Source organism: Streptomyces sp. NPDC034670 (genome assembly GCF_055574875.1).
This window is the reverse complement of record NZ_JBVITR010000028.1, coordinates 1-91,525: the sequence shown is the minus strand read 5'-3', so window position 1 is coordinate 91,525 and position 91,525 is coordinate 1. Positions and strand designations below refer to the sequence as shown.

At 74.8% G+C, this 91,525-nt stretch carries 72 protein-coding genes; 49 read left to right on the top strand and 23 right to left on the bottom strand.

The genetic code is table 11. The features are described 5' to 3' along the window. Positions 1-131: 131 nt before the first annotated feature. Positions 132-1,310, bottom strand: a complete 1,179-nt coding sequence (locus ACZ56B_RS19660; RefSeq protein ID WP_468791682.1) for a hypothetical protein — start codon at positions 1,308-1,310, stop codon at positions 132-134. A gap of 189 nt (positions 1,311-1,499) precedes the next feature. Between ACZ56B_RS19660 and ACZ56B_RS19655 the strand changes: the two genes are divergently transcribed. The 5 genes from ACZ56B_RS19655 to ACZ56B_RS19635 all read left to right on the top strand — a co-directional run bounded on the left by ACZ56B_RS19655 (position 1,500) and on the right by ACZ56B_RS19635 (position 6,969). After that, positions 1,500-2,939, top strand: coding sequence for an NAD(P)H-hydrate dehydratase (locus tag ACZ56B_RS19655; RefSeq protein ID WP_468791680.1), 1,440 nt, complete (start codon positions 1,500-1,502; stop codon positions 2,937-2,939). A gap of 470 nt (positions 2,940-3,409) precedes the next feature. After that, positions 3,410-4,582: an alanine racemase gene (gene alr / locus ACZ56B_RS19650; protein ID WP_468791678.1), complete on the top strand. Its 1,173-nt coding sequence runs from the start codon at positions 3,410-3,412 to the stop codon at positions 4,580-4,582. A gap of 189 nt (positions 4,583-4,771) precedes the next feature. Then, complete coding sequence (locus ACZ56B_RS19645) at positions 4,772-6,028, top strand: alpha/beta fold hydrolase (protein WP_468791676.1); 1,257 nt, start codon at positions 4,772-4,774, stop codon at positions 6,026-6,028. Beyond that, the gene (gene tsaE / locus ACZ56B_RS19640; protein ID WP_468791673.1) at positions 5,994-6,539 is read left to right on the top strand and encodes a tRNA (adenosine(37)-N6)-threonylcarbamoyltransferase complex ATPase subunit type 1 TsaE; all 546 of its coding nucleotides are present in this window, start codon (positions 5,994-5,996) and stop codon (positions 6,537-6,539) included. Before ACZ56B_RS19645 ends, tsaE begins: the two co-directional genes overlap by 35 nt. A gap of 211 nt (positions 6,540-6,750) precedes the next feature. Then, entirely contained in the window at positions 6,751-6,969 is a 219-nt protein-coding gene (locus ACZ56B_RS19635) for a hypothetical protein (RefSeq protein ID WP_468791670.1), read from the top strand. Between the two features lie 35 nt (positions 6,970-7,004). Here the strand turns inward: ACZ56B_RS19635 and ACZ56B_RS19630 are convergent, their stop codons facing one another. Continuing rightward, on the bottom strand, positions 7,005-7,550 hold the full coding sequence (locus ACZ56B_RS19630) for a hypothetical protein (protein WP_468791667.1): 546 nt from the start codon (positions 7,548-7,550) through the stop codon (positions 7,005-7,007). Between the two features lie 141 nt (positions 7,551-7,691). Here ACZ56B_RS19630 and tsaB point away from each other — a divergent pair, with 141 nt between their 5' ends. The 5 genes from tsaB to ACZ56B_RS19605 all read left to right on the top strand — a co-directional run bounded on the left by tsaB (position 7,692) and on the right by ACZ56B_RS19605 (position 11,675). Beyond that, positions 7,692-8,345 carry a tRNA (adenosine(37)-N6)-threonylcarbamoyltransferase complex dimerization subunit type 1 TsaB gene (gene tsaB, locus ACZ56B_RS19625; protein ID WP_468791664.1) on the top strand — a complete coding sequence of 218 codons (654 nt, stop codon included), beginning with the start codon at positions 7,692-7,694 and terminating at the stop codon, positions 8,343-8,345. Continuing rightward, positions 8,342-8,902, top strand: coding sequence for a GNAT family N-acetyltransferase (locus tag ACZ56B_RS19620; RefSeq protein WP_468791661.1), 561 nt, complete (start codon positions 8,342-8,344; stop codon positions 8,900-8,902). Before tsaB ends, ACZ56B_RS19620 begins: the two co-directional genes overlap by 4 nt. Before the next feature lie 86 nt (positions 8,903-8,988). Continuing rightward, positions 8,989-10,080 carry a tRNA (adenosine(37)-N6)-threonylcarbamoyltransferase complex transferase subunit TsaD gene (gene tsaD, locus ACZ56B_RS19615; RefSeq protein WP_468791658.1) on the top strand — a complete coding sequence of 364 codons (1,092 nt, stop codon included), beginning with the start codon at positions 8,989-8,991 and terminating at the stop codon, positions 10,078-10,080. Next, a complete protein-coding gene (locus ACZ56B_RS19610) occupies positions 10,077-10,334 on the top strand; it encodes a hypothetical protein (RefSeq protein ID WP_468791655.1) in 258 nt (85 codons plus the stop codon). The genes tsaD and ACZ56B_RS19610 overlap by 4 nt, the downstream gene beginning before the upstream one ends. A gap of 291 nt (positions 10,335-10,625) precedes the next feature. Continuing rightward, positions 10,626-11,675 (top strand): LacI family DNA-binding transcriptional regulator, encoded by a 1,050-nt coding sequence (locus tag ACZ56B_RS19605; protein WP_468791652.1) that lies wholly within the window; start codon positions 10,626-10,628, stop codon positions 11,673-11,675. 300 nt (positions 11,676-11,975) lie between these two features. Here the strand turns inward: ACZ56B_RS19605 and ACZ56B_RS19600 are convergent, their stop codons facing one another. Then, positions 11,976-13,163 (bottom strand): THUMP-like domain-containing protein, encoded by a 1,188-nt coding sequence (locus ACZ56B_RS19600; RefSeq protein WP_468791649.1) that lies wholly within the window; start codon positions 13,161-13,163, stop codon positions 11,976-11,978. Between the two features lie 90 nt (positions 13,164-13,253). Here ACZ56B_RS19600 and ACZ56B_RS19595 point away from each other — a divergent pair, with 90 nt between their 5' ends. The 3 genes from ACZ56B_RS19595 to groL all read left to right on the top strand — a co-directional run bounded on the left by ACZ56B_RS19595 (position 13,254) and on the right by groL (position 16,721). Next, positions 13,254-14,192 carry a polysaccharide deacetylase family protein gene (locus tag ACZ56B_RS19595; protein WP_468791646.1) on the top strand — a complete coding sequence of 313 codons (939 nt, stop codon included), beginning with the start codon at positions 13,254-13,256 and terminating at the stop codon, positions 14,190-14,192. A 480-nt stretch (positions 14,193-14,672) separates the two neighbouring features. Then, a complete protein-coding gene (gene groES, locus ACZ56B_RS19590; protein ID WP_037939482.1) occupies positions 14,673-14,981 on the top strand; it encodes a co-chaperone GroES in 309 nt (102 codons plus the stop codon). A gap of 114 nt (positions 14,982-15,095) precedes the next feature. After that, entirely contained in the window at positions 15,096-16,721 is a 1,626-nt protein-coding gene (gene groL, locus ACZ56B_RS19585) for a chaperonin GroEL (protein WP_468791643.1), read from the top strand. 116 nt (positions 16,722-16,837) lie between these two features. Here the strand turns inward: groL and ACZ56B_RS19580 are convergent, their stop codons facing one another. The 3 genes from ACZ56B_RS19580 to ACZ56B_RS19570 all read right to left on the bottom strand — a co-directional run bounded on the left by ACZ56B_RS19580 (position 16,838) and on the right by ACZ56B_RS19570 (position 20,751). Continuing rightward, positions 16,838-17,749, bottom strand: coding sequence for a hypothetical protein (locus ACZ56B_RS19580; protein WP_468791640.1), 912 nt, complete (start codon positions 17,747-17,749; stop codon positions 16,838-16,840). A gap of 387 nt (positions 17,750-18,136) precedes the next feature. Next, the gene (locus tag ACZ56B_RS19575) at positions 18,137-19,315 is read right to left on the bottom strand and encodes an ARPP-2 domain-containing protein (RefSeq protein WP_468791637.1); all 1,179 of its coding nucleotides are present in this window, start codon (positions 19,313-19,315) and stop codon (positions 18,137-18,139) included. After that, entirely contained in the window at positions 19,312-20,751 is a 1,440-nt protein-coding gene (locus ACZ56B_RS19570; RefSeq protein WP_468791634.1) for a hypothetical protein, read from the bottom strand. The genes ACZ56B_RS19575 and ACZ56B_RS19570 overlap by 4 nt, the downstream gene beginning before the upstream one ends. Positions 20,752-20,990: 239 nt before the next feature. Here ACZ56B_RS19570 and ACZ56B_RS19565 point away from each other — a divergent pair, with 239 nt between their 5' ends. Next, positions 20,991-22,052 (top strand): hypothetical protein, encoded by a 1,062-nt coding sequence (locus ACZ56B_RS19565; protein WP_468791631.1) that lies wholly within the window; start codon positions 20,991-20,993, stop codon positions 22,050-22,052. 83 nt (positions 22,053-22,135) lie between these two features. Here the strand turns inward: ACZ56B_RS19565 and ACZ56B_RS19560 are convergent, their stop codons facing one another. Next, complete coding sequence (locus ACZ56B_RS19560) at positions 22,136-23,023, bottom strand: septum formation family protein (protein ID WP_468791628.1); 888 nt, start codon at positions 23,021-23,023, stop codon at positions 22,136-22,138. A 695-nt stretch (positions 23,024-23,718) separates the two neighbouring features. Here ACZ56B_RS19560 and ACZ56B_RS19555 point away from each other — a divergent pair. The 6 genes from ACZ56B_RS19555 to ACZ56B_RS19530 all read left to right on the top strand — a co-directional run bounded on the left by ACZ56B_RS19555 (position 23,719) and on the right by ACZ56B_RS19530 (position 28,402). After that, positions 23,719-24,828 carry a hypothetical protein gene (locus ACZ56B_RS19555; RefSeq protein WP_468791625.1) on the top strand — a complete coding sequence of 370 codons (1,110 nt, stop codon included), beginning with the start codon at positions 23,719-23,721 and terminating at the stop codon, positions 24,826-24,828. Positions 24,829-24,871: 43 nt separating this feature from the next. Beyond that, positions 24,872-25,306 carry a helix-turn-helix domain-containing protein gene (locus ACZ56B_RS19550; RefSeq protein ID WP_468791622.1) on the top strand — a complete coding sequence of 145 codons (435 nt, stop codon included), beginning with the start codon at positions 24,872-24,874 and terminating at the stop codon, positions 25,304-25,306. Beyond that, on the top strand, positions 25,213-26,472 hold the full coding sequence (locus tag ACZ56B_RS19545) for a hypothetical protein (protein ID WP_468791619.1): 1,260 nt from the start codon (positions 25,213-25,215) through the stop codon (positions 26,470-26,472). The genes ACZ56B_RS19550 and ACZ56B_RS19545 overlap by 94 nt, the downstream gene beginning before the upstream one ends. Then, positions 26,393-26,986 (top strand): hypothetical protein, encoded by a 594-nt coding sequence (locus tag ACZ56B_RS19540; protein ID WP_468791616.1) that lies wholly within the window; start codon positions 26,393-26,395, stop codon positions 26,984-26,986. Before ACZ56B_RS19545 ends, ACZ56B_RS19540 begins: the two co-directional genes overlap by 80 nt. Before the next feature lie 288 nt (positions 26,987-27,274). Beyond that, positions 27,275-27,442: a hypothetical protein gene (locus tag ACZ56B_RS19535; RefSeq protein ID WP_468791613.1), complete on the top strand. Its 168-nt coding sequence runs from the start codon at positions 27,275-27,277 to the stop codon at positions 27,440-27,442. Between the two features lie 264 nt (positions 27,443-27,706). Further along, entirely contained in the window at positions 27,707-28,402 is a 696-nt protein-coding gene (locus ACZ56B_RS19530) for a hypothetical protein (RefSeq protein ID WP_468791610.1), read from the top strand. A 156-nt stretch (positions 28,403-28,558) separates the two neighbouring features. Here the strand turns inward: ACZ56B_RS19530 and ACZ56B_RS19525 are convergent, their stop codons facing one another. Together ACZ56B_RS19525 and ACZ56B_RS19520 are read right to left on the bottom strand one after the other, a co-directional pair. Next, complete coding sequence (locus ACZ56B_RS19525) at positions 28,559-29,332, bottom strand: SDR family NAD(P)-dependent oxidoreductase (RefSeq protein WP_468791607.1); 774 nt, start codon at positions 29,330-29,332, stop codon at positions 28,559-28,561. Positions 29,333-29,558: 226 nt separating this feature from the next. Beyond that, a complete protein-coding gene (locus tag ACZ56B_RS19520) occupies positions 29,559-30,239 on the bottom strand; it encodes an MOSC domain-containing protein (protein ID WP_468791604.1) in 681 nt (226 codons plus the stop codon). 79 nt (positions 30,240-30,318) lie between these two features. Here ACZ56B_RS19520 and ACZ56B_RS19515 point away from each other — a divergent pair, with 79 nt between their 5' ends. Then, positions 30,319-31,215: a LysR family transcriptional regulator gene (locus tag ACZ56B_RS19515; protein ID WP_468791601.1), complete on the top strand. Its 897-nt coding sequence runs from the start codon at positions 30,319-30,321 to the stop codon at positions 31,213-31,215. A gap of 134 nt (positions 31,216-31,349) precedes the next feature. On the opposite strand, the gene ACZ56B_RS19510 is transcribed toward ACZ56B_RS19515, so the two are convergent. Beyond that, complete coding sequence (locus ACZ56B_RS19510) at positions 31,350-31,679, bottom strand: WhiB family transcriptional regulator (RefSeq protein WP_004984385.1); 330 nt, start codon at positions 31,677-31,679, stop codon at positions 31,350-31,352. 380 nt (positions 31,680-32,059) lie between these two features. Between ACZ56B_RS19510 and ACZ56B_RS19505 the strand changes: the two genes are divergently transcribed. From ACZ56B_RS19505 to ACZ56B_RS19490, 4 genes are all read left to right on the top strand, one after another. Continuing rightward, positions 32,060-32,671, top strand: coding sequence for a response regulator transcription factor (locus ACZ56B_RS19505; RefSeq protein ID WP_003948568.1), 612 nt, complete (start codon positions 32,060-32,062; stop codon positions 32,669-32,671). Between the two features lie 741 nt (positions 32,672-33,412). Next, on the top strand, positions 33,413-34,000 hold the full coding sequence (locus ACZ56B_RS19500) for a sigma-70 family RNA polymerase sigma factor (protein ID WP_468791597.1): 588 nt from the start codon (positions 33,413-33,415) through the stop codon (positions 33,998-34,000). Positions 34,001-34,155: 155 nt separating this feature from the next. Further along, positions 34,156-35,658 carry an IMP dehydrogenase gene (guaB, locus tag ACZ56B_RS19495; RefSeq protein ID WP_468791594.1) on the top strand — a complete coding sequence of 501 codons (1,503 nt, stop codon included), beginning with the start codon at positions 34,156-34,158 and terminating at the stop codon, positions 35,656-35,658. Positions 35,659-35,848: 190 nt separating this feature from the next. Further along, a complete protein-coding gene (locus ACZ56B_RS19490) occupies positions 35,849-36,973 on the top strand; it encodes a GuaB3 family IMP dehydrogenase-related protein (protein WP_468791591.1) in 1,125 nt (374 codons plus the stop codon). 353 nt (positions 36,974-37,326) lie between these two features. On the opposite strand, the gene ACZ56B_RS19485 is transcribed toward ACZ56B_RS19490, so the two are convergent. Further along, positions 37,327-38,535 (bottom strand): nucleotide sugar dehydrogenase, encoded by a 1,209-nt coding sequence (locus tag ACZ56B_RS19485; RefSeq protein WP_468791588.1) that lies wholly within the window; start codon positions 38,533-38,535, stop codon positions 37,327-37,329. A gap of 271 nt (positions 38,536-38,806) precedes the next feature. Here ACZ56B_RS19485 and ACZ56B_RS19480 point away from each other — a divergent pair, with 271 nt between their 5' ends. The 8 genes from ACZ56B_RS19480 (at position 38,807) to ACZ56B_RS19445 (ending at position 54,402) form a co-directional block, all read left to right on the top strand. Beyond that, on the top strand, positions 38,807-40,513 hold the full coding sequence (locus ACZ56B_RS19480) for a glycerol-3-phosphate dehydrogenase/oxidase (protein WP_468791585.1): 1,707 nt from the start codon (positions 38,807-38,809) through the stop codon (positions 40,511-40,513). 430 nt (positions 40,514-40,943) lie between these two features. Beyond that, positions 40,944-42,944: a serine/threonine-protein kinase gene (locus ACZ56B_RS19475; RefSeq protein WP_468791582.1), complete on the top strand. Its 2,001-nt coding sequence runs from the start codon at positions 40,944-40,946 to the stop codon at positions 42,942-42,944. 153 nt (positions 42,945-43,097) lie between these two features. Next, a complete protein-coding gene (locus ACZ56B_RS19470) occupies positions 43,098-45,620 on the top strand; it encodes a protein kinase domain-containing protein (protein ID WP_468791579.1) in 2,523 nt (840 codons plus the stop codon). A 181-nt stretch (positions 45,621-45,801) separates the two neighbouring features. Next, positions 45,802-47,412 (top strand): serine/threonine-protein kinase, encoded by a 1,611-nt coding sequence (locus tag ACZ56B_RS19465; RefSeq protein ID WP_468791687.1) that lies wholly within the window; start codon positions 45,802-45,804, stop codon positions 47,410-47,412. Between the two features lie 147 nt (positions 47,413-47,559). Then, positions 47,560-48,777, top strand: coding sequence for a serine/threonine-protein kinase (locus ACZ56B_RS19460; RefSeq protein WP_468791576.1), 1,218 nt, complete (start codon positions 47,560-47,562; stop codon positions 48,775-48,777). A 115-nt stretch (positions 48,778-48,892) separates the two neighbouring features. Next, positions 48,893-50,623 carry a serine/threonine-protein kinase gene (locus tag ACZ56B_RS19455; protein ID WP_468791573.1) on the top strand — a complete coding sequence of 577 codons (1,731 nt, stop codon included), beginning with the start codon at positions 48,893-48,895 and terminating at the stop codon, positions 50,621-50,623. Between the two features lie 244 nt (positions 50,624-50,867). Beyond that, the gene (locus ACZ56B_RS19450; RefSeq protein ID WP_468791571.1) at positions 50,868-52,481 is read left to right on the top strand and encodes a succinic semialdehyde dehydrogenase; all 1,614 of its coding nucleotides are present in this window, start codon (positions 50,868-50,870) and stop codon (positions 52,479-52,481) included. Between the two features lie 91 nt (positions 52,482-52,572). Beyond that, entirely contained in the window at positions 52,573-54,402 is a 1,830-nt protein-coding gene (locus ACZ56B_RS19445) for a GMC family oxidoreductase N-terminal domain-containing protein (RefSeq protein ID WP_468791569.1), read from the top strand. A 111-nt stretch (positions 54,403-54,513) separates the two neighbouring features. On the opposite strand, the gene ACZ56B_RS19440 is transcribed toward ACZ56B_RS19445, so the two are convergent. Next, on the bottom strand, positions 54,514-55,533 hold the full coding sequence (locus ACZ56B_RS19440; protein ID WP_468791566.1) for an LAETG motif-containing sortase-dependent surface protein: 1,020 nt from the start codon (positions 55,531-55,533) through the stop codon (positions 54,514-54,516). Positions 55,534-56,263: 730 nt separating this feature from the next. Next, the gene (locus ACZ56B_RS19435) at positions 56,264-56,566 is read right to left on the bottom strand and encodes a chorismate mutase (RefSeq protein WP_468791563.1); all 303 of its coding nucleotides are present in this window, start codon (positions 56,564-56,566) and stop codon (positions 56,264-56,266) included. Positions 56,567-56,911: 345 nt separating this feature from the next. On the opposite strand from ACZ56B_RS19435, the gene guaA reads away from it, so the two are divergent. Continuing rightward, on the top strand, positions 56,912-58,492 hold the full coding sequence (gene guaA / locus ACZ56B_RS19430) for a glutamine-hydrolyzing GMP synthase (RefSeq protein WP_468791560.1): 1,581 nt from the start codon (positions 56,912-56,914) through the stop codon (positions 58,490-58,492). A gap of 21 nt (positions 58,493-58,513) precedes the next feature. Here the strand turns inward: guaA and ACZ56B_RS19425 are convergent, their stop codons facing one another. Continuing rightward, entirely contained in the window at positions 58,514-58,987 is a 474-nt protein-coding gene (locus ACZ56B_RS19425; RefSeq protein ID WP_468791557.1) for a pyridoxamine 5'-phosphate oxidase family protein, read from the bottom strand. Between the two features lie 227 nt (positions 58,988-59,214). Here ACZ56B_RS19425 and ACZ56B_RS19420 point away from each other — a divergent pair, with 227 nt between their 5' ends. Together ACZ56B_RS19420 and ACZ56B_RS19415 are read left to right on the top strand one after the other, a co-directional pair. After that, positions 59,215-60,495: a hypothetical protein gene (locus ACZ56B_RS19420; protein ID WP_468791554.1), complete on the top strand. Its 1,281-nt coding sequence runs from the start codon at positions 59,215-59,217 to the stop codon at positions 60,493-60,495. Positions 60,496-60,651: 156 nt separating this feature from the next. Beyond that, positions 60,652-61,182: a DoxX family membrane protein gene (locus ACZ56B_RS19415; protein ID WP_468791551.1), complete on the top strand. Its 531-nt coding sequence runs from the start codon at positions 60,652-60,654 to the stop codon at positions 61,180-61,182. A 4-nt stretch (positions 61,183-61,186) separates the two neighbouring features. On the opposite strand, the gene ACZ56B_RS19410 is transcribed toward ACZ56B_RS19415, so the two are convergent. Further along, the gene (locus ACZ56B_RS19410) at positions 61,187-61,414 is read right to left on the bottom strand and encodes a hypothetical protein (RefSeq protein ID WP_468791548.1); all 228 of its coding nucleotides are present in this window, start codon (positions 61,412-61,414) and stop codon (positions 61,187-61,189) included. Next, complete coding sequence (locus ACZ56B_RS19405) at positions 61,401-62,825, bottom strand: PspC domain-containing protein (protein ID WP_468791545.1); 1,425 nt, start codon at positions 62,823-62,825, stop codon at positions 61,401-61,403. The genes ACZ56B_RS19410 and ACZ56B_RS19405 overlap by 14 nt, the downstream gene beginning before the upstream one ends. Positions 62,826-63,004: 179 nt before the next feature. Between ACZ56B_RS19405 and ACZ56B_RS19400 the strand changes: the two genes are divergently transcribed. From ACZ56B_RS19400 to ACZ56B_RS19390, 3 genes are all read left to right on the top strand, one after another. Continuing rightward, positions 63,005-64,297: an ATP-binding protein gene (locus ACZ56B_RS19400; RefSeq protein ID WP_468791542.1), complete on the top strand. Its 1,293-nt coding sequence runs from the start codon at positions 63,005-63,007 to the stop codon at positions 64,295-64,297. Continuing rightward, complete coding sequence (locus ACZ56B_RS19395) at positions 64,294-65,037, top strand: LuxR C-terminal-related transcriptional regulator (protein ID WP_468791539.1); 744 nt, start codon at positions 64,294-64,296, stop codon at positions 65,035-65,037. Before ACZ56B_RS19400 ends, ACZ56B_RS19395 begins: the two co-directional genes overlap by 4 nt. 477 nt (positions 65,038-65,514) lie before the next feature. Next, complete coding sequence (locus ACZ56B_RS19390) at positions 65,515-65,868, top strand: hypothetical protein (protein WP_468791536.1); 354 nt, start codon at positions 65,515-65,517, stop codon at positions 65,866-65,868. Between the two features lie 174 nt (positions 65,869-66,042). Here the strand turns inward: ACZ56B_RS19390 and ACZ56B_RS19385 are convergent, their stop codons facing one another. Then, entirely contained in the window at positions 66,043-67,236 is a 1,194-nt protein-coding gene (locus ACZ56B_RS19385) for a C40 family peptidase (protein WP_468791532.1), read from the bottom strand. Between the two features lie 475 nt (positions 67,237-67,711). Between ACZ56B_RS19385 and pcrA the strand changes: the two genes are divergently transcribed. Further along, the gene (gene pcrA, locus ACZ56B_RS19380; RefSeq protein WP_468791529.1) at positions 67,712-70,189 is read left to right on the top strand and encodes a DNA helicase PcrA; all 2,478 of its coding nucleotides are present in this window, start codon (positions 67,712-67,714) and stop codon (positions 70,187-70,189) included. A gap of 79 nt (positions 70,190-70,268) precedes the next feature. On the opposite strand, the gene ACZ56B_RS19375 is transcribed toward pcrA, so the two are convergent. After that, on the bottom strand, positions 70,269-71,816 hold the full coding sequence (locus ACZ56B_RS19375) for a M23 family metallopeptidase (RefSeq protein WP_468791685.1): 1,548 nt from the start codon (positions 71,814-71,816) through the stop codon (positions 70,269-70,271). A gap of 319 nt (positions 71,817-72,135) precedes the next feature. Then, complete coding sequence (locus tag ACZ56B_RS19370) at positions 72,136-73,002, bottom strand: esterase/lipase family protein (protein ID WP_468791526.1); 867 nt, start codon at positions 73,000-73,002, stop codon at positions 72,136-72,138. Between the two features lie 425 nt (positions 73,003-73,427). On the opposite strand from ACZ56B_RS19370, the gene ACZ56B_RS19365 reads away from it, so the two are divergent. Continuing rightward, positions 73,428-73,844 (top strand): cobalamin B12-binding domain-containing protein, encoded by a 417-nt coding sequence (locus ACZ56B_RS19365; RefSeq protein WP_004984302.1) that lies wholly within the window; start codon positions 73,428-73,430, stop codon positions 73,842-73,844. 233 nt (positions 73,845-74,077) lie between these two features. On the opposite strand, the gene ACZ56B_RS19360 is transcribed toward ACZ56B_RS19365, so the two are convergent. Beyond that, positions 74,078-75,736: a DUF5691 domain-containing protein gene (locus tag ACZ56B_RS19360; protein ID WP_468791523.1), complete on the bottom strand. Its 1,659-nt coding sequence runs from the start codon at positions 75,734-75,736 to the stop codon at positions 74,078-74,080. Between the two features lie 112 nt (positions 75,737-75,848). Beyond that, positions 75,849-77,210 carry an SWIM zinc finger family protein gene (locus ACZ56B_RS19355; protein WP_468791520.1) on the bottom strand — a complete coding sequence of 454 codons (1,362 nt, stop codon included), beginning with the start codon at positions 77,208-77,210 and terminating at the stop codon, positions 75,849-75,851. A 132-nt stretch (positions 77,211-77,342) separates the two neighbouring features. Between ACZ56B_RS19355 and ACZ56B_RS19350 the strand changes: the two genes are divergently transcribed. The 5 genes from ACZ56B_RS19350 to sucD all read left to right on the top strand — a co-directional run bounded on the left by ACZ56B_RS19350 (position 77,343) and on the right by sucD (position 84,893). After that, positions 77,343-78,518 carry an ATP-binding protein gene (locus tag ACZ56B_RS19350; RefSeq protein WP_468791517.1) on the top strand — a complete coding sequence of 392 codons (1,176 nt, stop codon included), beginning with the start codon at positions 77,343-77,345 and terminating at the stop codon, positions 78,516-78,518. After that, entirely contained in the window at positions 78,515-80,947 is a 2,433-nt protein-coding gene (locus ACZ56B_RS19345) for a DUF5682 family protein (protein ID WP_468791514.1), read from the top strand. The genes ACZ56B_RS19350 and ACZ56B_RS19345 overlap by 4 nt, the downstream gene beginning before the upstream one ends. A 56-nt stretch (positions 80,948-81,003) precedes the next feature. After that, the gene (locus ACZ56B_RS19340) at positions 81,004-82,167 is read left to right on the top strand and encodes a VWA domain-containing protein (RefSeq protein WP_468791511.1); all 1,164 of its coding nucleotides are present in this window, start codon (positions 81,004-81,006) and stop codon (positions 82,165-82,167) included. 638 nt (positions 82,168-82,805) lie between these two features. Further along, entirely contained in the window at positions 82,806-83,987 is a 1,182-nt protein-coding gene (gene sucC, locus ACZ56B_RS19335) for an ADP-forming succinate--CoA ligase subunit beta (protein WP_004984282.1), read from the top strand. 21 nt (positions 83,988-84,008) lie between these two features. Continuing rightward, complete coding sequence (gene sucD, locus ACZ56B_RS19330) at positions 84,009-84,893, top strand: succinate--CoA ligase subunit alpha (RefSeq protein ID WP_468791508.1); 885 nt, start codon at positions 84,009-84,011, stop codon at positions 84,891-84,893. A 100-nt stretch (positions 84,894-84,993) separates the two neighbouring features. On the opposite strand, the gene ACZ56B_RS19325 is transcribed toward sucD, so the two are convergent. After that, positions 84,994-86,103 (bottom strand): helix-turn-helix domain-containing protein, encoded by a 1,110-nt coding sequence (locus tag ACZ56B_RS19325; RefSeq protein ID WP_468791505.1) that lies wholly within the window; start codon positions 86,101-86,103, stop codon positions 84,994-84,996. A gap of 96 nt (positions 86,104-86,199) precedes the next feature. Here ACZ56B_RS19325 and ACZ56B_RS19320 point away from each other — a divergent pair, with 96 nt between their 5' ends. Then, a complete protein-coding gene (locus ACZ56B_RS19320; protein WP_468791502.1) occupies positions 86,200-88,023 on the top strand; it encodes a cell division protein PerM in 1,824 nt (607 codons plus the stop codon). Positions 88,024-88,063: 40 nt separating this feature from the next. Here ACZ56B_RS19320 and ACZ56B_RS19315 read toward each other — a convergent pair whose 3' ends face one another. Beyond that, entirely contained in the window at positions 88,064-88,834 is a 771-nt protein-coding gene (locus ACZ56B_RS19315; RefSeq protein ID WP_468791499.1) for a hypothetical protein, read from the bottom strand. A gap of 370 nt (positions 88,835-89,204) precedes the next feature. Between ACZ56B_RS19315 and purN the strand changes: the two genes are divergently transcribed. Both purN and purH read left to right on the top strand, forming a co-directional pair. Next, positions 89,205-89,843, top strand: coding sequence for a phosphoribosylglycinamide formyltransferase (gene purN, locus ACZ56B_RS19310; RefSeq protein WP_468791496.1), 639 nt, complete (start codon positions 89,205-89,207; stop codon positions 89,841-89,843). Beyond that, positions 89,840-91,426 (top strand): bifunctional phosphoribosylaminoimidazolecarboxamide formyltransferase/IMP cyclohydrolase, encoded by a 1,587-nt coding sequence (purH, locus tag ACZ56B_RS19305; RefSeq protein WP_468791493.1) that lies wholly within the window; start codon positions 89,840-89,842, stop codon positions 91,424-91,426. The genes purN and purH overlap by 4 nt, the downstream gene beginning before the upstream one ends. Positions 91,427-91,525: the final 99 nt, after the last annotated feature.

The window sequence follows — 91,525 nt, the reverse complement described above, 5'->3', positions numbered from 1 at the left end:
CATCCTGAAGCGGCTGCGGGCGGGCATGCTCACCACCGACTGAGACGGGAGCGGACGAGGAGCGCACCCGCGCGGGGCGCGGCGCACGGCGGCGCACCCCGCGCGGTGCCGTGCCGACGGAACCGGCGGAACTAGCAGATCGACTGACTGCTGTTCACCAGGCGGTTGTTGCGGAACGTCGTGTTCTCGCCGCAGGGGCTCTCCCGGATCGACGAGTTCGTCACCGTCAGGTTCTGGAGGGTGATGTCCCGGTTGTTCGGGAACTCCGAGCGGGCCGCCAGGCGGATCTCGCCGCCGCCCGTGACCGTGCCGCTCTGGGCGGCGAGGTTCACGTTGTAGCAGTTCTCGATCAGGATCGCGTTGTTGCCGGTGTTCGAGAGCGTCACCCGGTCGATCGTCGCCCCGCCGCTCTCGGAGACGCAGAACACGCCGCGTCCGCCGCCGCGCGCGACGACCTCGCCGACGCGGATGTTGGTGGCGTAGGAACTGCCGATCCGTCCGTTGCGGTTGGCCATGCGGAAGGCGGCGTAACCGGTGCCGGTGCCCGCGTTCTCCGCGTCCACCCGGGAGACCGTGGCGTTGACGGTCTGGTTCAGCAGCAGGCCCGACTCGCCCACGTCGCGGGCGGTCACCGTGCCGACGGTGAGGCCGTCGACGCCGTACGTCTCCACGGCGTGGCTGGAGGCGCCGGAGACGTAGACGCTGTCGATGCGGACGTTGCGTGTCCACTGGCTGGTGTCGCCGCGGTTGTCGATGCGGACCCCGAGGCCGGAGGACAGGCGCATGTCGATCCGGCCGAGGACCACGTTCTGCACGTTGCGCAGGAAGATGCCGTACAGCGGGGTGCCGGTGACGTTCAGGTTCTGGACCTCGATGTCCCGGGTGCCGCGGGAGTAGACCGGGGCCTGGTCGCCGGAGCCGCCGCCGGTGACGTGGATGGTGCCGCAGACGTCGAGCGCGGTGTAGCTGGGCAGCGAGATGCGCGAACCGGCGGAGATCGAGCCCGAGCCGCGGACCACCACCCGCTCCTTGCTGGTGCGGCCGGGGGACAGGCTGTTGACCGCCGCCTGGACGGCCGCGCGCAGGTCGGTTCCGGTGTACACGGTGCTGCCGCCGCGCCGGGCGGTCCAGGTGCCGCCGCTCTGCACGGCCTCCGCCTGGTAGGAGCCGTCGCCGCAGGCGGCGGCCCGGGCGGGGGCCGGGGCGGCGGTGCGCGCGCCGGCGGCGGTGGCGGGGGCCGTCAGGGTGCCGGCCGTGGTGAGGAGCGCGGTGGCACCGGCTGTGGCGAGGAGTGCGGCTCTGCGTCCCATGGGTCCTCTGCTTCCGTCGTCGAACCGATTCGACTGAATCGATTCATCCTGTGGGGGGCGGAGAGTTTGGCAAGGGCATGCCAGTGACGTCAATGGCCGCGACCGGCCCGCGGCCGGCCCGCGACGCACGGGGGAGACCGGGTCCGGCGGTACGGGAGTCGAGCGGCCGCCTGCGGGAGACTCGGACGCATGCGGACTGCTTACGACGTGGAGACGGTCAGGACGGCGGAACGGGCACTGAGGGCACGGCTGCCGGAGGGGGCGCTGATGCAACGCGCCGCCGCCGGGCTCGCCGCGGCCTGCGCGGACCTGCTCGGGCGGGTGTACGGCAGCCGGGTCGTCCTGCTGGTCGGCAGCGGGGACAACGGCGGTGACGCCCTGTACGCCGGTGCCCGGCTGGCCCGGCGCGGCGCGGGGGTGAGCGCGGTGCTGCTCGCGCCGGAGCGCGCCCACGCCGCGGGGCTCGCGGCGCTGCGCCGGGCGGGCGGACGGGCGGTGGGCGCGGAGGCGGCCGAGGAGCTGATCGGGCGGGCCGACCTCGTCCTCGACGGCATCGTCGGGATCGGCGGGAAGGGCGGACTGCGGCCGGAGGCGGAACCGCTGGCCGAGGCCGCCGCACGGGCGCGGGCCGCGGTGGTCGCCGTGGACCTGCCGAGCGGGGTCGACGCCGACACCGGGGAGGTGCGGGGCACGGCGGTCCGGGCCGATCTCACGGTGACGTTCGGGACGCACAAGCCGGGCCTGCTGATCGATCCGGCGCGGGAGCACGCGGGGACGGTGCGGCTGGTCGACATCGGGATCGGGCCGGAGCTGCCGGCGGAGCCCGTGCTGGAGGCGCTGCAGCACGCGGACGTGGCCCGGCTGCTGCCGGTGCCGGCCGCCGAGAGCGACAAGTACCGGCGGGGCGTCGTCGGCATCGCGGCCGGGTCCGACCGCTACCCGGGGGCCGCGGTGCTCGCGGTGGCGGGGGCGCTGCGCGGCGGCGCGGGGGCCGTGCGGTACGTCGGCCCCGCCGGACGGGCCGTGCTCGCCCGCTTCCCCGAGACGCTGGTGTCGGACCGGGGACCGGAGCGCGCGGGACGGGTGCAGGCCTGGGTGGTCGGACCGGGGGCCGGGGACGACGCGGCGACCGTCGCCGAGGTGCTGGCGGCGGACGTACCGGTGCTGATCGACGCGGACGGGCTGCGGCTGGCCGAGCGGTCGGCGGTCCGGGCACGCCGGGCGCCGACCCTGATGACCCCGCACGCCGGGGAGGCCGCCGCGCTGCTCGGCGCCCGGCGGGACGAGGTCGAGAGCGCCCGGCTGTCCGCGGTGCGGGAACTGGCGGCGCGGTACGGGGCGACCGTGCTGCTCAAGGGCTCGACGACCCTGGTCGCCGACGCGGACGGCGGGCCCGTACGGGTGAACCCGACCGGGACGCCCTGGCTGGCCACGGCGGGCAGCGGGGACGTGCTGTCGGGCCTCGCGGGGTCGCTGCTGGCGGCGGGCCTGTCGGCCGTGGACGCGGGGAGCGCGGCGGCGTACCTGCACGGCCTGGCGGGCCGCTTCGCGGCGGACGGGGCACCGATGGGGGCGCATGACGCGGCGGAGGAGATCGCGGCGGCCTGGCGGGACGTCGTGCGGGGGTGAGGGGGACGCCGCGCGGCGCGGCGCGGGCGGAAAGGCGCCGGAGCGCGGTGGCGGGGCGGTGACCCGGCCGACCCGGCGGCTGCCGGACCCGGACCTGGACCCGGACCCGGAGGCGCGGCGCGGACCGTGCGGCCGGCGTGAACGGTGCGGCCCGCGCGGACCGTGCGGCCGGCGCGGGCGTGCGGCAGGGGCGGACCGTGCGGCCGGTGACGCCGACGGCCGGGGAGGCCGGGGGGACGGGGGAGGCCGGGGAGTGTGACGCGGTCCTCGGCCGGTGTCTCCCGCAGGCGGGGCGCGCCGGCCCCGTCGCGGCGCGTCGTCCCAGGTCACGGCGGTGGAGGAGGCCGGAACCCGGTCCCGGTCCGGCGCACGCCGCCCCGCGCTCCCGCCCCGCCGGGCGCGCGGGGCGGGGCCGTCGGGACGGCCCCGGTGGACCAGGGGCGCGGCCCCCCTCTGCGAGACTGTGCGGAATGAACGAGACAGTTGCCCAGCGGACCGCGCACCTGCGGGCCCGTGCCGAGATCGACCTGGCCGCCGTGCGGGCCAATGTGCGCGCCCTGCGGGAGCGCGCGCCCGGCGCCGCTCTCATGGCCGTGGTCAAGGCCGACGGATACGGGCACGGCGCGGCGGAGTGCGCCCGGGCGGCTGTCGAGGCCGGGGCGACCTGGCTGGGCACGGCCACGCCGCAGGAGGCGCTCGCGCTGCGCGCGCCCGGCGCCGGGGTGCCCGCCGACGTGCGGATCCTGTGCTGGCTGTGGACACCCGGCGGGCCGTGGCGGGAGGCGGTCGAGGCCGACCTCGACGTGTCCGTCGGCGGGACGTGGGCGCTGGAGGAGGTCCGCGAGGCCGCCCGCCTCGCCGGACGGACCGCGCGGGTGCAGCTCAAGGCCGACACCGGACTCGGGCGCGGCGGCTGCCAGCCCGGCGACTGGGCGGAGCTGGTCGCCGGGGCGCTGCGCGCCGAGGCCGAAGGGCTGCTGCGCGTCACCGGGCTGTGGTCCCACTTCGCCTGCGCCGACGAACCGGGGCACCCCTCCATCGCGGCCCAGCTCGCCCGCTTCCGGGAGATGGCGGCGTACGCCGAGGGGCAGGGGGTGCGTCCCGAGGTGCGGCACATCGCCAACTCGCCCGCCACCCTCACCCTCCCCGAGACCCACTTCGACCTCGTCCGCCCCGGCATCGCGCTGTACGGGGTCTCGCCCAGCCCCCAGATCGGCACCCCGGCCGACCTCGGACTGCGCCCGGCGATGACGCTGTCGGCCGCCCTGTCCCTGGTGAAGCACGTCCCGGGCGGCCACGGCGTCAGCTACGGCCACCACTACGTCACCCCGGGCGCGACCACCCTGGGCCTCGTCCCCCTCGGCTACGCGGACGGCATCCCGCGCCACGCCTCCTCCGCCGGCCCCGTCCTGGTCGAGGGCAAGTGGCGCACGGTCGCGGGGCGGGTCGCGATGGACCAGTTCGTCGTCGACCTGGGCGGGGACGAGCCGGAGCCGGGGGCCGAGGTGGTCCTCTTCGGGCCCGGTGACCGCGGCGAGCCCACCGCCGAGGACTGGGCGCAGGCCGCGGGCACCATCGCGTACGAGATCGTCACCCGGATCGGGAGCCGTGTGCCGCGCGTCCACGTGAACGCGGCGACGTGAGCCCGCCGGCGTGAACCGGCCGGCGCGACCCGCGGGCGCGCACGCGTCCGCGGCGGGCCCGGGGAAAGCCCGTGGGGGGAGTCCGTGGGGAGGCCCGGGGGGGAACCCGGGGGAAAGAGGGGCAGGAGGGGTGGGCCGCGCGGGGACGCGGGCGTCCGTCCCGGCCGACGGCCCGGTGAGGAGGGGTACGTGAGCGAGAGCAGTGCGCAGGCCGTCACGGCCGCGGCCACGGCGGCGGCCGCCGCCTCCACCGGGGCGTCCGGGGGCTGGCGCCGGGCGACCGGCATCGCCGGCGCGGCGCTGGGCGTGCTCGCCACCGGAGCGGCCGCCGGCGTCGCGATAGAACGGATGACGATCGGCCGGGGCATGCGCCGCAAGGCCCGGCTCGTCCTCGACTCCGCGGGACCGTACGGCGCGCTGCGCGGCACGCCCGGCAAGGCGTACGCCGACGACGGCACCGAGCTGTACTACGAGGTCGACGACCTCGACCCGGACCCCGGCGCCGCCGCGCCCGGGCGCCGCCGCCGGCTGTTCGGCCGCAGGCCCCCGGCGCCGGTCACCGTCGTCTTCAGCCACGGCTACTGCCTCAACCAGGACTCCTGGCACTTCCAGCGGGCCGCGCTGCGGGGCGTCGTGCGGACCGTGCACTGGGACCAGCGCAGTCACGGCCGCTCGGGGCGGGGCGCGGCCCAGGTGGAACGGGGCGAGCCGGTCACCATCGAGCAGCTGGGGCGGGACCTGAGGGCCGTCGTCGACGCGGCGGCGCCGGAGGGACCGATCGTGCTGGTCGGGCACTCCATGGGCGGGATGACCATGATGGCCTTCGCCGGCCTGTACCCCGAGCTGGTCCGCGAGCGGGTCGTCGCCGTGGCCCTGGTGGGCACGTCGTCGGGACGGCTCGGCGAGGTCAACTTCGGGCTGCCGGTGGCCGGGGTCAACGCGGTGCGGCGGGTGCTGCCGGGGGTGCTGAGGGCGCTCGGGCAGCGGGCCGAGCTGGTGGAGAGGGGACGCCGGGCCACCGCGGACCTGTTCGCCGGGATCATCAAGCGGTACTCGTTCGCGACCCGGGACGTGGACCCGGCCGTCGCCCGGTTCGCCGAGCGGATGATCGAGAGCACGCCGATCGACGTGGTCGCCGAGTACTACCCGGCGTTCAACGACCACGACAAGACCGAGGCCCTCGCCCACTTCGCCGGTCTGCCGGTGCTGGTGCTGGCCGGGGTGCGGGACCTGGTGACGCCCAGCGAGCACAGCGAGGCGATCGCCGATCTGCTGCCGGACGCAGAGCTGGTGCTGGTGCCGGACGCCGGGCACCTGGTGATCCTGGAGCACCCGGAGGTGGTCACCGACCGCCTCGCCGACCTGCTCGTCCGTGCGGGCGCGGTGCCGGCGGGTACTACCGTGAGCGGTTATGGAAGCACCAGCGACACCGCGGGACCCGGCTGAGCCGCAGTCGTCCCGGCCGGTCACGGACAACACCGCCGAGCTGACCGTCACCTCGCCCGAGCAGATGCGCGCGCTCGGCCGCCGGCTCGCCGGCCTGCTGCGCGCGGGGGACCTCGTGATGCTCTCGGGCGAGCTCGGCGCGGGCAAGACGACCCTGACCCGAGGGCTCGGCGAGGGACTCGGCGTCCGGGGGGCGGTCACCTCCCCGACGTTCGTGATCGCCCGGGTGCACCCGTCCCTGGGCGACGGCCCGCCGCTGGTCCACGTCGACGCGTACCGGCTGTCCGGCGGACTCGACGAGATGGAGGACCTCGACCTCGACGTCTCGCTGCCCGAGTCGGTGGTCGTCGTGGAGTGGGGCGAGGGCAAGGTCGAGGAGCTGACCGAGGACCGCCTCCTGCTCGTCATCCACCGCGCGGTCGGCGACACCGCGGACGAGGCGCGGCACGTCACGCTCACCGGGCTGGGCGAGCGCTGGAGGGACACCGACCTGGGCGCGCTGACGGCCTGAGGCGTGCGCCGGAGCGCGCGCCGGGCCGCACGCGCCGGCCCCGGACCGCTTCCGGACCGCCCCGACGCGTCGCGGGCGGGCGTTCCGGCCGGAACGTCCCGACAGGCCGTCGGCAAAATGTTGCGTTCGGCGTCCCGGGCGTGGTCACATGGTGTCCAGCCCGTGGTTAGGTCTACCTAACTGCGTCCGCCCCCGACCCCAGGAGGCGCCCATGTCGGCCGACCGGAGCACCCGCCGGCCCGCACAGCCGCAGCAGCAGCCGCTTTCCGGGGTGCCGATGCGCGACCTGCTCGCCGCCTGCGCCGCGGCCGCCGCGATCTCCACCCCGCCCCGCGCCCCCGAGCCCCGGCACACCGAGCCGGCGACGGGCCGCGACGACCACGACCACCGCGGTCACCGCGGTCACCGCGGTCACCGCGAGGCCGCGTAGCCGGCGTGGCCGCCGGGCCGGTCCCGGTCCGGCGGTCACGGGACGACGACGACCTCGCGGCCGATCGTCGCGAACCGCCACATCGCCGCGCCGTCGGCACGGCTCTCGCGGACGCCACCCGTCCGTTTCCCCGGGTCGAGGACCGGGGCCGAGCCGTCGACCGCCGCGCTGAAGCCGATCGGCGTGCCGTCGACGGACGCGAAGCGGACGACGTGTTCGACCGGGACGCCGTCCGACCCGATGACGCGCCGGGACCGGGACGTGACCCGGTAGGTGCCCGGCGCGGGATCCACCGTGCCGGGGGTGACCCGGAAGGTGCGCCCGACGCCGCCGTCGCCCTCGACCAGCCACACCCGGTCGCCGCCGAGGGAGTACACGACCCGGACGCCCTCGCCGGACCGGCCGGGCAGGGCCGTGGGGCGGGGCTCGTCCCGCGGCGTCCCGGGGGCGGCCCGCGCGTCGGCGCCCGGGCGGCGCAGCTCGGCCGGGACGTCGGCCGCCGCCCGGTGGCCGAGGAAGCCGACCGTGACGAGGGCCGCCGCGGTGAGTCCCGCCACGACCGCCGAGCTGCTGCCTGCCACCGCCGTCACCCCTGTTCCGTTCCGCAACGTTCCGTCACTTCCCGTGCGCATAGTGACACGCATGCCGGCGCGACCGTGGCAGCACGTGACCGGTCGGCCGTCGCGGCCGTGGCCGGGGCGCGGGAGCCGTAGGCTGTTTGCGTGCTCTTGCTCGCTCTGGATACCGCCACCCCCGCCGTCACCGTCGCGCTGCACGACGGCCGCAACGTCATCGCCTCGTCGAGCCAGGTGGACGCCCGCCGCCACGGTGAGCTGCTGCTCCCGGCGATCGACCGGGTGCTCGCCGAGGCCGGCCTGAAGCTGGACGCCGTCACCGGGATCGTCGTCGGCACCGGCCCGGGCCCGTACACCGGGCTGCGCGTCGGCCTGATGACCGCGGACACCTTCGGGCTCGCGCTCGGCGTCCCCGTGCACGGTGTGTGCACGCTGGACGGCCTCGCCTACGCGGCCGACCTGGAGACCCCCTTCGTCGTGGCGACCGACGCCCGCCGCAAGGAGGTCTACTGGGCGCGCTACGCCGACTCCCGCACCCGCCTCACCGACCCGGCCGTGGACCGGCCCGCCGACATCGCCGGACAGGTCGAGGGCCTGCCCGCGGTCGGCGCGGGCGCGCTGCTGTACCCCGAGACCTTCCCCCGGGCGCACGAGCCCGAGCACGTGTCGGCCGCCGCCCTGGCCCGGCTGGCCGCCGAGCGGCTCGCGGCGGGCGGGGAACTGCCCGCGCCCCGGCCGATGTACCTGCGCCGGCCCGATGCCCAGGTCCCCCGGAACTACAAGGTGGTCACCCCCAAGTGACCGGATCCGAGACCCTCGTGCTGCGCGAGATGCGCTGGTGGGACATCGAAGCCGTGCTGGAACTGGAGCGGGAGCTGTTCCCCGACGACGCCTGGTCGCGGGGGATGTTCTGGTCCGAGCTGGCCCACGCGCGCGGGCCCGGGGCGACCCGGCGCTACGTCGTCGCCCAGGAGGGCGACCGGATCGTCGGATACGCGGGGCTCGCCGCCTCCGGGACGGCGTCCGGCGACGGCTCCGGTGCGGCGCCCGGCGGCGCCTCCGAGGCCCCGGTGGCCGACGTCCAGACCATCGCCGTCGCCCGCGACCACTGGAGCACCGGCCTCGGCTCGCGGCTGCTGACCGACCTGCTGCGGGCGGCGACCGCCTTCGAGTGCGCCGAGGTGCTGCTGGAGTGCCGGATCGACAACGTCCGCGCCCGGAAGCTCTACGAGCGCTTCGGCTTCGAGACCATCGGGGTCAGGCGCGGCTACTACCAGCCGGGGAACGTGGACGCCCTGGTGATGCGGCTGACCGACCCGTCCACCCCTGTGAACCCGGTGGATCCCGCGAACCCGTGAAGCACGTGAACCCGTGAAGCCCGTGAAGCCCGTGACCCCCGTGAATCCCGTCCCCTCCGTGAACGGCGTACAAGGAACCGAGACCCATGGCTGACGAACCCCTGGTACTGGGGATCGAGACCTCCTGCGACGAGACCGGCGTCGGCATCGTCCGCGGCACCACCCTGCTGGCGGACGCCGTCGCCTCCAGCGTCGACGAGCACGCCCGCTTCGGCGGCGTCGTCCCGGAGGTCGCCTCCCGGGCGCACCTGGAGGCGATGGTGCCGACGATCGACCGCGCGCTGAAGGAGGCGGGGGTGAGCGCGCGCGACCTGGACGGCGTCGCCGTCACCGCCGGCCCCGGCCTCGCCGGCGCGCTGCTGGTCGGCGTCTCGGCGGCCAAGGCGTACGCCTACGCCCTCGGCAAGCCCCTGTACGGCGTCAACCACCTCGCCTCGCACATCTGCGTCGACCAGCTGGAGCACGGGGCGCTCCCGGAGCCGACGATGGCGCTGCTGGTGTCCGGCGGGCACTCCTCGCTGCTGCTCTCCTCGGACATCACCTCCGACGTCCGCCCGATGGGCGCCACCATCGACGACGCGGCCGGCGAGGCCTTCGACAAGATCGCCCGCGTGCTGGACCTCGGCTTCCCCGGCGGCCCGGTCATCGACCGGTACGCGCAGGAGGGCGACCCGGAGGCGATCGCGTTCCCGCGCGGTCTGACCGGGCCGCGCGACCCGGCGTACGACTTCTCCTTCTCCGGCCTGAAGACGGCCGTGGCCCGCTGGATCGAGGCGAAGCGGGCGGCCGGGGAGGAGGTGCCGGTGCGCGACGTGGCGGCCTCCTTCCAGGAGGCGGTCGTCGACGTGCTCACCCGCAAGGCCGTGCGCGCCTGCAAGGACGAGGGCGTCGACCACCTGATGATCGGCGGCGGGGTGGCCGCCAACTCCCGGCTGCGGGCCCTCGCCCGGGAGCGCTGCGAGGCGGCCGGCATCCGGCTGCGCGTGCCGCGGCCCAAGCTGTGCACGGACAACGGCGCGATGGTGGCGGCGCTGGGCGCGGAGATGGTCGCCCGCAACCGCCCGGCCTCCGGCTGGGACCTGTCGGCGGACTCCTCGCTGCCGGTGACGGACCCGCACGTCCCCGGTCACGCGCACGACCACGTGCACGAGGTGAGCAAGGAGAACCTGTACCCGTGACGGTCGCGCTGATGTGGGAGGCCCGGGCCGCGACGGGCCGGGGCGGGGAACTGCTGGCCTGGGCGCGGGCGCAGGAACTCGCCGGCGAGCCGCTGCGCCGGGAGACCTTCCGGGCCCCGCAGGACCGGGTCCTGGTCGTCACCTGGTGGGACGCCCCGTACGACGCGGACCTCCCCGAACTGCCGGAGCCGGACGGGGAGCTGGTCACCCGGGCGGTGCACCGGTGGCGGTTCGAGTCGGTGGCGGCGGAGTAAGGACCGCCCGGGGGCGGGTCCGGCCGCCCGCCCGGGCGCCCGCCCGCCCGGTCGCGCGGGCTCCGGACGGGAGGGCGCGGGCGCTCATCCCTCGGGTCCCGGGCCCCCGCGCCCGCTCCCCGGTCCGGCGGGTTCCCGACGGGTCACGGCCGAGCGGGCGGGCGGCCGTCGTTCCGCCCCCGACGGACGGGGCGACCGGCCGCATGTTTCGGCCGGTCTGCCGAATGTTTTGGGATTTCGTGGTGCCCGGAAGTCTTCGTCGAGGGGGCCCACGGGGATACGATCGCCGCCATGACTTCCCCGCAGCCCGCTGAAACCCGGACACGAGGGCGCGGCACGCAGACCGCGACCCTCGCCGAAATCGCCCGCGAGGCCGGCGTCTCCGCGCCGACTGTTTCGAAGGTGCTGAACGGGCGTGCCGACGTCGCCCCCGCCACCCGCAGCCGGGTGGAGGAGCTGCTGCGCTCCCACGGCTACCGGCGCCGCCGCGCCGAGGCGTCCCGCTCGCCCCTGATCGACCTGGTCTTCCACGAGCTGGAGAGCGCCTGGGCGATGGAGGTCATCCGGGGCGTGGAGAACGTGGCCCGGGACGCGGGGCTCAGCGTCGTGCTCTCCGAGAGCGCGGGGCGGCTCACGCCGGGGCGCACCTGGGCCGACCAGGTCGCCGCGCGCCGCCCGCACGGCGTCATCCTCGTCCTGTCCGGCCTCGACGAGTCCGGACGGGCGCTGCTGACCAGCCGCTCCATCCCGTTCGTGGTGATGGACCCGGCCGGGGACCCGGGCATCGACGTGCCCTCCATCGGCGCGACCAACTGGCAGGGCGGGCTCGCCGCCACCCGGCACCTGATCGACCTGGGCCACACCCGGATCGGGGCGATCAGCGGACCCTCGCGGATGATGTGCAGCCGCGCCCGCGTCGACGGCTACCGCGCCGCCCTGGAGACCGCCGGGCTGCCGGTGGACCCCGCCCTGATCGTGACGGGCGACTTCCACCACGAGGCCGGCTACCGGCAGGGCCTCGCCCTGCTGGGCCGGGAGGACCGGCCCACCGCCGTCTTCGCCGGCAACGACCTCCAGGCCCTCGGGCTGTACGAGGCGGCGCGCGAGCTGGGGCTGCGGATCCCCGAGGACCTGAGCGTGGTCGGGTTCGACGACCTGCCGGTGGCCCGCTGGGTGGGGCCGCCGCTGACGACCGTGCGGCAGCCGCTGACGGAGATGGCGGAGGCGGCGGCCAGGCTGGTCCTCGACCTCGGCAGGGGGGAGCAGCCGGCGGCGACCCGGGTGGAGCTGGCGACGAGCCTGGTGGTGCGCAGCAGCACGGGGACGCCGGCGGGGACGTGACCCCGCGGCGCCGACGGGGACGGGCATCCGCCCGGTGGAGCCGGCCGCAGCGGTTCGAAAATTTCGGGGGGCCCGGGAGGGCGGGCCCGGAATTCCCGGAGTCCGGAGTTCCCCGGAGTCCGGGGAACTCCGGGGGTCCCCGGACTCCGGGGAGAACCGTTCCGGGGGTGTTTCCCGTCACCGGCCGGGCACGTGCGCCTGCCTGCGACGGAGCGCCGGGGGTGGTGGAACCGGGGACGACGGGACCGGGGGCGGCGGGCCGGACCCGGCCCGGCGTGCGTCGCCCCGCCCCCGCCGGTCTCACCGCACCGGGTGCCCGAGCAGCATCGTCGGGGCGCCGCCGACGCGGGTCAGGAACACCGTGACGGACGCGGTGCCGTGCGGCTTGGGCAGGACCCTGCGCCGCAGCTCCTCCGGCTCCACCGCCGAGCCGCGCTTCTTGACGGTCAGGGTGCCGACCCGCCGCTCCCGCAGCAGTGCCTTCAGCCTCTTGGCGTTGAAGGGCAGGCGGTCGGTGATCTCGTAGGCGGTGGCGTACGGCGTGCTGTGCAGTTCGTCGGAGGTGACGTAGGCGATGGTCGGGTCGATCAGCCCGCCCTCCAGGTCCGCGGCCACCTCGGCGACCAGGTGGGCGCGGATGACGGCTCCGTCCGGCTCGTACAGGTACCGCCCGACCGGTCGGACCCCGGGGTCCGGGAGCGCGGTGTCCGGTGTCGCGTGGATGCCGGCATCGGCGGGCAGCAGCGTCGCCCGCCGCGCCCCCGGCGTCACACGCGGGCCGAACCACAGCACGGCCTCCTTCACGTCCCCGCCGTCCGAGACCCACTCGGCCGTCGCCTCCGCGGGGATCGCCTCGTGCGGAATGCCGGGTGCGATCTTCAGCAGGCCGAGCGGCGCCCGGAGCGCGGCGGACACGGCCCAGGACAGGGGAGGGGAGTAGGCCTCCGGGTCGAAGATCCGGCCGCGCCCGGAGGAGCGCCGGGCCGGGTCGACGAACACGGCGTCGCATCCGGCCGTGTCCACCTCCGTCACGTCGGCCTCACGCACCTCGATCAGGTCGGCGAGACCGAGCGCGTCGGCGTTGACGCGGGCCGCCTCGCAGGTCAGCGGGTCCCGGTCGACGGCCAGGACCCGGATCCCGGCGCGGGCGAACGCGATCGCGTCACCGCCGATCCCGCAGCACAGGTCGGCGACGGACCGCACCCCCATCGCCCGGAGGCACTCGGCGCGGTGCGTCGCCACGCTCCCGCGGGTGGACTGCTCCACCCCGTTCGGGGTGAAGAACATCCGCCGGGCGTCCTCGGCCCCGAACTTCGCCACCGCCCGCTGCCGCAGCCGCGCCTGGCCGAGCGCCGCCGAGACCAGCTCGGCGGGGTGGTCGCGGCGCAGCCGGGTCGCGACGGCGAGTTCGTGCGCCGGGTCGGTGTCGCGCACCTCGTCGAGGAGGGCGCGGCCTTCGGGGGTGAGGAGCGGGGCGAGGTCGTTCACCGGCTCATTGTGGGCCAGTCGGTGGACCGTGTGCCTCCGGCCGCGGTGTCGGGCCGGGGCGCGGGCGACGGACTGCGAGGATCCGGCTCCATGCGAGTAGTAGTACAAAATGACAAAAAACGGTCCGGTGGCCGGTCGCCGGGCGGTGTGCGGATCGGCCTCGCCGTGCTCGCGCTCGCCACCCTCTTCTCCGCCTGCGGCCGGGACGAGGGCGGTGCCGAGGCTCCGCCGGCGGGCGGCCAGCAGCCCCGGGAGGCGCCCCCGGCCCGCGCCCTCGACTCCTACGCCACGAAACTGCGCGCGGCACACGCCGCGCGGGTCGCCGCCGCGAAGCGCTGGGGGCTGAAGAAGGTGCCCCGGACCGCTCCCGCGGCCCCGCGGAAGAAGCCGCGGATCACCACCCGCGAGGGCTTCGAGGTCGACGGCCACCGCCGGCTGGGCCTGCCCCCGGTCTTCACCACCGTCCCCACCGAGGAGAAGGTCGTCTTCCTCACCATCGACGACGGCGCCGAGAAGGACCCGCGGTTCCTGCGGATGATGAGCGAGCTGAGGATCCCGTACAGCGCCTTCCTCAGCGACTACCTCGTCAAGGAGGACTACGGCTACTTCAAGGAGATGCAGGACCGGGGCGTCGCCCTGCACAACCACACCCTGCGCCACCCCGCCCTGCGCGGCCTGTCCTACGCCCGCCAGAAGCGCGAGATCTGCGGCATGCAGGACGTCATCGAGGAGCGCTACGGCGAGCGCCCGGTCCTCTTCCGCCCGCCCTTCGGCACCTACGACAAGAACACCCTGCGCGCCGCGAAGGCCTGCGGCATCACCCACGTCCCCCTCTGGAACGAGGAGGTCTTCGCCGACCGCTGGGAGTACCGCGAGGGGGACCGCGAGCTGCGCCCCGGCGACATCGTCCTCAGTCACTTCCGGGGCCGCGGGGAGTGGGAGGGCACGATGCCGGACATGATCCGCCGCTTCCTGGACGAGGTCACGGCCGAGGGGTACGCGGTGGGGCGGCTGGAGGACTACCTGTGAGGCGCCGGCCGCCGCCCCGCGCGGACCGGAGGGGCGGGGCCCGCGGACGGGCGGCCGGCGGGGCCGCCTTCCGGGTACCGGGGCCCCGCCCGGCGGTCACCGACGGGCACCGCCCGCTCCCCGGCCCGTCCGGGAGCGCGTCCCCTGCTCGTGGGGCACGGGGGGTCCGGGGGCGGGGCCGTGCGGGCCGGAGCGGGGCCCGGGGCGGCGGCCTCCGGGACGGTCGCCGCGGCACCGGACCCACCCGCGCCCACCCCCGCACACCCGTGCGAAGAACACCCCCGTACCGCCGACGCGCCGCGGGCAATTGGCACTCCGCTTGACCGAGTGCTAATCGCGGTCATAGTCTCGGACCTGGCACTCCCCCCTGGAGAGTGCCAACTACGCGACGGGCAGGTCCGGCACCCGCGACGACGGATCGACCTGGTCGCCACCTCAGACAGTTAACCCCGTGAGATCTCCGAAGGGGGAGGTCGGATCGTGACGACCGCCAGCTCCAAGGTTGCCATCAAGCCGCTCGAGGACCGCATCGTGGTCCAGCCGCTCGACGCCGAGCAGACCACGGCTTCGGGCCTGGTCATTCCGGACACCGCCAAGGAGAAGCCCCAGGAGGGCGTCGTCCTGGCCATCGGCCCGGGCCGCATCGAGGACGGCAAGCGCGTCGAGCTCGACGTGAAGGTCGGCGACGTCGTGCTGTACAGCAAGTACGGCGGCACCGAGGTGAAGTACAACGGCGAGGAGTACCTCGTCCTCTCGGCCCGCGACGTCCTCGCGATCATCGAGAAGTAAGTCACCTCGTAGCAGATGTGCTCGAACTGCGCCCCTGGTCCCCGCAACCGATAAGAAGCCGGGCGCCCGGGGCGCAGTGATTTCACCCAGATTTCCGAGAGGGCTCCCGCTGCCATGGCGAAGATCCTGAAGTTCGACGAGGACGCCCGTCGCGCCCTCGAGCGCGGCGTCAACAAGCTTGCCGACACGGTCAAGGTGACGATCGGCCCCAAGGGCCGCAACGTCGTCATCGACAAGAAGTTCGGCGCCCCCACCATCACCAACGACGGTGTCACGATCGCCCGCGAGGTCGAGATCGAGGACCCGTACGAGAACCTCGGCGCCCAGCTGGTGAAGGAGGTGGCGACCAAGACCAACGACATCGCGGGTGACGGCACCACCACCGCCACCGTCCTGGCCCAGGCCCTGGTCCGCGAGGGTCTGAAGAACGTCGCCGCCGGCGCTTCCCCGGCCGCCCTGAAGAAGGGCATCGACGCCGCCGTCGCCGCGGTCTCCGAGGACCTGCTCGCCTCGGCCCGCCCGATCGACGAGAAGGCCGACATCGCCGCCGTCGCCGCGCTGTCCGCCCAGGACAGCCAGGTCGGCGAGCTCATCGCCGAGGCGATGGACAAGGTCGGCAAGGACGGCGTCATCACCGTCGAGGAGTCCAACACCTTCGGCCTGGAGCTGGACTTCACCGAGGGCATGGCCTTCGACAAGGGCTACCTGTCGCCGTACTTCGTGACGGACCAGGAGCGCATGGAGGCCGTCCTCGACGACCCCTACATCCTCATCACGCAGGGCAAGATCTCCGCGATCGCGGACCTGCTGCCGCTGCTGGAGAAGGTCATCCAGGCCAACGCCTCCAAGCCGCTGCTGATCATCGCCGAGGACGTCGAGGGCGAGGCCCTGTCGACCCTGGTCGTCAACAAGATCCGCGGCACCTTCAACGCCGTCGCCGTCAAGGCCCCCGGCTTCGGCGACCGCCGCAAGGCGATGCTGCAGGACATGGCCGTCCTCACCGGCGCCACGGTCGTCTCCGAGGAGGTCGGCCTCAAGCTCGACCAGGTCGGCCTGGACGTGCTCGGCTCCGCCCGCCGCGTCACCGTCACCAAGGACGACACCACGATCGTCGACGGTGCCGGCAAGAAGGAGGACGTCGAGGGCCGCGTCGGCCAGATCAAGGCCGAGATCGAGACCACCGACTCCGACTGGGACCGCGAGAAGCTCCAGGAGCGCCTCGCGAAGCTGGCCGGCGGCGTGTGCGTGATCAAGGTCGGCGCCGCCACCGAGGTGGAGCTGAAGGAGAAGAAGCACCGCCTGGAGGACGCCATCTCCGCGACCCGCGCCGCGGTCGAGGAGGGCATCGTCTCCGGTGGTGGCTCCTCGCTGGTCCACGCCTCCAAGGTCCTCGAGGGCAACCTCGACAAGTCCGGCGACGAGGCCACCGGTGTCGCGGTCGTCCGCAACGCCGTCGTCGAGCCGCTGCGCTGGATCGCGGAGAACGCGGGCGTCGAGGGCTACGTCATCGTCTCCAAGGTCAAGGAGCTCGAGAAGGGCAGCGGCTACAACGCCGCCACCGGCGAGTACGGCGACCTGATCAAGGCCGGCGTCATCGACCCGGTCAAGGTGACCCGCTCCGCCCTGGAGAACGCCGCCTCCATCGCCTCCCTGCTGCTGACGACCGAGACCCTGGTCGTCGAGAAGAAGGAAGAAGAGGAGCCGGCCGCCGCGGGCCACGGCCACGGCCACGCCCACTGAGCGACCCGCTCGCAGCCGGAGACCCGGCACCCCTCGGGGGTGCCGGGTCTCCGCCGTTCCGGGTCCGGCGTCCGGGTCCGGCGTTCCGGGCCCGCCGTCCCGTTCCTGTCGGCCGGTCAGCCGCGGGTCAGGCGCACCGCCGTGGTCTCCGCGACCGTCACCGGCTTGCCGTAGTCCGGGTCCGTGGCCGTCGCCCGCGCCTCGACCTCCACGTCGCCGCGCTGGAACGGCACGAATCCGGTGGGCGTGGCCGTCGCGGTCCACTCGACCGGCGCGCCCGGGACGCAGGACACCGACGTGGAGTAGGAACCGCGGATCAGGTCCCGCCGCTTCACCTGGGTGACGTCACCGGCCACGTTCACCTGGACCGGCTTGTTGCAGCTCACCGTGCCGTGCACGGTGGCCTTGCCGTTGAGGGCGCTCGCGGTGCCCTTCAGCGCGACGGCGAGACCGAGGTCGAGCTCGGCCGGCGGGGCCGGGTTGTCGATGTGCACCTCACCGCGGGCGGCGGCGGAGCCTCCCTCGCAGTGCTGCACGAAGGTGGCGTCGAGCTTCCGCACGTACCCCTGCGGGCCGAACTCCACCGCGGAGATGGTGAACTCGCCGGTGAGGGTGTTGCAGCCGCGGCCGTTGCCGCTGAGGGAGAGACCGGGCTCGGTCGGCTCGTTGAAGGGGTGGCGGGTGGCCCCGGTGTACGTGCCCGGCTTGAGGGCCGTGCCGGAGGGGGCGGCGAGGTCGAGGTACCACCAGTCGCCGTTGACCCCGTCCACGGAGAGGGAGACGACGCTGTTCCCGGCGTCGGCGGAAACGTTCAGGCGGTCCTGGGACGAGGTCGAGTAGGCGTAGGACCGGCCGCCGCTGACCCAGTCGCCCTCGTCGCCGCTGAAGCCGAAGGATCCCTCGGCGACCGGCTGCGCGTGCGCCTCGGTCGCGGGCAGCAGGCCGGTGGAGCCGGTGGCGAGGCCCAGGGCCAGCGCGAGGACGGCGGCGGCGCGACCGAGGACGCGTCCGGGAGCGGTGAGTTTCATGCACGTACCCCTTGCAGAGACGGAGTTCCCTTGCGCCGACATGAACCCTTCAATCGGCGGGGCGAGTCTGCCAAGCGCGCGGGAGCGCTACAACTGGGTTTTTCCAGGCTTCAGTTGCTGTTCAGACGGCTCTCGGACGGGGGGGCCGGGCGCCGCGCGGCGAGGACGCGAAGCGGAACGGGAACACCGTCCGGGAGGCGGGGGCGCGGGAGCGGGACCCGTCGTGCCCGGCCGGGGAGGGCGGCACGCCCCGAAGGCCCCGCGGCGGCACCCCGCCGGCCGGGCGCGTCACCTCCACGACGGCGCTCCGCCGGGGCGGCGGCGGGCGGGTGCCCGGCGGCGGGCCGGCGGACGGTGGGGACCGCCGGCCCGGCAGCCCGCCGGGCGTCACCGGCTGCGGTACCCGTCCAGGACGTCCCGGCGGAGCAGGTGGCCGAAGCCGGCGGCGTCCAGCCGCAGGCCCAGCTGGGCCTCGGTGACGCCGAGGCCGGCCGCGGTGTCCGCCAGGTGCCAGTCGTGGGCGGCGAGCCGGTCGAGGAGGTGACCGCGGCGGACCTGGCCCTCCGACAACCGGAACGTCTTGAGGTAGACGACCCCGCCCCCCTCGTCGGTGATGGCCTCGCCGATGTGGTTCTCCTGCTTGGGGCGGAAGGCCGGCCGGAAGCGGGAGAGGGTGAAGCGTCCCGCCCGGTGGACCGTCCGCCAGGTGTACGCGTGGTCCAGCAGGCCGCCGGCCATGGCCGTGTCGTGGAAACGCGCCCAGGCGTCCTCCTGCTCGGCGGCCGCCGCGCGCAGCCCGGCCAGGGAGCGGATCCGCGCGTCGTCGACGCGGGCCCGGAAGTCCGGCACCGGCGGCATCAGCGTGGCGTAGTGGTGGATCAGCTCCCCGAACAGGTCCCGCAGGAGGGTCGGGTGGAGGACGCGGTAGTCGTCGGGGTGCGGGAGCGCGAACGCGGCGGCGAGCGCGTCGGCGACGTACAGCAGCACGCCGCACTGACCGGGGTGGATCTCGAAGACGCGCAGCGCGTCGGCGAGCCCGCGCACCTCGGTGCCCAGGTACGCCTCCTCCGTGCGCGGGGAGAGCCCCTGGCGGACCGCGCGCTGCGACCACTCCTCCCAGGCGATCGAGGGGCCGCCGAAGTGCAGGGCCAGGTAGCCCTCCAGCGCCAGGTGCAGGGGGAGGAACCGCAACCGGCGCTTGGCCTCGCGGCGGGCCGTCCTGCGGTGGAAGCGCAGGCCCGCCGTGGCGAGGGGGGCCGCGTCGCCGTCGGTGGGCATCTGGGTGCCGTAGGCGGCCGCCGGCGTGCCGTCGCCGGTCCAGGTGGCGACGAATCCGTGCGGGACGTAGGAGACGTGGGCGCGGCGCGGGCGGACCTCGACCGGAACCGTCGCGTCGCCGTACAGCCGCGCGTGCAGACGGAGGTCCTCGACGGGTTCGTCGCGCACGAGCGGCACCAGGCGGACGGCGCCCCAGACCTGGGAGGGGCGGGTCTCCAGCCCGGTCAGGTCCAGTCGGGCCGGGCTCGGCCGCGTCGGGTCCGGCCGGGCCGGGTCCGGTGGGGTCATCGCGCACGCTCCCGGTCGTGGTCGCTCAGCATCCGGGCCGCGCGGGCGTCCAGATAGGCGGTCAGTTCGGCCAGGCCGGTCCGGCCCTCCGCGAACTGGGCCAGTTCCACCAGCGCGGGAAGGTCCTCGGCGTCGCGGATGCCCACGGTGGGCACCGTCGGGGACAGCCGGCGCACGTCGAGGCCGGCCGCGTCGTGGACGGGGTTGACGTGCACGACGCCGGTGCGGCGCCCGGGGTCGAGCCGGGTCCGCCAGACGCGCAGCACCTCGGCGGCCAGGCCGGGGGGCGCGTTGTCCCAGCCGTCGGAGACGATCACCAGCCGGGACGGGGCGGTCTCCAGCGCGTCGAGGATCCGCCGGCCCAGCGGCGTCGGCCCGTACGGGCGGACGAGCAGCGCGTCGGTCCGCCCGGACGTCCACAGCCCGGTGTAGCGGCCGGCGAGGGCCGCGAGCAGGTAGTGGCAGGCCAGGGCCACCGCCAGCGGCCGGCGGCGCTTGTGCGCCGAGCCGGAGGCGGAGAAGCTGTCGTCCAGGACGGCGGTGACCTCGCCCCAGCTCCCCCGGTGGGGGCCGGCCACCCGGCCGGCGGCCGCCTCCAGGGCACGGGTCAGCTCGGCGCGCCGGCGCAGGCGGTCCCCGGCCGGCAGCGAGAGCACGTAGGCCGCCAGCCGGGTCAGCGGCATCCCGGCCAGGTCCGCCCGCACCCGCGCGGCCCCGTGCCGGTGCGCGCAGTCCTGCAGCCGCAGGGTCTCCAGGCGGGTCATCCGCGGGGCGACGCGCTCCAGGAACACCTCCCGGGGGATGCCGTGCCGGGCGGCGAAGCCCTCGGCGACCGTGTAGGGCAGCTCGTACAGGGCGGCCTGCTCGTGGTGCGCCCGGCGCCACGTCTCCAGGAGGGGGGTCGCGTAGCGCCTGCGGGCCGACGGCGCGAACAGGAACGCCCCCAGCTCCTCGGTGGCGGGGGCCAGGTGCGCGTGGCGCAGGGCCCGCTTGAGGCCGCCGCGGTACTTCACGGCGTCGAACGCCGGGTCCGGCCGGGCGGACAGCCAGTCGCGCATGATCGCGCGGCAGCGGCGGTTGTTCACCCCGGCCCGGCGCAGGGCGTCGAACAGCCCGTACACGCGGTGCGGCGGCAGCGCCGCCAGCCGGCACGCGATCAGACGGCCCTCGCGGCGGCGCTGTCCGGCGGTGGCCTCACCGGCGGTCTCCAGCAGCCGCCGGACGACGAGGACCGCGTTGTGGTCGTTGATGTCGAGCGCGAGCACCCCGGCGTACAGGTCGCGGTAGTTCCCCAGCACGTACGCGTGGAGGAAGTCCAGGGAGAGCCGCTGCTCGTCCGCGTCGCCGTGGAACTCGCGCTGGCCGGTCGAGGTGATCGCCGCGTTGACGAAGAGCAGGACGTCCTCGGCCGCGACGAGGTCCGCGTACGAGTCCATCCGGTTCCCTCCCCCTGGGTGCGGACGCCGGCCGGGGAATGGGGGCGCGAGCTGCGAATCGTTGCTTCAGAGGCAGGTTCCGGAAGTCGCGCCGGAGTCCCGCGGCCGGCCCCCGGACCGTAACAGGGCGGGCCGCGGCCCCTCCACCGCTTTCCGCCGCCCCGCCGTCCCGCCGCCCGGACACGGTGTGTGAAGGTGGGGCCCGCAGTACGGACGGCAGGAAGCAGGAGGGGGCGGCGATGAGCCGGGTGCTCTACGAGGAGAAGTCGTGGAACCCGCTGGCGCGGACCGTGGAGCTCACCGAGGAGCGGTTGCGCCGGGGCGGCCGGGCGACACCGCTGCGGGAGCTGAACCTCGCCGCCATGGCCGAGGCGTTCCTGCGGGGGCGCTGGCTCGGCGGCGGCGGCACGGAACGCCCCCTGGCAGAGCTGGCGGAGGGCCGGGGGGCCGTCCCGGTCACCCGGGTGACCGGCACCACCAGGCCCCTGAAGGTGCACCGGGCCGCCGAGTTCGCCCGCGCCCTCGGCGAGCTGGCGGTCCGCGGGTGCGGCGGCCCGGACGCGGTGGCCGCCCACGCCGAGCGGGCCCGCGCGGAGGGCGTGCCGCTGTGGATCGCCCGCCGGTACGCGCCGGGCCCCGCCGGACCGGTCGCCGTCGCCGTGGACCGGAACCTGGTCCGCGTGGACGTCTGGGGGCCGCACGCCCCCGCCGTACGGCTCAGGGCGCCGGACGGCTTCGACCCCGACGCGGACGACCCGGGCGGCGGCCTGCTGCTGACCGTCGGCGACGTTCCCGCGCGGCTCGTCCTGAAGAAGAAGCGCCGCAAGTCCAAGAGCCGCGTCGAGATCCACCTGCCCGACCGGCGGTGGACGCTGCGGCGCGAGGACGCGAGGAGTTCGCGGCTGCTGCGCGACGACCGGCGCGTCGCCCTGCTGACCCGCCCCTCGCGCCGGCCGGACCCCGCACCGGACACGGTGCTGCTGCCGCTGGCCGCCGTGCACCACGAGGGCACCGACCCCCTGGACGCCGTCGTGGCCCACGCCGTCGCCGTGTCCTTCGGCCTCGGGGACACCACGGGCCTGGCCCGGTTCCGCCCCGTGCACCGCTCCCGCGAGGAGGGCGAGGACGTGGACGACGAGGCCTGGGACCGCCCCTGGTTCAGCAACCTCGGCAAGGGCCGGGAGGACAACGAGCCCGGCGGCGGCGACGGCTGGGGCGGCGACGGGGGGGACGCCGGCGACGGTGGAGGCGGCGGTGGCGACGGCGGCGGTGACGGCGGCGGAGGAGGGGGAGGCGATTAGGGCCTTTCGTTTGGATCGGGCCGGGCTCGCGGGAAGCGGGGCCGGGCCCTCGACGGACCCGGCCCCGCCCGCCCGACGGGACGTCAGCCCGCCCAGACCTCGGCCTCGTCGGCCGGGACGGTGGTGGCCAGGCCCAGCTCCTTGCGGGCGGCGACCGACTTGTTCGGGTCGATGCCGTCGAACGCCGGGTCGTAGGCGACGTAGAACGCTTCGGCGTCGGCGGCGTTCGCGGCCTTCTTCCAGTCCCCGGCCGCCTTCACCAGCGTCGCGCGGAGCTTGCCGACCTCGGCGCCCTCGATGCCCTCCAGGCTCTTCACGTGTGCGTCGAGGGCGTCCGCGACGGCCTCGGCCTGCGCCTTGTAGCCGGCCAGGTCGTCCTCGACGGTGTCCTTCTCGGACTGGTTGGCCCACAGGGCGTCGTACACCGCGTTCGAACCCGTGAGGTACGCGACCTGCTCGGGCTCGAGGGACTCCGAGGTGTCCAGCGAGCCCTTGAACGTGCCCTTCTCCGAGGTGTAGGTGCAGCTCACCGCGCGGTCACCCGTCGCCCAGCTCTCCTTGGTCGGGGTGTAGTAGAAGAGGCTGACGCCCTGGGGGAGCGCCCAGGTGTCCGGGGCGTACTTCTGCGCCTCGACCGGGCAGCGTTCGTCCGCGATCGCCGAGACACCGTCGTCGCCGGGGTACTCCTTGCCCTCGTCGATCGCGAACTCGCCGACGACCTGGCCCTCGTGCGCCTCGTCGCAGGGCACGATCTCGACGGTGTACGCCTCCCCCTCGGCCTTGCCGTTCGGGTTGTAGCAGTCGCCGACGTCCAGCGAGAACACCGAACGCTGGCGGGCCACCTTCTTCGCGCCGTCCTTGGCGCTGTCGACGGCGTCGGAGACGTCCGAGCACCCCACCGCGCCGATCGCGAGCAGGGCGACGACGGCGGATATGCCGCGAAGGGAACGGTACGGAACACGGATGGTCATGACGTGTACATCCTCTTACGTGATCTTTATGAGAGTTGCGCGCATCGTATGCCACTCCTGTGACCAGGTCGTACGGGGGTCCTCACCCCTTCACCACATCGCAGCGTCTCTGACACGCGACGGGCCGCGAAGGTTGTAGGCGGTGGACCGCTCCGGGCACCGGACGCGTGCCGAAGGGCGCGAACGGCGGTGGAGTCCCCGCCGCGGAGCTGCCCCGGGTCGGTCTCGCCTGCCGCGTCGGCCGTGGCCCGGACCTGCTGGAGCAGGCGCTCCCGGGTGTGCGGGTGCCGGTGGGCCGAGGCGGCGGCGGCACCGGGTCCCGTCGCCGGTCGGACGGAACGGCGTCGCCCGGACGTGGTCGCCCTCGCGCTCCCGGAGGGCGGCCAGTCGGCCGGACGGGCGGACGGGGGCGGGGCGCCGGATCAGCTCGTGGGAGAACCGCGTGAAGGCGCACGGGGGCGCGACAAGGTGCCGGTGAATCACGGTGGAAGCCCCTGCTTCCACCGGTGGTCAGGCCCTCGCGGACGGTTGCAGCCGTCGCGGGGCCGCCTTCGTCGGTGCCCGGCGCGGCAGGCGGAAGGCGTGGTGACGAGGGCGACGGTACCGCACGGAGCGTGCGCGTGCGGACGCGTCGGGCGAGGAAGGGTTTCGTGAAGTGCGACCGCGCTGTCAGCGGGGTCCGTTAGCTTCGGGCCATGTCGATCACCGCACAACTGCGCGACTCGGTGAGGCTGCCGGGCGGACGCGCGCTGGTCAACGGCTTCGCGCTGGAAAGCCGTGAGGGCGGCCCGTGCCGCGCCCTCCTCCTGAACGGGCACGAGCTGGAGGTCTACGACCTCCGTGAGCTGTTCGCGGGGGAGCGCGCGCCGGCGCTCGTCTTCCCCCTTCCCTGGCCCGGGTGGGACCACGGCGTTCACTCGGTGAGCCCGGACGGCACCTTCGCGGTGTTCTCGGGGCAGCGCGCGGTACGGGCCGTGGGGGCGGGAGGGGAGATGCTGTGGGAGTACCGGCACGGCTGCTGGGGTCCCGAGCTCGATCACCCGCACACGGGCGACGAGCAGGAGGTGTGCCGGGGGCTGGAGCACGGCTCCTGCCGGGTCTCGGACGACGGCCGGCTCGTGTGGGCGCACGTCGTGGCGGAGCCGGAGCCGGGCGGTTGGCAGGAGCGCTGGGTGGTCCTGGACGCCCGCGACGGACGGGAGCTGGCGTGGCTGCCGCTGGAGAGCGCGGCGGCCGGCTCGAACCACCTCTCCCACCCGGACGGCGTCCACATGGGGCTGAGCATCGGCATGGGGCAGGACGGCATCCTGCTCCACTGGGCGCGCTGGGACGGCGAGAAGCTGACCGGTTGGGACGTGAACGAGGGTCTGGACCGCATCCTGACGGACGTCCACCCGGGGCACCCCGGCTTCCTGACGGTCGAGCACTACGGAGCGGACCTGCGGCTGCACGCCCTGGACGGCACGGTGCTCGCCGAGCGGGAGCCCGGCCCAGTCGACGACGGGGACGACGGGGACGGCGGGGACGGCGGGGACGGCGACGAGACCCACTGGGACTACGGCTGCGGCTTCGTCGACGCCGACACCGTCATCGCCTCGACGGTCGACTCCGACAGGTATCCGGAGCGGGCCCGCCACTGGCTGCTCGACGCCCGCACCCTGCGCATACGCGGGGTGGTCAGATACCCGGCGGGCCCCGTCGACGGCGACGTACGTCCGCTCGGCGACGGCACCTGGCTCACCTACGACGACAGGAGCGAGACGCTCAACCGCTGGGCGCGGGCGGTGGCATCCGGGACGAGGTGACCTGCTCGTTCGCTCTGCCGGCGCAACTCCTTTCGGTTCCGGCGTGGTTGGCACAAAGGCGTCCTACGGTGCGAGCACGGGTGACCGGTGGACGGATGTGCGGAGGGGTACGGGTGCGGTGGAGCCGGGAGCGGACTCGGGTGCGGGCGTGGACGGCGCGGGCGCCGATTCCAGCGGGGAGTCCCCGCCCTGCTTCGTCCGCCGGGTGAAGCCGCTGCGGGAGGCCGCGGGGCTGACCCAGGCGCAGTCGGGCGAACGGGTCGGCTACGGCGAGGCGCAGATCGCGTCGGTGGAACAGGGGTGGCGGACCCCCGGCCGGAACTGGTCGACGCGGTGGGCCGGGAGGTGGGGGCACGGGGGTGCTGGTGGCCGTGAGGGGGGGAGGTGGCGAGGGCGCGGTATCCGGGCTTCTTCCGGCGGTACGCGGAGCCGGAGGCCCGGGCGGTCGAGCTGCATGCCTACTCGGACCACGGGGTGAAAGGGCTCTTCGACCAGCGCGCCAAGGACCGCATGCAGGGGTACGCGGACACCCTCACCGGGATCGTCCGGCACGCCGCCGAGGCGGACGCGGCGGCCGTGCGCGCGCTGCGCAAGAGCCACGGCAACGACCCGCGCAACGCCGGGCACGCCGAGTGCACGTCACTCGACGAGGAACAACCGCCGCGAGCGGGGGAACTGGCCGGGCTCGGCGGGGACGCGGACCCGCAGCAGCGGGCCGAACTGCGGCGCCTGTGGGAGTCACCGAGCCCCGGGGCACGGGCACGGCTCTGGCAGGCGCGGAAGGACGACCTGATGACAGCGGGCATCCCGGGCCCCACCATGCCGCAGATCGCGGCGGGCGCCGGCTCGGGGAGGCACGGGTCCGAGTCACCGGGATCCGACGAGTGGGCCACCGAGCAGAAGAGGGAACTGCCGGCGGAGGGCGCCGACTGGAAGGGCGTGACGGACGCGTCCCGCCACATGGCGCACTACCTGGGGAACAGCGGCAGTCCCGTGAACCCGCCCGTGGACAAGATGCCGGCGGACGTCCCCTCCTTCGAGGCGTACGCCGACGACATGGTCCGGCTGAACCAGGACGACCGGCGCGAGCAGGCCCTCGGGGAGTTCGGGAAGAACGGCGGGAAGCCGGTCGCCTTCCCGGTCGAGGCGAAGCGGTCCAAGGGCTTCTCCTTCTCCCGGGAGGAGGACCCCAACTGGTTCTACGCGGTGGGGGGCGCCGACACCGGCGTCACCGGTGCGGTGACGGCCGTTCCGGACGCGCACGGCAATCCCGGGATCGGCGTCGACTACCAGGCGAACGTCTGGGACCGCTACGACTGGGACGAGGGCAAGGGCGTCGGCATCGGCCCGCCGGAGGTCCCCGACGGGCAGACGGCCAAGCCGCACCGGGTGGGCCTCGCCCAGGAGTTCGACGTGGCGGACAGCAGCAGGACCGTACGACCGGCAGGACGCCGGGGAGGGCGGACGGCCGGTGAACGACGTGAACCCCTGCCGGGCACCCGAGCAGGGCACGAGCGGTGCCGGGGGCGGCGGTGGTGGCCGCCGCCGGTGGCTCGTCGCCGGCGTGACCGCCGGCGTGCTGGCCCTCCCGGGCGCCGTGGCCGCGACGGGATGGCTCCTCGAGGGGCTGGACGGCGCCGGTGACCGCGTGACGGAACAGGCGGCGGGCGCGCGGTGGGCCGAGGGGATCACGCCGGAGTGGATGAGCGGGCGGATGGGTCTCGAGATCCCGGCCACGGCCCGGCCCCCGCAGGCCGCGTACGAGGTCACCTCCCGCCTCGACACGGGCCTCCTCACCTTCACCCCGACCAGGGCGGAGGCGGAGGCCTGCCTGGAGGAGCATCCGCCGGAGGGCAGGTGGCTCGCACCGGCCTCCGCATCGACCGGCGTCCCTCCCCACGACTTCGCGCACCCCGGGCTCCCGGAGCCCGAGACGTTCGGGGACGGCGTGCGCTACGGCGACGTCTGCCCCGGCTCCGCCGAGGCCACCGGGGCGCCCGACGTCTCCGGTGGGCACGGCTCGTCCGTCGAGCTCTGCGTCAGCCTGTACGCACACGAGTGCACGCCGCAGCGCACCCGCGTCTACCTCCGCGCCCACTTCGAATCCGGCATCAGTCCCCTTCCCGCACCCCCGTCCCCGGCGGCGCCGGAGGGCTGAGCACCCCGCCGACGACCACCGGGCCCGCGCCCGGGGCCGCCCGCACCGTTCTCCCCCTCAGCCGTGGCGAGCGGGGCGGACCACGGAAATTCGCATGGGTGTGCGCCATATGAAGAAAGGTGCGAATTCAATGCGAGGAGCCGTGGGCGAGGGCGTCACGCAAGCGCCCCTTGAACGGCGCTTCTGTAACGGGCGGGCCACAGCGTCGTGCGCCCGCCTCGTTCCCCGATGATCACCCCTGCCCGTGTGTCACCATCGACCTCCCTTCGGCGCGGAAAGGCGGGGCACATGGCGGGATGGACCACCGATCACAAGATCAAGATCATCGTCGGTATCGCCGGGGCGGTGGCGGTGATCGTCGCCGCGGTCATCACCGGCCTGCTGAAGTCGGACACGAACAGCGTGGACCAGAAGACCGGCCGGGACGGCACCGTCTGCATCGACGCGAAGTGCTGAGCGGTGACGGACCACCGCGCGGGCGGGGTCCGGCGCGGTGGTCCGCCGTCCCCGTCGCATTCCCCGGAAAGGGACGGGGCGGGAATTCCGACGGCGAATTCGATCGAAAAAGAGGAAGAGGGGGATGAGGGGAATGAGGGGACGGGGGAATTCCCGGACGCGGAGACGCTCGCGCACGCGACGGTCCGTTCCGCCGGGGGAGCGGACGTGAGGGACGTGTCGAGAAGGCGGAGCCGGAGAGGAGCGGCGATCCGGTCCGTTCTCGTGTGCCTGCTCGTGTGCGTGGCCGCCGCCTGCGGCGACACCAACAACATCGACGCACGGGCCGGCCGGGACGGAAAGGTCTGTGTGGACGGTGCCGTGTGCGACGAGGCGACGGAGAGGGCCGGGACACCGGCTCCCCCGGACGCTGCGCCCCCGGCCGGGTCGCTGTCCGGCGACGGCACCCCGGACGAGGACGGCGCCGTCGGCGGCGACGGCGACGAGAACTCCGCGCTCGGCCCCGGGCCCGGTGACGCCGACGGGGTGACGCCCGACGTCCGCGTGCGGCACCTCACCGACATCGGCCCCGTCGGGGGATACGGGAACAACGTGAGGGAGAGACCCTCCCGGCTCGGGGGCATCGCCCTCACCAGGAGCATCGTGTTCACGCCGGTGGTCTTCAACAAGGCGGTCAAACGCCTCACGTTCAACGTCCCCGCCGGCCTGACGGGTTTCCGGGCGACCGTCGGACTCGACGAGGAGACGCTGCCGGACTACGTCGCCCACGTCGGCGTCGAGCGCCGTGACGGGACGACCCTCACCAGCCTCACCCTGCGGGCCGGAGAGGTGCACGACGTCTCCGAGGACGTGACCGGAGCGGGTGCCGTCACGATCAGCGTCTCCGTCCTGGAGTGGGCGTCGGACGCGGTGAACAGCAGGCCGCACGTCGTGCTCGGCGACGGCAGGTTCGTCAAGTAGGCCGGGGGAGGGGGCGCTCGGCGGACTCCTCCCCCGGTGTCACGGGGGATGGGGATGTGCCCGGAAGGATCGATGCGGGCGCGCTGAGGAGGGCGGGGCGGACGGCCCGGACCCGGCGGCGTCCGCCCCGGCCCTCGCCGGGGGCCGTGCTTCCCCTCACTGAGGGCCGTACTTCCGCCCCGTCCGCGAGGAGAGCCCGCCCAGCGCGCCCCGCGGGAGCAGCTTCGCCGCTCCCATCAGCGCCTTGTACCGGGGGTCCGGGATCGACAGCGACTTGCCCCGGGCCAGGTCCGCGAGGGCCGCCTCGGCGACCCTGTCCGCGTCCAGCCACATCCAGTTCGGGATGCTGTCCGTCCTCATCCCGGCCCGCTCGTGGAACTCGGTGCGCACGAACCCCGGGCACAGCGCCATCAGGCGTACGCCGTTGCCCGCCAGGTCCTGCGCCGCGCCCTGGGTGAACTGCACGACCCACGCCTTGGACGCCCCGTAGGTCCCGCGCGGCAGGAACGCCGCGGTCGAGGCGACGTTCACGACACCCCCGCGCCCGCGCTCCCGCATCGCCTCCGCCGCCGCCGAGGTCAGCCGGAGCACCGCCTCGCAGTGCACCTTGAGCATCCTCAGCTCGTCGGCCATGGGGACGTCGAGGTACCGGCCCTTGTTGCCGAAGCCGGCGTTGTTGATCAGCAGGTCGACGGGGTTCTTGCGGTCGCCGAGCCGGGCGGCCACCGCCTCGATGCCCCGGTCCTGGGCCAGGTCGGCCGTCAGCACCTCCGCCTCGATGCCGTGGCGGTCGTGCAGTTCGGTCGCCTGTTCCCGCAGTCGGCCGGTGTCGCGGGCCACCAGCACCAGATCGTGTCCGTCGGCCGCCAGCCGCCGCGCGAACGCGGCACCGATCCCCGCCGTCGATCCCGTAATCAGAGCCGTTGTCATGCCGCAAGAGTAGTTACCCGGAGGGGAACCGTCCGCTCTGTGGCTCCGCCGTGCGGGGGGTGCGGGGAACCGGCCGGTCCCGTGAAACGCGCGCCGGCCCCCTCGTCGTGCGTGCGGCGGGAACACCGTGTCCGCCGGCCCCGCAGGGCCGGCGGCGGGGCCGCGCCGTTCACCTCCACCACGTGGCACCGCACCTCGTGCGGCGCCCGGCGCACCGGACTCCCCGTCAACTCTGCGCGCGGGCCCCGTGCTTCTCCACGTACGCCCGTGCCGCCGCCCGCGCCTCCGGGTGCAGCGCCCCGCCCGCCGCCAGCAGCCGGGGCAGCAGCGCGCGGTCGGTCGTGACCGCCCGGAACTGCAGCGCGACCGTCACCTCGTGGTCCGGCCGGTGCACGATCCGCACCGCGTCGCCCGCCCGTATCTCACCGGGCCGGATCACCCGCAGGTACGCGCCCGGGGCGCCCCGCTCCGTGAACCGCTTCACCCAGCCCCTCTCACCCAGATGGCCCTGGAAGGTGCGGCAGGGAATGCGCCCGGAGGTGACCTCCAGCACCGCCTCGGCCCCGACGGCCCAGCGCTCGCCGATCAGGGCGCCGGACACGTCGACGCCCTCGGTGGTGAGGTTCTCGCCGAACAGGCCGTTCCGCAGCGGACGCCCCAGCGTGCGCTCCCACGCGTCGAGGTCCTCGCGGGCCATGGCGTACACGGCCTGGTCGTCCCCGCCGTGGTGCCGCGTCTCGCACACGGCGTCCCCGGCCAGCCCGCTCGCCCCGACCCCCTTCGGTCCCGGCGCCGCCACCCGCACCGGCCCGTCCACGGGCCGCTTGTCGATGCCGGTCAGGCCCTCGGGGTGGCCGGTGTACGGCACGGCCCGGGGGCGACCCAGATTCACGGACAGAAGCTTCATGCGCGCACGGTAGGCGATGAGGATCAAAGCGTCGACGCGGTATTCGCCGCCGCGTCAAAGGGAGGCTTATCCTCGAAGGGTGATCGAAGCCCGTCACCTGCGCGTGCTGCGCGCCGTGGCCACCACCGGTTCCTTCTCCGCCGCGGCGCGCGAACTGGGCTGCACCCAGCCCGCCGTCAGCCAGCAGATGAAGGCCCTGGAGGCCTCCGCCGGCACCCCCCTGCTCGTCCGCAGCGGCCGTGAGATGCGGCTGACGCAGGCCGGTGAGGCGCTGGTGCGGCACGCGGCCGGGATCCTCGCCGGGCTCACCGCCGCCGAGGAGGAGGTCGCCGCGATCGCCGGGCTGCGCGCGGGCCGGGTCCGGCTGGTCTCCTTCCCCAGCGGCAGCTCCACGCTCGTCCCGACGGCCCTCGCCGCCCTGCGCGGCGCCCACCCCGGCACCCGGGTCTCCCTGGAGGAGGCCGAGCCGCCCCGCTCCGTCGAGATGCTGCGCGAGGGGGACTGCGACGTGGCGCTCGCCTTCCGCTACGCGGGGGCGGCGGGCGCCGGGGAGTGGGACGACCTCGTCGTACGGCCGCTGCTGACGGACCGGCTCGTGGGGCTCGTGCCCGAGCGGCACCGGCTCGCGCACGCGGAGTCCGTCGCCATCGGCGAACTCGCCGACGAGCCGTGGATCGCCGGCTGTCCGCGCTGCCGGGGCCAGTTGGTCGAGGTGTGCGAGACGGCCGGCTTCACCCCCCGCATCGACTTCGCGACCGACGACTACCCGGCGGTCGCCGGTCTGGTCGGGGCCGGGCTCGGGGTCGCCGTCCTGCCGCAGCTCGCCGTCGAGTCCGTACGTCCCAGGGGGGTGCGCACCGTCGCCCTGGAGCCCGCCGTGCGGCGGGAGATCGTCGCTCTCACCCTTCCCGACCTCGCGCAGGTGCCGGCGGTCTCCGCGACGCTGGACCAGCTGGCGCGGGCGGCGGGCCGGTAGCCCGGACCGGGAACGGCGGATCCGCCCCCGCGTGACGGCCGGTGACCGGGGCGGGAAAGGGCGGGGGCACGCGCACGTGCCCCGGGTCCTGCAAGGGCACGTGCACGTGCCCCGGGTTCTACAGAAACGTTCCTTCAGGTGCTCGAAGCGGCGTGCCCGCCGGCCGCCGACGCCGACACCAGCCTGTTGCGCGCCCGTCCCATCAGTTCCTCGCGCTCGTCCTCGGTCAGTCCGCCCCACACGCCGTACGGCTCGCGTACCGCCAGCGCGTGGGCGGCGCACTCGGCGCGCACCGGGCACCTCATGCAGACCTCTTTGGCCGAGTTCTCACGGGCGCTGCGAGCCGCGCCCCGCTCGCCCTCCGGGTGGAAGAAGAGCGAGCTGTCCACCCCGCGGCACGCAGCAAGGAGCTGCCAGTCCCACAGGTCCGCGTTCGGTCCGGGAAGGCGGGAGAAATCTGCCATTGCGTGACCCCTTGTAGCCGTTCTGGGCGGATCCGGTGTCCACGACCGTACAACTACGATCCAAGGAGATGAAAATATGACTCATTGCGAATCTAGCCGCAGACACCAACGAAGGGGAAGAAAAGGGGCTGAATGGGGCACGGGTTGCGGCGAAAGTTCGCGGGTCCGCCGCGCGTGCCCGCTTCGTGTCCGACTCCTCACGTAGAGTGCCGAAGATGGCAGACGGCCCCGTAACTCTTTCGAGTGACCGTCGTTGAGAGTGCGAGGCGGTTGAAGGAACAAGCGCTCGGGCAGGCGTCCGAGACGGTCGACCGCACAGGTGACGATTTCGTACCAGCCTGGAGGCTCAAGGTGACGCGCATCAGCTGCGGAGGGCGGCCATGACTTCCGTCCTCGTCTGCGACGACTCCCCGCTCGCCCGAGAGGCGCTCCGCCGCGCGGTCGCGACCGTGCCCGGCGTCGAGCGCGTGACGACGGCCGCCAACGGCGAGGAAGTCCTCCGCCGCTGGGGAGCCGATCGCTCGGATCTGATTCTGATGGATGTACGCATGCCCGGCCTGGGCGGCGTCGAGACCGTCCGGCGGCTGCTGTCCGCCGACCCCGGAGCGCGCATCATCATGCTCACCGTCGCCGAGGACCTCGACGGCGTGGCGCTCGCGGTGGCCGCCGGTGCCCGCGGCTACCTGCACAAGGACGCGTCCCGCGCGGAACTGCGCGCCACGGTCACGCAGGCCCTCGCCGACCCGACCTGGCGGCTCGCCCCGCGCCGGCTGCGCTCCGCCGAGATGGGCGCCGCGCCCACGCTCACCGCGCGGGAGATCCAGGTCCTCGAAGGCATGAGCCACGGCCGCTCCAACGCCGAGATCGGCCGGGAGCTGTTCCTCTCCGAGGACACCGTCAAGACGCACGCGCGGCGGCTGTTCAAGAAGCTCGGCGCCTCGGACCGGGCCCACGCGGTGGCGCTCGGTTTCCGATGGGGCCTCGTGCGCTAGGGCCCGGCCGGCGGATCAGGTCGCAGGAAGGCCACGGTGCCTTGTCAGCGCGGGTGAACGGGGACCGGTGCGTCCGGCCGCGAGGCGGAGGAGGGAGCCGGCGCGGCGGGGTTCCCCCCTCGCCGGAGCCGCTCGGGTCCGCCGAGGGCTCGGGGCGGTCGGCGACCGGCGACGACGCGGCGGAGGGGCGTGCCGCCCCCCGTGTCCGCGACGGGATCCACCGGGCGGGCCCCGGGCCCGTCCCCCGGACCGGACCGGCCCCGGCGCACGGCGCCGGACGGCGGCCGGCGGGCGGGGGCACGCGGACGCCGCCGCCCGGGCCGGACACCTGCGGGGCGACGCCTCCGCCCGGGGCGCGCACGCGCGGAGCGGACCCGGCCGCGGGCGGCCCCGCCGGCGCGGGCCGCCCGCCCGGACGCGAGCCGCGGCACGGCGGGGCGGACCCCCGGCCGCGCGGACCCGGACCGGTCCGGACGACGGCTCCCGGGGCCGGCCGCGCGCCCCGCGGAAGGAGCGCCGGCGACCCGGCCCACCCGGGCACCGGCGGTGGCCGGAGGGTGCCCCCTGCTTGTTTCGCCGCGGATGACGCATCCTTGAGGTGTGGAGTTCCTCGGGGACGAGTCGGTCGAGCGGGAGGGGAGGGCGCAGGGGATGAGTTCCGGCGCACCTGCTCATAACGCTTCGGTGCACAACACGGGACGCGGTGCCGCGGACCCGGGATCCGCAGGGCACCATGGACCGATGCGCGACGACGAGGCGGGCACTGCCCGGGGGGCGATCGGGGCGCTCGTCCACCGCGCCGTCGACGGGGACGAGCAGGCCACGCACGACCTGCTGGCCCACGTCCACCCCCTGGCGCTGCGCTACTGCCGCACCCGCCTGTCCCGGCTCCCGGGTGACGCCCGGCACTTCGTCGAGGACCTGGCCCAGGAGGTCTGCGTCGCGGTGCTCCTCGCACTGCCCCGGTACAAGGACACCGGGCGGCCCTTCGAGGCGTTCGTCTTCGCCATCGCCGCGCACAAGGTCGCCGACCTGCAGCGCGCGGCGATGCGGCACCCCGGCTCCACGGCGGTGCCCTCCGACGAGATGCCCGAGCGCCCCGACGACTCCCTCGGCCCGGAGGAGCGCGCCCTGCTCAGCAGCGATGCCGAGTGGGCCAAGAAGCTGCTGGCCAACCTGCCCGAGAACCAGCGGGAGCTGCTGCTGCTGCGCATCGCCGTGGGCCTCACCGCGGAGGAGACCGGACAGATGTTGGGTATGTCACCCGGCGCGGTCCGGGTGGCCCAGCACCGTGCGCTGAACCGGCTGCGCGCGCTGGCGGAACAGTGACCGCCGGCGCCCCGCCCCCCAGCTGTTGAACGGGCGGGAGGTACGCCCGTACGAACATACGAAGCCCGGAGCCGTGCATGATCGTGGAATGAGACGCCTCCGCTTCCCGTTAGCATGGACATCCGCACCGATCAAGGCCATTTGGGGAAGGTGTCATGACTGCCAACGTCGACGGAGTGCCCGGTAAATTCGCGACACTCGGGCTGACCTACGACGACGTGCTGCTGCTGCCGGGCGCGTCGGAAGTGCTCCCCAACGCGGTCGACACCTCGTCCCGCATCTCCCGCAACGTGCGGGTCAACATCCCGCTGCTGTCCGCCGCCATGGACAAGGTCACCGAGTCGCGCATGGCGATCGCGATGGCCCGCCAGGGCGGCGTCGGCGTGCTGCACCGCAACCTCTCGATCGAGGACCAGGTCAACCAGGTCGACCTGGTGAAGCGGTCCGAGTCCGGGATGGTCACGGACCCGATCACGGTGCACCCGGACGCGACGCTCGCCGAGGCCGACGCCCTGTGCGCCAAGTTCCGCATCAGCGGCGTCCCGGTGACCGACGGCAACGGCAAGCTGCTCGGCATCGTCACCAACCGCGACATGGCCTTCGAGACCGACCGCTCCCGCCAGGTGCGCGAGGTCATGACCCCCATGCCGCTGGTGACCGGCACGGTCGGCATCTCCGGCCCCGACGCCATGGGGCTGCTGCGCCGCCACAAGATCGAGAAGCTTCCGCTGGTCGACGACGAGGGCGTGCTCAAGGGCCTGATCACCGTCAAGGACTTCGTGAAGGCGGAGCAGTACCCGAACGCCGCCAAGGACGCCGAGGGCCGTCTGCTCGTCGGTGCCGCGGTGGGCGCCAGCCCGGAGGCCCTGGAGCGGGCCCAGGCGCTCGCCGAGGCCGGGGTGGACTTCCTGGTCGTCGACACCTCGCACGGCCACAACCGCAACGCCCTCAACTGGATGTCCAAGATCAAGTCGAGCGTGGGCGTCGACGTGATCGGCGGCAACGTCGCCACCCGCGACGGGGCGCAGGCGCTGATCGACGCCGGTGTGGACGGCATCAAGGTGGGCGTCGGCCCGGGCTCCATCTGCACCACGCGCGTGGTCGCCGGCATCGGCGTCCCGCAGGTCACGGCCATCTACGAGGCCTCCCTCGCGGCCCGTCCGGCCGGCATCCCGGTGATCGGCGACGGCGGTCTGCAGTACTCCGGCGACATCGGCAAGGCCCTCGCCGCCGGCGCCGACACGGTGATGCTGGGCAGCCTGCTGGCGGGCTGCGAGGAGTCGCCGGGCGAGCTGATGTTCATCAACGGCAAGCAGTTCAAGTCGTACCGCGGCATGGGCTCCCTGGGCGCCATGCAGTCGCGCGGCCAGGGCAGGTCGTACTCGAAGGACCGCTACTTCCAGGCGGACGTGGCCTCCGACGACAAGCTCGTCCCCGAGGGCGTCGAGGGCCAGGTGCCCTACCGCGGCCCGCTCTCCAACGTGCTGCACCAGCTCGTCGGCGGCCTGCGGCAGACCATGGGCTACGTGGGCGCCGCCACCATCGAGGAGATGGAGTCCAAGGGCCGCTTCGTGCGGATCACCTCGGCGGGCCTGAAGGAGAGCCACCCCCACGACATCCAGATGACGGTCGAGGCGCCGAACTACAGCAAGCAGTGAACCGCGGCGAGCGGTAGCGCGCAGGAGCGGCGGCGACGCGCGCGCGGGGACACGCCCGCGCGTGCCGTGCTCCCGCGAAGGGCGGTCCCGGTGACTCCGGGACCGCCCTCGCCGTCGTCCGGGGCGGTGTCCGCCGCGGCCGTCGGGGATACTGGAAGGCGCTGCAACGCATCAGGGAAAGGCCACAGACGTGACTGAGATCGAGATCGGGCGCGGCAAGCGCGGCCGCCGGGCGTACGCCTTCGACGACATCGCGGTCGTCCCCAGCCGCCGTACGCGGGACCCGAAGGAGGTCTCGATCGCCTGGCAGATCGACGCCTACCGGTTCGAGCTGCCGTTCCTGGCCGCTCCCATGGACTCGGTGGTCTCGCCGGCCACGGCGATCCGCATCGGTGAGCTCGGCGGCCTCGGCGTGCTGAACCTCGAGGGCCTGTGGACGCGCTACGAGGACCCGCAGCCGCTGCTGGACGAGATCGTCGGACTGCCCGCCGAGGCGGCCACCCGCCGCCTCCAGGAGATCTACACCGCTCCCGTCAAGGAGGAGCTGATCGGGCAGCGCATCAAGGAGGTGCGCGACGCGGGCGTGGTCACCGCCGCCGCGCTCTCCCCGCAGCGCACCGCCCAGTTCTCCAAGGCCGTCGTCGACGCGGGCGTGGACATCTTCGTCATCCGCGGTACGACGGTCTCGGCGGAGCACGTCTCCTCCTCGCACGAGCCGCTGAACCTGAAGCAGTTCATCTACGAACTCGACGTGCCCGTGATCGTCGGCGGCTGCGCCACCTACACGGCGGCCCTGCACCTGATGCGCACCGGCGCGGCCGGCGTGCTGGTCGGCTTCGGCGGCGGCGCCGCGCACACCACGCGCAACGTGCTCGGCATCCAGGTCCCGATGGCCACCGCGGTCGCCGACGTGGCCGCCGCCCGCCGCGACTACATGGACGAGTCCGGCGGCCGGTACGTGCACGTGATCGCGGACGGCGGCGTCGGCTGGTCCGGCGACCTGCCCAAGGCGATCGCCTGCGGAGCCGACGCGGTGATGATGGGCTCCCCGCTCGCCCGCGCGACCGACGGCCCGGGCAGGGGCAACCACTGGGGCATGGAGGCGGTCAACGAGGAACTGCCGCGCGGCAAGAAGGTCGACCTCGGCACGGTCGGCACCCTGGAGGAGATCCTCACCGGCCCGTCCCACACGCCCGACGGCTCGATGAACCTCTTCGGCGCCCTGCGCCGCGCGATGGCCACCACCGGCTACAGCGAGCTGAAGGAGTTCCAGCGCGTCGAGGTGACGGTGGCGGACTCGCAGCACCGGCGGTGATCCTCCCGCGCCGCGGGAAGGGGCCGGTCACCCGGACGGGGTGACCGGCCCCTGCGCGTGCGGGGGCGGGGGCGCCCGTGGGACGCCACCGCGAGCCCGTCCGCTGGGACCGGATCCGTCTTCGGGCGGTGAAGTGCCGGAGGAGCGGTGAAGTGCCGGAGGAGGTGGACCCCGCGGACCTTCGGACGGTGAGCGGCCGCCCCCACGAAGACCGGGGGCGGACACCCGTGCGTCCTCCCGGAGCCTGCCGCAGCCGGCCCCTGCGGTGGGCTCCACCGGTTGCCCGACGGTACCGGCGCCGCGGCCCGGTCACCACCGGCCCCGGGGCACGGCCCCGCTCCGGGCGCCCCCGCTCACAACCGGTGCGCCACCCCCGTGGGCGTCGCCCCCCGCGTGTCCAGCAGCAGCTGGGCCTTCACCGACAGGCCCTGCAGGTCGTAGGTGCGGTGCGGCTGGAGCAGGATCGTCAGGTCGGCGTCGGCGGCGGCCTCGTAGAGGGAGTCGGCGCGGGGGAGCGGGCGGTCGAGGACGCTCCAGGCCGGCACGTGCGGGTCGTGGTAGCTGACGGACGCGCCGAGCTCCATCAGCCGGAGCGCGATCTCCTGGGCGGGGGAGCCCTGCAGGTCGGCGAGGTCGGCCTTGTAGGTGACGCCGAGGAGGAGCACGCGGGCGCCCCGCGCGGACTTGCCGTGCTCGTTGAGGAGCGCGGCGGCGCGCTGGACGACGTAGTGCGGCATCCGGCCGTTGACCTGCTGGGCGAGTTCCGCCATGCGCAGGGTGCGGCCCGTGTGGGCGGTCAGGTCCTGGGGCACGGTGTGGCCGCCGACGCCGGGGCCGGGGCGGAAGGCGAGGAAGCCGAAGGGCTTGGTCTCCGCGCAGCGGATGACGTCCCACAGGTCGACGCCCAGGTCGTGGCAGAGCACGGCCATCTCGTTGACGAGGGCGATGTTGACGTGCCGGAAGTTGGCCTCCAGCAGCTGCACGGTCTCCGCCTCGCGCGGGCCCCGCGCGCGGACCACCTTGTCGGTGAGCCGTCCGTAGAAGGCGGCGGCCGACTCGGTGCAGGCGGGGGTGAGGCCGCCGATGACCTTCGGGGTGTTGGCGGGGGTGAAGTCGCGGTTGCCGGGGTCGACGCGGCTGGGGGAGTGGGCGAGGTGGAAGTCGCGGCCCGCGCGGAGTCCCGAGCCCGACTCGAGCAGGCGCAGGAGGGGGCCCTCCGTCGTCCCGGGGAGCACGGGGGACTCGAGGATCACCGTGGTGTGCGGGCGCAGCCGGGCGGCGAGCGTGCGGGCGGCCGTCTCGACCTGGCTCAGGTCCGGCCCACCGTCCGTGCCGCGCGGGGCCGGTGCGCAGATGACCGCGGTGCGCACCCGGCCGAGCTCGGCGGCGTTGGTCGTCGTGCGGAAGCCCTGGGCGAGCATGCGGCGCTGTTCGGCGGGGGTGAGGAAGCCCGCCTCGGGGCCGGTCCGGTAACCGATGGTGGGGATGCCGGCGGCGACGGCGGCCTGGGCCAGGGGCAGGCCGTACGGTCCGAGTCCGATGACGGCGAGATCTGCGGGCATGGCGTGGGCCGTCCTTCCCAGTAGCCGAAGCGGGACAGGTGCGCAAGCCCTGTGGACAGGACGGGCGAGCGCAATGTCAGACTAGGAGTAAATATGACCGATATGTGGGATTGATCGGCCGAGTTTCGGTGAGTCGTCCCGCGAGTCGTCCACAGGTGGGGGCGCGTGGTGGCCGAAGTCGGGCAAGCCGGTCAGAATTCGGGCATGAGTGAGGGGGACCGGGCTTCGCCCGACGGGCGCGGCCCACGCGACCGATGAGCGGGAGGCAGCGGTGAGGACAGCGGCACTGGGGCCGGCGCAGCGCGCCGAGGCACTCGCGTCCATGGCCGAGCACGAACTGGACGTGTTGGTGGTGGGCGGCGGTGTGGTCGGCGCGGGCACCGCGCTCGACGCCGCGACCCGCGGCCTGTCCACGGGGCTGGTCGAGGCGCGTGACTGGGCGTCGGGCACCTCCAGCCGGTCCAGCAAGCTGATCCACGGCGGCCTGCGGTACCTGGAGATGCTCGACTTCGCGCTCGTGCGGGAGGCGTTGAAGGAACGCGGCCTGCTGCTGGAGCGGATGGCCCCGCACCTGGTGCGGCCGGTGCCGTTCCTGTACCCGTTGCGGCACAGGGGCTGGGAGCGGCTGTACGCCGGGTCGGGCGTCGCGCTCTACGACGCCATGTCGATGGCCCGCGGCCACGGGCGGGGCCTGCCCCTGCACCGTCACCTGAGCCGCCGTCACGCGCTGCGGACCGCCCCCTGCTTGAAGAAGGACGCGCTGGTCGGCGCGTTGCAGTACTACGACGCCCAGGTGGACGACGCCCGGTTCGTGGCGACGCTCGTGCGCACGGCCGCGGCGTACGGCGCGCAGGCCGCCAACCGGGCGCGGGTGACCGGTTTCCTGCGCGAGGGCGAACGGGTCGTCGGCGCCCGGGTGCAGGACGTCGAGGGCGGCGGCGAGTACGAGGTCCGCGCCCGGCAGGTCGTCAACGCCACCGGCGTGTGGACCGACGACACCCAGGCGATGGTCGGGGAGCGGGGGCGGTTCCACGTCCGGGCCTCCAAGGGCATCCACCTGGTCGTCCCCAAGGACCGCATCCACTCCACGACCGGTCTCGTCCTGCGCACCGAGAAGTCCGTGCTGTTCGTCATCCCCTGGGGCCGGCACTGGATCGTCGGGACCACGGACACCGACTGGGACCTCGACAAGGCGCACCCGGCCGCGTCCAGCGCGGACATCGACTACCTGCTGGAACACGTCAACTCGGTGCTCGCGGTCCCGCTCACCCGGGACGACGTCGAGGGCGTGTACGCCGGCCTGAGGCCCCTGCTCGCGGGGGAGTCGGACGCCACCAGCAAGCTGTCGCGCGAGCACACCGTGGCCCATCCCGTGCCGGGGCTCGTCGTGGTGGCGGGCGGCAAGTACACGACGTACCGGGTCATGGCCGAGGACGCGGTGGACGCGGCGGTGCACGGCCTCGACCTGCGCGTCGCCGACTGCGTCACCGAGGACACGCCGCTGGTGGGCGCCGAGGGGTACCGGGCGCTGTGGAACGCGCGGGCGCGGATCGCCGCGCGCGCCGGACTGCACACGGTGCGGGTGGAGCACCTGCTCAACCGCTACGGGACGATGGCGCAGGAGGTCCTGGACCTCATCGCCTCGGACCCCTCGCTGGGCGAGCCGCTGCAGGCCGCCGACGACTACCTGCGCGCCGAGGTCGTCCATGCCGCCTCGCACGAGGGGGCGCGGCACCTGGACGACGTGCTGACGCGGCGCACCCGCATCTCGATCGAGACGTTCGACCGGGGGACGCGCAGCGCGCGGGAGGCCGCCGAACTGATGGCCCCGGTGCTGGGCTGGGGCGAGGACCAGATCGAGCGCGAGGTGCGGCACTACGAGAAGCGGGTCGAGGCCGAACGGGAGTCGCAGCGGCAGCCCGACGACCTGACGGCGGACGCGGCACGCCTGGGGGCCCCGGACATCGTGCCGTTGTAGGAGCCGGCCCGGAGCACCCGCATCACTCGAACGGGTGCGGCGAGTCGGGATCTCCGTCCGTCATCCGGTCGTTCCACGGGTGCGGGGCGGAACTTAGCCGCGGGCGCGGCGGGTTCGGGGCCGGAGTGCGCCCCCGTGCCCGTGGCGACCCGGAAGGTGAGGGCGCGCCGGCCGTCCCGCGCGGGGACGGCGGCTCACCGCCGGGAGGGCGGAACGAGGGGCGCACGGGAACGGCCGGGAGGGCTCGGAACGGCGGCGCCCCGGCTCCCGCATCGCCGGAGTCCCACCGCGCGGGCGGGCGGAACCACGCCTTCGTCCGGGCTCCGCGCACCCGGGGCCCGGCACACCGCCAGAGGCACCCTGGGCGTCGACCACTTGTCGGGTGAGGGACAATGAAGGCTCTGTCAGGGCGGGTTGCATGAGGGGACGCATGTCGGAGGCGGAGCGGGCGGGGACATCCCGTCAGAACAAGGGCGCACGTCTCCTCGCCGGGCGGTACCGGCTGGGAGACGTGCTCGGCCGCGGCGGCATGGGGACGGTGTGGCGGGCCGAGGACGAGACCCTGGGCCGTACCGTCGCCGTCAAGGAGCTCCGGTTCCCGGCGAACATCGACGAGGAGGAGAAGCGGCGGCTGATCACGCGGACGCTGCGCGAGGCCAAGGCCATCGCGCGGATCCGCAACAACAGCGCCGTGACCGTCTTCGACGTGGTCCAGGAGGACGACCGGCCCTGGATCGTGATGGAACTCGTCGAGGGCAAGTCGCTCGCCGAGGCCATCCGGGAGGACGGCCTGCTGGAGCCGAAGCGCGCCGCCGAGGTCGGGCTGGCCGTGCTCGACGTGCTGCGCTCCGCGCACCGCGAGGGCATCCTGCACCGCGACGTGAAGCCGTCGAACGTGCTGATCGCCGACGACGGCCGGGTGGTGCTCACCGACTTCGGCATCGCCCAGGTCGAGGGCGACCCGTCCATCACCTCGACCGGCATGCTGGTCGGCGCGCCCTCCTACATCTCCCCGGAGCGGGCCCGCGGGCACAAGCCGGGCCCGGCGGCCGACCTGTGGTCGCTCGGCGGGCTGCTGTACGCGGCGGTGGAGGGATCGCCGCCGTACGACAAGGGATCCGCGATCGCGACGCTCACGGCGGTGATGACCGAGCCGCTCGAGGAGCCGAAGAACGCGGGACCGCTCCGGGACGTCATCCACGGGCTGCTCACCAAGGACCCCGCCCAGCGGCTCGACGACGCCGGGGCCCGGGCGATGCTGAACGCCGTCATCCACGCGCCGGAGACCGGATCGGGGCCCGCGGACGCGACGAAGGTCGTGCCGCTGCCGGAGCAGCCCGGTGGGCGGGGCGACGCCGGGAGCGGGCAGGGCGAGGAGCCCGGGGAGAGGCTGCGGGGCGCGCTGCGCTCCGTGCGGAAGGCGGCCGCGGTCGCCGGTTCGGCCGGAGCGGCGGCCACGACCCGCGCCAAGTCCGGCGGTGCGAGCGCGTCTTCGGGAACCGGCGGGGCCGCCGGCTCCCGGGCGGCGGGGGCGTCGTCCGCCTCCGCCCCGGCCACGGCGCGGACGACCGCGCAGAACGCGCCGGCCCCGGGCGGGCGGAGTTCGGGATGGCCGGTGATGACGCCGCCGGACCTGCCGGCGAGGCCCGTGCCGAAGGCGTCGCTCACCGACGTCGTGCCGCGGCGGACGCTGGTGATCATCGCGGTGGCCGTGGTGCTCGCCGTCCTCGGCGCCGTGCTGTTCTTCACGCTCGGCGGTGACGACGAGAAGGGCCAGGGGGCGAAGGGGAACGGCGGGGTCGTCGCGAGCGAGACGCCGAGCGCGGACACCAGGAGCGACGAGGGCGACGGCACCCGCACCGACGGCACGGCGAGCGAACCGGCGGGCGGGGAGGCCGGTTCGGCGACGGGCCCCTCGGAGACCGGCGACGGAGCGGGCGGCTCCGGCGACTCCGACGCCCCGGCGGACCCGGACGGCTCCGCCGGGGACGGCGGCGCCCCGGTGAAGGTGACGCACCAGGGGAAGCAGGGGTACTCGATCGGTCTGCCCGAGGGCTGGAAGTACCGGTCGACGGGGAGCGCCGGGGACCGGTTCACCGGGCCCGACGGACAGAAGCTGCTCGTCGCCTGGACGTCCACCCCGAAGGACGACCCCGTGGCGGACTGGAAGAACCAGGAACGCTACATGGTGCGTTCGCAGTACCGGAAGATCCGCATCGAGGGGGTGGAGTACCGGGGGTGGAACACGGCCGACTGGGAGTTCACCTACGTGGAGAGCGGGACGAAGTACCGGACCATCGACCGGGGGTTCGTCGTCGACGGCCGGGTCGGCTACGCGCTGATGTACACGGCCGAGGCCGACCGGTGGGACGACGAGCTGCGCAAGGACACCTGGCGGACGCTGACGGAGTCGTTCCGACCCAGGTCCTGAGCATGAGCGGGACGGAGAAGGGGAAAGGAGATGTGGCATCCCCTCTCTGCGGGTTGCCTCCGGCACGTATCGTGAGTGCTCGCGGACCGTACGAAGCCGGAACGGCCCGTTGGGCGAACGGAACTGACCGACCGTACGGCCGGGGGAGGCAACGTGGAGGACTACGCGGGACGGGTGCTCGCCGACCGCTACCGCCTGCCGCTGCCGCCCTCCGACGCGTACGAACTCACCGAGACGCCCGCCTTCGACACCTACAGCGGCCAGGAGGTCCTGGTCCGGCAGATCCCGCTGCCGGAGGTCGTCGAGGCCGAGGTGCTCGACGCGGAGGGACTGCCCGACGGTTTCACGGCCCGTGACGGGGGCGCGCGACGCGGCCCCGGGCCCGCGGGCGTGCGGCGGCCCACCGACCCGGTCGTGCGGCGCGCGGTCGAGGCCGCGCAGGCGGCGGCCGCCCTTCCCGACCATCCGCGGCTGGACCAGGTCTTCGACGTGTTCGCGGAGGGCGGTTCGCTGTGGATCGTCAGCGAGCTGGTGGCCGCGCGTCCGCTGGCGGCCCTGCTCGCGGAGAAACCGCTGTCCCCGTACCGGGCCGCGGAGGTCGCCTCCGACGTGCTGACGGCCCTGCGGGTGCTGCACTCCCACGGCTGGGTGCACCGCAACATCACCGCGCGCACCGTGCTCGTCTGCGACGACGGCCGGGTGATGCTGACCGGTCTCGCGGTCGGCGCGGCGGAGGAGGCGCTGTGCGGCTACGACCCGGTGCCGGCCCCGGACGAGGAGCCCGGTGGAGGGGCCGGCGAGCGGCCGGGGGCGGTCGGGGCCCTGGGTCCGGTGGCGCCCGCGGGGACGCCGGACCCGGGGCGCGGCCCGTCCTGGCCACCCGGGTTCGCCGCACCCCACGACCCCGACGCCGCACGCCGGGCCGCCATCGAGGCCCGGGCCGGCCGGCTGCCCTCGGGCGGGACGGACACGGCGGGCGGCGGCTCCGCCGCGGCTGCCCCGCGGGCCCTGGACAGCGCGGGGGACGTGCGGGCGGCTCGGGCGGGCGCGATCGCCGCGTACCGGGCGGGCGCCCGTGCCGCCGCCCGGGTGCAGGAGGCCCGGCAGAACGGACGGGCCGCCCTGCCCGGAGCCCGGCCCGCCCCCGAGGGCGACGTCCCGGCCCCCGCCCCGCACGGCCGCGGCGCCGCGCCGTCGCCGTACGTCCCGGAGCAGGGCGTCGGGGGCGCGGACCGGGCGGCCGGCGCGGCCGCGCCGGGGCGGACGGCCGACCCCTACGGCGTGGGCGCCGTGGCGGCCGGCCGCGGCCTCGAACCCGCGGCCGACGTGCCGGGGCCCGGCACGGCCGCCCCGCCCGCCCGGTGGGACGACCCGGTGGCCCGCCCGCCCGCGCACCGCGGTCCGGCCACCGCGCTGGCCGCCGAGCGGGCGCGGCAGACCCGGATGGCCGTCGTCGGGCCCGTGACGGAGCGGTGGGCGCCGGAGCAGGCCGGTCCCGTGCACGAGAACTGGCAGCTGGCCGCACCGATCGGGCCCGCGACCGACCTGTGGGCGCTGGGCGCGCTGCTGTTCCGGGCGGTCCAGGGGCACGCGCCGTACCCGGAGGAGTCGACGGCCGAGCTGGTGCAGATGGTGTGCGCCGAGCCGCCCGCGTTCGCCGAGGAGTGCGGACCGCTGCGGCCGGTCGTGGAGTCGCTGCTGCGTCAGGACCCCACCGAACGGCCCGACTTCGAGGAACTGCGCGGCTGGCTGCGCTCGCTGGTGCGGTCGGCGCCCGAACCGGAGGCCGGCCTGCACGTCATCACGGCGCCGCCCGTCGACGCGAGCCGGCTGCCGGTCGTACGGCGGCGGGGCGAGCTGGTGCGCAGGCGGCGCGCCGGACTGCCCGCGCACCACGGACGGCACAAGCGCGCCAGGAAGCGGGAGCGTTCACCGCGCCGGCTGGGCCGCACCCTGCTCCTGCTGGTGCTGCTCGCCATGGCCGCGGCGATCGCGTACGCCGTGCTGTTCCTGCCGAAGGCCGGCGAGGAGACCCCGGGCACGGCCGACCGCACCGGAGCGACCGGTGAGAACCGGGCCCCGGGCACCGACGGCGGGGCGGCGGACGGCCGGACCTCGCCGGAGCCGGGCGGCGGCTCCGGGGACGGCTCGAAGGAGCCCTCCGGGGCGGCCCCCGGGGAGTCGTCCGCCTCCACCGGGGCGCAGACCACCGGACCCGGGGCCGCCGACGGCTTCACGCTGCGCGAGGACCCCGAGGGTTTCCGGGTCGCCGTCGCCGAGGGCTGGGCGCGCACCGGGAAGAACGGCAGCGGCCAGGTCGTCTACTCCCGGGGCGCCTTCGAGCTCATCGTCGTACCCGGCCGGGACAGCGCGGCGCGGTACGGCAGCGACCCCATGGCCTACCAGCGGGACGACGAGCGCGAACTCCAGCCGTACCGCGACTCCAGCTGGGCCACCTCCACCGGTCTGAAGACCATCGAGGTGGGCGGACGGACCATGGCCGAGGGGCAGTTCACCTGGACCGGCGGCGACGGTGAGGAACTGTACGTCCGCAACCTCGCGGCGCTGATCGACGGCCGCTACCACGTGGTGCAGGTGCGCGGGCCCGAGGCCGAACGGGACGAGGTGACGCGGCTGTTCGAGCAGGCCGCGGCGACCTACCGGTTCACCGGCTGACGGCCCCTCACCACGGGTCCCCGCGTGTTCCCGCCCGGCCGCGCGCACGCTTCGGCCGTCTCCCGCCTCCCACGGCGGCGACCATCACAGTGCGGTCTCCATGGCACCCCGTCGGTTCCCCGGAGCGAAGCGGGTACTTACCCTGGCCCTGTCAAGAACATTGCGGGGCAACGTGAATCAGATGCAGGGCCTGCTCGTGGCGGGCCGCTACCGGCTCGGCGACGCCATCGGCAGCGGTGGCATGGGCCGGGTATGGCGTGCGCACGACGAGGTGCTGCACCGGTCCGTCGCCGTCAAGGAACTGACCGCCGCGCTCTACGTCCCCGACGGCGAGCGGGCCGTGCTGCTGGCGCGCACCCGCGCGGAGGCGCGGGCGGCCGCGCGGATCAACCACTCCGCCGTCGTCACGGTGCACGACGTGCTGGAGCACGACGGCCGGCCGTGGATCGTGATGGAGCTGGTCGAGGGCCGTTCGCTGGCCGACGCGGTGGAGGAGCGGGAGCGCGTCGAGCCCCGCGAGGCCGCGCGCGTCGGCCTGTGGGTGCTGCGCGCGCTGCGCGCCGCGCACACCGCCGGCGTGCTGCACCGCGACGTCAAGCCCGGCAACGTCCTGCTCGGCCGGGACGGCCGGGTGCTGCTCACCGACTTCGGCATCGCGCAGATCGACGGCGACGCGGCCATCACCCGCACCGGGGAGGTCGTCGGATCGGTCGACTACCTCGCGCCCGAGAGGGTGCGCGGCCACGACCCCGGCCCCTCCTCCGACCTGTGGGCGCTCGGCGTGACGCTGCACACGGCGGTGGAGGGCCGATCGCCGTTCCGCCGCACCTCGCCGCTGACCACCATGCAGGCGATCGTCGAGGAGGAGGCCCCCGAACCGCTCCACGCCGGCCCGCTCGCACCCGTCATCGGGGCGCTCCTGCGCAAGGATCCGGCCGACCGGCCCGACGCGGCCGAGACCGAGCGGATGCTCGCCGAGGCGGCGCAGGGACGCCGGCCGGACCCGCCACGGGCGCACGCGCCGACGCGGCCCGTCGCCGCTCACCCGCCGGTGCCGCGCGGGACCCGGCCGGACACCTCCCTGCCCCCGCAGGTCCCGATGGTGACCGGCCCCACGGCCGTGCACCCGCCGCGTCCGCCGGCCGGAGCCGCGCCCCGCCGCCGGGGACGCCTGGTCGCGCTGGTCGTCGCCCTGGCCGCGATCGTCGGCGGCGGGACCGCGGTGGTGCTGCAGCAGGGGGACGAGGGCGGGGGCGGCGCCGCCGCGGCCGCCTCCGGCACCCCGGCCGCGTCCGGCACCGCGGGCAGCGGGCCCCCGGACGGCCTCCCGGAGGGCTGGGTGCGCCGCACCGACCCCTACGGCTTCAGCGTCGCCCTGCCCGGTGAGGACTGGGAGCGCGTCGTCTTCGACGAGGAGACCCGGCAGGTCGACTACACGCCCGACGGCGGCAGGCACTTCCTGCGCATCGCCGCCGACGACTCGCCCGACTTCGACGACCCGTACGAGCACCTGAGCGACCTGGACCAGCAGATAGGGCAGCGCCTGGTCGACTACCGGCGGGTGGGCCTGGAGCGCCGCGTCTACCGGGACCGCGAGAGCGCCCGGCTGGAGTACACCTGGACCGCGCTGGCCAAGGACACCGACTTCCCGGGGCCGTACCGGGCGGTGGACCAGATGTACCTCTCGCGGGACGGCACCGAGTACGCGCTCTACATGGCCGGGCCGGCCGAGGACTGGGCCACGACCGGCCGGCAGTTCGAGACGGTGCTGCGGAGCTGGCGCGAGCCCTGAGCCCCCCGGGCCCCGGCCCTGCGTCCCCCGCCCCCCGGGCCTCCCGAACCCGCTGCGCCCCGGGCGCGCCCGCGGTGTGCGCGTACGCGCCCCGCTTGGCCGAATCACCGGCCGGAAGGGACGCATCCGGTGGGGCATGATGGGCCCATGGGGACCGAGGGGGACACCGAGAACGGGACCGCACGGCCCAACGCCCGTGTCATCGCGGGCCGTTACCGTCTGGAGGCGATGCTCGGACGCGGCGGCATGGGGGTGGTGTGGCGGGCCACCGACCAACTGCTCGGGCGCGGCGTCGCCGTCAAGGAACTCCCCCTGGACGAGACGCTCTCCGCGGCGGAGGCCCGGCGGCAGCGGGAACGCACCCTGCGCGAGGCGCGGGCCCTCGCGCAGCTGAGCCACCCGCACATCATCGTCGTCCACGACGTGGTGGAGGACGACGAACGCCCGTACATCGTGCTGGAGCTGATCGACGGCGGCTCGCTCGCCGACCGCATCGCCGAGCACGGCCCGGTCGACGCCGCCGAGGCCGCCCGGATCGGCGTCGAGCTGCTCGGCGCGCTGCGGGCCGCCCACGCGGCCGGTGTCCTGCACCGCGATCTCAAACCCGCCAACGTCCTGCTGGAGGACGGCACCGGCCGGGTCGTCCTCACCGACTTCGGCATCGCCCGGGTCACGGGCTCCGCCACGCTCACCGAGACCGGCTCGTTCGTCGGCTCGCCCGAGTACACCGCCCCCGAGCGGATGTCCGGCGCCAGGACGGGGCCGGAGTCCGACCTGTGGTCGCTGGGCGCGCTGCTGTGCGCGGCGCTCAGCGGCGAGTCGCCGTTCCGGCGCGACTCGCTCGGCGGTGTGCTCCACGCGGTCGTGACCGACGAGATACGGCCACCCGCCGAGGCCGGGCCGATCCTGCCCGTCGTACGCGGCCTGCTGGAGCGCGACCCCGACCGGCGGCTGGACGCGGACCGGGCCGAACGGATGCTGCGGGCCTTCCGCGAGACCGGCCGCACGCCGCAGTCCGCGCCGCCCGGGCCGCCGCCGTCCGAGCGGGGCCCGTCCTTCCGGCGGCCCCCGGCGCGGCGGGCGAAGGAGGAGGGGCGGCCGCCGGGCTTCCCCCCGGAGCAGGCCGCGCGGCGGCCGCCCACCCGCAGCGTGCTCGTGGCCGCGCTGGCGGTCGCCGCGATGGCGGGAGCGGGCGTCTCCGCGGCGGCGCTGCTCCTGCAGGACCGGGGCGGCGACGGGGGCGGCACACCGGCCAGCACGGCGCCGGGGACCCCCGTGAGTCCGTCGCCCTCGGTGTCCCGGACCCCGCCGCGGGCCCCCTCGCCCGCCCCCACGGCGACCGCTTCCACCTCCCCGGCCGCGTGACCCCGGATCCGCGAAACACCGTAAAAGGGAGATAGGTCCCGGCGGGGGTCACGGGTCTGTGACCGGTGCGGGCCCTGGGTGGATACGCGACAGCATGGCGCGATATGGATGGGTCATGAGCAACGATGGGGGAGCCCGCCACGGGGCCGACGAGCCCACCAGTTTCGCACTGCAACCACCGAACCCGCCCGCCGTGCCGCACCCCGGCAATCCGTACGCGGCGCCCACGCAGGTGGTTCCGCAGCAGGCGCAGGGCCCGGGATCCGTGCCGGACCGGTCCCGGCCCGACGCCCCGGCGCACCCCCGGCCCCCCGCGCAGCCAGGGACCCAGCCGTCCCCCGAGCCCGGCACCGGGCGGCTCATCGCCGGCCGCTACCGGCTGCTCGCCAAGCTCGGGCACGGAGGCATGGGCACGGTGTGGCGGGCCAAGGACGAGACGGTGGACCGCGAGGTCGCCGTCAAGGAACCCCGGGTCCCGGACCACCTTCCGGAACGCGAACGCTCCAACGCCTTCGAGCGGATGCGCCGCGAGGCCCGGGCCGCCGCCCGGCTCGACCACCCGGCGGTGGTCAACGTGCACGACGTCGCGGTCGTGGACGGCCGGCCGTGGATCGTGATGGAACTGGTCCAGGGCCGTTCGCTGGGCGCCGTCCTGCAGGAGGAGGGCACCCTCTCCGCGCGCGAGGCCGCCCGGGTCGGCCTCGAGGTGCTCGGCGCGCTGGAGGCCGCGCACGCGGCGGGCATCCTGCACCGCGACGTGAAGCCGGACAACGTGCTGCTCGGCCGGTACGACCGGGTCGTCCTCACCGACTTCGGCATCGCTCAGATCGAGGGCGAGACCAACCTGACCGACACCGGCGGCTTCGTCGGTTCCCCCGAGTACATCGCGCCCGAGCGGGTGCTGGGCCAGCGGCCCGGTCCCGCCTGCGACCTGTGGTCGCTCGGGGTGGTGCTGTACGCGGCCACGGAAGGCGTCTCGCCGTTCCGCCGCAGCAACACCCCCGCCACGCTCCAGTCCGTCCTCAACGCCACGCCCGCGCCGCCCGCCTCCGCGCAGGGACCGCTGGCCGAGGTCATCAACGGCCTGCTGCAGAAGGACCCGGCGCGGCGTCCGGACGCCGCCCGGGTCCGTGTCCTGCTGGAGGCGGCGGCCAACCCGCCCGAGCCGCAGCCCACGCGGGTCGTCCACGTCCCCGTCCCCGGCGCCGGCGGCAAGGGCGTCCGGCTCGGCCGCAAGGCGCTGACCGGGCTCGGCGCGGCGGTCGTGGCCGGTGCGGTGGCCGCGTACCTGGTGGTCGCCGACCCCTTCGCGGGCCCGCTGCCGGAGGGCTGGAAGACCCACCGGGAGAAGGACGTCGCGGCGACCGTGGCGGTGCCGCAGGACTACCAGCGGTCCGTGCCCGACCGGAAGTCGGACCGGGGGCACTGGGTCCGGTACACCGACTGGAGCGGCGGCATCTGGATCGGCCTGACGCTCGACAGGAAGGCCGAGGACACCGGCAACGCCATCGCCGGCTCCGCCGACGCGGAGATGTACGACGACGACGCCGAGTTCAAGGAGAGGGGGAACTACGCCCTCGACATGCCGGCGGACCCGGAGCCGGAGACCGAGCCGCGGCCGAACCTCACCTACCGGGGGGAGAAGGCCGCCGAGAACACCGTCGTCTACACCACCGACGACAGCCGGGACCCCCGCCCCCGCGAGATGCGGATCTTCTACTACAGGACCGGCGAGGGCGACATGTACAAGCTCACCGTCAGCTACCCGGGCAAGGGCGACTTCACGGAGCGCGGGCGCGAGGTGGCCAGGACGGTGATCGAGAACCTGGACGTCGACGAGCCCTGAACCGGCCCGCCCGGACCCGGGTGCCGCGCCGGCCCGCCCGGGCGCGTCCCCGGGGAGGCGACGGCGGCGGGCGGGGGAGCCCGCGACCGGCCCGAGACCGGAAAGTAGTGATCCGCAACGCCGGTCACCGTCAACGCCCTGATCAGGGCGTTCGTTGCCAGCGTTCACTGGCGCGGTGCGAGCGGTCGGTGAATCTGTTACCGACGGGTACACAAAGTGTTCGCCCGGGCATACCCTGCGGCTCATGACGGACGCGCAGACCCGGGAAACGACCGGCACCAACCCCCTCGCCCCCGCCCCGGAGGGCGCCCGCACCGCCGCCGACGTGGTCACCCCCGACCTGGTGGCCCGGCTCACCAAGGGAGTCATCGGCTCCGGACGCACCGCCAACCACACGCCGTTCACCGGCGAGAAGCTGGCCGACCTGCCCGAGTCCACGCCGGAGGACGTGGAGCGGGCGTTCGAGGCGGCCCGCGCCGCCCAGACCGTGTGGGCGCGGACCCCGGTGCGCCGGCGCGCGGCCGTCCTCCTCCGCTTCCATGACCTCCTGCTGGAGCGCCAGGCCGAGGTGCTCGACCTGATCCAGCTGGAGACCGGCAAGGCCCGCCTGCACGCCCACGAGGAGGTGCAGGCCGTCGCCGTCGCCGCCCGTCACTACGGCCGCCGGGCCGCCGCGTACCTGAGGCCCCGGCGGCACGCGGGCGCGATGCCGGCGCTGACCAGGACCGTCGAGCTGCGCCACCCCCGGGGCGTGATCGGGCAGATCGTCCCCTGGAACTACCCCCTCGAACTGTCCGTCGGCGACGCGCTGCCCGCCCTGGTCGCGGGCAACGCGGTCGTCATGAAGCCCGACACCGAGTCCTGCCTGACCGCCCTGTGGGCCCGCGACCTGCTGATCGAGGCCGGACTGCCCGCCGACGTCCTGCAGGCCGTCGTCGGCCTCGGCCCCGTCGTCGGACCCGAGGTCGTCAAGCGCGGCGACTACGTCTCCTTCACCGGGTCCACGCGCACCGGCCGCGAGGTCGCCACGGTCGCGGCCGACCGCCTGGTCGGCGTCTCCCTCGAACTGGGCGGCAAGAACGCCATGGTGGTCCTGGAGGACGCGGACGTCGAGAAGGCGGCGGCCGGCGCCGTGCGCGCCTGCTTCTCCTCCGCCGGCCAGCTGTGCATCTCCATCGAGCGGCTGTACGTCCACGAGTCGATCGCCGACGCCTTCCTCGACCGCTTCGCGGCCCGCACGCGGGCGATGCGGCTGGGCGGTGCGCTGGCCTACGGCGCGGACATGGGGTCGCTGGTCAGCGGGCACCAGCTGGAGACCGTGAAGCGGCACGTGGAGGACGCCGTCGCCCAGGGCGCGCGCATCGTCGCCGGCGGTACGGCCCGTCCCGACGTCGGCCCGTTCTTCTACGAGCCGACCATCCTCGAGGGCGTCACGGACACCATGACCCTGTGCTGCGAGGAGACCTTCGGCCCGGTCGTCTCCGTCTACCGCTTCACCACCGACGACGAGGCGGTCGAGCGGGTCAACTCCACCCCGTACGGCCTGAACTCCTCGGTCTGGACGAGGAACGCCCGGCGCGGCCACGCGATCGCCGCCCGGCTGCGCACCGGCACCGTGAACATCAACGAGGGCTACGCGTCCGCGTACGGCAGCGTCCAGTCGCCCATGGGCGGCATGAAGGAGTCCGGACTCGGCCGCCGGCACGGCTCCGAGGGCATCCTCAAGTACACCGAGGCCCAGACCGTCGCCCACCAGCGGCTGCTGCCGATGGCCCCCTCGCTCGGCATGGACGACGAGAAGTACGCGGCGTTCATGAGCCGGAGCCTGCGCCTGATGAAGGCATTCCGCTTCCGCTAGTTCCGCTGGTTCCGCTTCCACCGGTTCCGGTTCCGGTTCCGTCGGTTCCGCCGGGCCGCCCCCGCACCGAGGCCTTCGACGAGGAGAGCACGTGTCACAGGAGAACTCCGTCCACGAACCGGACGACGACGCCGCGTACGACTACGACGTCATCGTCGTCGGCTCCGGCTTCGGCGGGTCGGTCTCGGCCCTGCGCCTGACCGAGAAGGGCTACCGCGTCGGCGTCCTGGAGGCGGGCCGCCGCTTCACCCGTGAGTCCCTGCCGAGGAACTCCTGGGACCTGAAGAACTACCTGTGGGCGCCCAGGCTCGGCATGTACGGCATCCAGCGCATCCACCTGCTGGGCAACGTCATGGTCCTGGCCGGCGCGGGCGTCGGCGGCGGCTCCCTCAACTACGCCAACACCCTGTACGTCCCGCCCGAGCCCTTCTTCCGGGACCCGCAGTGGCGGGACATCACCGACTGGCAGGAGGAGCTGAGGCCGTACTACGACCAGGCGCGGCGCATGCTCGGCGTCCGGCTCAACCCGACGACGACCCCGTCGGACGTGCACCTGAGGGCGGCGGCCGAGCGGATGGGCGTGGGCGACACCTTCCACATGGCCCCGGTGGGCGTCTTCTTCGGGGACGGCGAGGACGCCGACGGGTCGGTACGGGCGAAGCCGGGACAGGAGGTGCCCGACCCGTACTTCGGCGGGGCCGGGCCGTCGCGGCGGGCCTGCGCCGAGTGCGGCGAGTGCATGACCGGCTGCCGGCACGGCGCGAAGAACACCCTCAACGAGAACTACCTCCACCTCGCCGAGAAGGCGGGCGCGGTCGTCCACCCGATGACGACGGTGGTGTCGGTGACGGAGGACCCGCGGGGCGGCCACGCCGTCGTCACGGTCCCGACCGGCAACCGCCGCAAGGGGAAGGGCCGCACCTTCCGGGCCCGCCGGGTCGTCCTGGCCGCCGGCACGTACGGCACCCAGACGCTGCTGCACCGCATGAAGGCGGACGGCCGGCTGCCGCGCCTGTCGGACCGGCTGGGCGAGCTGACCCGCACCAACTCCGAGGCGCTCGTCGGCGCCCAGACCGACGACCGCCGCTACCGCAGGGCGACCGGCGCGCCGAGGGCGGACTTCACCCGCGGCGTGGCCATCACGTCCTCGATCCACCCGGACGAGAACACCCACATCGAGCCGGTCCGCTACGGCCGCGGCTCCAACGCGATGGGCGCCCTGTCCATCCTCCAGGTCCCCTACGCGGGCAGTGGTTCGGGCGCGGCCAGGGTGCTCGGCTGGCTGGGCAACGCGGCGAGGCACCCCTGGCTGCTGCTCCGCTCCCTCTCCAACCGGCGCTGGTCGGAGCGGACCATCATCGGCCTGGTGATGCAGTCGCTGGACAACTCCCTGACGACCCACCTGAAGCCGTCCGGGGTCGGCCGCGGCCTGCTCACCGCCCGGCAGGGGCACGGCGCGCCCAACCCCCAGCAGATCAAGGCGGCCACGGACGGCGCGTCCGCGCTGGCGGCCGAGATCAACGGCTTCGCGGGCTCCAACGTCGGTGAGCTGGTGGGGATGCCGCTGACCGCCCACTTCCTGGGCGGCTGCCCGATCGGGGCCTCCCGCGAGAGCGGCGTGATCGATCCGTACCACCGCCTCTACGGCCACCCCGGCATCTCGGTCGTGGACGGGGCCGCGGTCTCGGCGAACCTGGGGGTGAACCCGTCCCTGACCATCACGGCGCAGGCCGAGCGGGCGATGTCGTACTGGCCCAACAAGGGCGAGGCCGACCCGCGCCCGGAGCAGGACGCCCCCTACCGGCGCCTCCAGCCGGTCGAGCCGAAGTCCCCGGCGGTCCCGGCGGGCGCGTTCGGCGCGCTGAGGCTGCCGTTCCTGGGAGTACCGGCGGTGCCGCCGAAGAAGCAGCCGGAGGCGTGAGGAAGCGGGCGGGGAAAGGAAGGAGGACCTGGGCCCCCCTCCGGGCCCAGGTCCTCCTCCCTCGTCCTGCTGTCCTGCGCGATGCCTCGCGCGGAGCGCGGTCAGGCGTCGTTACGCCTCCACACCGGCCTTGCGCCGGCGCACCACGAACACCGCCCCGGCACCGGCCACGACGGCGGCACCGCCGACCAGGCCGATCATCGGAAGGGCGGAGTTGGAACCGGTCTCGGCGAGGGTGCCGGTGACCTTCGGCGTGTCGGCGGCCGGCTTCTTGTTCGTGACCGGAGCCTTGCCGCCCACCTGCGGCTTGGTGCCGTCGGTCTTCGTGCCGGCGGAGACGATCTGGAACCGGTGGGACAGGGAGCCGTAGCCGGTGCACTCGCCGTCGGCGTCGCCGTAGATCGTCGCGCCGAGCGTGAAGCCGGCGCCGACCGGAGCGGAAGCCTTCACGTTGAGGCGCATCGGGATGTTGACCTGGTACTCCGGCTCGAGCTCGTCGGTGTAGCCGATGTAGCCCACCGCGTAGCCCTCCTCGTCGAGGTTCTCCCAGGCCTCGGTGTCGGGGTTCCACGCCTGGAGCTGGACGTGCTTGCTCCGGAACAGGTCCACGCCGTCCGCGTCGGAGGAGGCGCCGGCGAAGAAGTCCAGGTCCTGGAGGGTGGAGCCGGAGCTGTTCGTCACGTTCAGCGAGAACTTGTGCCAGCCGCTGCCCACGGCGATCTTGCCGGGCAGACCGGTGATGCTGACGTCGACCTTGGTGTCCGCGCACAGGGACGGCTCGGGGTCCGGGGACTCCGACTCCTCCGGTGCGGAGGTGCTGGGCGCGGGGCTGCTCGGGGACGGGGAGGTGTCCGTCTCCGGGGCCGACTCGGTCGCGGAGGCGCTGGGGGTGGCCTCGCCGGTCGGCTCGGCCGACTCCGTCGGCTCGGTGGATTCGGTGGTGGTCGGGACGGGAGACGGCTCGTCCGTCTTGTCCGCCTCGTCCGTCTCGTTGCCGGCCGGGGACTCGGTCGCGGTGACGCTCGGAGCCGGCGCGGAGTCGGTCGCGTACGCGGCCGGGGCCGCGAGGAGCGCGACGGGGGCTATCACTGCCGTCGCGGCCGCTGCGGCCATGGCGCGGCGAAGCTTCATGAAGACCTCGGAAAGTCCGTGTGCCGCGGGGTGCGGCACGGGGTGGGCGGCGCCTCCGTATGGGGCGCACGTGTGTGGTCCGTGAGGATTCAGTGAGTTCGATCAACAACGCGTTCGAATGGTTGTCCCGCACTTCACAGAATTCTTATGTGAGCTGGATCACTCTTCCGGGGCCGACGTCGCCACCCGCGTCCGGGACCGGCCCCGGACGGCATGCGAAGGGCCCCGCGGGGCGGGACCGCGGGGCCCTTCGTCTCGTCGGCACCGGTGTCAGGGCGGCAGCGGTGCCCGGGAGCGGCGCCCGGGGGGCGGCGCCGCTGGTCTCGTCCGCGGGCGCGGACCGGCGCAGTGGTCCGCGAGGGGTTCGGGACGCTGCGGGGGCCTGCGCGTCGCGCCCGGCGGGTGCGCCCGCCGCGATCGCCGGGCCCGGACGCGCACGGTTCCCGGCGGCCGGCTCCGGGCGTCCCCGGAGCCGGCCGTTCTCCGGTGACCGGGCTGCTGTCCCCTGCCGCCCGGTCACTTCCCGGAGCGAGGTCCCACGACGTACGGCACGATCCGTACGCCTCATCGCTCCGGCGAGCCACGCGTGGTTCTTTCGGGCCCGCCCCTGGCCGGCGCGGACACCGGTACCAACGAAGCGGTTCCGGTGCCGGTCACGCGCCGTACGGGTGAGAGGCGGTACGTACGTCCGTTCCGGTGACGGGGGAGCGGCCCGGTGCCGCCCGCCGGGTCAGACCCTGCCCCGGCACAGCTCCAGCAGGGTCATCGCGAGCGTGGTGCCCGGCTTGCCCAGTGCGTCCCGGTAGCGGGCGAGGATCTCCATCTCGCGGGAGAGGTTCACGCGGCGGCCGCCGGAGGCGATGCGCTCCTGCTGGATGACGGCCGACACGGCCATCCGTTCCTGCACGAGACCGATGATCCGGTCGTCGAGCGCGTCGATCCGCTCGCGGGCGCCGGTGATCACCTCGGCTGCCGCGGCGGTGCGGGCGCCGGTCTCCTCGGTGGGCCGGGACGCGGTGGTGGCGGTGGTCATGTCGGGGCTCCTCGACGGTGGGGTGCGCGGTGCCCCGGAGCGACAGGATCCGGAAAACGCCAGGCGCCCCGGACCTTGTCGGCCCGGGGCGCCTGGGAAGGTGCTTGTCAGTTGCTCAAGCAGCACGACCATGGCAGCCGGCGGGCCGGTTGCCATAGGTAAAGACGAAGGTCGGGTGCGTGAGCATGGGGCCCAGTATGCCGCGCTTCCCCGGAGCGTCCAACACGGATCGCATGGTGAGACGCGCCCCCTCGCACACCCGTGCGGAGCGAGGGCGGGGTTCCGCGCCCACCCCGGTAGAATCGGGAGGCACAAGACTCCCGCCCCACCGCCGGAAGGCACCTCGTGTCATCAGCGACTCCCGCTGCCAACGCGCCCGACACCGTCCTGGTCGTCGACTTCGGCGCGCAGTACGCCCAGCTCATCGCCCGTCGCGTCCGCGAGGCGCGGGTCTACAGCGAGATCGTGCCGAGCACCATGCCGGTCGAGGAGATCCTCGCCAGGAACCCCGCGGCGATCATCCTGTCCGGCGGCCCCTCGTCCGTGTACGAGCCGGGCGCCCCCACCGTCGACCGCGCGCTCTTCGAGGCCGGCGTCCCCGTCTTCGGCATGTGCTACGGCTTCCAGCTGATGGCCCAGACCCTGGGCGGCCGGGTGGACAACACCGGGGCCCGCGAGTACGGCCGCACGGACCTGCACGTCTCCAGGACGTCCTCCACCCTCTTCGAGGGCACCCCGCAGGAGCAGGACGTCTGGATGTCGCACGGCGACGCCTGCTCGGCCGCTCCCGAGGGCTTCACCGTCACCGCCTCCACGGACGTCGTGCCCGTGGCCGCGTTCGAGAACGACGACCGGAAGCTCTACGGCGTCCAGTACCACCCCGAGGTCATGCACTCCACGCACGGGCAGCAGGTGCTGGAGCACTTCCTGTACCGGGGCGCGGGCCTGAAGCCCGACTGGACCACCGGCAACGTCATCGAGGAGCAGGTCGCCGCCATCCGCGAACGGGTCGGTGACCGGCGCGCCATCTGCGGCCTGTCCGGCGGCGTGGACTCCGCCGTCGCCGCGGCCCTCGTCCAGAAGGCCATCGGTTCCCAGCTGACCTGCGTGTACGTCGACCACGGGCTGATGCGCAAGGGCGAGACCGAGCAGGTCGAGAAGGACTTCGTGGCCGCGACCGGCGTCCAGCTCAAGGTCGTGGACGCCTCCGAGCGGTTCCTGGCCGCGCTCAAGGGCGTCTCGGACCCCGAGGAGAAGCGGAAGATCATCGGCCGGGAGTTCATCCGGGTCTTCGAGCAGGCCCAGGCCGAGATCGTCGCGGACGAGGGCCCGGCGGTGGAGTTCCTGGTCCAGGGCACGCTCTACCCGGACGTCGTCGAGTCCGGCGGCGGCACCGGCACCGCCAACATCAAGTCCCACCACAACGTCGGCGGTCTCCCCGAGGACCTCGAGTTCCAGCTGATCGAGCCGCTGCGCCAGCTGTTCAAGGACGAGGTCCGGATGGTCGGCCAGGAGCTCGGCCTGCCCGACGAGATCGTCCACCGCCAGCCGTTCCCGGGTCCCGGCCTCGGCATCCGGATCGTCGGCGAGGTCACCAAGGAGCGGCTCGACCTGCTCCGGGAGGCCGACGCCATCGCCCGTGAGGAGCTGACCGCGGCCGGTCTCGACCGGGACATCTGGCAGTGCCCGGTGGTCCTGCTCGCGGACGTGCGGTCCGTCGGCGTCCAGGGCGACGGCCGGACCTACGGCCACCCGGTCGTCCTGCGCCCGGTCTCCAGCGAGGACGCCATGACCGCCGACTGGTCCCGGCTGCCGTACGACGTCCTCGCGAAGATCTCCACCCGCATCACCAACGAGGTGCGGGACGTCAACCGCGTCGTCCTCGACGTGACCTCCAAGCCGCCGGGGACCATCGAGTGGGAGTAGCCCCGGAGGCGGCTCCCCGGGTCAGGTCCGTCTGAGCGTGCGCACCGGCGCTCCGGGCTTCCAGACCTGGACGACCAGGTACGTGTCGTCCTCGACGGAGGTCCGTACGACCTCCGTCAGCTCGGTGCGGAAGAGGTGGAACGGCTCCGGCGGTTTCACCTCTTCGGCGTACCTGCCCCTGGTCCCCGCGTCCTCGACCTCGATCGCCCGCCCGCTGATCCGGACGTCGCCGCCGCCCATGCCCGTGCCCTCCCCGGGGTTCGCCTGGAGCGCGAAGCGCGGGTCGCGGCGCAGGTCGAGGGCCTTGAGCGAGCGGGGCATCATGCCGAGCCAGAGCTCCCCGTCCAGGAAACGGACCTCCAGGCCGGTGGTGCGCGGTGAGCCGTCCCGGCGCAGGGTCGCCAGGACGTGGTGGGTGTACGCGCCGAAGCGGGCCTCGACGGTCTTCGCCAGCTCGGGCTCGGCCGCGGCGAAGGCCTCCCAGTTCGTGTTCATGGGGGCGAGTGTGGCGCGAATACCGGACACCCTGTGTCGTGTATGCGCGCCCGGGTCAACGCGGCGGACCGGAGTTCACCCGTCCGGCGGACCTGTCGAACGGGGGAGGCGTGGTGTAAGGCACAATTCGCTCTCGTCGCGGGGGAGTTGTCGGTGTGCGGGTGCGCGTCCCGCGGGCGTGCGCCGGGTGGTCCTGGTCGGGTGTGCGGGGAAGGCGGGCTTCGGGCGTGGCGGTGCAGGAGGCGGGACGGGGCGGCGCGGACGCGGCCCCGCACGAGGGCGGCTGCACCTGCGGGGACTGCCCGCACGGTGCGCGTGAGGGACATCGGCGCGCGGTCGCCGCGTTCCTGCTGAAGCGGGACGAGTTCGCGGCCGGGCGGGGGCTTCCGGCCGCGGTGGCCCACTCGGCCTCCGCCTCCCGGCAGTGGGTCTCGGAGGAACTGGCGCAGGCCGCGGGGGCCGTCGCCGAACGCGGGCGGGCCGAGGGCGCGGCCTGGCTGGCCGGCCTGTGGCGCCGGACCGCGGCGGTCGTGTGGGCGGGCGTGGTGCTGCTGCTCCTGGGACAGGCGCTCACGGCGGTCGGCACGGGGTGGACCGCCGCGCGCACCGCGGGGCTGACGGCCGCGCTGGTCGTCGCGGGCGCGCTGACCGCGGCGTCGTGGTTCCACCGGGCGCGCGGCGGGGTGCTCGCGCCGGTGATCGGGGAGGACAACCGCCTCTCCACCTCCCGCGCGGTGGCCGCCGCCTGGGTGCTGTTCCTGGTGTACGCCGTGCTGGTACTGGTGGGACGGCTGGCGGTGGCCTCCGAGCCCGGTGAGCGGGACGCGCTGATCGCCGGGCTCGAACTCGCCCGCAGCGCGGGCGTGGTGACCGTCCTCGCCGTGGTCTGCGGGATCGCCGTGCTGGTGCGGCGGGTGGTCGGACTGCGGGTGCTGGGGCAGCGGCTGCAGAAGGTGCCCGCGGACCGGCCGCGGGCCGCGGACCTGCTGACCGACGACGCCGGGCGGGGGGCGTTCGCCGACATCCAGTACGTCGTGCTCGGCGCCGTCGCGCTGGCGTTCGCGGCGGTGCGGCTGGCCCGGCGGCCGGACCAGTTGCCGGACCTGCCGTGGGGGCTCGTGGTGATGGTGCTCGTGTCGGCGGCGACGTACCTCGCGGGGAAGTACGCGGAGGGCGGGCGCCCGGTGATCCTGTCGGTGGTGCGGGCACGGGAGGCCGGCGATCTGGACGCGCCGATCCGGACCGGTGACGACATCGAGATCCGCGGGGCGGGGTTCGTCCCGGCGGGCGCGCGGGGAGCCGACCGGCTGGCGCGGATGGTCGTCCGGGTGGGGGCGGTGCACGTGCACGTGCCGCTGGTGCCGGTGACGGGCGGGTTCGACAACCCGACGGACACGCTGCTGACGGTGCCGGTGCCGGCGGAGGTGGAGCCGGGACGGGTGGAGGTGCAGGTCGTGACGGCCGCGGGGGTGGAGACGAACCGGTACGCGATCGACGTGACGGAGTAGGCGGGCCGCGGACGCCCGCCGCTGTGCGGGGCTCTTCCGGGCACGCGCGCCGGGCCGCCCGGAAAAACCGTTCGCCGGGGTTGATCCGGGGCCGCGTGCCGCGCGTATGGTCTGCTGAGGCGGTCTCGGTACGGCGGTGAGGGGCGGCGGGCGGCGATGGTTCAGGGCATGCGGGCGGGCACCCACAGACCCCACTTCGAAGGCGACCGGGACTGGCGGGACATCGCGACCCGCTGGGCCCTGGTGCCCCTGCGGATCTTCCTCGGGGTCACCTTCGTCTACGCCGGTCTGGACAAGCTCACCGACAGCGCGTTCCCGAAGGAGGCCGGGAGCGGATCCGTCGGCGACATGATGCGGGCCGTCCGGGACTCCTCCGCCCTTCCCGCGCTGGTGGACACGGCGCTGGAGAGCCCCGTCGTGTTCGGTTACGCCATCGCCCTCGGGGAACTGGCCGTGGGGATCGGGACCCTGCTCGGACTGCTCGCCCGCCTGGCCGCCCTCGGCGGTGCGCTGATCTCCCTCAGCCTGTGGCTGACCGTGAGCTGGGCCGCCGACCCCTATTACTACGGGAACGACCTTCCGTACCTCATGGCCTGGATCCCGCTCGTGCTGGCGGGCGCCCCCCTGCTGTCCGTGGACGCGGCCCTCCGTACGCGACGGCGGCAGCGGACGGGGGAGTACCGGTAGGGGGTCAGGCCGGCGTGTCCGGGCCGGGAGGGCCCGGAGCACGGCGCCGGCGTATGCGGCCGGCCAGGAAGGCCACCGCGCCGGCCAGGCACAGACCGCCCGTGACGACGGGGATCATCACGAACCACGGGGTCTCCCAGGCGCCGCCCGCGTCGCCCGCGTAGAGCACGGCGGCGAGGGTGAGGAAGACGCCCGCGACCAGCCTGCCCGGCTGGAACTCATGACGCAGCACGGCTCACCTCCGCCCGGCCCGCGCCGACCTGGAGGTCCAGGTCGAGCGTGCCCGCGCTCTCGACGCCCGCGGGCGGATCCAGGGTCAGCTCCTCGTGCCTGCCCGGTGCCACGTCCACGTCCTTCGCGTCGTCACCGGGCAACCGGATGTCACCGACCCCCACGTCGATGCTCAGCCTCACGGTCACGTCCGCGGGGACGATCACGTGGATCCGGCCCAGGCCGACGTCCGCGCGGGTGGCCACGGTCTTCCCCGCGGGCACCCGCACACCGGACAGGTCCAGGGTGCCGGTGCCGGTGCCCAGGTCGTAGGCCGGGCGCACCTGCGCGACCGAGGCGGGCTCCCAGGTCGCGCGCCTCCAGTCGGTGCCGATGTCCCCGGGGATCGCCGTCGAGCCCGCCAGCAGGCCCGCCGTGACGACCGCCAGGACGATGGATCCGGCCCCGGTGCGGCCCAGGAACGAGCTGACCGCCACGCCGATGCCGGACACGGCGAGCGCACAGGCCAGGCCGATCTGCAGGCTGGTGCCGAGGGGGTGCCCGTCCCAGGCCAGGCGGGTGCCGAGGCCGGCGGCGAGGAGGGCGAACAAATAAATCCAGCCGCCGATCCGGCGGGGGCCGCGCGACTCGGACGGCCGGTGACGCCGGCCGTGCGGGGCCTCGCGGGCGTCGGCGTGGGTGCTCAGACCGATGGCGACGGCGGCCGCCACGTCCCGCTCGCGGGGGTCCCGGGGGCCCCACAGATAACCCGTGCCGCCGACGTGGGTGCCGTCCTTGACGATGGGGTCGCGCCACCAGGAGGGGAAGGCGGTGGGCGCCGGCGGGGCCTGGGGCTCCGGCGGCGCGTCCGCGGCGGCCTGGGCGGTGATGGGGTCGGGACCGGGGGCACCGCGCCGCCGGGACCAGTACCCCGCGCCGGCGAGCAGCAGGGAGAGTATGACGGCGAAGCTCAGCACGCCGCTGTTGTTCAGCATCGTGAGGAAGACACCGCAGCCGACCAGGGCGAACAGCACGGCCGCCAGCGTGTGGCCGTCGACCCGGCCGGTCAGCAGCCTGCGGATCTCGTTCTCCTCCTCCTCGTCGTCGTAGGGGACGAGGAGCCAGGCGAAGCCGTAGAAGATGAGACCGACGCCGCCGGTGGCGGAGAGCACCGCGAGGGTGATCCGGAAGATCACCGGGTCCATGTCGCACTGCCGGCCGAGCCCGGCGCAGACCCCGCCGAGCAGCTTGTGCCGGCGGTCGCGCCGGAAGCGCCGGGCGGGCTCGGCCGCGGACTCCCCGGCCGCATCCCGCGGCGCGGCCCCTCCCTTCCCGCCGGGCGCGCCCGCTCGCTCGCGTCCGCCCGCCGGGGGCGCGGCCGACGGGGTGCCCCCCGGCCCCGGACCCGTCGCGGCGTGCTGGTGATCGGTCATGTGTCCATGGTGACGGGCGAGCCGCCGCGGCGGCAGCCGGTACGACCCTGGCCGGACCCTGATATCCCCCTGAGGCCGGACCCGGGAGACGCCCGCCGGAACCGGCGCGCGCAGATCAGGGGAGTCTCCGGGACCGACCCTGATGCTCCGACCCTTTCGGGCGTGTGACCATCGTTGACATGTCGGAAGCCGCAGCAGCGCCCCTCGCCGAGCCGCGGCCGCCGCGCAAGCTCTACCGCAGCAGTGACGGACGCTGGCTCGGTGGCGTGGCGCGGGGGCTCGCCGGACACCTCGGGCTGCCCGTGGTCTGGGTGCGGCTCGCCTTCCTCGGCCTGTTCATGGCCGACGGCCTCGGCGCGCTGCTGTACGCCGCGTTCTGGTTCTTCGTGCCGCTCGGCGTCGGCGGCGTGGACGCGCAGCGGCCGCCCTCGCTGGTCACCACCGAGTCCGCGCCGGACGGCCGGCGCAGACTCGTCGCCCGCAGACCGGACAAGGGGCAGATCGTCGCCCTGCTCCTCATGGTCGTCGTGGCCATGATCTTCGTGGGCAGCGTGGACATCGGCAACGGCACCCGGGCCTACCTCTGGCCGATCGTGCTCGTCGGCGCGGGCGTGGCCCTGGTCTGGCGGCAGGCGGACAACGCCCGCCGGGCCCGCTGGGTCGAGGTCGGCCGGCGCCGGCGCACGGTCACCCTGCTGCGGGCCGGCGCCGGCGTGCTGCTGGTGACCGCCGGGGTCTCGGGCATCTTCGTCCTGCAGGGCTCCGGTGCCCACCTCGGCTCCGTGCTGCAGGCGGCCCTGGCGGTCCTCGTCGGCGTCACGCTCCTCGCCGGCCCCTATCTCGTGCGCATGACCCAGGACCTGTCCGAGGAGCGCCTGATGCGCATCCGCGCCCAGGAGCGGGCGGAGGTCGCCGCCCACGTCCACGACTCGGTGCTGCACACCCTCACCCTGATCCAGCGCAACGCGGACAACGCGGGCGAGGTGCGCCGCCTCGCCCGCGCCCAGGAGCGCGACCTGCGCACCTGGCTCTACAAGCCCGAGGGCACCGGCAAGGACGAGGACGACGAGCCCGCCACCCTCGCCGACGCCGTACGGCGCAACGCCGCCGAGGTGGAGGACAAGCACGGCGTCCCCATCGAGGTCGTCGTGGTCGGGGACTGCCCGCTCGACGAGAGGGTCGGCGCGCAGATGCAGGCCGCGCGCGAGGCGATGGTGAACGCCGCCAAGTACGGTGGCGAGGGGGGTGCCGTTCAGGTCTACGCCGAGGTCGAGGGGAGGACGGTGTTCGTGTCCGTCCGGGACCGCGGCCCGGGCTTCGACCTCGACTCGATACCCGCCGACCGCATGGGCGTCAGAGAATCGATCATCGGCCGCATGGAGCGCAACGGCGGTACGGCGCGGCTGCGCGCGGTGCCGGACGGCGGCACGGAGGTCGAGCTGGAGATGGAGAGGGCGGAGAAGACGTCATGAGCGAGCCGACCGAGGCGAACGGAGCGGCCCGGGCCGCGGAGGGGACCGGGTCCGCGGAGCAGGCCGGCGGCACCGGCGGGCGCCGGGTGCGCGTCGTCCTCGTCGACGACCACCGCATGTTCCGCACGGGCGTCCAGGCCGAGATCGGACGGACCGAGGAGACGGGGGTCGAGGTGGTCGGCGAGGCGGCCGACGTCGACCAGGCGGTCACCGTCATCACCGCGACCCGGCCCGAGGTCGTCCTCCTCGACGTGCACCTGCCCGGTGGCGGCGGCGTCGAGGTGCTGCGCCGGTGTGCGCCGCTGATGGGCGACGCCGAGCAGCCGGTGCGGTTCCTGGCCCTGTCGGTGTCGGACGCGGCGGAGGACGTGATCGGGGTGATCCGGGGCGGCGCCCGCGGCTACGTGACCAAGACGATCACCGGGGCCGACCTGATCGACTCGGTCTTCCGGGTCCAGGAGGGGGACGCCGTCTTCTCCCCGCGCCTGGCGGGCTTCGTCCTCGACGCCTTCGCCTCGACCGACGCCCCTCCGGTCGACGAGGACCTCGACCGCCTCACCCAGCGCGAGCGCGAGGTGCTGCGGCTGATCGCGCGGGGGTACGCCTACAAGGAGATCGCCAAGCAGCTGTTCATCTCGGTGAAGACGGTCGAGTCCCACGTCTCGGCGGTGCTGCGCAAGCTCCAGCTGTCCAACCGGCACGAACTCACCCGCTGGGCGACGGCGCGCCGGCTGGTGTGACCGGCGGGCGGCCCCGGGCCGCCCGCGTCGTACCCGCGAGCGGCGTGCGGCCGACGAGGACGGGGCCGGCCCGGCGGGTCCGGCGGCGGGGCGGCGCGCTGGGGGAGCGGTCCGCCGCCGGACCTTTCGGCGCGGGTGCCCGGTCGCCGTCCCCGGTCCGGACGGCGTGGGAGCCGGTCACCCGGTCGAGGACGTCAGCCCCGGCCGTCCGGCCCCGGTGACGGGCGGTGCGGAAGCGGCGCGAGCGGACCGGCGGGGGACCGTGGGCGACCGCGCCCCTCTCCCGGCGGCGTCCTCCTCCCCCACGGCGATGACCGATGTGCCGAACGCGGGGCCGGGGGAGAGGAGCGCGGCGTCGTGCGGCGGGCGCGTGGGGCGGGCCGTCGTCCCGGGGCGCCGGGCGGGCCGTGCCGGGCCGGGGGTGCCCGGTCGGGCCGGTGTCGGGCGGGGTGAGGGGCCTGACTAGGCTCCGGCCTCATGGACGTACTCATCCACCTCTTCGTCGGTCTGCACATCATCGGCATCGCGTCGCTGCTCGGTGGCTTCCTCACCCAGATGAAGGCGATGGGCGAGGGCACCGCCCGCTTCACCCCGGCGATGCTGCACGGCGCGCTGACGATGCTGGTCACCGGTGTGGCCCTGGTCGGTCTCAACGAGGCCCAGGACCACTCCGTGAACCACATCAAGATCGGGGTGAAGCTGGCCCTGCTGATCGTGATCCTCGGCCTGGTCTACGTGAAGCGGGACGAGGAGAAGGTGGACAAGGGCCTGTTCGGCCTCGTCGGGCTGCTGACCACGGCGAACGTCTTCATCGCCGTGCTGTGGACCTGACGCGGTCTCCCGCGGGCGCGGACGCGATCGCGGACCGCACGGCGGCGACCGCCCACCGGGCGGCGACCGCGGCCCGCACCGGCACACCTCCCGGACCGGGTGGAGCCGGAGCGGAGCCGCGGTCGTGACCCGCGGGGCGCCGCTGTCGTCCTCGTTCCACCGCGCCGCCCCGGGTCAGGCCGGCCGCACGACGCTGTAGATCGAGGACTCGCCGTCGTAGAAGATCGACTCCTCCCGGACGTACGTGCCGGGCTTGGGGGCGTGGATCATCTTGCCGCCGCCGACGTAGACGCCGACGTGGGTGATGTCGTCGTAGAAGAAGACGAGGTCTCCGGGTTGCGCCTGGGACACGGGGACCGTCGTGCCGGCGTCCACCTGGTCGTAGGTGGTGCGGGGGAGGGCGACGCCGGCGGCCCTCCAGGCGGCCTGGGTGAGGCCGGAGCAGTCGTAGGAGCCCGGGCCGGTGGCGCCCCAGACGTACGGCTTGCCGATCTGCGCGCGGGCGAAGGCGAGCGCCTTCTCGGCCTTGGCGGTGTACGAGGATCCCGCCGGTGACGAGGGCGAGGGCGCGGCGGTCGAACCGGAGGACCCGGACGTGTCCGACGCGCCGCCCTCCGGCCGGGCCGTCTCCTCCTGGGCCTGCCGCTCCGCCTGCTGTCGCTCCGCCTGCTGCCGGGCCAGCTCGGCGGCCTTGCGGGCGGCCTCCTCCTGCTTCCTCCTCTCGATCGCCGCGAGCCGGGCCTTCTCCTCGGCGGTCAGCTTCGACAGCAGCTCGCGCGCGTCCGCGAGCTTCTTCTGGACGGTCGCCTTGGCGGTCCTCAGGTCGTTCTGCGTCTCGGTGAGCGTCCCGAGGCTCTCGGTGGCCTCCTGGCGCTTCCGCATCGTCTCGGACTGCTGCGCGACGTAGTCGTCGACCGCCTCCTTCTGACGGCCGGTCATCCGGTCCATCAACCGGCTCCGGTCGAAGAAGTCCTGCGGCGAGTCCGCGAGCAGGAAGGTCGCGGTCTCGGGCACGCCGGAGCCGGTCCGGTACTGGGCGGCGGCGTAGGACCCCAGTTCCTCCCGCGCCTCGTTGAGCTTCTGGGCGCGCCGGGCCACGTCGTCGAGGAGGGTGTCGACGCGCTTGCGCTGCTTCGCGGTCCTCTCCTTGGCCGCGTTGTACTTCTCGGTCGCCGACTCCGCCTGGCGGTAGAGGTCGTCGACCTTCTTCTCGATCTCCTCCAGGCTCGGCCTGCCGTCGTCCGAGGGGGCGGCGTTCGCCGTCTGGGACAGCAGGGCCACGGAGGTCAGGGCCGCCGTGGCGAGGGCGGGGGTCCGTATGCCTGTCACGCGCGGGCCGAGGGTGCGCGACTTGCGGTGCGACGCCAAGGGAGGCGACTCCTTCCAACGGTCCGCCTACCGGGTTGGCGGTGGGGGTCCCTCCCAGGCCGTTCAGGCTCTGGGGGAGGGTTCGGGCGGGTGCTTCGGAAGGGTTGCCCTACGGCCGCTCCGCGGGGGAGTGGGCCGATTCACCCCAAGGTCTCGGGTGGGTCCCCGGCTCCGGCTGCCGCGGCGGCAGTGACGGACTCGGCGGGGGCCGCGCGGCCCGGCGGGGTTCGCCGGTGGGGGTCGAGCGGCCTGCCCGCACCGTAGCCAACTCGTGTGGCGTCTGTGAAGGTTGGCGGGTGATATGCCCGATACGTTTTCGTGACCTCGCGCGCACCGTCACCCAGGGTGAGCCGGTGCTTCTGAAGGGTGCGCGGGCGGGACGGCCGGGGTGGGGTGCCGGTGGTGCCGGGAACCCCGCGGAACCTTCTCCGGGCGGCCGCGGGTTGTCGGCGGATCGGCCTAGACTCGGAGAGCGATGAGCAGCCTCTTTGACGAAAACTTCCTGGCGGACCTCCAGGCCCAGCGGGGCCCCGAGGACGAGCCCCCGCCGCCGCCCGAGGACGACCATGCGCCGGAGCCGGTTCCGGACGACCTGTTCGGCGGGAGGTTCGACGTGCCGCCGGACCGGGACTCCTACTACCGTGACGGCGCCCCGCGCCCGGTGCTGGACTCCGCCGCCCTCCTGGAGGGGCTGAACGACAACCAGCGCGCCGCCGTCGTGCACTCCGGCTCCCCGCTGCTCATCGTGGCCGGCGCCGGCTCCGGCAAGACCCGCGTGCTCACGCACCGCATCGCGTACCTGCTGGCCGAGCGGGGCGTCCACCCCGGCCAGATCCTCGCGATCACCTTCACCAACAAGGCCGCCGGCGAGATGAAGGAGCGCGTCGAGCAGCTCGTCGGGCCGCGCGCGAACGCGATGTGGGTGATGACCTTCCACAGCGCGTGCGTGCGCATCCTGCGCCGCGAGAGCAAGAAGCTCGGCTTCACCTCGTCGTTCTCGATCTACGACGCCGCCGACTCCAAGCGCCTGATGGCCCTGGTCTGCCGCGACCTGGACCTCGACCCCAAGCGCTTCCCGCCCAAGTCCTTCAGCGCCAAGATCAGCAACCTGAAGAACGAGCTGATCGACGAGGAGGACTTCGCCGCCCAGGCCGCGGACGGCTTCGAGAAGACCCTCGCCCAGGCCTACGCCCTGTACCAGTCGCGGCTGCGCGAGGCGAACGCCCTGGACTTCGACGACCTGATCATGACGACGGTCAACCTGCTCCGCGCCTTCCCGGACGTCGCCGAGCACTACCGCCGCCGCTTCCGCCACGTCCTCGTCGACGAGTACCAGGACACCAACCACGCCCAGTACGCCCTGGTCAGGGAGCTCGTCGGACCGTCCGAGCAGCCCGTCGGCGGGTCCGCGGGCGAGGTGGCGCCCGCCGAGCTGTGCGTGGTGGGCGACGCCGACCAGTCGATCTACGCCTTCCGCGGCGCGACGATCCGCAACATCCTCCAGTTCGAGGAGGACTACCCGGACGCGACGACGATCCTGCTCGAGCAGAACTACCGCTCCACGCAGACCATCCTGAGCGCGGCCAACGCGGTCATCGAGCGCAACGAGTCCCGCCGCCCCAAGAACCTGTGGACCAACGCCGGCGCCGGCGCGCGGATCACCGGGTACGTGGCCGACACCGAGCACGACGAGGCGCAGTTCGTCGCCGACGAGATAGACCGCCTCACGGACGCGGGCCAGGCCAAGGCGGGCGACGTCGCCGTCTTCTACCGCACCAACGCCCAGTCCCGCGTCTTCGAGGAGGTCTTCATCCGCGTCGGCCTCCCCTACAAGGTCGTCGGCGGCGTCCGCTTCTACGAGCGCAAGGAGGTCCGGGACGTCCTGGCCTACCTGCGGGTGCTCGCCAACCCCGAGGACTCGGTGCCGCTGCGCCGCATCCTCAACGTCCCCAAGCGGGGCATCGGCGACCGCGCGGAGGCCATGATCGACGCCCTCGCCCAGCGCGAGCGGATCAGCTTCCCGCAGGCCCTCAGGCGCGTCGACGAGGCGTACGGCATGGCCGCGCGGTCGGTGAACGCCGTGAAGCGGTTCAACACGCTGATGGAGGACCTCCGGACGATCGCCGAGTCCGGCGCGGGCCCGGCCACCGTCGTGGAGGCGATCCTCGAACGCACCGGCTACCTCGCCGAGTTGCAGGCCTCCACCGACCCGCAGGACGAGACCCGGATCGAGAACCTGCAGGAACTCGCGGCCGTGGCCCTGGAGTTCGAGCAGGAGCGCGGCGAGGGCGAGCAGGGCACCCTGGCCGACTTCCTGGAGCAGGTGGCGCTGGTCGCCGACTCCGACCAGATCCCCGACGAGGACGAGGACGGCTCCGGCGTCATCACCCTGATGACCCTGCACACCGCCAAGGGCCTGGAGTTCCCGGTCGTCTTCCTGACCGGCATGGAGGACGGCGTCTTCCCGCACCTGCGCGCCCTCGGCCAGACCAAGGAGCTGGAGGAGGAGCGGCGCCTGGCGTACGTCGGCATCACCCGCGCCCGGGAGCGGCTGTACCTCACCCGGTCCACGCTGCGCAGCGCGTGGGGGCAGCCGTCGTACAACCCGCCCTCGCGCTTCCTGGAGGAGATCCCGGCCGCGCACCTGGAGTGGAAGCGGACGGGCGGCGGCTCGCCCGCGGCCTCCGGACCGGCCTCCGGGGTGGCGGCCTCGCTGTCGTCGTCCCGCTCCCGCTCGTCGGCGGCGGGCGCCTCCGGCTTCGCCACCCGCCGGGCCGCGGAGCAGTCCGCCGTGTCGCTGGCGGTCGGGGACCGGGTCACGCACGACCAGTTCGGCCTCGGCACCGTGGTCGCGGTGAAGGGCACGGGCGCGAACGCGGAGGCGACCATCGACTTCGGGGACGCCAAGCCGAAGCGGCTGCTGCTGCGGTACGCGCCGGTGGAGAAGCTGTGACCGCACGGGGCTGACGCCGGACGAGAGGACCCCGCCGGGCGGCGGGGTCCTCCAGGGGCCGGGGTCTCCCGGTCCGCGTCTACGCCGGGTTCAGTCCGTGGCTGCGCAGCCACGCGAGCGGGTCGATCGTCGAGCCGCCCGCCGGGCGGACCTCGAAGTGCAGGTGCGGGCCGGTGGAGTTGCCCGAGTTGCCGGAGAGCGCGATCTGCTGGCCGGCCTTCACGGTCGTACCGGAGGGGACCTGGTAGGTGGAGAGGTGGCAGTACCACGTCTCCGTGCCGTCCATCGCGGTCAGGATCACCATGTTGCCGTACGCGCTGTTGTACTGCGTGCGGACCGTGCCGTCGGTCGCGGCCAGCACCGGCGTGCCGTAGGCCACGGGGAAGTCGATGCCGCTGTGCATCGACATCCAGTTGATGCCGGACTGGCCGTAGTAGGCGCTGAGGCCGGGCTGCGTGACCGGGAGCGCGAACTTCGGGCGCAGCCGCTCCTTGCGGGCGGCTTCCTCCGCCGCCTGCCTCCGCTCGGCCGCCTGCTGGGCCTTGAGGTCGATGCGCTCCTGGGTGCGGCTGGCCCGGTCGGCGAAGTCGTCCGCCCCGGCGGCGAGGCTCTCGAGCTGGGTGTCCAGCTTGATGTTGGCGACGGACGGCTTCACCGGCTGCGCGTCCGCCGCGGTCGTCGCCGTCTCCTGCCCGCCCTCTTCGGTCAGGTCGCTGACGGAGGCGGCGGCGATCCCGGCGACGCCCATCACGCACGCGGAGGGCACGGCCACCGTCAGCAGCGCGGAGCGCTTGGGGGGCGTGCGGCGGCGGGAACGGGACCCGCCGCGCGAGGCCGCGCGCGGCGACGGGACGGCGACGGCCTCCTGCTGCTCCTCGAGCAGGTGCACCGCCGGCAGCTCACCCGTGTCGCCCGGGCCGCCGGGGACGGGGCCGTCGTAGGGGTCGTCCTGCTCCTCCGGGGCCGGGGAGCCGGCGTCCCGGGAGGGAGGGGCCGCGGACGCCCGCGGGTCCTCGAACCGCTCGAACGCGGCGGTGGCCTGCTGGTCGAAGGGCTCGGCCCGCGTCCCGTAGGCGTCGGACGCCGGTGCGGCGCCGCCGTCGGGGTTCCACTGCGTGGCGTCGTAGGCGCCGGTGTCGAAGGCCTGGGTGCCCCAGTCCCACTGCTGGGTCCGGTCGGCGGCGTCCTCGGACCGGTCGGGCTGGAGCCAGGCGCCCGCGTCCCACTGGCCGCTGGTGTCGGGGGCGGTGCCCTGCGCCGGGATCAGCGGCACGTGCTGCTGACCGGTGGTCCACGCCGTCGCGTCGTGGGCGCCGGTGGTGCCGTAGTCGGCGTACTGCTGGGCCTGCGGGGCCGCGTACGCGTCGTACCGCGCGGTGTCGTGGCCGCCCGCGGACCAGTGCGCGGTGTCGTACGCGCCCGTGTCGCGGCCGCCGTCCGGGAGGCCCCCGAAGAGGGGGTCGGTGGCGAAGTCCGCGAAGGTGTGGCTGCCGGTGCCGAAACCGGTGGCACCGGAACCGGCGGCGTCGTGGCCGCCGTACGGGGTGAAGTCGCCGTACGGGGCTTCCTGGGTGCCGTACGGCGCGTGGGGCGCCGAGGCGGGGTCGGAAGCCGGGGCCGGGGCCATGGTCCCCGACGGGTGACGGTCGTTCACCAACTTCTCTTTCGCCTCGACAACAGTGGCTGCCAGAGCAGTGCGGCGACTGTACCCGGCGGTATGCGGGCGCGACAATCTTTCGCAGGTTTCAGGCGCGCAGGAAACGGGCAATCGGTTGCGTTTTGGCGGACCGGAGGCGCGCCCTTGGCCCTGCGTTCGACGTCTGTTCGAGAAGACGTGCGGGGCGGCGGCCCGCGCGGGCGGTGCCGGGCGGGTGGTGTTCGGACGGGGCGCCGCGCTCCTCCCGGCCGTGGGCGTGTCGCCGGCCCGGGCGTGTCGCGGGCCGGCGTCAGGCGACCGTCAGGCCCTTCGCGCGGCCCGCGGACGGCTCCCCGGGACGCGCCGTGTCCAGGGCCTGCCGTATGCGGGTCGCCACGGCCGGGTGCACGGGCAGGGCGAGGTGGCCGACGCCGCTCACCCGCACGTTCTGCACGGTCAGGTCCGGGTGCTCGATGCAGGCGGTCTCCAGCGGCTCCATGATGTGGTCGAGGTCGCTCCAGAAGGCGACGAAGTGCGTGCGGCAGCCGGGCGCGGGCAGGGTGAGCTCCTCGAGGACCGGTGACCCGGGGCGCATCTGACGGACGATGGGGTGCGCGTTGGCCAGCGGTGCGACGCGGGTGCCCGCGTGCGGGGTGCCGAGCGTGACGAGCGTCCGCACGCGGGCGTCACCGCCCAGTCGCTGCACGTAGTACCGCGCGATCAGCCCGCCGAGGCTGTGTCCGACCACGTCGACCCGATCGCTTCCCGTGCGCTCGCACACCTGCTCTATGTGGCGGCCGAGCAGTTCGGCCGCGATGCGGATGTCACAGGTCAGCGGCGAGTAGTTGAGCGATTCGATCTGCTGCCTGCCGTGCTGGACGAGGCTGCGGCGCAGCAGCAGGAAGACGGAGCGGTTGTCGATGAAGCCGTGCAGCAGCACGACCGGGGGCTTGGCCTCCGCCGGCAGCTGCGCGGCGCCGCCCGGTACGAGCGGTGCGGGACCCAGGCTCCGTCGCTCCTGGACGATGCCGGCGGGGTAGAGCAGGAGGTGGCCCGCCAGGATCGCGAGCTCCAGGGCGGTGGCCTTCAGCAGGGCCAGGGAGAGATCCGCCAGCCGGTCCGGCAGGAGACGCCGGCAGAGCGGCAGAAGGGGAAGAGCTGCCCGGGTGACCTTCATGGCCGACCTCCTGTCGGCACGCTGAGGGACGGCCCTGTCCCCCGTGTGCCCTCACGGGAAAGCGCGACGAGAGCGGCCGACGGTGCGCGTGTGCGAGGCGCGCGGGCGGTGTGGTGGTGCGACGGCCTCGTAGCGGCTTCCCTGTACGCATGGTCCCACCGTTGACCCCGTGGTGCACGGGCAAGCGGTACGGAGGCCGCGGGGCCCCGGGACGCTGCGTGGCGAACGTGTCCCACCGTGTGATTTCCCCCTCGCTCCGCACCGTGAAACTGCCGGGTGCGGGATCCTGGGGATAACGTTCGTTCACTTCCCCGGCCGGCTGGGGCCGGGGCGGCCGTACCGCGGTCGTGCACCCGGGGCGGTGGGCGGCGGGGTGTGCGGTACTTGTCGGTACGGATGGATGTAGTCGCTTCATGGAGGCAGTGATGGGTGTGGCAGCCGGTCCGATCCGCGTGGTGGTGGCCAAGCCGGGGCTCGACGGCCACGATCGCGGGGCCAAGGTGATCGCGCGGGCGCTGCGCGACGCCGGTATGGAGGTCATCTACACCGGGCTCCACCAGACCCCCGAGCAGATCGTCGACACCGCGATCCAGGAGGACGCCGACGCGATCGGCCTGTCCATCCTCTCCGGCGCGCACAACACGCTCTTCGCGGCGGTGATCGACCTGCTCAGGGAGCGGGACGCGGCGGACATCCTGGTCTTCGGCGGCGGGATCATCCCCGAGGCGGACATCGCCCCGCTGAAGGAGAAGGGCGTCGCGGAGATCTTCACCCCGGGTGCGACCACGGCGTCCATCGTGGACTGGGTGCGCGCGAACGTGCGCCAGCCCGCACAGGCGTAGGCGGCGGTTTCCGGCGGCGGGGCCTTCCGCCCCCGGGCGGGAGGCCCCGCCGCGGGTCCCGGTACGGACCTCGGCACGGGTGCCGCCGGCCGGGGCGGCGGGGCGGGACCCGCTTCCGGGGACGGCCGGACGGGTCCGGCCCGCCGGGACCTCCGGCCGGGGATCCGTGCGGTCGGGGGCCCCGTGGTCCGGGGCCGCGATGCTCGGGTTCACGGTGCTCGGGGCCCCGGTGCTCAGGCCTGCGGTGCTCGGGGCTCCGGTGCTCGGGCTCCCGCCAAGGTCAGCTCCTCCAGCATGACCGCGCGCAGGCGCAGCGTCGTGACCAGGCGCTGGAAGGCCTCCGACCAGTAGCTCCCGGCTCCCGGCGCCGCGTTCTCCGGCTCGTCCGGCACCGCCAGGAGCACCTCGAGGCGGCTTGCCTCGCGGGGGTCGAGGCAGCGTTCGGCCAGGCCCATGACTCCGCTGAAACTCCATGGATAACTCCCTGCGTCACGCGCGATGTCGAGCGCGTCGACCACGGCCCGTCCGAGCGGCGCGGCCCACGGCACCGCGCACACCCCGAGCAGCTGGAAGGCCTCGGACAGGCCGTGCGTCTCGATGAACCCCGCCACCCACTCGGCCCGCTCGGCGGCGCCCAGCGTGTCGAGCAGCCGGGCGCGTTCGGCCAGGGACACCGCCCCCGGACCGCCGGCCTCCGGAGCGGAGGGCTCACCGAGCAGTGCCCGGGACCACCGGGCGTCCCGCTGCCGCACCGCCGCCCGGCACCACGCCGCGTGCAGTTCGTCCCGCCAGTCGTCCGCCACCGGCAGGGCCACGATCTCCCGGGGCGTGCGCCCGCCGAGCCGCCGCGACCAGCAGGCGAGCGGTGCCGCCTCCACCAGCTGGCCCAGCCACCAGGCCCGTTCCCCCCGTCCCGCGGGGGCCTGGGCCACCACGCCGTCGCGTTCCATGCCCGCGTCGCACTCGTGCGGGGCCTCCACGGTGATCGTCGGCACGTCCCCCGTGTGGTCCACGGCCACGCACGCCCCGGCCCTGACCGCCATCCGTCCCGCGAACGCCGAACCGGGCAGCGCCGACAGCAGCTCCGCGGCCGTCGCCCGCACATTGCGGCTGCGGTCGGCCAGGGCCTGCTCCAGGAAGGGTTCGTCGGCCGGGCCGAGACCGGCGCGCAGGGAGTCCAGGAACATGAGCCGGTCCTCCGCCCGCTCCGTCGCCCAGCTCGCCGCGAGGAGGTCGCGCGCGGCGCCGGGCTCGCGGGAGCGCAGGGCGGTGAGGAGCGCGACCCGCTCGGCGAAGAGGCCCTCCTGCCAGAGCCGCTCGATTCCCTCCGGGTCACCGGGACCGGGCACCGGGCTGCCTCCGCCCGGTGCCGAGCGCAGGGCGAACCGCCAGTCCGGGTTGAACCGGGCCAGCCACAGGGCGCGCGGTCCCGCGAACCGCAGGGCCGCCGGACGCAGGTCCGTCCGGCCCCGCGCGGCGTCGAGCAGGGCGGGCAGTGCGGCGGGGGGCGCGGCGAAACCGCGGGCGTTCGCCGCCGCCAGCCACTGGGGCAGCAGCTCCATGAGATCCGGTGCCGTGCCCCGGCGGCCGCCGCCGGAGGGGCCGGGGCGGCCGGAGAGCAGCAGCGCGAGCCGGCGGGCGGCGGCGGGCGGCAGCGGTGGGCGCGGGTCCTCCGGGGCGGGCTCCGGGCGCCGTGCCGCCCGTGCCGGGCGCAGCCCGGCGCGTCGCCGTACGGTCGCCGCGGCCGCCGCGTCCAGCAGCGCCGCCGGTGCCCCCGGCCCGGGCGCGCAACCCGCCGGTGTGCGCCGGTCCGTGCCCAGCAGGGCCGTGGTGACCAGGTCCTCCCAGGTGTCCGGGGGAGGCGGGCCCGCGGCGGCGGTGGTCCTGCTCATGAGCTTCCTTTCCGTCGGGCGTCCCGGAGCGGCCGAAGACTCGTGCGCACCGGGTGTCCCGTGATGCCCGAAGAATTCATGAGGTCGGCGGGGGTGGAGGGGAACGCGCCGCTCAGCACAGCGACACCACCTCACCGTCCCCGTCCGGCCATGCCGCCAGGGGAGTGAACCCCCGGTGGCCGCACTCGCCGAAGACCGTGACCGGGGCGCCGCCCGACAGGGCGACCAGGCGCCACAGGCCGGGGCGGGACCGCGCGGCCGGGGCGACCGGCAGGGCCGTGTCCCCGTCGGCGTCCGCCAGCTGCCAGCCGTCGCCGTCCGGAACCGGCACCACCCGGCCCAGGGTCACCGGGACCGAGTCCAGCCAGGGGTCGTCGCGCAGTGCCTCGCCGTAACGGGCGACCGCCCGGGCCGTCGTCGTCCCCGGTGGCCGGGCCGTCGTCGGCGCGGGCGGCGCGAACCGCTCGCCCAGGGCCGCCCGCGGCTGCCCCGCGTTCGGCTGCCCCGCACGGGCGGACAGCTCCGCGTCCAGGGCCAGCCCGACCGGCAGCGCGAGTTCGGGGGCACGGCCCGCGGCGCCGTAGGAGAGGAGCAGCGCCGTGCGCCGCGAGGCCGTGCCGTACAGCCAGATGCGGCGGGTGGTCAGGCGGGCGTCCGCCGTGTCGTACTGGGCGAGGACCAGCCAGTGGTCCCGTACCGGCGGGCCGTCCGCCGGGGCGGGCAGGCCGACGCGGGAGCGGACCGTCGCGGCGAGTGCCTCCGGCAGCCGCTCGCGGCGCAGCCAGCCCCGGCCGAGGAGGTGGAGCAGCGCGCACTCCTCCAGCAGCCGCACCGGCCAGTCCGGCCCGGTGCCCGGGAGCGCCCCCAGGTCCCGCACCCGGGCGGCCAGCCCCGGCGCCTGGGCGTCGACCATGCGGGCCGCCGTCTCCTCCCACGGGCCGTACCCGGACTGCTCCGCCGCCGCCAGCCCGCCGCGGAGCAGGTCCGCCAGGCGCTGCTCCAGCTCCGCCGCGCCCGCGGTGATCCGCTCGGCCCGGCGCTCCGCCCTGCGCCGCGCCGCCTCCGGACCGGCGGACCCGGACGGGGGGACCGGGGACTTCGCGGTCGGCTCCCCCGCCGCGCTCCCGCGCCGGCCCGCGAACCACCGCCGCGCCCACTGCGGAGCCCGCGCCCGCGGCACCGCCGCGTCCCCGCCCGCCCAGAGCAGCAGCAGACCGAGCGCGTGCTCGCACGGCGACCTGTGACTCGGACAACTGCACCGGTACGCGGGCCCGGCGGTGTCCGCGACGTCGACGACCGTCCGGTACGGCTCGCCGCCGCTCCCGCACAGCCCCCACACCACCCCCTCGTCGGACCGGCCGGTCCCGGACCACGGGCCGGCCGTGCCGAGTTCGCTCCCCGCCTCGCGCGACGCGGTGTCGGGCGCCAGCGCCAGCACCCGGTCCGCGGTCCAGCGCACCCCCTGCTGAGTCATGCCGCCGACGTTATGTCCCGCCACTGACAATCGGCCCGGAGAAGACGTTCGGGCAGGTCAGGCTGATTGTCAGTGGCGTGGTGCACGGTGGGTGGCAGATCCGAACCAGCCGAGCTGGAGGGGGACTCAGCCATGCCTGCGCCCGTTGAACCGACGTCCGTCGATCCGACCCGGAACGGCTCCGTGCCCGTGGACACGGGCACGGACTCCCCCCGTCCCGCCCCCGGCGCGGAGGTGCTGCGACCGCACGCGGAGGACGCCTTCGCCGACGAGCTCGCCGCGCTGGCGGCGCAGGACGACCGCCCGCGCCCGGCCCGCTGGCGGCTCTCGCCGTGGGCCGTCGCGACCTACCTGCTCGGCGGCACCCTGCCGGACGGCACGGTGATCACGCCGAAGTACGTCGGCCCGCGCCGCATCGTCGAGGTCGCCGTGTCCACGCTCGCCACCGACCGCGCCCTGCTGCTGCTCGGCGTGCCCGGCACCGCGAAGACCTGGGTGTCGGAGCACCTGGCCGCGGCGGTCAGCGGCGACTCGACCCTCCTGGTGCAGGGCACGGCCGGCACACCGGAGGAGGCCATCCGCTACGGCTGGAACTACGCCCGGCTGCTCGCCGACGGCCCCAGCCGTGACGCCCTGGTGCCCAGTCCGGTGATGCGGGCCATGGCGGAGGGGGCGACGGTCCGCGTCGAGGAGCTGACCCGCATCCCGGCCGACGTCCAGGACACGCTCATCACCATCCTGTCGGAGAAGACCCTGCCGATACCGGAGCTGGGCCAGGAGGTGCAGGCGGTCCGCGGCTTCAACCTGATCGCCACGGCCAACGACCGCGACCGCGGGGTCAACGACCTGTCCAGCGCCCTGCGCCGCCGCTTCAACACCGTGGTGCTGCCGCTGCCGGAGAGCCCCGAGGCGGAGGTCGACATCGTCGCGCGCCGGGTGGACCGGATCGGCCGCTCCCTCGACCTGCCGGCCGTGCCCGACGGCATCGAGGAGATCCGCCGTGTCGTCACCGTCTTCCGCGAGCTGCGCGACGGGATCACCACCGACGGCCGGACGAAGCTGAAGTCGCCCAGCGGCACCCTGTCGACCGCCGAGGCGATCTCCGTGGTCACCCACGGGCTCGCACTCGCCGCCCACTTCGGCGACGGCGTCCTGCGGGCCGGGGACGTCGCCGCGGGCGTCCTCGGCGCGGTCGTCCGCGACCCGGCGGCGGACCGCGTCGTCTGGCAGGAGTACCTGGAGACCGTCGTGCGCGAGCGCGACGGCTGGAAGGACTTCTACCGGGCCTGCCGGGAGGCCGGTGCGTGAGCGGGGGGGCGAGGGGCACGGGCCGGGGGCCGGCGGAGCCGCTGCTGCTCGGGGTGCGGCACCACGGGCCGGGGTCGGCGCGGGCGGTGCGGGCGGCGCTGGACGAGGCCCGGCCGGGGATCGTGCTGATCGAGGGGCCGCCCGAGGCCGATCCGCTGATCCCGCTCGCCGCGGAGGAGGGCATGCGGCCGCCGGTCGCCCTGCTCGCCCACGCCGTGGACGAGCCCGGCCGCTCGGCCTTCTGGCCGCTGGCCGAGTTCTCCCCGGAGTGGGTCGCGATCCGCTGGGCGCTGGAGCACGGGGTCCCGGCCCGCTTCATCGACCTGCCGGCCGCTCACACGCTGGCGTGGGGGGAGGACGGGGGAGGGGACGGGGCGGACGGATCCGTTCCCGGCGACGGGCCCGGCGCCGCGGAGGGCCCCGGCCCCGGGGACGACGCCGGCCGGGGCGCGGGACCGCGGGTCGACCCGCTGGGGATGCTCGCCGACGCCGCCGGGTACGACGACCCCGAGCGGTGGTGGGAGGACGTCGTCGAGCACCGGGGCACGGGAGGGGGCGACGCGCTCGCGCCGTTCACCGCGCTGGAGGAGGCCATGACGGCGCTGCGGGAGGCCTGCGGCAGCGGGGGCCGCGCCCGGGACCCGGTGCGCGAGGCGCACATGCGGCTCCGGATCCGGGCCGCGCGGCGGGAGTGCGAAGGCGGTGTGGCCGTGGTGTGCGGGGCCTGGCACGTGCCCGCGCTGCGGCGGAGGACCACCGTCGCCGCCGACCGGGCCGCGCTGAAGGGACTGCCCAGGGTCAGGACGGACATGACCTGGGTGCCCTGGACCAACCGCAGGCTGTCCCGGACGAGCGGATACGGCGCGGGCGTCGACTCCCCGGGCTGGTACGAGCACCTGTTCGGCGCCCCGGACCGGCCGGTCGAGCGGTGGATGACCAAGGTGGCGGGCCTGCTGCGGGAGGAGGACCGGATCGTGTCGTCCGCGCACGTCATCGAAGCCGTGCGCCTGGCGGGGACGCTGGCCGCGGTGCGGGGCCGGCCGCTGCCCGGGCTGGGCGAGACGACCGACGCGGTGCGGGCGGTGATGTGCGAGGGCTCCGACGTGCCGCTGGCGCTGGTGCACGACCGGCTGGTCGTCGGGGACGCACTGGGGGAGGTCCCGCCGGCGGCGCCCGCCGTGCCGTTGCAGCGGGACCTCGAGCGGACCCGGCGCAGGCTGCGGCTGAAGCCGGAGGCCGCGGAGCGGGAACTGGAGCTCGACCTGCGCAAGGAGACCGACGCCGGGCGCAGCAGGCTGCTGCACCGGCTGCGGCTGCTCGGCATCGCCTGGGGCGAGCCGGCCGCCTCGCGCGGGAGCACGGGCACCTTCCGGGAGACGTGGCGGCTGCGCTGGGAGCCGGAGCTGTCGGTACGGGTCGCCGAGGCCGGGGTGTGGGGGACGACCGTGCGCGCCGCCGCGACGGCCAGGGCCGAGGCGGACGCCGTCGCCGCGCGGGGCCTGGCCGAGGTCACCGGGCTGGCCGAGCGCTGCCTGCTGGCCGGGCTGCCCGACGCGCTGCCCACGGTGATGCGGGCCCTCGCCGACCGTGCCGCCCTGGACGCGGACGTCGGCCACCTCGCCCAGGCCCTGCCCGCCCTGGTCCGCGCGCTGCGGTACGGCGATGTGCGCGGTACGGACACCGCGGCGCTGGCCGAGGTCGCCGCCGGGCTCGCCGGGCGGATCTTCGTCGGACTGCCCCCGGCCTGTGCCGGACTGGACGCGGCCGCCGCCGAGGAGATGCGGGGCCGTCTCGACGCGGTGCACGGGGCGGTGGGCCTCCTCGGCGACGCCCCCGCGCCCGGCCACGGGAACCTGCGCGCCCGCTGGCGGTCGGTGCTGCGCGGGCTCACCGCACGGGACACCGTGCCCGGCGTCCTCCGGGGGCGGTCCGTGCGGCTGCTGCTGGACGACGGGGAGCTGGCGCAGGAGGAGGCGGCACGGCTGATGGGCCTGGCGCTGTCGCCGGGCACGCCACCGGCGGACGCGGCCGCCTGGATCGAGGGCTTCGTCGGCGGCGGCTCCGGGAGCGGGATGCTCCTGATCCACGACGAACGGCTGCTCGGACTGGTGGACGCCTGGCTGACGGAGGTGCCGGCGGAGGCGTTCACGGACGTGCTGCCGCTGCTGCGGCGGACGTTCTCGGCGTACGAGCCGGGGGTGCGGCGCACCCTCGGCGAACTGGTCCGGCGCGGACCGGGGGCCCGGGGGAGCGCGGCGGCCGCCGGTCCCGGCTTCGCGTCCAGCCTCGACACCGCGCGCGCGGACGCCGTGCTGCCGGTCGTGCGGCTGCTGCTGGGACAGGACGAGGACCACTCGGACGACGGGTGCGGCGGGGGCGGCGAGAACGCCGGGGGAGCGCGCGCCGGTTCGGCGGGGGCGGCGCGATGACGGCCCCCGGACCACGGCGGCACCACGGCACCGGCGACCAACAGGGGGAGGAACGCATGACGGCCAGGACGACGGACCCGGCGGCGGAGCGGCTGCGGCGGTGGCGGCTGGTGCTCGGCGGGGACGGGGCCGACGGGACCGGATGCGCGCTGTCCGGGCGGGACGCCGCGATGGACGGCGCCCTCTGCGCGCTCTACGACAGGGGGGACGGACCGCGGGCGGGGCGGGAGCGTGCGGCGGGCCTCGGGGCGTCGGCGCCCGCGGTGGCGCGCTGGCTCGGGGACATCCGGACCTACTTCCCCTCCTCCGTCGTCCAGGTCATGCAGCGCGACGCCGTCGACCGGCTCGGACTGTCGGCCCTCCTGCTGGAGCCGGAGATGCTCGAGGCGGTCGAGGCCGACGTCCACCTCGTCGGCACGCTGCTGTCGCTCCACCAGGCGATGCCGGAGACGACGAGGGAGACGGCACGGGCGGTCGTGCGCAGGGTGGTCGAGGACCTGGAGGAGCGGCTCGCCACCCGCACCCGGGCCACCCTCACCGGCGCCCTCGACCGCAGTGCCCGCACCGACCGGCCGCGCCACCACGACATCGACTGGAACCGCACCATCGCGGCCAACCTCAAGCACTACCTCCCGGAGCACCGGACGGTCGTGCCGGAGCGGCTCGTCGGCCACGGGCGGGCCGCGCGGTCGGTGCGGAAGGAGATCGTCCTCTGCGTCGACCAGTCCGGGTCGATGGCGGCGTCCGTCGTCCACGCGTCGGTGTTCGGGGCGGTGCTCGCGTCCATGCGGTCGGTCGGCACGCGCCTCGTCGTCTTCGACACCGCGGTCGTCGACCTGACCGACCGGATCGACGACCCCGTCGACGTGCTCTTCGGCGTCCGGCTCGGCGGCGGCACGGACATCAACCGGGCGCTGGCGTACTGCCAGTCGCGGATCACCCGGCCCGCGGAGACGGTGGTCGTGCTGATCAGCGACCTCTACGAAGGGGGGATCCGTGACGAGATGCTCAAACGGGTCGCGGCGATGAAGGCGTCGGGGGTGCAGTTCGTGGCGCTGCTCGCCCTCTCCGACGAGGGGACGCCCGCGTACGACCGCGAGCACGCGGCGGCGCTGGCCGGGCTGGGGGCCCCGGCGTTCGCCTGTACGCCCGACCTGTTCCCGGAGGTGATGGCGGCGGCGATCGAGAAGCGGCCGTTGCCGGTGCCGGACACGGCGTGAGCCGGGACGGGCGGGGCCGCGGAGCGGGCCGGCGGCGACTCCCCGCCCCGTCGTCGCCCGCCCGTCGTCGCCCGTCCGTCGTCGCCCGCCCCGCGGCGGTCACCCCGCGGTGATCGAGACGGCCGTGCCCCGCATCGGTGACGGGGTGCTCGCGCACCCTCGGGAGCCGTGCGCGAGGAGGCGGCGGACGCGGCGGACCCGGCCGCCCGGACACCCCCCGCTCCGGCGGCCGGAGGCCGTCGGCACGCCCGGCCGGAACCCCCGGCCGGCACCCCCGCGGGCGGGGTGACCGCTCCCCGCCGAGGAGGGGAGGCCGGTCGCCCGTGTCCCGGGGAGCGGGGCGTTCTCCGTTCCCCGGGCGGTCCCACGGGCCCCGCCGGGCCGGTCCCGGCCGGGCGGGCCCCCGGCCACCGGCACGCCGTGCCGGGAAAAACGGCATCATGTGACAGGTATCACCGCTCACGTGTGACCCGCGATTTAGAGAGGCCCGCCCCGCGGCGATAACCTGCGAGATGGACATGCCGCGCGCTCGGACACCGTGTGCGCCTCCCTTGTGACAACAGCGGACGTCACGTTGCCCTTCGCGGCACGCCCACGCATCCAACGAACCGCGAGATCACTGATAGGGACGGAAGCGCGTGGACCTGTTCGAGTACCAGGCGAGGGACCTCTTCGCCAAGCACGGTGTACCGGTGCTGGCCGGTGAAGTCATCGACACGCCTGAGGCGGCGCGCGAGATCACCGAGCGCCTGGGCGGCAAGTCGGTCGTCAAGGCCCAGGTGAAGGTCGGTGGTCGCGGAAAGGCCGGCGGTGTCAAGCTGGCCGCCACCCCGGACGAGGCCGTCGCCCGCGCGACGGACATCCTCGGCATGGACATCAAGGGCCACACGGTCCACAAGGTGATGATCGCCGAGACCGCTCCGGAGATCGTCGAGGAGTACTACGTCTCCTTCCTCCTCGACCGGGCCAACCGCACCTTCCTCTCCATCGCCTCCGTCGAGGGCGGCATGGACATCGAGGAGGTCGCGGCCACCCGCCCCGAGGCCGTCGCCAAGATCGCGATCGACGCCATCGACGGTGTGGACAAGGCCAAGGCCCAGGAGATCGCGGCCGCCGCGAAGTTCCCGGCGGAGGTCGCCGACCAGGTCGCCGACGTCCTCGTCAAGCTGTGGGAGGTCTTCGTCAAGGAGGACGCCCTCCTGGTCGAGGTCAACCCGCTGGCCAAGGTCGCCTCCGGTGACGTCCTCGCCCTCGACGGCAAGGTGTCCCTGGACGACAACGCCGAGTTCCGCCACCCCGAGTTCGAGGAGCTCCAGGACAAGGCCGCGGCGAACCCGCTCGAGGCCGCCGCCAAGGAGAAGAACCTCAACTACGTCAAGCTCGACGGCGAGGTCGGCATCATCGGCAACGGCGCCGGTCTCGTCATGAGCACCCTGGACGTCGTCGCCTACGCCGGCGAGGCCCACAAGGGCGTCAAGCCCGCCAACTTCCTGGACATCGGCGGCGGTGCCTCCGCCGAGGTCATGGCGAACGGTCTCGAGATCATCCTCGGCGACCCGGACGTCAAGTCCGTCTTCGTCAACGTCTTCGGCGGCATCACCGCCTGCGACGCCGTCGCCAACGGCATCGTGCAGGCCCTGGAGCTGCTCAAGAGCAAGGGCGAAGAGGTCGACAAGCCGCTGGTCGTGCGCCTCGACGGCAACAACGCCGAGCTGGGCCGCAAGATCCTCACCGACGCCAACCACCCGCTCGTTCAGCAGGTGGACACCATGGACGGCGCGGCCGACAAGGCCGCCGAGCTGGCTGCTGCCGCGAAGTAAGGGACGAGGTCACACAACACCATGGCTATCTTCCTCACCAAGGAATCCAAGGTCATCGTCCAGGGCATGACCGGCTCCGAGGGCCAGAAGCACACCCGGCGCATGCTGGCTTCCGGCACCAACATCGTCGGCGGCGTGAACCCGCGCAAGGCCGGCCAGAGCGTCGACTTCGACGGCACCGAGGTACCGGTCTTCGGCACCGTCAAGGAGGCCATCGAGAAGACCGGCGCCGACGTCACGGTCATCTTCGTCCCCGAGAAGTTCACCAAGGACGCGGTCGTCGAGGCCATCGACGCCGAGATCCCGCTCGCGGTCGTCATCACCGAGGGCATCGCGGTGCACGACACGGCCGCCTTCTGGGCGTACGCCGGCAAGAAGGGCAACAAGACCCGCATCATCGGCCCGAACTGCCCCGGCCTGATCACCCCCGGCCAGTCGAACGCCGGCATCATCCCGGCCGACATCACCAAGCCGGGCCGCATCGGCCTGGTCTCGAAGTCCGGCACGCTGACGTACCAGATGATGTACGAGCTGCGCGACATCGGCTTCTCGACCTGCGTCGGCATCGGCGGTGACCCGATCATCGGCACCACCCACATCGACGCCCTGAAGGCCTTCCAGGACGACCCCGACACCGACCTGATCGTCATGATCGGCGAGATCGGCGGCGACGCCGAGGAGCGGGCCGCGGCCTTCATCAAGGAGAACGTGACCAAGCCGGTCGTCGGCTACGTCGCGGGCTTCACCGCGCCCGAGGGCAAGACCATGGGCCACGCCGGCGCCATCGTCTCCGGCTCCTCCGGCACGGCCCAGGCGAAGAAGGAGGCCCTCGAGGCCGCCGGCGTCAAGGTCGGCAAGACGCCGACCGAGACGGCGAAGCTGGCGCGCGCCGTCCTCGGCGGCTGAGCACGGCCGCGCGGACCGAGTCCCGCACCGCACGGACGGGCCCGTCCCCCGAAGGGGACGGGCCCGTCCGTGTTCCCGGACCCCGGCCCGGCGCGGAGCCTCAGCGCGGCTGCGGCGCCAGCCGCTCGGGTCCGTGCAGCAGCTCCTTCCGGAGCTTGGCGCGCAGTTTCCGCTGCTTCTCCGACAGGGGACCGGGAGCCGCCTTCGGCGGTACGCCCCGGACCGTCTCGCCCGGGGGGACCGGGGGCTCGTAGCCGGTGGGGGCGGTGTGCACGGTGAGCGCCGTGGTGCCGATCAGGGCGGCCGTGAGGGCGAGGACGGCCCGGGTGCGGAAACGGACCCGGCGCTCACCGCCGGCGCGCACCTCCGGCGGCCCGGGCGTGTGCGGCCGCTCGGTGGAGGCCAGCCCGGCCAGCCGCCGGCGCAGCGCCCGCGGATCCGAGAGCTCCGGCAGCCGGGCGGTGACGGCCCGGCGCGCGTGCAGCAGCCGGCCGGCGGTCGCCGGGGTGCTGGCCTCCGTCTCCGCGGCCGTGTCGGGCAGGCCGAGGCCGACCCCGTCGTGCAGCAGGAGCGCGCGGCGGTACGACGGCGGGAGTCCCAGCAGGACCTCCAGCAGGGCGCGGTCGGACGCGTCGGGCAGCGGTGGTCCGGAGCGCCGGTGGGCGGGGCGGAACCGGTGCCAGGGGGAGAGCGCCCACTCGTGCGCCGCCGCGCGCACCCAGCCGGCCGGGTCCGGGTCGCGGGCCACCTCGGGCCAGCGCTCCCAGGCCCGCTGGAAGGCCCGCTCCACGGACTCGCGCGCCAGGTCGTGCCGGCCGGTCAGCAGGTACGCCTGCCGGACGAGGGAGGGGGCGCAGAACGCGTACAGCGCGTCGAAGGCCTGCGCGGGCGTCAGGCCGGACAGCGGACCGGGGGGGTTCCACTCCTCGGGCACGGCCCACGAGGGGATCCTCCGCGAGGACGGCCGGGGCGTCCGCGCGGGCTCCGGGACCACCGTCCTCACCGGGGCCTTTGCCAGGGCGGCCAGCAGCTTCGCGTACGCCTCCCGGTTCCGGCCGCGCGGCGTGGCGCGGCCGGACTCCCACGCCCGCACCCTCCTGGCGCCGACGCCCATGAGCGCGGCGAACTGGGCAGAGGTCAGCGAGCCCGCCTCGCGCAGGCGCCGGCGTTCCTCGGGCGGGGGGAGGAGCGGGGCGGGACTCCGCGTCACCGGTCATCCCTTCGCGCAAAAAAGTACATAAGTGTATTTTGAGCGACACATCGGCGTTCCCGGCGTTACAGCGGAAAAGCGCGTGTCGTTGGGAGCATGGCGGACGTGATCCAGACGACCGCCCGCCGATCGACACCGGCCCTCCTGCCCGCCCGGATGCGCGGCCGCCCGCCCGGTCCGGCCGCCGGCTTCCTCGGCGGCGTCCTCGCGGCCGGCCTGGGGCTCGCCGCGTTCGCCATGCCCGTGATCCTGCTGTGGGTCAGTTCGCCCTACCCCGACAGCGGGGCGGACGGCGCGCTGCACATCGCGGCGGCGCTGTGGCTGCTGGCGCACGGCGCCGAACTCGTCCGCGCCGACACGCTCTCCGGCGTCCCCGCGCCCCTGGGCGTCCCGCCGCTGCTGCTGCTCGCGCTGCCGGTGTGGCTGCTGCACCGGGTGGCCCGGGACGCGGCTGACGGGGGCGCCCCGGGCGGCGCCCCGCCCGCCCCCGGCCGGACGGCGTGGGCGGGCGTCGTCCTCGGTTACCTCGCCGTCGGCGTGCCCGCCGCGCTCTACGCCGGGGGCGGTGCGCTGCGGCCCGCGTGGGCGTCGGCCGCCGTGTGCGTGCCGCTGGTCGCCGCGGTGGCCGCCGGGGCGGGGGTGTGGACGGCGTACGGCCGCCCGAGCGGGCCGCTGGAGCGGGCGCTGGGCAGGGTGCTGCCGAGGGGGACGCGCCACCTGGTCCTCGGCCCGGACGGCCGCCCCGGGGTCGCGGCGCGGGCGGCGGTGGCCGGCACGGCGGTCCTGGTCGGGGGCGGGGCGCTGCTGCTGGCGGTGTCGCTGGGCTGGCACGGCGAGGAGGCCCAGAGGACCTTCCTGCGGCTCACCGAGAGCTGGTCGGGACGGCTGGCGGTGCTGCTGCTCGGCATCACGCTGGTGCCGAACGCCGCGGTGTGGGCGGCGGCGTACGCCCTCGGCCCCGGTTTCCTCCTCGGCGCCGGCACCCCGGTGACCCCGCTCTCCTCCGCGCCGCCCGCGCTGCTGCCGCCGTTCCCGCTGCTCGCGGCGGTACCGGACGCGGGGGCGGGCACACCGGTGAACTGGGCGGCCGCCGCGGTGCCGGCGCTGGCCGGGGCGGTGACGGGGTGGTGCGTGGGGCGGGGCGCGACGAGGAGCGGGGGCGGGAGGGAACCGGACGGGAAGGGACCGGGGGGCGAGCGGCCCGGCCGGGTGCCGGCCGCCTCCTGGTCGTGCGGCCGGACCGCCTGGGCGGCGGTCTGGGCGGCCCTGCTGTGCGCGGTCCTGCTGGCGGTGCTCGCGGCGCTCTCGGGCGGCCCGCTGGGGGTGGCCGCGCTCTCCCGGTTCGGGCCGGTGTGGTGGCAGGTGGGGGGCGCGACGCTGGTCTGGATCGGTCTGGTGGCGGTCGTGACGGCACTGGTGGTGCGGGCCTGGCGGTGCTACGTCCTCCGCGGCGAGCGCGGGGGACGGGCGCCGGGGACCGGCGGGCCGCGCGGGGACGGGGCGGAGGACGGCGGTCCCGCGGGCGGCCGGCGGCTCCGGGCGCCGTGGCGCCGGGGCCGGACCGAGGGGGCCGGTCCCGCGCGGGCCCCGCGGGACGGCCGGCCGGACACGGACCGGCTCCCTGACGCGCGGGGGCCGCGGGCGGCGTGGCGCTCCGCACGGGCCGGCGCGGTCCCCGGCGCCCGTCCCCCGCGGGCCCCGGGAACCCCGCCGGACGGGGGCGCGGCCGGGAGCGGCGGCGACTGCGGTCCCTACGACTTCCTGACCGGCGGCTTCCCGGCCGGCGGCTCCCCGGCCGACGATCCCGGCGCCGCCCCGCTCGGACCGGTCCGCGGACCGTGGGCCGGCGAACCGTTTCGCGCCCCGGGCCGCCCGTCCCCGGGCGCCCCGCCGGACGGGACGCCGGGCACCCGGTCCTGACGACCGGGCGCGGCCGGCCCGCGCGGCGTCCCCGCGCGCGTCAGTCGGCCGTCCCCAGGAAGCCGCGCAGCTCCTCCGGCAGGAGGGTGCTGCAGGACTGCCGCGCCTGCTGGGTGAGCGCGTCGTTCGTGCAGGTGTAGTAGTCGCGGTAGACCAGCTGGGCCGTGAAGGACACGGCGACCAGGGCGAGCGCGAGGGAGGCCGTCACCAGGCCGCTCACCGCGGCCGTGGTCTGCGGGCGGCCCGACGGCCGGGGCGCCGGGGAGTCCGGGTCGGGGGTGCGCGGCTCGGCCCGCAGGGCGCCGATGCCCCAGTACAGGGCGAACGCGCCCAGCGGCAGGGCGACGTAGGGCCAGCCGAAGAGGGCGAAGAAGAAGGCCCACATGCCGGCCAGCAGGGCGTAGCGCGCCCGGCGCTGGGCCGGGTCCGTGGGGTCCCAGCGCGGGCCGGTCCCCGGCCCGCCGCCCTGGCCCTCGGGGCCGCGCGGGCGCTCGCCGAAACCGCCGGGGGAGCGGCCGGGCTGCCGGTCGCTCCAGTTGCGGCCCCAGGGGGAGCGGTCGCCGTCCCCCCGGGAATCGCCGCCGCCTTCGCCGGACGGGTGCCGCGGCTGCCAGGGCCGGTCGGGAGCACCCTCCGGCGGCGGTGCGAACGGATTGTCGTCCTGGGAGCCGCGGCGCCGGTCGTCGCCGCCCTCGCCCCGGGGCGCGTCGGGCGGCGAGGCGCGGCGCTCCCGCAGCAGCACGGCGCCCCGCTCCCCTCCCCGGGCCGACTGCTGGGGGAACGTGAGGAATCGCAGGCTGCGGTCCGACATCAAGTGAGCGTCTTCCCCTTAATGAAGCACGGCGTGGTCCGGCGCTGCCGCCTCGCCCGACGTGTCGACTACGACTGAGCTGGTGAGCCGGCGCGTCCGGTCGGCTCCGGGGGGCCGGGCCCGTCCTCGTGTGAACGTCCGGCGCGCGGGTGGCGTTCCCCGTGCCCGGAGGTTCCCGGACCGGCTCTTCCCAGACGCTACCTTCCGGCCACGCCCCCGTCCCGTGGGGGCCGCCCGGTGTGCCGGTATCGTTGCTGACGGTCGGCCGCTTCGTAGGCTTCCCCGTATCCGGGGGCGCGAAGCATTCGGACGAAGACACAAAGCGCTGTGCCGCCGACCGCGCAGGCGCTCCCCGAGAAAGGGCCCCACCGTGGCCGCCAAGCCCGTGGCCGTGCGCGCCAGGCGTCTCGTCGTGCTGGTCTCCGGATCCGGCACCAACCTGCAGGCGCTCCTCGACGAGATCGCCGCCACCGGCGCCGAGGCGTACGGAGCCGAGGTCGTGGCCGTCGGCGCCGACCGCGAGGGCATCGAGGGGCTGGCCCGTGCCGAGCGCGCGGGGCTGCCGACCTTCGTCTGCAGGGTCGGGGACCACGCGACCCGGGGGGAGTGGGACGCGGCCCTCGCCGAGGCCGTCGCCGCCCACGAGCCGGACCTCGTGGTGTCCGCCGGGTTCATGAAGATCGTGGGGAAGGAGTTCCTCGCGCGCTTCGGCGGGCGGTTCGTCAACACCCACCCCGCCCTGCTGCCCAGTTTCCCCGGAGCCCACGGTGTGCGGGACGCGCTCGCGTACGGCGCCAAGGTCACCGGCTGCACCGTCCACTTCGTCGACGACGGCGTCGACACCGGGCCGATCATCGCGCAGGGCGTGGTGGAGATCCGGGACGAGGACGACGAGAGCGCTCTGCACGAGCGCATCAAGGAAGTCGAGCGAAGACTGCTCGTCGAGGTCGTGGGGCGGCTCGCCCGCAACGGCTATCGCATCGAGGGACGAAAGGTAGTTATCCAGTGACCGCCGAGAGCAACAAGCGGGCCATCCGACGGGCGCTCGTCAGCGTCTACGACAAGACCGGCCTCGAGGACCTCGCGCGCGGCCTGCACGAGGCCGGCGTGGAGCTCGTCTCCACCGGGTCCACCGCCGCGAGGATCGCCGACGCCGGCGTCCCGGTCACCAGGGTCGAGGAGCTCACCGGCTTCCCCGAGTGCCTGGACGGCCGGGTCAAGACCCTGCACCCGAAGGTCCACGCCGGCATCCTCGCCGACCTGCGCCTGGAGGACCACCGGCGGCAGCTCGCCGAGCTGGGCGTCGAGCCGTTCGACCTCGTCGTCGTGAACCTCTACCCGTTCCGCGAGACCGTCGCCTCCGGCGCGACGCCCGACGAGTGCGTGGAGCAGATCGACATCGGCGGCCCGTCCATGGTGCGCGCCGCCGCCAAGAACCACCCCTCGGTCGCCGTGGTCACCAGCCCCGACCGCTACGCCGACGTCCTCGACGCCGCGCGCGACGGCGGCTTCGACCTCGCCGCCCGCAAGCGGCTCGCCGCGGAGGCCTTCCGGCACACGGCCGCGTACGACGTCGCCGTCGCCTCCTGGTTCGCCTCCGACTACGCCCCCGCGGACGCCGCGGCCGGCAGCGGCCCCGCCGAGGGGCGGTTCCCCGACTTCCTCGGCGCCACCTGGGAGCGCAGGAGCACCCTGCGCTACGGCGAGAACCCGCACCAGCCCGCCGCCCTCTACGTCGACGGCACCGGCGGCCTCGCCGAGGCGGAGCAGCTGCACGGCAAGGAGATGTCGTACAACAACTACACGGACACGGACGCCGCGCTGCGCGCCGCCTACGACCACGACGCGCCCGCCGTCGCGATCATCAAGCACGCCAACCCGTGCGGCATCGCCGTCGGCGCGGACGTCGCCGAGGCGCACCGCAAGGCGCACGCCTGCGACCCGCTGTCCGCGTTCGGCGGTGTGATCGCGGTCAACCGCCCGGTGTCCAGGGAGATGGCCGAGCAGGTCGCGGAGATCTTCACCGAGGTCATCGTCGCGCCGGACTACGAGGAGGGCGCGCTGGAGGCCCTCACCAGGAAGAAGAACATCCGCGTCCTGCGCACCCCCGGGGCCCCGTCCGCCCCGGTCGAGGTCAAGCCGATCGACGGCGGCGCCCTGCTCCAGGTCACCGACCGCCTGCAGGCCGGGGGCGACGACCCGGCGACCTGGACCCTGGCCGCCGGTGAGGCCCTCTCCGAGGCGGAGCTGGCCGAGCTGGCCTTCGCCTGGAAGGCCTGCCGCGCGGTGAAGTCCAACGCGATCCTGCTCGCCAGGGACGGCGCCTCCGTCGGCGTCGGCATGGGTCAGGTCAACCGCGTCGACTCCGCGAAGCTGGCGGTGGAGCGGGCGGGCACCGAGCGCGCGGCCGGTTCCTACGCCGCCTCGGACGCGTTCTTCCCCTTCCCCGACGGCCTGGAGATCCTCACCGGGGCCGGCGTGAGGGCCGTGGTGCAGCCCGGCGGTTCGGTCCGCGACGACCAGGTCGTCGCGGCCGCGGAGAAGGCGGGCGTGACGATGTACTTCACGGGCACGCGGCACTTCTTCCACTGAGCCCGGCGCGGGGGGGGGGGGGGGGGGGGGGGGGGGGGGGGGGGGGGGGGGGGGGGGGGGGGGGGGGGGGGGGGGGGGGGGGGGGGGGGGGGGGGGGGG

Excerpts from the sequence above, each read along its gene's own strand:
- ACZ56B_RS19660 (WP_468791682.1), bottom strand. The coding sequence starts at position 1,310 with ATGGGACGCAGAGCCGCACTCCTCGCCACAGCCGGTGCCACCGCGCTC.
- ACZ56B_RS19655 (WP_468791680.1), top strand. The coding sequence starts at position 1,500 with ATGCGGACTGCTTACGACGTGGAGACGGTCAGGACGGCGGAACGGGCA.
- alr (WP_468791678.1), top strand. The coding sequence starts at position 3,410 with ATGAACGAGACAGTTGCCCAGCGGACCGCGCACCTGCGGGCCCGTGCC.
- tsaE (WP_468791673.1), top strand. The coding sequence starts at position 5,994 with ATGGAAGCACCAGCGACACCGCGGGACCCGGCTGAGCCGCAGTCGTCC.
- ACZ56B_RS19635 (WP_468791670.1), top strand. The coding sequence starts at position 6,751 with ATGTCGGCCGACCGGAGCACCCGCCGGCCCGCACAGCCGCAGCAGCAG.
- tsaD (WP_468791658.1), top strand. The coding sequence starts at position 8,989 with ATGGCTGACGAACCCCTGGTACTGGGGATCGAGACCTCCTGCGACGAG.
- ACZ56B_RS19605 (WP_468791652.1), top strand. The coding sequence starts at position 10,626 with ATGACTTCCCCGCAGCCCGCTGAAACCCGGACACGAGGGCGCGGCACG.
- ACZ56B_RS19595 (WP_468791646.1), top strand. The coding sequence starts at position 13,254 with ATGCGAGTAGTAGTACAAAATGACAAAAAACGGTCCGGTGGCCGGTCG.
- groL (WP_468791643.1), top strand. The coding sequence starts at position 15,096 with ATGGCGAAGATCCTGAAGTTCGACGAGGACGCCCGTCGCGCCCTCGAG.
- ACZ56B_RS19580 (WP_468791640.1), bottom strand. The coding sequence starts at position 17,749 with ATGAAACTCACCGCTCCCGGACGCGTCCTCGGTCGCGCCGCCGCCGTC.
- ACZ56B_RS19575 (WP_468791637.1), bottom strand. The coding sequence starts at position 19,315 with ATGACCCCACCGGACCCGGCCCGGCCGGACCCGACGCGGCCGAGCCCG.
- ACZ56B_RS19570 (WP_468791634.1), bottom strand. The coding sequence starts at position 20,751 with ATGGACTCGTACGCGGACCTCGTCGCGGCCGAGGACGTCCTGCTCTTC.
- ACZ56B_RS19565 (WP_468791631.1), top strand. The coding sequence starts at position 20,991 with ATGAGCCGGGTGCTCTACGAGGAGAAGTCGTGGAACCCGCTGGCGCGG.
- ACZ56B_RS19560 (WP_468791628.1), bottom strand. The coding sequence starts at position 23,023 with ATGACCATCCGTGTTCCGTACCGTTCCCTTCGCGGCATATCCGCCGTC.
- ACZ56B_RS19555 (WP_468791625.1), top strand. The coding sequence starts at position 23,719 with ATGTCGATCACCGCACAACTGCGCGACTCGGTGAGGCTGCCGGGCGGA.
- ACZ56B_RS19535 (WP_468791613.1), top strand. The coding sequence starts at position 27,275 with ATGGCGGGATGGACCACCGATCACAAGATCAAGATCATCGTCGGTATC.
- ACZ56B_RS19525 (WP_468791607.1), bottom strand. The coding sequence starts at position 29,332 with ATGACAACGGCTCTGATTACGGGATCGACGGCGGGGATCGGTGCCGCG.
- ACZ56B_RS19520 (WP_468791604.1), bottom strand. The coding sequence starts at position 30,239 with ATGAAGCTTCTGTCCGTGAATCTGGGTCGCCCCCGGGCCGTGCCGTAC.
- ACZ56B_RS19510 (WP_004984385.1), bottom strand. The coding sequence starts at position 31,679 with ATGGCAGATTTCTCCCGCCTTCCCGGACCGAACGCGGACCTGTGGGAC.
- ACZ56B_RS19505 (WP_003948568.1), top strand. The coding sequence starts at position 32,060 with ATGACTTCCGTCCTCGTCTGCGACGACTCCCCGCTCGCCCGAGAGGCG.
- ACZ56B_RS19500 (WP_468791597.1), top strand. The coding sequence starts at position 33,413 with ATGCGCGACGACGAGGCGGGCACTGCCCGGGGGGCGATCGGGGCGCTC.
- guaB (WP_468791594.1), top strand. The coding sequence starts at position 34,156 with ATGACTGCCAACGTCGACGGAGTGCCCGGTAAATTCGCGACACTCGGG.
- ACZ56B_RS19485 (WP_468791588.1), bottom strand. The coding sequence starts at position 38,535 with ATGCCCGCAGATCTCGCCGTCATCGGACTCGGACCGTACGGCCTGCCC.
- ACZ56B_RS19475 (WP_468791582.1), top strand. The coding sequence starts at position 40,944 with ATGTCGGAGGCGGAGCGGGCGGGGACATCCCGTCAGAACAAGGGCGCA.
- ACZ56B_RS19465 (WP_468791687.1), top strand. The coding sequence starts at position 45,802 with ATGCAGGGCCTGCTCGTGGCGGGCCGCTACCGGCTCGGCGACGCCATC.
- ACZ56B_RS19460 (WP_468791576.1), top strand. The coding sequence starts at position 47,560 with ATGGGGACCGAGGGGGACACCGAGAACGGGACCGCACGGCCCAACGCC.
- ACZ56B_RS19455 (WP_468791573.1), top strand. The coding sequence starts at position 48,893 with ATGAGCAACGATGGGGGAGCCCGCCACGGGGCCGACGAGCCCACCAGT.
- ACZ56B_RS19450 (WP_468791571.1), top strand. The coding sequence starts at position 50,868 with ATGACGGACGCGCAGACCCGGGAAACGACCGGCACCAACCCCCTCGCC.
- ACZ56B_RS19440 (WP_468791566.1), bottom strand. The coding sequence starts at position 55,533 with ATGAAGCTTCGCCGCGCCATGGCCGCAGCGGCCGCGACGGCAGTGATA.
- ACZ56B_RS19435 (WP_468791563.1), bottom strand. The coding sequence starts at position 56,566 with ATGACCACCGCCACCACCGCGTCCCGGCCCACCGAGGAGACCGGCGCC.
- ACZ56B_RS19425 (WP_468791557.1), bottom strand. The coding sequence starts at position 58,987 with ATGAACACGAACTGGGAGGCCTTCGCCGCGGCCGAGCCCGAGCTGGCG.
- ACZ56B_RS19415 (WP_468791551.1), top strand. The coding sequence starts at position 60,652 with ATGGTTCAGGGCATGCGGGCGGGCACCCACAGACCCCACTTCGAAGGC.
- ACZ56B_RS19405 (WP_468791545.1), bottom strand. The coding sequence starts at position 62,825 with ATGACCGATCACCAGCACGCCGCGACGGGTCCGGGGCCGGGGGGCACC.
- ACZ56B_RS19400 (WP_468791542.1), top strand. The coding sequence starts at position 63,005 with ATGTCGGAAGCCGCAGCAGCGCCCCTCGCCGAGCCGCGGCCGCCGCGC.
- ACZ56B_RS19395 (WP_468791539.1), top strand. The coding sequence starts at position 64,294 with ATGAGCGAGCCGACCGAGGCGAACGGAGCGGCCCGGGCCGCGGAGGGG.
- ACZ56B_RS19390 (WP_468791536.1), top strand. The coding sequence starts at position 65,515 with ATGGACGTACTCATCCACCTCTTCGTCGGTCTGCACATCATCGGCATC.
- pcrA (WP_468791529.1), top strand. The coding sequence starts at position 67,712 with ATGAGCAGCCTCTTTGACGAAAACTTCCTGGCGGACCTCCAGGCCCAG.
- ACZ56B_RS19375 (WP_468791685.1), bottom strand. The coding sequence starts at position 71,816 with ATGGCCCCGGCCCCGGCTTCCGACCCCGCCTCGGCGCCCCACGCGCCG.
- ACZ56B_RS19370 (WP_468791526.1), bottom strand. The coding sequence starts at position 73,002 with ATGAAGGTCACCCGGGCAGCTCTTCCCCTTCTGCCGCTCTGCCGGCGT.
- ACZ56B_RS19365 (WP_004984302.1), top strand. The coding sequence starts at position 73,428 with ATGGGTGTGGCAGCCGGTCCGATCCGCGTGGTGGTGGCCAAGCCGGGG.
- ACZ56B_RS19360 (WP_468791523.1), bottom strand. The coding sequence starts at position 75,736 with ATGAGCAGGACCACCGCCGCCGCGGGCCCGCCTCCCCCGGACACCTGG.
- ACZ56B_RS19355 (WP_468791520.1), bottom strand. The coding sequence starts at position 77,210 with ATGACTCAGCAGGGGGTGCGCTGGACCGCGGACCGGGTGCTGGCGCTG.
- ACZ56B_RS19350 (WP_468791517.1), top strand. The coding sequence starts at position 77,343 with ATGCCTGCGCCCGTTGAACCGACGTCCGTCGATCCGACCCGGAACGGC.
- ACZ56B_RS19340 (WP_468791511.1), top strand. The coding sequence starts at position 81,004 with ATGACGGCCAGGACGACGGACCCGGCGGCGGAGCGGCTGCGGCGGTGG.
- sucD (WP_468791508.1), top strand. The coding sequence starts at position 84,009 with ATGGCTATCTTCCTCACCAAGGAATCCAAGGTCATCGTCCAGGGCATG.
- ACZ56B_RS19320 (WP_468791502.1), top strand. The coding sequence starts at position 86,200 with ATGGCGGACGTGATCCAGACGACCGCCCGCCGATCGACACCGGCCCTC.
- ACZ56B_RS19315 (WP_468791499.1), bottom strand. The coding sequence starts at position 88,834 with ATGTCGGACCGCAGCCTGCGATTCCTCACGTTCCCCCAGCAGTCGGCC.